Annotated in this window: 88 protein-coding genes, 1 other RNA gene and 1 pseudogene (1 of these 90 running past the window's edge); 58 read left to right on the top strand and 32 right to left on the bottom strand. The window is 46.6% G+C overall.

Going from position 1 to position 115,343, the window contains the following annotated elements; genetic code table 11:
• Both Q1A41_RS07230 and Q1A41_RS07225 read left to right on the top strand, forming a co-directional pair.
• Positions 1 to 1,055, top strand: the 3' portion of a protein-coding gene (locus Q1A41_RS07230; RefSeq protein ID WP_299976433.1) for an acetolactate synthase large subunit. It extends 493 nt beyond the left edge of the window; only the last 1,055 of its 1,548 coding nucleotides appear in the window; its start codon lies beyond the left edge, outside the window; the stop codon is at positions 1,053 to 1,055.
• Between the two features lie 54 nt (positions 1,056 to 1,109).
• Positions 1,110 to 2,480 carry an FAD-binding oxidoreductase gene (locus Q1A41_RS07225; protein WP_299976431.1) on the top strand — a complete coding sequence of 457 codons (1,371 nt, stop codon included), beginning with the start codon at positions 1,110 to 1,112 and terminating at the stop codon, positions 2,478 to 2,480.
• 65 nt (positions 2,481 to 2,545) lie between these two features.
• On the opposite strand, the gene Q1A41_RS07220 is transcribed toward Q1A41_RS07225, so the two are convergent.
• On the bottom strand, positions 2,546 to 3,361 hold the full coding sequence (locus Q1A41_RS07220; protein ID WP_299976427.1) for an HDOD domain-containing protein: 816 nt from the start codon (positions 3,359 to 3,361) through the stop codon (positions 2,546 to 2,548).
• A gap of 326 nt (positions 3,362 to 3,687) precedes the next feature.
• On the opposite strand from Q1A41_RS07220, the gene Q1A41_RS07215 reads away from it, so the two are divergent.
• The 4 genes from Q1A41_RS07215 to Q1A41_RS07200 all read left to right on the top strand — a co-directional run bounded on the left by Q1A41_RS07215 (position 3,688) and on the right by Q1A41_RS07200 (position 6,806).
• Complete coding sequence (locus Q1A41_RS07215; protein WP_299976425.1) at positions 3,688 to 4,491, top strand: TSUP family transporter; 804 nt, start codon at positions 3,688 to 3,690, stop codon at positions 4,489 to 4,491.
• A gap of 124 nt (positions 4,492 to 4,615) precedes the next feature.
• Positions 4,616 to 4,963, top strand: a complete 348-nt coding sequence (locus tag Q1A41_RS07210; protein WP_299976423.1) for a hypothetical protein — start codon at positions 4,616 to 4,618, stop codon at positions 4,961 to 4,963.
• A gap of 11 nt (positions 4,964 to 4,974) precedes the next feature.
• Positions 4,975 to 6,078, top strand: coding sequence for an AI-2E family transporter (locus Q1A41_RS07205; protein WP_299976421.1), 1,104 nt, complete (start codon positions 4,975 to 4,977; stop codon positions 6,076 to 6,078).
• A 47-nt stretch (positions 6,079 to 6,125) separates the two neighbouring features.
• Positions 6,126 to 6,806, top strand: coding sequence for a 50S ribosomal protein L11 methyltransferase (locus Q1A41_RS07200; RefSeq protein WP_299976418.1), 681 nt, complete (start codon positions 6,126 to 6,128; stop codon positions 6,804 to 6,806).
• Positions 6,807 to 6,855: 49 nt separating this feature from the next.
• Here the strand turns inward: Q1A41_RS07200 and Q1A41_RS07195 are convergent, their stop codons facing one another.
• The 6 genes from Q1A41_RS07195 to Q1A41_RS07170 form a co-directional block, all read right to left on the bottom strand.
• Positions 6,856 to 7,950, bottom strand: a complete 1,095-nt coding sequence (locus Q1A41_RS07195; RefSeq protein WP_299976416.1) for an aminotransferase class V-fold PLP-dependent enzyme — start codon at positions 7,948 to 7,950, stop codon at positions 6,856 to 6,858.
• Positions 7,951 to 7,952: 2 nt separating this feature from the next.
• Complete coding sequence (locus Q1A41_RS07190) at positions 7,953 to 9,125, bottom strand: monodechloroaminopyrrolnitrin synthase PrnB family protein (protein WP_299976413.1); 1,173 nt, start codon at positions 9,123 to 9,125, stop codon at positions 7,953 to 7,955.
• 138 nt (positions 9,126 to 9,263) lie between these two features.
• A complete protein-coding gene (locus tag Q1A41_RS07185; RefSeq protein ID WP_299976410.1) occupies positions 9,264 to 9,848 on the bottom strand; it encodes a BON domain-containing protein in 585 nt (194 codons plus the stop codon).
• Entirely contained in the window at positions 9,841 to 10,437 is a 597-nt protein-coding gene (locus Q1A41_RS07180) for an SIS domain-containing protein (RefSeq protein ID WP_299771722.1), read from the bottom strand. The genes Q1A41_RS07185 and Q1A41_RS07180 overlap by 8 nt, the downstream gene beginning before the upstream one ends.
• 42 nt (positions 10,438 to 10,479) lie before the next feature.
• Entirely contained in the window at positions 10,480 to 10,848 is a 369-nt protein-coding gene (locus Q1A41_RS07175; protein WP_299976407.1) for a YraN family protein, read from the bottom strand.
• Between the two features lie 83 nt (positions 10,849 to 10,931).
• Positions 10,932 to 12,830, bottom strand: a complete 1,899-nt coding sequence (locus tag Q1A41_RS07170; protein WP_299976404.1) for a penicillin-binding protein activator — start codon at positions 12,828 to 12,830, stop codon at positions 10,932 to 10,934.
• A gap of 129 nt (positions 12,831 to 12,959) precedes the next feature.
• On the opposite strand from Q1A41_RS07170, the gene rsmI reads away from it, so the two are divergent.
• Positions 12,960 to 13,817: a 16S rRNA (cytidine(1402)-2'-O)-methyltransferase gene (gene rsmI, locus Q1A41_RS07165; RefSeq protein ID WP_299976401.1), complete on the top strand. Its 858-nt coding sequence runs from the start codon at positions 12,960 to 12,962 to the stop codon at positions 13,815 to 13,817.
• A 77-nt stretch (positions 13,818 to 13,894) separates the two neighbouring features.
• Here the strand turns inward: rsmI and Q1A41_RS07160 are convergent, their stop codons facing one another.
• On the bottom strand, positions 13,895 to 16,246 hold the full coding sequence (locus Q1A41_RS07160) for a TonB-dependent receptor (RefSeq protein ID WP_299976398.1): 2,352 nt from the start codon (positions 16,244 to 16,246) through the stop codon (positions 13,895 to 13,897).
• A gap of 346 nt (positions 16,247 to 16,592) precedes the next feature.
• Between Q1A41_RS07160 and rnpB the strand changes: the two genes are divergently transcribed.
• From rnpB to mutT, 21 genes and pseudogenes are all read left to right on the top strand, one after another.
• Positions 16,593 to 16,943, top strand: an RNA gene (rnpB, locus tag Q1A41_RS07155) — RNase P RNA component class A.
• Between the two features lie 325 nt (positions 16,944 to 17,268).
• On the top strand, positions 17,269 to 17,712 hold the full coding sequence (mraZ, locus tag Q1A41_RS07150) for a division/cell wall cluster transcriptional repressor MraZ (protein ID WP_299976396.1): 444 nt from the start codon (positions 17,269 to 17,271) through the stop codon (positions 17,710 to 17,712).
• An 11-nt stretch (positions 17,713 to 17,723) separates the two neighbouring features.
• The gene (rsmH, locus tag Q1A41_RS07145) at positions 17,724 to 18,653 is read left to right on the top strand and encodes a 16S rRNA (cytosine(1402)-N(4))-methyltransferase RsmH (RefSeq protein WP_299976393.1); all 930 of its coding nucleotides are present in this window, start codon (positions 17,724 to 17,726) and stop codon (positions 18,651 to 18,653) included.
• A gap of 16 nt (positions 18,654 to 18,669) precedes the next feature.
• Positions 18,670 to 18,957 carry a cell division protein FtsL gene (gene ftsL / locus Q1A41_RS07140; protein ID WP_299976392.1) on the top strand — a complete coding sequence of 96 codons (288 nt, stop codon included), beginning with the start codon at positions 18,670 to 18,672 and terminating at the stop codon, positions 18,955 to 18,957.
• A gap of 24 nt (positions 18,958 to 18,981) precedes the next feature.
• Positions 18,982 to 20,751, top strand: coding sequence for a penicillin-binding protein 2 (locus Q1A41_RS07135; protein ID WP_299976390.1), 1,770 nt, complete (start codon positions 18,982 to 18,984; stop codon positions 20,749 to 20,751).
• Positions 20,748 to 22,280, top strand: a complete 1,533-nt coding sequence (locus Q1A41_RS07130) for a UDP-N-acetylmuramoyl-L-alanyl-D-glutamate--2,6-diaminopimelate ligase (RefSeq protein ID WP_299976388.1) — start codon at positions 20,748 to 20,750, stop codon at positions 22,278 to 22,280. Before Q1A41_RS07135 ends, Q1A41_RS07130 begins: the two co-directional genes overlap by 4 nt.
• On the top strand, positions 22,280 to 23,659 hold the full coding sequence (gene murF, locus Q1A41_RS07125) for a UDP-N-acetylmuramoyl-tripeptide--D-alanyl-D-alanine ligase (RefSeq protein WP_299976385.1): 1,380 nt from the start codon (positions 22,280 to 22,282) through the stop codon (positions 23,657 to 23,659). Before Q1A41_RS07130 ends, murF begins: the two co-directional genes overlap by 1 nt.
• Positions 23,653 to 24,735 (top strand): phospho-N-acetylmuramoyl-pentapeptide-transferase, encoded by a 1,083-nt coding sequence (gene mraY / locus Q1A41_RS07120; RefSeq protein ID WP_299976382.1) that lies wholly within the window; start codon positions 23,653 to 23,655, stop codon positions 24,733 to 24,735. The genes murF and mraY overlap by 7 nt, the downstream gene beginning before the upstream one ends.
• Positions 24,736 to 24,775: 40 nt before the next feature.
• Entirely contained in the window at positions 24,776 to 26,137 is a 1,362-nt protein-coding gene (gene murD, locus Q1A41_RS07115; RefSeq protein WP_299976379.1) for a UDP-N-acetylmuramoyl-L-alanine--D-glutamate ligase, read from the top strand.
• Entirely contained in the window at positions 26,130 to 27,386 is a 1,257-nt protein-coding gene (gene ftsW, locus Q1A41_RS07110) for a putative lipid II flippase FtsW (RefSeq protein ID WP_299976377.1), read from the top strand. The genes murD and ftsW overlap by 8 nt, the downstream gene beginning before the upstream one ends.
• Positions 27,383 to 28,489: an undecaprenyldiphospho-muramoylpentapeptide beta-N-acetylglucosaminyltransferase gene (murG, locus tag Q1A41_RS07105; protein WP_299976374.1), complete on the top strand. Its 1,107-nt coding sequence runs from the start codon at positions 27,383 to 27,385 to the stop codon at positions 28,487 to 28,489. Before ftsW ends, murG begins: the two co-directional genes overlap by 4 nt.
• Entirely contained in the window at positions 28,482 to 29,906 is a 1,425-nt protein-coding gene (murC, locus tag Q1A41_RS07100) for a UDP-N-acetylmuramate--L-alanine ligase (protein WP_299976371.1), read from the top strand. The genes murG and murC overlap by 8 nt, the downstream gene beginning before the upstream one ends.
• Before the next feature lie 18 nt (positions 29,907 to 29,924).
• Positions 29,925 to 30,893, top strand: coding sequence for a D-alanine--D-alanine ligase (locus Q1A41_RS07095; protein WP_299976368.1), 969 nt, complete (start codon positions 29,925 to 29,927; stop codon positions 30,891 to 30,893).
• A 15-nt stretch (positions 30,894 to 30,908) separates the two neighbouring features.
• Complete coding sequence (locus tag Q1A41_RS07090; RefSeq protein WP_299976363.1) at positions 30,909 to 31,703, top strand: cell division protein FtsQ/DivIB; 795 nt, start codon at positions 30,909 to 30,911, stop codon at positions 31,701 to 31,703.
• A 35-nt stretch (positions 31,704 to 31,738) separates the two neighbouring features.
• A pseudogene (ftsA, locus tag Q1A41_RS07085) lies at positions 31,739 to 32,929 on the top strand (cell division protein FtsA); the annotation flags it as partial.
• 98 nt (positions 32,930 to 33,027) lie between these two features.
• Entirely contained in the window at positions 33,028 to 34,200 is a 1,173-nt protein-coding gene (gene ftsZ, locus Q1A41_RS07080; protein ID WP_299771758.1) for a cell division protein FtsZ, read from the top strand.
• A 189-nt stretch (positions 34,201 to 34,389) separates the two neighbouring features.
• Entirely contained in the window at positions 34,390 to 35,301 is a 912-nt protein-coding gene (gene lpxC, locus Q1A41_RS07075) for a UDP-3-O-acyl-N-acetylglucosamine deacetylase (protein ID WP_299976357.1), read from the top strand.
• Between the two features lie 465 nt (positions 35,302 to 35,766).
• A complete protein-coding gene (locus tag Q1A41_RS07070; protein ID WP_299976354.1) occupies positions 35,767 to 36,702 on the top strand; it encodes a M23 family metallopeptidase in 936 nt (311 codons plus the stop codon).
• 151 nt (positions 36,703 to 36,853) lie between these two features.
• Positions 36,854 to 39,541: a preprotein translocase subunit SecA gene (gene secA / locus Q1A41_RS07065; protein ID WP_299976351.1), complete on the top strand. Its 2,688-nt coding sequence runs from the start codon at positions 36,854 to 36,856 to the stop codon at positions 39,539 to 39,541.
• A gap of 253 nt (positions 39,542 to 39,794) precedes the next feature.
• Complete coding sequence (argJ, locus tag Q1A41_RS07060) at positions 39,795 to 41,012, top strand: bifunctional glutamate N-acetyltransferase/amino-acid acetyltransferase ArgJ (RefSeq protein WP_299977805.1); 1,218 nt, start codon at positions 39,795 to 39,797, stop codon at positions 41,010 to 41,012.
• 33 nt (positions 41,013 to 41,045) lie between these two features.
• Positions 41,046 to 41,450 carry an 8-oxo-dGTP diphosphatase MutT gene (gene mutT / locus Q1A41_RS07055; protein WP_299976348.1) on the top strand — a complete coding sequence of 135 codons (405 nt, stop codon included), beginning with the start codon at positions 41,046 to 41,048 and terminating at the stop codon, positions 41,448 to 41,450.
• Positions 41,451 to 41,456: 6 nt separating this feature from the next.
• Here mutT and yacG read toward each other — a convergent pair whose 3' ends face one another.
• From yacG to pilB, 5 genes are all read right to left on the bottom strand, one after another.
• Positions 41,457 to 41,684 carry a DNA gyrase inhibitor YacG gene (gene yacG / locus Q1A41_RS07050; protein WP_299976345.1) on the bottom strand — a complete coding sequence of 76 codons (228 nt, stop codon included), beginning with the start codon at positions 41,682 to 41,684 and terminating at the stop codon, positions 41,457 to 41,459.
• A gap of 79 nt (positions 41,685 to 41,763) precedes the next feature.
• The gene (gene coaE / locus Q1A41_RS07045) at positions 41,764 to 42,375 is read right to left on the bottom strand and encodes a dephospho-CoA kinase (protein WP_299976343.1); all 612 of its coding nucleotides are present in this window, start codon (positions 42,373 to 42,375) and stop codon (positions 41,764 to 41,766) included.
• 5 nt (positions 42,376 to 42,380) lie between these two features.
• Complete coding sequence (locus Q1A41_RS07040) at positions 42,381 to 43,253, bottom strand: A24 family peptidase (protein WP_299976340.1); 873 nt, start codon at positions 43,251 to 43,253, stop codon at positions 42,381 to 42,383.
• 9 nt (positions 43,254 to 43,262) lie between these two features.
• Positions 43,263 to 44,465 carry a type II secretion system F family protein gene (locus Q1A41_RS07035; protein WP_299976336.1) on the bottom strand — a complete coding sequence of 401 codons (1,203 nt, stop codon included), beginning with the start codon at positions 44,463 to 44,465 and terminating at the stop codon, positions 43,263 to 43,265.
• 18 nt (positions 44,466 to 44,483) lie between these two features.
• Complete coding sequence (gene pilB / locus Q1A41_RS07030) at positions 44,484 to 46,208, bottom strand: type IV-A pilus assembly ATPase PilB (protein WP_299976333.1); 1,725 nt, start codon at positions 46,206 to 46,208, stop codon at positions 44,484 to 44,486.
• 366 nt (positions 46,209 to 46,574) lie between these two features.
• Between pilB and Q1A41_RS07025 the strand changes: the two genes are divergently transcribed.
• The 4 genes from Q1A41_RS07025 to Q1A41_RS07010 all read left to right on the top strand — a co-directional run bounded on the left by Q1A41_RS07025 (position 46,575) and on the right by Q1A41_RS07010 (position 50,793).
• Positions 46,575 to 47,024, top strand: a complete 450-nt coding sequence (locus Q1A41_RS07025) for a pilin (RefSeq protein WP_299976331.1) — start codon at positions 46,575 to 46,577, stop codon at positions 47,022 to 47,024.
• Between the two features lie 832 nt (positions 47,025 to 47,856).
• Entirely contained in the window at positions 47,857 to 49,020 is a 1,164-nt protein-coding gene (locus Q1A41_RS07020) for a hypothetical protein (protein WP_299976328.1), read from the top strand.
• 8 nt (positions 49,021 to 49,028) lie between these two features.
• Entirely contained in the window at positions 49,029 to 49,904 is an 876-nt protein-coding gene (locus Q1A41_RS07015) for a glycosyltransferase family 2 protein (RefSeq protein WP_299976325.1), read from the top strand.
• On the top strand, positions 49,897 to 50,793 hold the full coding sequence (locus Q1A41_RS07010; protein ID WP_299976322.1) for a YbhN family protein: 897 nt from the start codon (positions 49,897 to 49,899) through the stop codon (positions 50,791 to 50,793). The genes Q1A41_RS07015 and Q1A41_RS07010 overlap by 8 nt, the downstream gene beginning before the upstream one ends.
• 16 nt (positions 50,794 to 50,809) lie before the next feature.
• On the opposite strand, the gene Q1A41_RS07005 is transcribed toward Q1A41_RS07010, so the two are convergent.
• Together Q1A41_RS07005 and Q1A41_RS07000 are read right to left on the bottom strand one after the other, a co-directional pair.
• A complete protein-coding gene (locus Q1A41_RS07005; RefSeq protein WP_299976319.1) occupies positions 50,810 to 51,823 on the bottom strand; it encodes a glycosyltransferase family 4 protein in 1,014 nt (337 codons plus the stop codon).
• 45 nt (positions 51,824 to 51,868) lie between these two features.
• The gene (locus Q1A41_RS07000; RefSeq protein WP_299976316.1) at positions 51,869 to 53,089 is read right to left on the bottom strand and encodes a glycosyltransferase family 4 protein; all 1,221 of its coding nucleotides are present in this window, start codon (positions 53,087 to 53,089) and stop codon (positions 51,869 to 51,871) included.
• 165 nt (positions 53,090 to 53,254) lie between these two features.
• On the opposite strand from Q1A41_RS07000, the gene Q1A41_RS06995 reads away from it, so the two are divergent.
• The 3 genes from Q1A41_RS06995 to Q1A41_RS06985 all read left to right on the top strand — a co-directional run bounded on the left by Q1A41_RS06995 (position 53,255) and on the right by Q1A41_RS06985 (position 58,815).
• A complete protein-coding gene (locus Q1A41_RS06995; protein ID WP_299976313.1) occupies positions 53,255 to 53,698 on the top strand; it encodes a pilin in 444 nt (147 codons plus the stop codon).
• Positions 53,699 to 53,799: 101 nt separating this feature from the next.
• The gene (locus Q1A41_RS06990; protein WP_299976311.1) at positions 53,800 to 56,796 is read left to right on the top strand and encodes a spermidine synthase; all 2,997 of its coding nucleotides are present in this window, start codon (positions 53,800 to 53,802) and stop codon (positions 56,794 to 56,796) included.
• A gap of 102 nt (positions 56,797 to 56,898) precedes the next feature.
• Positions 56,899 to 58,815, top strand: coding sequence for a sulfatase-like hydrolase/transferase (locus Q1A41_RS06985; RefSeq protein ID WP_299976308.1), 1,917 nt, complete (start codon positions 56,899 to 56,901; stop codon positions 58,813 to 58,815).
• 35 nt (positions 58,816 to 58,850) lie between these two features.
• Here the strand turns inward: Q1A41_RS06985 and Q1A41_RS06980 are convergent, their stop codons facing one another.
• The 3 genes from Q1A41_RS06980 to Q1A41_RS06970 form a co-directional block, all read right to left on the bottom strand.
• The gene (locus tag Q1A41_RS06980; RefSeq protein ID WP_299976306.1) at positions 58,851 to 60,251 is read right to left on the bottom strand and encodes an L-serine ammonia-lyase; all 1,401 of its coding nucleotides are present in this window, start codon (positions 60,249 to 60,251) and stop codon (positions 58,851 to 58,853) included.
• Positions 60,252 to 60,334: 83 nt separating this feature from the next.
• Positions 60,335 to 61,357 carry an L-threonine 3-dehydrogenase gene (gene tdh, locus Q1A41_RS06975; protein ID WP_299976303.1) on the bottom strand — a complete coding sequence of 341 codons (1,023 nt, stop codon included), beginning with the start codon at positions 61,355 to 61,357 and terminating at the stop codon, positions 60,335 to 60,337.
• Between the two features lie 21 nt (positions 61,358 to 61,378).
• On the bottom strand, positions 61,379 to 62,581 hold the full coding sequence (locus tag Q1A41_RS06970) for a glycine C-acetyltransferase (protein WP_299976300.1): 1,203 nt from the start codon (positions 62,579 to 62,581) through the stop codon (positions 61,379 to 61,381).
• Between the two features lie 380 nt (positions 62,582 to 62,961).
• Here Q1A41_RS06970 and Q1A41_RS06965 point away from each other — a divergent pair, with 380 nt between their 5' ends.
• Positions 62,962 to 63,963 carry a DUF523 and DUF1722 domain-containing protein gene (locus Q1A41_RS06965; protein ID WP_299976298.1) on the top strand — a complete coding sequence of 334 codons (1,002 nt, stop codon included), beginning with the start codon at positions 62,962 to 62,964 and terminating at the stop codon, positions 63,961 to 63,963.
• Positions 63,964 to 63,987: 24 nt separating this feature from the next.
• Here Q1A41_RS06965 and Q1A41_RS06960 read toward each other — a convergent pair whose 3' ends face one another.
• Positions 63,988 to 64,485, bottom strand: coding sequence for a winged helix-turn-helix transcriptional regulator (locus tag Q1A41_RS06960; protein WP_299771805.1), 498 nt, complete (start codon positions 64,483 to 64,485; stop codon positions 63,988 to 63,990).
• Positions 64,486 to 64,694: 209 nt separating this feature from the next.
• Between Q1A41_RS06960 and putA the strand changes: the two genes are divergently transcribed.
• Positions 64,695 to 68,489 carry a bifunctional proline dehydrogenase/L-glutamate gamma-semialdehyde dehydrogenase PutA gene (gene putA, locus Q1A41_RS06955; RefSeq protein ID WP_299976295.1) on the top strand — a complete coding sequence of 1,265 codons (3,795 nt, stop codon included), beginning with the start codon at positions 64,695 to 64,697 and terminating at the stop codon, positions 68,487 to 68,489.
• 241 nt (positions 68,490 to 68,730) lie between these two features.
• Positions 68,731 to 69,870 carry a M14-type cytosolic carboxypeptidase gene (locus Q1A41_RS06950; RefSeq protein ID WP_299976292.1) on the top strand — a complete coding sequence of 380 codons (1,140 nt, stop codon included), beginning with the start codon at positions 68,731 to 68,733 and terminating at the stop codon, positions 69,868 to 69,870.
• A 76-nt stretch (positions 69,871 to 69,946) separates the two neighbouring features.
• On the opposite strand, the gene Q1A41_RS06945 is transcribed toward Q1A41_RS06950, so the two are convergent.
• The 3 genes from Q1A41_RS06945 to Q1A41_RS06935 all read right to left on the bottom strand — a co-directional run bounded on the left by Q1A41_RS06945 (position 69,947) and on the right by Q1A41_RS06935 (position 75,022).
• On the bottom strand, positions 69,947 to 71,935 hold the full coding sequence (locus tag Q1A41_RS06945; protein WP_299976289.1) for a nitrate- and nitrite sensing domain-containing protein: 1,989 nt from the start codon (positions 71,933 to 71,935) through the stop codon (positions 69,947 to 69,949).
• A gap of 277 nt (positions 71,936 to 72,212) precedes the next feature.
• Positions 72,213 to 73,400 (bottom strand): pyridoxal phosphate-dependent aminotransferase, encoded by a 1,188-nt coding sequence (locus Q1A41_RS06940; RefSeq protein WP_299976286.1) that lies wholly within the window; start codon positions 73,398 to 73,400, stop codon positions 72,213 to 72,215.
• Positions 73,401 to 73,420: 20 nt separating this feature from the next.
• Entirely contained in the window at positions 73,421 to 75,022 is a 1,602-nt protein-coding gene (locus tag Q1A41_RS06935) for a 5-guanidino-2-oxopentanoate decarboxylase (RefSeq protein ID WP_299976283.1), read from the bottom strand.
• A gap of 100 nt (positions 75,023 to 75,122) precedes the next feature.
• On the opposite strand from Q1A41_RS06935, the gene Q1A41_RS06930 reads away from it, so the two are divergent.
• Together Q1A41_RS06930 and Q1A41_RS06925 are read left to right on the top strand one after the other, a co-directional pair.
• The gene (locus Q1A41_RS06930; protein ID WP_299976280.1) at positions 75,123 to 76,004 is read left to right on the top strand and encodes a LysR substrate-binding domain-containing protein; all 882 of its coding nucleotides are present in this window, start codon (positions 75,123 to 75,125) and stop codon (positions 76,002 to 76,004) included.
• A 141-nt stretch (positions 76,005 to 76,145) separates the two neighbouring features.
• A complete protein-coding gene (locus Q1A41_RS06925; RefSeq protein WP_299976277.1) occupies positions 76,146 to 76,862 on the top strand; it encodes a DUF3334 family protein in 717 nt (238 codons plus the stop codon).
• 8 nt (positions 76,863 to 76,870) lie between these two features.
• Here Q1A41_RS06925 and Q1A41_RS06920 read toward each other — a convergent pair whose 3' ends face one another.
• The gene (locus Q1A41_RS06920; RefSeq protein ID WP_299976274.1) at positions 76,871 to 77,575 is read right to left on the bottom strand and encodes a rhomboid family intramembrane serine protease; all 705 of its coding nucleotides are present in this window, start codon (positions 77,573 to 77,575) and stop codon (positions 76,871 to 76,873) included.
• Positions 77,576 to 77,650: 75 nt separating this feature from the next.
• Here Q1A41_RS06920 and Q1A41_RS06915 point away from each other — a divergent pair, with 75 nt between their 5' ends.
• A complete protein-coding gene (locus tag Q1A41_RS06915) occupies positions 77,651 to 78,334 on the top strand; it encodes an SDR family oxidoreductase (RefSeq protein ID WP_299976271.1) in 684 nt (227 codons plus the stop codon).
• Between the two features lie 138 nt (positions 78,335 to 78,472).
• Here the strand turns inward: Q1A41_RS06915 and Q1A41_RS06910 are convergent, their stop codons facing one another.
• From Q1A41_RS06910 to Q1A41_RS06895, 4 genes are all read right to left on the bottom strand, one after another.
• Entirely contained in the window at positions 78,473 to 79,612 is a 1,140-nt protein-coding gene (locus Q1A41_RS06910; protein WP_299976268.1) for an acyl-CoA dehydrogenase family protein, read from the bottom strand.
• A 38-nt stretch (positions 79,613 to 79,650) separates the two neighbouring features.
• Complete coding sequence (locus Q1A41_RS06905; protein ID WP_299976265.1) at positions 79,651 to 80,853, bottom strand: acyl-CoA dehydrogenase family protein; 1,203 nt, start codon at positions 80,851 to 80,853, stop codon at positions 79,651 to 79,653.
• A 19-nt stretch (positions 80,854 to 80,872) separates the two neighbouring features.
• Positions 80,873 to 82,048 (bottom strand): acyl-CoA dehydrogenase family protein, encoded by a 1,176-nt coding sequence (locus Q1A41_RS06900; protein ID WP_299976262.1) that lies wholly within the window; start codon positions 82,046 to 82,048, stop codon positions 80,873 to 80,875.
• Between the two features lie 165 nt (positions 82,049 to 82,213).
• The gene (locus Q1A41_RS06895; protein WP_299976259.1) at positions 82,214 to 83,254 is read right to left on the bottom strand and encodes an AraC family transcriptional regulator; all 1,041 of its coding nucleotides are present in this window, start codon (positions 83,252 to 83,254) and stop codon (positions 82,214 to 82,216) included.
• A 345-nt stretch (positions 83,255 to 83,599) separates the two neighbouring features.
• On the opposite strand from Q1A41_RS06895, the gene Q1A41_RS06890 reads away from it, so the two are divergent.
• From Q1A41_RS06890 to Q1A41_RS06855, 8 genes are all read left to right on the top strand, one after another.
• Positions 83,600 to 85,759, top strand: coding sequence for an EAL domain-containing protein (locus tag Q1A41_RS06890; protein ID WP_299976256.1), 2,160 nt, complete (start codon positions 83,600 to 83,602; stop codon positions 85,757 to 85,759).
• A gap of 14 nt (positions 85,760 to 85,773) precedes the next feature.
• A complete protein-coding gene (locus tag Q1A41_RS06885) occupies positions 85,774 to 87,570 on the top strand; it encodes an EAL domain-containing protein (protein ID WP_299976253.1) in 1,797 nt (598 codons plus the stop codon).
• Positions 87,571 to 87,605: 35 nt separating this feature from the next.
• Entirely contained in the window at positions 87,606 to 91,544 is a 3,939-nt protein-coding gene (locus tag Q1A41_RS06880) for a response regulator (RefSeq protein WP_299976250.1), read from the top strand.
• Between the two features lie 49 nt (positions 91,545 to 91,593).
• Positions 91,594 to 92,427 (top strand): CheR family methyltransferase, encoded by an 834-nt coding sequence (locus tag Q1A41_RS06875; protein WP_299976247.1) that lies wholly within the window; start codon positions 91,594 to 91,596, stop codon positions 92,425 to 92,427.
• 207 nt (positions 92,428 to 92,634) lie between these two features.
• Positions 92,635 to 95,112, top strand: coding sequence for a M1 family metallopeptidase (locus tag Q1A41_RS06870; protein WP_299976244.1), 2,478 nt, complete (start codon positions 92,635 to 92,637; stop codon positions 95,110 to 95,112).
• A gap of 91 nt (positions 95,113 to 95,203) precedes the next feature.
• Positions 95,204 to 95,746, top strand: a complete 543-nt coding sequence (locus tag Q1A41_RS06865; RefSeq protein ID WP_299976241.1) for a DUF6702 family protein — start codon at positions 95,204 to 95,206, stop codon at positions 95,744 to 95,746.
• Positions 95,747 to 96,008: 262 nt separating this feature from the next.
• Positions 96,009 to 97,328, top strand: a complete 1,320-nt coding sequence (locus Q1A41_RS06860; protein WP_299976238.1) for a hypothetical protein — start codon at positions 96,009 to 96,011, stop codon at positions 97,326 to 97,328.
• 277 nt (positions 97,329 to 97,605) lie between these two features.
• Positions 97,606 to 97,989, top strand: a complete 384-nt coding sequence (locus Q1A41_RS06855) for a thioesterase family protein (protein ID WP_299976235.1) — start codon at positions 97,606 to 97,608, stop codon at positions 97,987 to 97,989.
• Positions 97,990 to 98,208: 219 nt separating this feature from the next.
• On the opposite strand, the gene Q1A41_RS06850 is transcribed toward Q1A41_RS06855, so the two are convergent.
• A complete protein-coding gene (locus tag Q1A41_RS06850) occupies positions 98,209 to 99,516 on the bottom strand; it encodes an amino acid permease (protein ID WP_299976232.1) in 1,308 nt (435 codons plus the stop codon).
• Between the two features lie 749 nt (positions 99,517 to 100,265).
• Here Q1A41_RS06850 and Q1A41_RS06845 point away from each other — a divergent pair.
• Both Q1A41_RS06845 and Q1A41_RS06840 read left to right on the top strand, forming a co-directional pair.
• The gene (locus tag Q1A41_RS06845) at positions 100,266 to 101,669 is read left to right on the top strand and encodes an amidohydrolase (RefSeq protein WP_299976229.1); all 1,404 of its coding nucleotides are present in this window, start codon (positions 100,266 to 100,268) and stop codon (positions 101,667 to 101,669) included.
• Positions 101,666 to 102,892: a hypothetical protein gene (locus Q1A41_RS06840; RefSeq protein ID WP_299976227.1), complete on the top strand. Its 1,227-nt coding sequence runs from the start codon at positions 101,666 to 101,668 to the stop codon at positions 102,890 to 102,892. Before Q1A41_RS06845 ends, Q1A41_RS06840 begins: the two co-directional genes overlap by 4 nt.
• Positions 102,893 to 103,056: 164 nt before the next feature.
• On the opposite strand, the gene Q1A41_RS06835 is transcribed toward Q1A41_RS06840, so the two are convergent.
• Complete coding sequence (locus Q1A41_RS06835; protein WP_299976224.1) at positions 103,057 to 104,448, bottom strand: aminotransferase class I/II-fold pyridoxal phosphate-dependent enzyme; 1,392 nt, start codon at positions 104,446 to 104,448, stop codon at positions 103,057 to 103,059.
• Between the two features lie 97 nt (positions 104,449 to 104,545).
• Between Q1A41_RS06835 and Q1A41_RS06830 the strand changes: the two genes are divergently transcribed.
• The 4 genes from Q1A41_RS06830 (at position 104,546) to Q1A41_RS06815 (ending at position 108,070) form a co-directional block, all read left to right on the top strand.
• On the top strand, positions 104,546 to 105,949 hold the full coding sequence (locus tag Q1A41_RS06830) for a PLP-dependent aminotransferase family protein (RefSeq protein ID WP_299976221.1): 1,404 nt from the start codon (positions 104,546 to 104,548) through the stop codon (positions 105,947 to 105,949).
• A 134-nt stretch (positions 105,950 to 106,083) separates the two neighbouring features.
• Complete coding sequence (locus Q1A41_RS06825; protein WP_299976218.1) at positions 106,084 to 106,488, top strand: hypothetical protein; 405 nt, start codon at positions 106,084 to 106,086, stop codon at positions 106,486 to 106,488.
• 164 nt (positions 106,489 to 106,652) lie between these two features.
• Complete coding sequence (locus tag Q1A41_RS06820) at positions 106,653 to 106,871, top strand: DUF6500 family protein (protein ID WP_299976215.1); 219 nt, start codon at positions 106,653 to 106,655, stop codon at positions 106,869 to 106,871.
• Between the two features lie 275 nt (positions 106,872 to 107,146).
• Complete coding sequence (locus Q1A41_RS06815; protein ID WP_299976212.1) at positions 107,147 to 108,070, top strand: class I SAM-dependent methyltransferase; 924 nt, start codon at positions 107,147 to 107,149, stop codon at positions 108,068 to 108,070.
• A 56-nt stretch (positions 108,071 to 108,126) separates the two neighbouring features.
• On the opposite strand, the gene Q1A41_RS06810 is transcribed toward Q1A41_RS06815, so the two are convergent.
• From Q1A41_RS06810 to Q1A41_RS06800, 3 genes are read right to left on the bottom strand one after another with little or no spacing between them, the layout of a single operon-like run.
• Positions 108,127 to 109,464 carry a DUF1302 family protein gene (locus Q1A41_RS06810; RefSeq protein WP_299976209.1) on the bottom strand — a complete coding sequence of 446 codons (1,338 nt, stop codon included), beginning with the start codon at positions 109,462 to 109,464 and terminating at the stop codon, positions 108,127 to 108,129.
• A gap of 59 nt (positions 109,465 to 109,523) precedes the next feature.
• Complete coding sequence (locus tag Q1A41_RS06805) at positions 109,524 to 110,399, bottom strand: outer membrane lipoprotein-sorting protein (RefSeq protein WP_299976206.1); 876 nt, start codon at positions 110,397 to 110,399, stop codon at positions 109,524 to 109,526.
• A complete protein-coding gene (locus tag Q1A41_RS06800; RefSeq protein ID WP_299976203.1) occupies positions 110,380 to 112,791 on the bottom strand; it encodes an MMPL family transporter in 2,412 nt (803 codons plus the stop codon). Before Q1A41_RS06800 ends, Q1A41_RS06805 begins: the two co-directional genes overlap by 20 nt.
• Positions 112,792 to 113,145: 354 nt before the next feature.
• On the opposite strand from Q1A41_RS06800, the gene Q1A41_RS06795 reads away from it, so the two are divergent.
• The 3 genes from Q1A41_RS06795 (at position 113,146) to Q1A41_RS06785 (ending at position 115,264) form a co-directional block, all read left to right on the top strand.
• On the top strand, positions 113,146 to 113,583 hold the full coding sequence (locus Q1A41_RS06795; RefSeq protein ID WP_299976200.1) for a MarR family transcriptional regulator: 438 nt from the start codon (positions 113,146 to 113,148) through the stop codon (positions 113,581 to 113,583).
• Positions 113,584 to 113,672: 89 nt separating this feature from the next.
• A complete protein-coding gene (locus Q1A41_RS06790; RefSeq protein ID WP_299976197.1) occupies positions 113,673 to 114,062 on the top strand; it encodes a GFA family protein in 390 nt (129 codons plus the stop codon).
• Between the two features lie 788 nt (positions 114,063 to 114,850).
• Positions 114,851 to 115,264: a hypothetical protein gene (locus Q1A41_RS06785; RefSeq protein ID WP_299976194.1), complete on the top strand. Its 414-nt coding sequence runs from the start codon at positions 114,851 to 114,853 to the stop codon at positions 115,262 to 115,264.
• The last annotated feature ends 79 nt before the right edge of the window (positions 115,265 to 115,343 follow it).

The following is a 115,343-nucleotide window of genomic DNA, read 5'->3' as shown; positions in this document are numbered from 1 at the left end:
CAGAGTCTGAGGGAGCCGTGGAGCCGATTGAGCCAGCGGCCTGGCCAAAGGTAAGTGATGAGGATCTAACCGCGGCTGCAAAGGCCCTAAAAGAAGGTGAGCAGTGTTGTTTATTCTTAGGAGGCCGAGCTTTGCGTGAAGAAGGTATTGTGCTGGCAAAGCGCATTGAGCAGGCAACCGGCGCAAAAGTGATCTGCGAGGTCTTCCCAGCGCGTATCCAGCGTGGTCGTGGTCGTCCTACGGTAGATCGTTTGCCATATCTAGGTGAATTTGCCGCCGATGTGCTGAAGGATTTCAAACATATGGTGGTATTGGGCACTAAGGCACCGGTATCTTTCTTTGCCTACCCTGAAAAGCCCAGTGTGCTCACCCCAGCCGGTTGCCAAATTCAAGATTTGGGCAGTGCCCAAGATGATCAAATTGATGCTCTGCAGCGTTTAGTAGCGTTATTGGAAGCGCCGGAGCTAGAACTTGCTGAAGATCCAGCTTTACCGGCGATTCCAAGCAAAGAGGAGCTGTTTACCGCGGAAGCCGTTGGTGCGGTGATCGCTAATTATCTTCCTGAAAACGCCATAGTTTCTGATGAGGCCAATACTTCGGGTATTTTCTCCTATGGTATGTATGAGGGCGCTGCAAAGCATGATTGGTTAACCCTTACCGGCGGTGCTATCGGTCAGGGTCTACCTGTCGCTGTTGGTGCGGCCGTCGCTTGCCCAGATCGTAAGGTGATCAATTTACAAGCCGATGGTGCGGCCATGTATACCAATCAAGCGCTATGGACCATGGCTCGAGAGCGACTCGATGTGGTAACGGTTATTTACAATAACTCCAGTTATGCCATTTTGAACTTGGAATTAATGCGAGTAGGGGTAGAGAATCCCGGGGAGCGTGCCAAGTCTATGTTAGATCTATCCAATCCAAATCTTGATTGGGTAAAAATAGCTGAAGGGCAAGGGGTTAAGGCAAGTCGAGCTACCAATGTAGAAGAATTTGAAGCGCAATTTAAAGAAGCGGTGGCGGAATCTGGCCCCCGTTTAATCGAGGTCATTCTTTAAGAGCTTGCTAAGCTTTAAACTGCTCACATTCTCTAAAATGTAAGTGGGGTGCTAATGGATATCATTGAACGCTTGAAGCAATGCCTTGAGCCACAGTCGCTAATCTATGGCGACAGCTTAAGGGAGCACCCCGCTTGTGTCTTTTTGATTCCCAAGGCGATTATTCGCCCACAAAGCACCACTGAGCTCTCTAAGGCTTTGGCGCTTTGCCATGAGCTTGGCCAAGTAGTCGTAAGCCGCGGTGGTGGCAGTGGTCTAGTGGGTGGCTGTGTGAGTACCAGTGAGGATATTTTATTGTCCTTAGAGCGGATGAATCAGATTGAAGAGATTGATGCGCTTTCTAGAACTGCAACGGTACAGGCCGGCGTGGTGTTGCAAAGCTTGCAAGAGGCGGCCGCCGAACAAGATTTGTTTTTTCCTCTAGATTTAGGTGCCCGCGGCAGTGCTACCATTGGCGGTAACCTTGCTACTAATGCCGGTGGCAATCGAGTAATACGCTACGGTATGAGTCGTGACATGGTTTTGGGGCTTGAGGTGGTGCTGGCTGATGGCCGTGTTATCAGTTCCATGAACTCGGTGATAAAAAATAACACTGGCTACGATCTGAAACATTTATTTGTTGGCTCTGAAGGTACTTTGGGGGTGATCACTCGCGCCGTGTTGCGCTTGCAGCCCGCCCCGATTAGCGAAAATACAGCCATGGTGGCGGTTAGTGATTTTGCGAGTTTAACCGCCTTGTTAGGGCAGGCTGACAAGCTTTTAGGTGGTGGCATGAGCGCCTTTGAAGTGATGTGGCAAAACTACTATGAAGCGGTTTGCCAAGCAGGCCAGCGCCATCGCTATCCCTTCTCAGAACAATATCCATTTTTTGTATTGATAGAATCTCTGGGGGCCGATCAAGAAGCTGACAATCAGCGATTTGCCAGTGCCCTAGAGGCTCTCTTCGAACAGGGATTGATTGCCGGTGCTGTCTTAGCCAAATCACAGAATGAAGCTGAGGCGCTATGGGCCATCCGTGATGATGTTGAAGCGTTAATGGAGCTATTTCCTTATTTTGTTTTTGATGTCAGTGTGCCCTTAAAGCATATGGAGTCCTATGTGGCAGAGGTACACAAAGGTGTGCAGGAAGCTTGGCCAGCTGATAGTTGTTGTATTACCTTCGGGCATTTAGGGGACGGTAATTTACATTTCGTAATTCGCGCCGCAGGGCTTTACGAAGAAGTTCGCTCCCAAGTAAATGATATTGTGTATTTGCCTTTGCGTTCTAGATCGGGAGTGGTATCCGCAGAGCATGGAATTGGTTTGGAAAAGCGGGCTTATTTAGATATCAGTCGCAGCCCCATTGAAATAGAGTTAATGAAGAGTATTAAAAGTAGTTTTGACCCCAAAAATATTCTTAATCCAGGAAAGATTTTTGAGTTGTAGTGGGTATTAAAAGAAGCCCCCTAAAAAGGGGGCAATGACTGCATGTCATGGAAACTCAATTAAGCTTAGGCGAATAGATCGTCAAAACTCTCGTCGAAAGCGAGGTCAATTTCATCAAGCATTGACACTAAGTCGACATCGATACTTTCTGCAATGGCACTGGGGAAGTTGGCCATCATGCTTTCTTTATCATCTGATGCATTCATGGCCACAATGTAATGGGCCAGGTATAAAATGGCAGCGTATTCGGCATCCGAGGCTGCAGGGTTTTGTTGGTAACGTAATGCTTCACCCATGGCTGGGGGGAAGCGCCATCGCTCGGCTAGTTCCGCTCCGGCTTCAACATTAGTAAAACCTAGGCGGTTTTGTTCAAGATCTTCACGATTAGCACCTTGCTCCACTAATTGATGAATCTCCAAAGCATCTTCTGGGCAAAGAATACTGATCAAAATAGTTCCAACGTTGTGCATCATTCCGCAGGTAAAGGCCAATTCCTTATCCAGCTCTCGCTTGCTGTAATTGCACACCCAGCGACAGGCGCCGGCCATGGCAAAGCTGTTGCGCCAAAACTGTTTGATATCGATATGCTCTGGCGCTTTGAACGATGAGGTAATACCGGAAGCTAAAACCAAAGTTCGCAAACTGTTCAAACCTAAGAAAACTACAGCATCGTTTACACTGCCGATTTTACGGGCACCGCCAAAGTGGGAAGAGTTTGCCATGCGCAGCACTTTGGCTGTCAAAGTTTGATCCTGGCTGAGCTGTTTGGCGATAGAATCCGCATCTGATTCTGCGCTGTTAAAACTGTCGAGTAACTTCTGCACAACTTCCGGGATCTTTGGAAGATCTGTTGCATTATTGATCAGTTGGCTTAATTCCATAGTGAATCCTCATAACACAGTGAAGAGCTGCTCCTAGCAGGCTTTTGAAAATTGACTTTCGTAGCCGTCGCTTCGTTAAAACACGCTCAAAGTACTTAATAATTTGTATGAACTCTGCTTTTCGCCGGTTCTGATCGCCTCGCTAGCGTTTGTAAAGGCCTGCTATGTCGCTCTTAAGCGGAGAGCTCTCGGTTTTTCAGGCTCACTTTAGCTATGCATTTCACTTGCAGGGGCTGAAATTTAGGGGCGATACACCTATTATCGGCAGGGATGAACAAAGGATTAGTCAAGTAACTTACTTGGCGGCTAAAAATTGCGCTAAATGAATGCGTAATAACAACACTAAGAGGTTTGTTGTAATTGTGGATTGGCTATTGGATTTACCACTTTGGACGACGGTATTGCTAGCGGCTTTGGCTTTTCTAGCAGGCTTTGTAAGTGCTATCGCCGGTGGTGGTGGCATGATTGTGCTGCCTGCTTTGCTGTGGCTGGGCGTTCCTCCTCTAAACGCCTTAGCCACCAATAAATTTCAAAGCGTATTTGGTACCTTATCTTCGACGATCAACTTCTTTCGTAAAGGGCATATTGAGGGCGAAGGTCTCAAAACTAGTTTGCTATGTGCCTTTATAGCAGCCATTGTAGGCTCGGTACTGGTGCAATTTATTCCGACTCAGCTGTTATCCCAGTTTATTCCTTATCTATTGATTGCGCTGGTGCTATATATGCTGATGAGCCCCAGTTTGAATGATGAAGACCGCCCAGCTAAGTTGAAGAAACCTGTATTTGACGCTTTGTGCATCAATGGCATTGGCTTCTATGGTGGATTGTTTGGCCCGGGTATTGGCTCCTTTTTTGCGGTGGCACTGGCCAGCTTACGTGGTTTTAATATGCGCAAGGCGACGGCGCACACCAAGCCCTTGGTGCTCACAGTCAACTTTACCTCTATGATAGTCTTTGTTTTTGCTGGTCAGATGTTATGGGGGCTGGCCATTATCATGGCTGTAGCCCAGTTCGCCGGGGCGCGATTGGGATCTAATTTGGTTATCAGTAAGGGCAGCAAGTTGATTAAGCCAATGATGATCTCAATTACGCTAATATTGGCACTGCGGATGATATTTGATGGTGCATAGCTACAATGAGTTTTTAAGGGCAGCCTGAGCTTCGGGCCCATTATTTGCTTTCATATAGCGGTTGATGAAGGGATTTCTTCGCAACGATACATTGGAAATCTAGCGGCTATTGATTGGGGGGCTTATGGACCTTTTGCTCTTAATTGTACTAACAGCAATACTGTTAGCTATGGTGATTACCGTACTGAGCTTAGTGAAAACTCCCCACTATCGCTTAGATCCGCTGGCGGTGGAAAGTTTTTTACAACTGGTGGTAAATGCTCAAGCGACTGAGAATGACTGGTCGGTATTTACCTCTGTGCCCATTCGCCATAACCCCGATTTAGAGCATATTCGGCTGCGATGTGTTGAAATAGAAGAGCAGCATTATCTTGGGCAAACCCGCAGCGGGCACTTATTGACTGAGGCAGGTATCCAAGCCGTGGCTGAGCTTTTAGAAGGGCTGCGTACAGAGCGCTCAAAAATTAAATAAGGAAGGCATTAATGCAAACTCACAATCCAGCTCCGGGTGAATTTTCCGGGGTGTCCCGCTTTATCCTAGTCTCAGCGGCTTTTGTCATTGTAGTGGCAGGCATGCGAGCAGCAGAAGCGATATTAGTTCCTTTCCTGTTGTCATTATTTATTGCGGTAGTTTGCTCGCCGCTCTTGTTGTGGTTGAAAAAACGAGGCTTGCCCAATGGTTTGGCCATTGTTTCTATTATCTTTTTGATCATTGCTATTGGTGGGGCTATCAGTGCTGTGGTGGGGAGTTCAGTAGCTGAATTCCGTCAAGACATTCCAGTTTACCAAGAGCGCTTGACCAGCATGTTCCAAGGCTTGATTGCTAAGTTGCAGGGCTATGGCCTCGATTTAGAAACCAGCGTATTAGCGGAGAATATAGATCCAGGTGCGGCATTGCGCATAGCGGGGAATACCTTAGCTTCATTCGGAAGCTTGATGACCGAAGCCTTTTTAATTCTATTAACTGTGATTTTTATCATGGCTGAAGAGGTCGGCTTTTCAGAAAAGCTTAAATCCGCCAAGAAGAATTTTGGTGTGGGCGCAATTGCGAGATTCACCGAATCAGTCAACCACTATATGGCCATTAAAATGTGGATCAGCCTGCTTACGGCGGTGTTGGTTTTTGTTTGGTTGCTGATCTTGGGTGTTGATTACCCTGTGATGTGGTCCTTGTTGGCGTTTTTGCTTAATTTCGTACCAAGCTTGGGCTCCATTTTGGCTGCAATTCCGGCTGTCTTATTGGCTTTGGTGCAGCTAGGGCCTGTTAGCGCATTGCTCACTGGTGCTGGCTATCTGGTGGTTAATACCGTGGTTGGCAATGGTATTGAGCCGCGTGTAATGGGACGAGGCTTGAACTTGTCCGCCTTAGTAGTATTTCTTTCATTGGTATTTTGGGGCTGGGTACTTGGCCCGGTCGGTATGTTGTTATCGGTACCGTTAACCATGACGGTTAAAATCGCATTGGAAAGTAATGAGGACACCCATTGGATTGGCGTGCTCTTGGGTTCGGGCGAAGCGGCTGAGGCTCCTGATAGCATTGATTTGCTGGAGCCACTTGAAGATCAGAAAGAAAAAAGCGAAAGCTAAGTATATTCTTAATCGAAGTTGCAATGTTGAACAATAGAGAACAAAACATGACAAATGCTCTAAGTGCGCCAGAAGCCTTGTTGCGCCACTTTCGGCAAACTTTGCCCCATGCCCAACTAAAGGCAACGCCATTGCCTGATGTGCCAGAGATATCTTTATGGTTGGTTGACCCTCAGATAATGGATGCCCGTTTAAGTGAGGAGACCATTGCGGCGGTGTTTGAAGAACCGGCCTATTGGTCTTTTTGTTGGGCTAGCGGGCAAGCAATGGCGGCGATGATTTTGGCGGATCCTGAATTAGTACGAGATAAAGTGATTGTGGATTTTGGTACCGGTTCAGGCATTGTTGCTATCGCCGCTTTAATGGCGGGCGCCAAAAAGGTTTATGCCAGCGATCTGGATGAGGGCGCACTGTTATCTGTAGCGGCCAATAGTGAGCTCAATGGTTTTGCGGATGATAAGCGGTTGGAAATTAATCGTGATTGCTTTTACCTAGCCGGCTCGGAAGTAGATTTGGTGTTGGCGGCTGACGTGTTGTATGACTGGGAAAATAAACCGCTGCTTGAAAAGTTCAGGCAATGCTTCGCTCGCACTCTTATTGCTGATTCCCGTGTGAAGAATTTCAATGAGCCAGGCTATGAGGCAATAGCTGTACGCCGTTCGATTACCTTTCCTGATTTGGGTGAGTTTGAAGAATTCAAAACCGTCAATTTCTATCAGAGCCTCTAGCGACAAGCGCAGCTGTAAAGCTTGCCGCTAGAGAGTTATTGTTTAAGTTTCACTTGCTGGGCATGCAATCTAAAACAGCATCAATATCGCTTTGATCATTGTAAATATGTGGTGACAGTCGAACTCCTGTTGGTCGTTGATCAAATTGAATATTTTTTGATTCCAAAGCGGCAATAAATTTGTCTTGCTGCTCAAATTTCAAAACGACAGTACCGCCTCGGTACTCAGGTGTTAGGCAGGCAGTCCCGGCGGCATTACGAAGTTGTTGACTCAACGCTTGATTGTGTCGCTGGCTGTTTGCTACGCCATAGTTGCAAAAATACTCGATGCTATGGGCTGCAATAGCATAGGGTTGTACGGTAGGGGTTCCGCCCCAAAATCGCAGAGCACTCGGGTGATAGCGAAAACTATGTACATCAAATTCAAATGGGTCTTGGTGTGAAAACCAGCCCACATCTTTGGGCTCGCAAGCTTCTACGATTTTTGGGTTTACCCACATGAATCCAGCACCTGGGCCGCCGCATAGCCATTTAACACAAGAACCCAACACAAAATCGGCTTGCCACTGCTGCAAATCAATTGGGACGATGCCCGCTGATTGAGCGATGTCCACCACAGTTAGAATGCCTTGTCGTTGGCAATGTTGAATAAGCGAAGTGATATCTAGACGAAGGCTGCTATTGGAATAAGCGTGGGTGAGCAAAACCAAGGCGACATCGTCCGTCAGCTGGGCCTGCCATTGCGAGATATCTTGATGGTCCATGTCTTTGGGTAAAAAGCGAAAGTTCCAGCCAAAGGCTTGGGCCTGTTGGGCGACAAAGCTCATACTGGGGAAGTCTTCTTCGCTTAGCAAAATAGTGTTGCGAGAATGACTTGGCTTAATGGCCTGCAATATTTTGCTGAAACCACTGCTTAAATTACTTTGCGGGCAAAACTCATCGGCGTTAGCGTTCAGTAGCTGGGCTAGCGCTGAACGAAACTGCTCAATCGCCTGCAGCCAATTTGGCCAGGCCTCGGCAGGGCTCTCCTGCCAAGCTTTAAAAAAGCGGTCGTTTAGCGCTTTTTGACTGCTGCGCAGAGCTAAGCCGACTGAATGACTGAGTAAATAGCGCTGCTTGGGCAGTAGAAAATCTTCCGGGCCCATAGTTACCTCAAATTGTCTCGAATCGCCGCGACATCTTGAAAGCGGCTGGGGATATCATCTCGCTCGGCGGCCAAGCGTAAATCTCTAAGCTTAGCGAGCGAACGCAACAATACCGGCAGTGGTGGCCCGCTGGCGGTAAGCTTGTTGGCATAGGCCTCATCCATATCCTCGGCCGGGCGAGTGATAAACTTTTCTACTAAATTATTGTGATGTTGCTCGGCGGTGCGGCCATGAGCTTCGCAAACTTTTAAGAATTTGCTGGCGACTAGCTGATACCACTCACTATCGTATTCTTTTGTGGGTGCCTGAAGCAACTGATCCATAAGGCTGGGTCGGCGCATGCAATCCATTAAACAACGTTGATCATCTGGCATCATATAGAGCATTTTGTCGACCAGCAGCTGGGAATAGTAAGAGTCGTCCGCTCGGCACAGACCCAGCATTAAATCGATGATGTTGATGCCGGCAAAATCACCGGCATTGGCACCGCGGTATATCTCACGCCCTACACGATAGGGCTTGTAATAGGGACGAACCAAATAGAAGAAGGCGTTGACATCAAGCTTTTCAAATAAGATGTCGTTTAAGCGAATGACATCTTCTAAGGCATCGTAAGCAGCATCGAGTAGGTCGGGCACCGATACATTGGAGATACCCAATGGCACAGTGCGAAACAATGCGTCGGCGGCACGTTTATAGGCGAGCACCGCGCGAGTATTGTATTCATTGAAAATAAATTCATCTTCTAATGAGGTGAAGCTTTTAGCGATGCCGTTAATGGCTCGGTTATGAGTTGTTAGGTGAGCGGTGGCGAAGCGAGGGGTAACGCCAAGAGAGGCGCCCAGTTGTAAGGCTAGCGCTGAGGCTTCTTTTAACGGCGAGCTATCTTCTCGAGAAGGCTCGGTAATCTCGTGGCGGCGGCAGGCGGCCATATAAAAGCCAACATTGCCTAATAAATCGAAGCCAGCATCAAAGCCTTCATCAGTATTGCCTTCTGCCAATAACTCGCTAATGAGGGCACGCCCTTCACCTTTGAGTTGGGACTTTAGCGTATCACCGATACCTTCTACATTGGCTTTATCGTCCTGTTGCTGATAACGCTGTTCTAGCTCGGTGTTTATTTCAATAAAGCTGCTGCGAATCCAGCGGTCGAAGTTCTCAACATTGGCGGTCACGGTCGGCTCCTATTATTTTATTTGTAAAGTATGATTATTTTAGCAATCAACTAGGAGCAGTTTCGGGCAAAAAAGCCTGAAGGTAATCGTTGAGCTAGCAGAATCTGCTAGCTCAGGAGGCAAATAAGGCGGGATTGGCTAGTCGATATACTCGAATGTGCGAACGACTTTCTGTACACCGCCAATGCGGCTCACTACATTGGCGGCCTTATTGGCTTGGGCGCGGGTAACCGTACCCATAAGGTAAACCGTGCCATTTTCAGTGACCACCTTAATACGTCCACTGTCGATATCTTCATTGGCCAAAAGCTGAGTTTTCACCTTTGAGCTGATCCATGAATCATTGGTGCGGCCTAAGAATGAGCTGTTACCTTGAATTTGTAGCTCATTGAATACTTGGCGGACTTTATGCAGCTTGCGCAAGGTACTGGTGGCAAGCTCGCGAGCTTCCTGGTTGGGCACTTCACCGGTTACCAGCACAACACCATTAAAGGCGTTGACGTTAATGTGGGAAGAGTCGAGCGCGGGGCTGGCTTTAGTAAGGTTTACCTCAGCAATGGTCTCCAACTGCTCATCATCGATATAGGTACCAAAGGTGCGCTTGCTAGGGTCAGGCTGAATAGGCTTATCTGTGGTGGCGCTAATGACTGAGGTACAAGCATTCAAGCTTAGCACGCAGCTCGCTATGACTATGGCTTTGCAAAGGCCGGCTAGTTTATTCATCAGGGCTATAAACTCCGAATAGTTGTTGATCAATAAGGTCGCATAAGCAGAACACAGTTAATAAATGCACTTCATGAATGCGTGGTCTTGAGTGTAGTTGTGCTTGCAGTTCTATATCGTGGACATCGAGAAGCGCAGAAATATCCCCGCCATCTTGGCCTGTAAGTGCAATAACGGACATTTCCCTGTCGTGAGCGGCTTGAACAGCTCTAATTAAATTCCCTGCTTTGGCGCTGCTGGAAATAATAACCAGAATATCGCCAGGTTGACCGAGGGCGCGTACTTGCTTTGCATAGGCATCATTGTAACTAGCAACGTCCGCGATTGCGGAGAGCGATGTAGCATCTGTACCGAGTGCGATAGCGGGTAAGCTAGGTCGGTCATTTTCAAAGCGGTTGATTAAGTTTGCCGAGAAAATTTGGGTGATAGCACAGCTACTGCCATTGCCGCACAGCAAGATTTTGTTTTCATTGACGAGGGCATGCACCATCATTTCACTCGCTTCGGCAATAAGCGGGGCGAGCTGCTCGCCAACCTGCATTTTGGCTTCGATACTGCGATGAAACAAATTAATGACGTGTTGATCCATGCTGGGCTCTTTCTGTCTTGAATAGCAATTACGGCGCGGGGCTTAATAGCCCAAGGCATTTTGCAGCCATTCTATATCAGAGCGGCCTTCAGGTAGAAGTGAAATAGCGATTACATCGAAGCGACACGGGCTATTACTTTGCCCTTGTGAAATTAGAAAGTGCTCAGCGCTGCGCAAAAGGCGCTGTTGTTTTTGTGGGCCGATGCTTTCAATGGCGCTAGTGAATTGGCTGGGGCTGCGACTGCGAACCTCCACAAACACCCATTCCGATTCGCTCTGCATGATGAGGTCTATTTCGCCGTAGGGGCAAAGGTAATTCTTCGAATGGAGCTTGAGTCCTTTTTCGGTGAGAAACTGAGCGGCGAGCGCCTCTTGCTTTTCGCCCAGCTGTCGTCTGTTTTCCTTTTCCAAGGCTAGCTCCTAGCAAAGCCGCCCGAAGGGCTGATGCTTTAAGCATAGACAGCCCTGATGATCCCGCAATAGACCTAGCGGGATTACTGCTGGCTAAGATTAGCGAGCGCCCGTGCCTTACCGTTGCGCATAATAGCCCAATCTTGCTGCCTGGCTAGTTGGCCATTGCTGAGCATCTGCAAGCGACCGGTTCGGCCTTGCAGCTGCAGCTGCTGAACCTGCGCAAGCTGGCTAAGGCGAGGATAAAGGGCAAAGCTGTCAGCCCCCAGCGCATAGAGTTGCTGGTAGGCTGGGATGGGTTTGGCATATTCATCTACCGCCAAGCGCAATGATTCGTCTTCATCGATTAGCCATGGCAAGGCGGTAAAACGAATGCCATTTAGATCGCGATTGGCTTTATTGGCTTCTCTCCCACCATAGATATGACTAGTGGCGTATACCGGTATTTTACTGGCGTAGTGGAAAGCCAAGGTGGGCTTAATTTGCCTTGCTTGATTGTTATTGGCCAATACAAAGATCATATCGATATCTTGTCGGCGGCGGGGTTCAAACTCTAGGTTACTGCCCAAAATCCGTTGTAGGTTACGATAGCGGGTCTCACTCAAGTCTAGCTGCAGGCTGTTTTTAATAACTCGAGAGTAATCACCTTTGCCGGTGAATCGCTGCTCGCCGACAATTTCACCACCTAGTGCCTGCCACTCTTCAATAAAAGCTTGGGTGCCGCGATTGCCCCAAGAGCTTTGGGGTGCAATCACTAACGCGCGGCGATGGCCTTCTAGATAAGCACGTTGTGCGCTTTGACGGGCCTCGTCTTCTAAGGCTAAGCCAAATTGAAAGAGCAGTGGTTGATACTCACTAGCTAAATTGTTTGATGGTGCTTGAATATAGTTCATTGCAAGAACTGGAATGCTGAGCTGCGCGCTATCGTTTAAGCGCCTAACTTGGCCTTTATCTAATGGGCCAATGACAAGCTCGCTGCCGCTTTGAACAGCGTTTTGATACAGCTGAACGATATCACCCTGGCTGCTGTCGATAAGCTCTAACTGAGGTGTGCTTTGGCCATTTTCTTTAGCCTGATAATAGGCAGCCATAAAGCCATCTCTGATGGCTTTACCTGCCCGCGAATATTTTCCACGGCTAGGCAACATGATGCTGACTTTACGAGGTTGCTCATCGATTAGTCGCCCTAATAGACGTAAGTCTTCGGGCAAGTTTTGAGCGGCAGGGTGAGTTGGGTTGTGTAGTTGCCATTGCTGCACTTTTGCTTGCTGTTGCTCAATGCTATCTCTCTGGCTTTTTGCAATGGTCGCCAATTCATACCAGCCTTTAAAGAGTGGCTGCTGTTGTTGCTTTGCCAGCGCTGCAAGCTTGTCTGGGCTTTCCATCATTAGGGTCTGCCAAAGGGCGCTTTGATTGTCGGCTAGCTGGTCAATATTGAGCCACTGGCGTAGTGCAAGGCGCTCTTGCACGCCTGCTTCGGTGTCCCCAAGAAGAGTAAATAAGGTAGCTTTGAGTTCGCCTAAGCGCTGTTTTTGATCGGCTTGCATCTGCCCTTGTAGTTGCGCCAAGCGTTGGCTTGAGAAACTGTCTTTTGCGATAAAGTAAGAGCCGTCTTCCATGGCAAGTTTGCCGTGCAGAATACTGTACTCAATAAAGTCGCTATTATTGAGTAGCATTGGATCAATATTTTTCAGCAAGTTCTGAGCCCAGCTTAATTCCTCTTGCTCGCTGAGTTGCTGGGCAGCCTGTAAAAGGTATTGGCTGGCTTCACGAGCTTGGCTGCTGCGCGCTAATTTCAATAGCTGTGCAACCGTTTGTTGGGGCTGCTCACTTGGGATGGCCGCTTGTTGAAAGCTTCCTTGATCTTTACTGGGGTTCGAGCCGCAGCCGCTAAGTAATAGACCACAGACTAATGCGGTCAAAGCGAGTCGACTTATTTGGGGCTTGGCTTGGGGTAAGCTTGCTTTCAACACGGTGCTCATTGTGCTCTCTAAATTTGTCATGGCCCTATCATAGCAATTATTCTTTGCAGCAGGCATGTCAGTTACTCTTAATGAGGGTACTATAGTGCTCTTTGGCCATGAATGAGAGGTGAATGTTCCGTGCCGGCGATGAAAAATTCAACAACTTCTGGGGCGGGCAGCCTATACGTGGTGGCCACACCGATCGGGAATCTGGGTGATATAACGCAGCGTGCAATCGAGGTCTTATCAAATGCTGATTTGATTGCTGCTGAGGATACTCGCCACAGTTCTAGATTGTGTCAGCATTTCTCTATTGATACACCGTTGCGAGCCTATCACGATTACACGGATCAGAAGCAAACTGAGGCTATGTTGGATCTGCTTAATAGTGGTAAGGATATCGCATTAATTAGTGATGCTGGAACACCGCTAATTTCAGACCCGGGTTATCGATTAGTAAAAATAGCTCGAGACGCGGGTATAAGAGTTGTGCCGGTTCCAGGCGCCTGTGCAATGGCGGCAGCGTTGAGTGTGGCGGGCTTACCGTCGGATAAGTTTTGCTTTGAAGGTTTTTTGCCAGCCAAAGCTGGGCAGCGCTTAAATGCTTTGGAGGCTTTGCTGGACGAAGAGCGAACCATGATTTTCTATGAGGCGCCACATCGCATTATCGATAGCTTGGCGGCGATGTCAGAAGTATTTGGTGCGGACCGCGAGTTAGTGCTTGCGAGGGAGTTAACCAAAACTTTTGAAACACTGATTTCTGGCGCTGCAGCTGAGGTATTGGCCGCCGTTGAAGCGGACCATAATCAGCGCAAGGGTGAAATGGTTATCTTGGTGAAAGGTTGTGAGGCATCGGCAAAGCAGCTAGATGCGAATGTCGAGCATATGATGCGCTGTCTGCTGGCGCAGTTGCCGGTAAAACAAGCGGCGCAAATAGGTGCTGAGATAACTGGCCTGCGTAAAAAAGAGCTTTATCAGTGGGCTTTGGATAACAAAGACGATTAAGTTTAACTCTTGTTGTAATAGCTATAAAAAAGCCCCGCAGTGCGGGGCTTTTTCTTTGTAGCGTTTAAGTGCCCAGCTTAGAAGCGCAAGGTACCTTGTACGGCTACAGAGCGAGGACGGTCGAAGAAGGCGTAGTAAGCTGCACCAGCACCACCGGTTAGGGTAGTGGATAGTGGAGCTACGTTACCAAAGGTCACAACGTCTTCGTCAGTTAGGTTTTTACCCACTAAGGCAACTTCCCACTGGCCGTCTGCGGCGCCAAAGCCTACACGTAGGTTAACTTTGGTATAAGCTTCTTGAACTAAGTTTTGGTCTAGAGTCGGAGACGCGAAGTACTCGTCACTGTAGATCAAATCTAGCGTTGAATGCAGCTCGAAATCTTCCCCGATTGGCATTACGTGATCCAAGCTCAAGGTGCCTTGTAGTTCAGGAGTGAACTCACGACGCTCGCCTGAGAAGTCACACAGGCCTGGGTGGGTAGCACTGTTAGATTCAATACCAAAAGCACACTGGCCGTTAGGGAAGGAGTCGTACTCGAAGTCTAGATAGGCAGCAGAACCGGTTAAGGTTAGACCTTCAGATAGTAACCAGCGGCCATCCATTTCGATACCTTGGCTAGTGGCTTCACCAGCATTGGTTACGTTAAAGCCCAAAGTGCCATCAAACTGAGAAGTTTGCAGATCTTCGTACTCAGTGCGGAATAGAGCCACATTCAATTCTGCAGCGCCCTCAGCTAGAGTAAACTTACCGCCAAGTTCGATACTAGTTGCTTTCTCTTCTTCATATTCGAAAACACCGACTACCTGTTGTCCAGTTCTTGGGTGGACTGCACCAACATAGCTAGGGTCTGGGTGTCCATTCGATCGAACATCAAAACCACCGCCTTTAAAGCCGGTCGTCCAAGTGGCGTACAGCATGGTGTCGGCATTTACATCCCACTGAGCAGTAATCAGCGGTGTGAAGGCTCCTTCATCACGGTCGCCGCTAATGGTGTCGTAAGGCTCGATCAAGAACGCGCCGTATAATGCATTTAGCAATGGGTTGTTTGCTCCGACATCAGTACCACTTGCATCTACATGATACTGGCGGCGTGATGCTTCCTTATCTTCAGATGTGTAGCGAGCACCCAGGTTTAAGCGAAACTCATCATTGATATTCCACGTGGCTTGAGCGAAGACAGACCACAGGTCAGATTCCTGATTGAAGGTTCGCTGTGTTGCGGTACCACGTAGCGGGGCAAAGGTGGCAAGCGGTCCAATTCCGAAAAGGCTATTAGTTGGAATGGTAATAGAATCATTGAATGCCAAGTCGGTAGATTGCCAAAATGCACCTGCAATCCAATCAACGGTTTCTCCTCCTGGAGAGGTGAAACGAATCTCTTGGCTTATCTGGTCAAAATCTTCAGCAGATTGAGCTGTAAAGATAGTTGCGCCTACAAAATCGCAATCACAATCTTCTTGGTATTCATAGGCATTGTAGCCAGTGATGGCGTTCATGGTGATGTCGCCAATGGCATACTCAATATTTAATGTCAGATTTTCGGTTTCATTGTTGCTGAAGTCACCGTTCGACTGACGGCGGAAATCTTGCTTGTCGTCAAGCTGATAAGCGCCACCGGTTAGTGCACCCAAAACGGCACCATATGGAGTAGCCCCAACTTGGTTGACAATTTCTAAAAAGCGACCTTTGGTGTCAAAGCTGCTTTTTTCAGCTTTTAAATTAACTGTTAGATCGTCAGAGGCATCCCAGCGAAGTGATCCACGGAAGACGCTTACATCTTCTTTGGACTCATCGCGATTAAAAGTTGTGTTCTCATAATAACCATCAATCAGGCGGTTTAGAACTGCTACGCGACCGCTTAAGTTTTCGGTTAATGGGCCAGAAAGAACGAGCTTCATATCACGCTCACCATGATCAGGTTCGTACAAAGCTGTTACAGAACCCTCAAAATCATCGGTTGGCTTGGCCGTTGTCATTGAAACCGCACCGGCGATAGAGTTTTTGCCGAATAAGATCGACTGGGGGCCGCGGAGAATTTCTACACGCTCCATATCAAACATAGGCGCACGAGTTAGCTGTGCGCGGCCGTAGTAGATGCCATCTACATACTGACCAACAGACTGTTCGAAGCCTTGGTTAATGCCAGAGCTGATACCGCGAATACCTACAATAGTACCGATACCAGTTTGGTTGAATGTTAGGTTTGGAACATAGGCGGTCATGTCTTCGAGGGTACTGATTCCGGCCTCGTTCATTTTTTCACCCGCTACCGCGTTAACGGAAATGGGTACATCCATCAGGCTCTGCTCACGCTTTTGGGCGGTAACTACCACTTCTTCAAGGGCAAGTTGTGCGAGAGAGGGCATGGCTGAAGCGGCTGCTATTGCGCCGATGGCAACACTTAGAGTGCGTTGTCTAATAGATTTCATCAGTCGATCTCCTGTGATGAGCGGGTGTTTGCTGCTCAGACTTATATAGGTTGTCTGTTACAGCTACTATTTATAGTAGTTTTTACAGTGTTGTGCCTAAGTTTTTGTTTTTGTTGTTATATGTCGATCGTTCACGACTTTTAGGCATCGCGAACCATATACTATTTAGGCTGAATAGCCAACAGGGTTGGCCAATTTGTCCAGCAATGACACTGATTTAGAATCTTTTTGTCAATTGCATAAACGAACTCTATTATTGTGTGGGCTTTCTAGCTTGTAAACGATAAAAATGTAAAGATCATAAAGCTTGCAAGTGGCGTATTGAATCGCTATTGTTGCCCCTGTCAAAGGTGGCTGGGCAGTCGCTCTTCTTACATAAGGAGGGAGGAAAGTCCGGGCTCCAAAGGGTAGAGTGCCAGGTAACGCCTGGGGGGCGAAAGCCTACGGAAAGTGCAGCAGAAAGGAAACCGCCTAAGCCGTTCGCGGCCGGTAAGGTTGAAAAGGTGCGGTAAGAGCGCACCGCGCAGCTGGTAACAGTCTGTGGCGATGGTAAACCCCACTCGGAGCAAGACCAAATAGGAATCCTATAGGCGTGACCCGCGCTGGATTCGGGTAGGTCGCTTGAGGTGTTTGGTGACAAGCATCCCAGATGAATGACTGTTCACGACAGAACCCGGCTTATAGGCCGCCTTTGACTTATTTTCCCTTCGCCGTTCTTGGCATTATTTTGGAATTCATCGAACTCTTTCCTAAAACTTAAAGTATTACTTTAAGTTTGCGCCTTAGTGTGTTGTTTTTTCTTGTTTTTTGATGTTTCTAGTCTCGGAGAAATGGCCAGTTCTTAACAAGTTTCTCGAAGATCGCTGCAATATCCCTGATTTTAAACGCTTTTTACCTTGACTTTGCCTAGTTCAGATTTATAGTGTAGCTATGTGGAAAAAAGTGGAGATTTGTGTTTTTTCTAGATTCCAGGTGGAGTTTGGTGGAGCAAATGTCCCAAAACGAGCAAATGGTAGCACTCAGTGTATCAAGGTGGTCACGCAATCAATATGGACGCGAAAGGGCGTCTGGCGATTCCAACAAGTCTTCGCGACTCGTTGGTAGAGGCCTGTGCGGGACGATTAGTGATCACCGCAAATACTGAAGAGCGTTGTTTGTTGGTTTATCCAGAGCCTCAGTGGCTGCAAATTCTTCCTCAGATCGAAAATCTTCCCAGCTTTAACAAGGTATCTGCTCGCGCTAAGCGTTTGCTGATCGGTTATGCCACAGCTGTGGAAATGGATCCTGCTAATGGCCGCATCTCTATTCCGGGGCCATTACGTAAATATGCAAATTTAGAGAAAGAGTTAATGTTGGTGGGGCAGGGGAAAAAATTTGAATTGTGGAGTGAGGCCAGTTGGTCGGCTCTATTGGATGAGGCGGTTGATGATGAGATTCCGCCTGAAATGCAAACGCTTTCGCTGTAGGTGTTGAGCTAATGAGTAATTCGCCACATTACAGTGTTCTGCTAGATGAAGCGGTCAACCATCTATTGATTGATAAAGATGGCTTTTATATCGACGGTACTTTTGGTCGCGGTGGCCATAGCGCCTTGGTGCTCAATTCCTTAGGGCAGGATGGTCATTTGATGGCTATTGATAAAGATCCTGATGCGATTGCGGTGGCACATGAAAAGTTTGCAGCAGAAAAACGATTTGAAATTGCGCATGGTTCGTTTGCGCAAATGCAAGAATTTGTCGCGGAGCGCGGCAAGACAGGGTTGGTTGACGGCATATTGTTAGATTTGGGGGTGTCGTCACCACAGCTGGATGAAGCCGAACGGGGGTTTAGCTTCATGCAGGATGGTCCACTGGATATGCGCATGAACAGTAGTGCGGGTATGACAGCGGCCGATTGGGTGAATTCTGCTGAGGAGACAGAAATTGCCCGAGTGTTAAAGGAGTACGGAGAAGAGCGCTTCGCTAAGCGAATCGCCCGCGCCATTGTAGAGTCCAGACAAGCCAAGACCATTACTCGGACTCTGCAATTGGCGCGTATTGTTGCTGATGCAAATCCAGCCTGGGAAAAGGGTAAGAACCCGGCTACTCGAGCGTTTCAAGGTATACGTATTCATATCAATAATGAATTGGCGGACCTTGAAGCGGTGCTGGACCAGAGTTTGAGCATTCTCAAGCCAGGTGGGCGCTTGGTGGTTATTAGCTTCCACTCCTTAGAAGACCGCTTAGTTAAACGTTTTATTCGGCGTCAGGAAAAAGGGCAGGAGTTGCCACCTGGTTTGCCGGTTACTGAAGATCAATTAGATAAAACAATGCGCAGTGTTGGCAAAGCTATGAAAGCCGATGCTAGTGAGCTGGCAGAAAATATTCGCTCACGCAGTGCTGTAATGCGCGTGGCAGAAAAGCTTTAAAGGCAGGGAATTTGAGGTGGCAGAATCGGGGGAGTTTCAGTGGCGTTGGCCGTTGATCATGGCATTGCTGTGGTTGCTGGTGATGCTATCTGCTATCGCGGTCGTCGATAGTACCCATAAAAGCCGCATTAAATTGAATCAGCTTGAGCTTGCTAAGCGTATGACTAATGGTTATCAGGTCGCTTGGGGGCAATATCTTCTCGAGCAAAGCACTTTAGCCAGTTATAGCCGAGTTGAAACAACAGCTAAAAAACAATTGAAAATGAAAGCGCCGGCCGCCAATGAGCTGGTCATTATTAAATAACAAAACAGCACGATTGAGATAGCGGTGAATAAAAAAGTCACAACATCAAAGCGCAAGCAGGCGCCCGCCAAGGGTAAGGGCCTGGCTATAGCGATGTTGGCAAAGTGGCGTTTTCATTTTACCGTTGCTGTTATTGCGCTATTGCTGCTTGCCTTGATGTGGCATTTAGCGTTCCTGCAGGTGGTTCCGGGGAATGAGCGCGGCTATGAGTTTTTGCAAGGCCAGGGTAATGCGCGGACTATTCGTCATGAAACCATTAATGCTTATCGTGGCTTAATTACCGATCGCAATGGTGAACCTTTGGCGGTGAGCTCGCCGGTAACTTCGGTGTGGGCAAACCCCAAGCTTTTCAAAAACGATGATGGTCAATTGCGCGCGGTGGCCAAAGCTTTAGGCTTGAAGCAGTCAGAGTTGGCTGCAAAATTTGATCGTTTTGCCAATAAAGAATTTATGTATCTAAAGCGTCACTTGCCGCCACATAAAGCTGAGGCTGTTATGGCCTTGGATGTTGATGGGGTTTACGCAACGACTGAGTATCAACGTTTTTATCCTGCGGCAGAAGTGGCTTCTCATTTGGTTGGCTTTGTCGATGTGGAAGGTAAAGGCCAGGAAGGTTTGGAGTTGGCCTATGATCATTGGCTCAAGGGTGAGGCGGGCGCCAAGCGTGTTATTAAGGATTTAAAAGGTCGCGTCATTAAAGATGCGGGTTTGATTCGAGCTGCCCAGTCTGGGAAAGACGTACGTTTAAGTATTGATTTGCGTTTGCAATATATGGCGCATCGCGAATTGAAAACAGCCCTAAAAGCTTACAAGGCTAAATCGGGCTCTGTGGTTATTTTGGATGTCGCGAGCTCTGAAGTTTTGGCTATGGTCAATCAGCCATCGTACAACCCCAATAATCGTAGCAAGATTAAGGCTAAGCAGTTACGTAATAGAGCGCTGACCGATCAATATGAGCCAGGCTCGACCATGAAGCCTTTAACCATTCTGGCGGCATTAGAAACAGGTAAGTTTTCAAAAGATACGGTGATCGATACCAATCCAGGTTATGTTCGTGTGCCAGGAAAAACCTTTGTCGATCCAGTAAATTACGGCGAAATAAACCTAGAGCGAATCCTCACAAAATCCAGTCAGGTTGGAATTGTTAAGCTGGCCTTGCAAATGGAGCCTGAAACCATACGGGATATATATCAGCGCTTCGGCTTGGGGGCGGTCACGGGAACAGGTTTTCCTGGTGAGCGCACGGGAACTTTACCAAATCGACCTAAATGGCATGTTACCGAGCATGCCAATTTTTCTTTTGGTTATGGCATGAGCTTAACCGCCGCGCAGCTAGCCCAAGCTTACAATGTTATCGCCAATGACGGGACTTTCCGTCCTGTGTCGATTTTACATCATCAAGAAGGTGTCGAAAGTCATCAGGTTGCCGATCCCGCTTTGGTAAAGCAGGTACGTAAAATGTTGAGCACAGTGCCAGAAAAAGAAGGTACTGGTAAGCTCGCTCAAATTACGGATTATCCCGTCGCCGGAAAAACTGGAACCGTTCACAAGCTAGGTTCAAAGGGTTATGCCGAAAATCGCTATATGTCTTTGTTTGCTGGTATGGCTCCTGCGGATGCGCCGGAAGTTGTAGCTGTGGTCATGATTAATGAGCCGGGTACTCAGGCTTACTCGGGCGGTAAAGTGGCAGCCCCTGTTTTCTCTCGGGTTGCGGAATCTGCGCTGCGTTTATTGCGTGTGCCTCCAAGAATAAGCGATAGCTCGCAAGTCGCTATGGTTGGGGGTGTGCAATGAGTACTTCCAATTACTGCAGTTTGCAGCATTTGTTGTCGGGCTTAGATATTGATGCAGCTGAATACAAAGATCTGCATTTATCTGGCTTGCAGCAGGACAGTCGAAAAGTAAAGCAAGGTGATTGTTTTATCGCTGTGACGGGTTTGGAAACCGATGGTCGTCGCTTTATCGATAAGGCCATTAAAGCTGGAGCAGCCGCTGTATTGCAAGAAGCGGACGGCGAGGATCATGGCGCAATTTCTAGTCGCCAGGGTGTGCCTGTTGTTTCGATAAAAGCTTTGCTCCACAAAATGAGTCGGATTGCGGCGAACTTTTATGCCGAACCCAGCACAGCTTTATCGGTTGTTGGTTTTACGGGAACTAATGGTAAGACCAGTTGTACTCAGCTTTTTGCACAGTTGCAGGCATTGTTGGGTCAGCGTGCCGCGATGCTAGGGACTATGGGTTATGGCGAAGTTGACCGCAAGGCAAAAATGACTTTGCAAGACACGGGTATGACCACCCCTGATGCTATTCGAGCCCAAGCGATTTTGGCAGAGCTGCGTGAAGCAGGGATGCAGTCAGTCGCTATGGAGGTCTCATCACACAGTTTGATGCAGGGGCGTGTTGCCGCTGTAGATTTTGATATTGCGGTGTTTACCAATCTCAGTCGTGATCACCTAGATTATCACGGCAGTATGGCAGCATACGCTAAGGCCAAAGCAAAGCTGTTTACTTTCAAAGGCTTGTCAGCCGCGGTATTAAACCTTGATGATGAGTACGGTGAAATTTTTGCGCATGTTTTAAAGGCTTCTGGTCTAAAAACCCTAACTTATAGCTGTACCAATCAATTTGCCGACATTTATTGTGAGTCAGCTGAATATCACTCCGAAGGCATGACATTAAGGCTCGTTAGCCCTTGGGGTAGAGCTGAATTACAAACTCAGTTGCTGGGCGGCTTTAATGTGAGCAATCTATTGGCGGTGATGGCTGCTGCAATTGCTAAGGGTTATAGCTGGGAAAGTTTGTGTGAGTTATTGCCTGAGTTATGTGCTGTTAAAGGTCGTTTAGAAACTTTTAGTCATGCCGGCATTACTGTGGTTGTAGATTATGCCCACACCCCAGATGCTCTTGAAAAAGCCTTGTTAGGGGTTCGCCAGCATTGCAGTGGGCGACTGCAGTGTGTATTTGGTTGCGGTGGTGATCGAGATAGAGGCAAGCGCCCACAAATGGGAGCTATCGCTGCTCGTTTGGCTGACAGAATTTGGGTGACCAGTGATAACCCGCGCAATGAAGATCCTCAGCGAATTCTTGATGATATTCAGGCGGGCATCGATGCCTCAGCAATCGAGTCGCAAATGGTTGTTGACCGAAAGTCTGCCATCGAACAGGCCATCGCTGGTGCCGTTGATGGTGATTGTATCCTTATTGCAGGTAAGGGGCATGAAGATTATCAAATCGTTAAGGGCGAAAAGCTATGGTTTGATGACCGGGTCATTGCCGAAAAATTTCTGCAAGAAAAACAGATTCAGCAGGGAGGAGTGCAGTAATGTTTCCTCTTAGCTTACAAAAGATAGCGGCTGCTTTGGCCTTGGATATTGATAGTGAAATTTCAATTGAAGGCTTGAGCACGGATAGCCGTAAGGTGTCCGCCGGAGATATCTTCGTTGCCCTTAAGGGTGAGAATTTCGATGGTCATCAATTTTTGGTAAAAGCTCAGGCGCAAGGCGCCACTGCAGCCATAGTTGAGGAGCAGCAGGCTACGATTGAGATTCCACAGCTAGTGGTTCCAGATTGCTATGCTGCCCTGGCGTCAATTGCGCAAATGTTTCGTCAGTCTTTTCGTGGTCCGGTAGTTGGTATTACTGGCAGCAGCGGAAAGACCACTGTCAAACAAATGTTGGCTAGCATCTTTTCATTGCTAGGGCCGACTTTGGCAACCAAGGGTAATCTGAATAACCATATCGGTGTGCCTTTAACGCTATTTGATTTGCAGGCTGACACTGAGTATGCAGTGATTGAAATGGGTGCCAGTGGCCCTGGTGAAATTGCTTATCTCAGCTCAATTGCTAAGCCCACTGTTGTGATGGTGAACAATGTTATGGCAGCGCATCTTGAGGGCTTTGGTAGCCTGGATGGTGTGGCGATGGCCAAGGGTGAAATCTACCAAGGCTTGTCTGAATCTGCAAAAGCAATTATTAATGAGGATTGTGAGTACGCCGATCGCTGGGCCGGTGGCTTAGCGGAATCACAGATCGTTCGTTACAGTACTGATTCTGTGCAGGCCGATATCTACGCGAGCAATATCGAATTGTTAGCCGATGCTTGTTACGCCTTTGATTTAACAACGCCCATTGCAACACAAAGAGTTCAGCTGGCAATGCCGGGTCGTCACAATGTAGCCAATGCTTTGGCGGCGGCAAGCTGTGCTTATGCTTGTTCTGTGTCGTTGGAAACTATCGTGCAAGGTTTGTCCTCGGCGAAAAATGCTGCAGGCAGGATGCAGCGTTTTGAACATGTCTCAGGCGCCCAAATTATTGATGATAGCTATAACGCTAATCCAGGATCAGTTCAGGCAGCAATCGATATGCTAGCCGATCAGGAAGGTAAAACGATTTTGGTTTTGGGTGATATGGGCGAGTTGGGGCCTGAAGAGAAAAAACTTCATAAAAAAATTGGTCAATATGCACAGGATAAGGCCATCAGCGCTTTGTTCTGTGTAGGTGATTTATCAAAGCATGCTGCCAGCAAGTGCAGTGCCGGAAAGCACTTTCAAGATAAGCGCAGTTTGATCGAAGAATTGAAATCAGAATTGTCGGGCTCCTGCACAGTGCTTGTTAAAGGTTCGCGTAGTGCGGCAATGGAAGAGGTAGTTCAGGCTTTAATGTCTGATGCCGAAAGCAAAAAATCCCCGGGGGTGTCATGTTAGTTTGGTTGGCTGAGTACCTGCAGCAATATGTGAGCGGTTTCGCTGTTATTCAGTATCTAACGATGCGGGCAATTTTGGGGGTAATGACAGCCCTGGGGTTATCTCTGTGGTTAGGCCCCTGGATGATTCGACGTTTAAACAGTCTGCAAATTGGGCAGGCTGTACGGGATGATGGTCCGGAATCTCACTTAAGCAAAAGTGGCACTCCCACAATGGGTGGCACTTTAATTTTGGCCAGCATCTTTATTTCAGCGCTGCTTTGGTCGGATTTGAGTAATCGCTATGTATGGGTTGTTTTGGCTGTAACGGCTATTTTTGGCGCCGTTGGTTGGGTCGATGACTATCGTAAGGTCGTGGAGAATAATTCTCGTGGCTTGCCTGCTCGCTGGAAATATTTCTGGCAGTCGATTGGTGGCTTGGGGGCTGCGTACTTTTTGTATAGCACTGCGATCAGCCCTGTTGAAACACAATTAATTTTTCCGTTTTTCAAAAACGCTGTGTTAGATCTAGGCATTTTCTACATAGTGCTGACCTACTTTGTGGTAGTCGGCTCTAGTAACGCGGTTAACTTAACAGATGGCCTTGATGGCTTGGCCATTATGCCAACGGTTATGGTGGGTGGCGCGCTGGGGGTTATCGCCTATTTGGCCGGTAATGCGAATTTCGCCGAGTATCTGAATATACCTTATGTCGAGGGTGCTGGTGAGCTGGTAATTTTTTGTGCCGCATTAGGGGGTGCCGGCTTGGGCTTCTTATGGTTTAACACTTATCCAGCGCAAGTATTTATGGGTGATGTTGGCGCTCTAGCACTTGGTGCGGCGCTGGGCATAATCGCGGTTATCGTAAGGCATGAGATCGTCTTCTTCATTATGGGAGGCGTATTTGTGATGGAAACTGTCTCCGTAATTTTGCAAGTGGGTTCCTACAAATTGACAGGGCGACGGATCTTCAGAATGGCGCCACTGCATCACCACTTTGAATTAAAGGGCTGGCCAGAGCCAAGAGTAATCGTACGTTTTTGGATTATTACGGTAATGCTGGTGATGTTTGGTCTGGCGACATTAAAGCTGCGCTAGATTTAGAACAGCAGAAAACAAAACTTGAACAGAGAATAGTATGTTAATAGGTAGCGACAAAATGATAGCGATTGTGGGTCTAGGACTCACTGGGCTGTCCTATGCGCGTTATCTAGAGGCCAAAGGCATTGCTTTTGTGGTTATGGATACCCGTAAGCAGCCGCCTATGTTGAATCAGCTTGAAGAAGAATTTGCAGATAGCGCTTATTTACGCGCTGTGCATCTTGGCGGCCTGCACCAGGAAAGCTTGATGGCTGCCAATGAGATTTTGCTTAGTCCTGGTTTTCCAATGGCTGATTCAGCTCTGCAAGCTGCTATTAATGCGGGCATAAAAGTTCATGGCGATATGTCTCTGTTTGCAGAGCAGTGTGAAGGCGACATTGTTGCCATTACTGGCTCGAACGCAAAGAGTACGGTGACGGCTTGGCTAGCCCATATGGCTGAAAAAGCGGCCATTGATTATGCCGTTGGTGGCAATATCGGTACGGCAGTGCTATCTCTGCTGGAGCAGCCTAAAAAGTCTTTATACATTTTAGAGCTTTCCAGTTTTCAGTTAGAGGCGACGCCTCAGCTCAATGCAAAAGTTGCCACTATTCTCAATGTTAGCGCTGATCATCAAGATCGCTATGAGGGAATGGCGGCTTATCATCAGGCCAAGCAAAAAGTGTATCGCGGTGCCCAGAATATTGTTTTTAATCGCCATGATCCGCTGACACAAGCACTCATGGCTCAAGGCGTTTCGGCTATTAGCTTTGGTCTTAATGAGCCTGATTTGGGCCAGTATGGTGTCCGCCTACGTGATGGCGTGGAGTATTTGGCTAAGGGTTTGGATCTGCTCTTGCCGGCGGCAAGTTTATCGTTACCCGGGCAGCATAATGTACAAAATGCATTGGCCGCTTTGGCTTTGGGTGAAGCCGCAGGCTTGCCATTAGGTGCTATGTTGGCCGCACTGCAAGATTTTTCGGGTTTGCCCCATCGTTGTGAGTTTGTTGCAACTGTAGCTGGCGTCGACTTTATTAATGATTCGAAAGGCACTAACACTGGCGCCAGTATTGCGGCATTGGAAGGCTTGGGGCCCAAGCAAAAATTAGTATTGATCGCAGGTGGCGTTGGTAAAGGGGCTAATTTTGATGAGTTACGCCCAGCTGTAGAAAAATACTGCCGTGCCCTGGTATGCATTGGCGAAGATGCCGCAAAGATTGCCGCTTCTTTGGATAGCTCTGTTGCAGACATCAGTTTTGCCGATGATATGTCCTCTGCGGTAAAAGAAGCCTTTCGTTTAGCTCAGGTGGGGGATGCGATACTGCTATCGCCAGCCTGTGCCAGCTTCGATATGTTTGCCAGCTTTGAGGCGCGAGGCCAGGCATTTAAAGATGCCGTGCAGGAGGTGAGCCATGACTGAGTTGGCCGCCGTTAAACTTCCTGCCAAGTGCAAGCCAAAGGCGAGCAAGCAAGCAGCAAGTGCTTATGCTAGCCCGGTAATGGCCAGCGTCGATTGGCCATTGCTAACTTTATTGTGGGCGATTATTTCTTGCGGAATTATTTTGGTGGCTTCCTCATCGGTGAGTATTGCCGATAGTTTGTTTGGGGATAGTCTGCATTTTGCTAAACGCCATACGGTTTATATTGTGCTGGGTATGATCGGGGCCTGTTTTATCGCGGCTTTACCGAGTCAATTATGGCGTCGATATGGCCCGCTATTTTTGTTGCTAGCGTTAATTTTGCTGACCTTGGTTTTGGTGCCTGGTTTGGGTAAACGAGTCAATGGTTCACAGCGTTGGTTTAATCTAGGTTTTATCACTGTGCAAGCTTCAGAGGTGGTGAAGTTTTGCGTGATTGTGTTTTTTGCGAGTTATTTAAGCCGACGCCAGGAAGATTTGCTAAATGGTTGGAAAGGTTTTGGTATTTCCATCGCTAGTGTTGTATTGATTGCGGCTTTATTAATTCTTGAGCCTGATTTCGGTAGTACGGTAGTTATTACCGTAACCGCTATGTCGATGTTATTTCTGGCTGGAGTTCGCTTACACCAGTTCTTATTGTTGGTGCTGTTGGGAGCTGGCGGCCTTGCTGTATTGGCGACCGCTACACCTTATCGATTACAGCGCCTGGTGAGTTATTTAGATCCTTGGGCTGATCAGTACGGCGGTGGCTATCAGCTAACTCAATCGCTGATCGCTTTTGGTCGTGGCGAATGGTTTGGCTCTGGCTTAGGAAACAGCATCCAAAAGCTGTTTTATTTACCTGAGGCTCACACCGATTTTATTTTTGCGATATTGGCTGAAGAATTCGGCCTCTTAGGTGTGTTGCTAATGCTGGGCTTATTTGTTGCCTTTATTGCGCGTATTTTAGGAATTTCTCGCCGAGCTATGGCTGCGGACGATAAATTTGCTGCCTTAGCGTGCTTTGGTGTGGCAGCGATGTTTTCTACTCAAGTGCTTATTAATGTTGGTGTGGCATCTGGTTTCTTGCCAACCAAAGGTTTGACATTGCCATTTGTTAGCTGGGGTGGCAGTAGCTTAATTGCAAACTTTGCGCTTATTGGTTTTATCCTGCGTTTGGATTGGGAATTACGCCGAAACGCATTACTGAAACCTAAAGTTAAACGTATGCCCCGCAAAAAGACAAAAGCTGTAGAGGAGTTGGCCGCATGACAGCGCAAGCCGCCAGCTTAGCTGGGCACAGTTATTTATTAATGGCCGGAGGCACCGGCGGCCATGTCATTCCCGCGCTTACTGTAGCCAAGGAATTACAACAGCGCGGTGCAGAGATTCAATGGTTGGGTACACGCAAAGGTATCGAAGCAAAACTGGTACCTGCAGCAGGTATCGAGCTGCACTATTTAGATGTCGAAGGTGTACGTGGCAAAGGTATTGCGAGCTTATTAAAAGCACCTTTCCTTATTAATAAGGCCATAGCCCAGGCGGCAAAAGTTATTAGGCGCGTGCAGCCCAATGCTGTTTTGGGAATGGGAGGCTTTGCTTCCGGTCCAGGTGGTATTGCGGCCCGTTTGGCTGGCGTGCCCTTGGTTATTCATGAGCAAAACGCTGTTGCGGGTACAACCAATTGCTTGCTGGCAAAGCTAGCAGCAACGAGAAAATTACAGGCTTTTCCTGGCGCATTAAAAGGGGCTGAGCAAACCGGCAACCCTATTCGCGAAGAGGTAAGCGAGTTGTGGAATGATGACAAGCGCATAGAAGCCCGACTTGCCAGCGGCGCGAGCCCTCGTTTATTGGTTCTTGGTGGCAGTTTAGGTGCAATGGCGATCAACGAAATGATGCCAGCGGCTCTTAAGCTGCTGAGCGCAGAGCAGCGACCACAAGTGTGGCATCAATGTGGTGAGCGTCATTTAACCTCGTGCCGAGAATCGTATCAGTTGGCGAATGTAGATGCGCGGGTAGATGCCTTTATAGAAGATATGGCGGCGGCTTATAGCTGGGCAGATTTTATTGTTTGTCGTGCGGGGGCTTTGACAGTTTCGGAAATTGCGGCGGTTGGTGTAGCAGCGGTATTTGTTCCATTCCCCCATGCAATTGATGATCATCAGACAAAAAATGCTCAGTGGTTGCTAGACGCTGGTGCGGCCAAAGTGATCCAGCAAAGTGAGTTGGACGCTGATAAATTGGCGAGTTTATTAGAAGAATTATTATCAGACCCAGAAGTATTAGTAGAAATGGCAGCAAAAGGTCGTGCTCTTGCAAGCCCGAATGCTACCGAGAGGGTGGCTGATGTATGTGTGGAGGCCGGTCATGGCTGACTATGTAATTGATATACCGGAAATGCGCCGTATTCGTCGTATACATTTTATCGGTATAGGCGGTGCGGGCATGAGCGGCATTGCTGAGGTGTTGTTAAATCAGAATTATGAAATTTCTGGCTCCGATATTCGTGAGTCTGGTAATACTGTGCGCTTGCAGGCTATGGGTGCTCAGATTTTCATCGGACATAAAGCAGAGAATATTGATGGCGTAGATGTGGTGGTGAACTCCACCGCGATTGATGAGCAAAACCCTGAAATCATTTCGGCTCGTGCGAATCGTATTCCGATTGTTCGACGTGCTGAAATGTTGGCCGAGCTGATGCGCTATCGTCATGGCATTGCCGTTGCGGGTACCCACGGTAAGACAACCACTACCAGTTTGATCTCCTCTGTTTTGGCAGCGGGCGATAAAGATCCAACTTTTGTTATTGGTGGTTTGTTAAATAGCGCGGGCAGTAACGCCAAGTTGGGTGCAAGTCGATACCTTGTTGCTGAAGCTGATGAAAGTGATGCTTCGTTTTTACATTTGCAGCCTATGGTTTCGGTTATTACCAATATCGAAGCGGACCATATGGATACCTATGAAGGTGATTTTGCCAAGCTCAAACACACTTTTGTAGAGTTTTTACACAATCTGCCTTTTTATGGTTTGGCTGTAGTGTGCGGCGACGATCCCGTAATTAATGAAATTTTGCCTGAAATTTCACGCCCAGTGTTGTCCTATGGTTTATCAGAGCACAATGATTTCTATGCTTACAATGTAGAGCAAGAAGGGATGCGCAGTACTTTTAAAGTGCGTCGCCCGGGAATCGAAGAAGATTTGTCCGTTAGTGTGTCCATGCCAGGCCTGCACAATGTATTGAATGCAACAGCGGCGATTGCTGTTGCTACTGATGAAGGCGTTGATGATAAGGCCATTCAAAATGGGCTTGCTCAATTTGAAGGTGTCGGCCGACGTTTTCAGGTTTATGGCGATATCGAAGTGGGCAGCGGAACAGCGATGTTGGTTGATGACTATGGTCATCACCCAACCGAAGTGGCAGCCACTATTAAGGCAGTGCGTGAAGGCTGGCCGGAACGTAGATTGCTGATGGTTTATCAGCCGCATCGCTATTCGCGTACTCGTGATTTGTACGAAGATTTTGTTGAAGTATTGTCGGCGGTTGATGCTTTGGTGTTGTTAGAAGTCTATAGCGCAGGCGAAGCCGTTGTGCCGGGCGCTGATGGTCGTAGTCTGTGTCGCAGTATTCGAACTCGCGGTGCAGTAGACCCTGTATTTGCGGCAGAGCCTGAGCAAGTGCCAGAGCTACTGGCCAATTTGGTTCGCCCTGGCGATATTGTGATTACCCAAGGCGCCGGTAATGTCGGGGCCTTGGCGACGACTTTGGCGAATAGCAAATTTGGTCGTCAGTAAAGTGTATTGAGTTAAATTATGAAGCAAGTAGAACAAAACATACTGAACGATAAAAACGCCCTAGCGAAAAAGCTATCTGCAATGGGGCGCGTGGCTGTTTTGTTGGGTGGTGATTCCGCGGAGCGCGAAGTGTCTTTGCAAAGTGGCGCCGCTATTTTAAGTGCATTGCAAAATTTATCAGTGGATGCCTTTGCAATGGACATCGGTAGCAATGCTATTGAAGCTTTAGAGCAAGATAGGCCAGATCACGCTTTTATCGCTTTGCATGGTGGTGCGGGTGAAGATGGTCGTATACAAGCTTTGTTGGGATATATGGGCATCCCGTATACCGGCAGTGCTGTAAATGCCTCGGCGCATGCAATGGATAAACTGCGTTGTAAATATTTGTGGCGTGGCATGGGGCTGAGTACGGCCGATTTTTGTGAGCTTGATGCTGACAGTGATTGGGCAGAGATTATGACTCGCCTTGGTGGCTCGGTCATGGTTAAGCCTGCCAGTGAAGGCTCCAGTATTGGCATGGCTCCGGCACACAGCGCCGATGAATTGCAAAAGGCTTTTGTTGAAGCCTCGAAATACGATAAATGTGTTATCGCTGAACGTTTGATTCGAGGTGCAGAATTCACCGTGGCGGTGTTGTCTGATGAGGTGCTACCGGCGATCAAACTGGAAACCGATAATCAGTTTTACGATTACGACGCTAAATATATTTCTGATGAAACTCGCTATTTGTGCCCTTGCGGTTTGCCAGAAGACAAAGAACAAGAATTAAAAGCTCTGGCCAAGCGTGCTTTTGATAGTTTGGGTTGTAAAGACTGGGGGCGGGTTGATGTTATGGCCGATGAGCAGGGCAAGTTTTATGTGCTCGAAGTGAATACCGTTCCCGGTATGACCAGCCATAGTTTGGTGCCTATGGCGGCAAAGGCTGCAGGTAAAGACTTTGAGCATTTGGTTGCGCAAGTTTTATATAGCAGTGCGATTAATCATTAAGGGCTGATTTTAGTTATGAGTCAGTCGCGACAAAGAGGGGCGATAAGAAAGCCCAATGCCGAGCCAAAGCCGAAGCGTGAAATTCGCTGGGGCTATTATGGCAGCATGACTTTGTTGTTGGCGCTAGTTGCGGTATTGGTGGTTTTTGGCCGGCAGCCATTACTGGAGACTGTTGATAGACCGGTGGCCAAAGTGGCCATTGAAGGTGAGTTTAGATTTATTAAGAAAGAGGTCTTAAGCGAGCGAGTAAAGCCTTTAATTGATCGCAGCTTTTTGCAGCTTAAGCTGGCGGTGATCAAAAGTGAGCTGGAAGAAGAAGCTTGGGTGGCGCGTGTCGTATTGAGTCGGAATTGGCCGGATCAGCTTACGGTAAAAGTATTTGAAGAAGTGCCCATTGCTCGCTGGGATGATTACGGCTTTTTGAGCGCGCAGGGCAAGGTGGTCAAGGCCTCGGATGCCGGTGAGCTGCTAAAAGATTTGCCAAAGCTCAATGGCCCAGAGGAATCGGCTGCCTTGGTGATGAGTAGTTTTAAAAGATTTAATCAGTTGCTGTCGAGCTACGATCTAACGGTAACTGAGTTGTCAGCTAATGACCGTATGTCCTGGCAGTTAAAGCTGGACAATGGTTGGTTGTTAAAGCTGGGGCGGGATCAATTGGTTGAAAAGGTACAGCGCTTATTGGCGGTGTATCCAAGAAGCTTAAAAGATAAAACGGCGCAGATTGCAGCGATTGATTTGCGTTATGAAAATGGATTTTCAGTTAGTTGGCGCGAGCCTATAAATGAATTGGCGGCAGCGCCTTCACATTGAATTTGAGTGGCCACTAGGCCAACAGGGGAATATAAATGGCAAATTCAAGCGAAAACAAAATGATTGTTGGCTTGGATATCGGCACTTCGAAAGTCGTCGCGATAGTGGGCGAGATTGGTGTTGATGGTCAGTTGGAAGTAGTAGGTATTGGTTCTCACCGCTCTAATGGTTTGAAAAAGGGCGTAGTGGTAAATATTGAATCGACTGTGCAGTCTATCCAGCGAGCGGTTGAAGAGGCTGAGCTGATGGCGGGTTGCCAGATTCATTCTGTATACGCGGGTATCGCAGGCAGTCATATTCGCAGTATGAATTCCCACGGTATTGTGGCCATTAAAGATCGTGAAGTGTTTAGTCAGGATGTTGACCGCGTTATCGATGCGGCGCAGGCAGTGGCGATTCCGGCTGATCAAAAAATACTGCATATCTTGCCGCAGGAATATTTGATCGATGAGCAAGAAGGCGTAAAAGAGCCTTTGGGTATGTCGGGCGTACGCCTTGAGGCGAAAGTACATTTGGTGACTTGCGCACAAAACGCTGCGCAAAATATTGAGAAGTGTATTCGTCGCTGTGGATTAGAAGTAGAAGATATTATTTTAGAGCAGCTAGCCTCTGCCTATTCGGTGCTAACTGACGATGAAAAAGAACTGGGTGTTTGTTTGGTGGATATAGGTGGTGGCACTACAGATATTGCCATCTTTACCGAGGGTTCGATCCGCCACACAGGTGTGATTCCGATTGCCGGTGACCAGGTTACTAATGATATAGCGATGGCCTTACGCACGCCTACGCCGCACGCGGAAGAAATAAAGATTAAGTACGCTTGCGCTTTGGCCAAGCTAACGGGTGCTGATGAGACAATTAAAGTGCCAAGTGTGGGTGATCGTGATCCGCGTGATTTATCTCGCCAGGCTTTGGCTGAGGTTGTAGAGCCTCGTTACGATGAATTATTTACGTTGGTGCAAGCTGAATTGCGCCGCAGTGGTTATGAAGATTTGGTGGCAGCTGGCATTGTATTGACTGGTGGAACATCAAAAATGGAAGGGGTTGTCGAGCTTGCCGAAGAAATCTTCCATATGCCTGTTCGTTTGGGTGCCCCCCAAAACGTAACGGGTTTAAGCGATATTGTGAATAATCCTATTTATTCAACTGGCGTAGGCTTGTTGAATTATGGAATTAATCAACAGCAGGAAGGAAAAGCTGCGAATTATAGTAGTAAGGATGCACCCACAGGTATGTGGGAAAAGTTTAAAAATTTATTTTAATGCTGAATTTTCAGCAAGACCATTTTTCAAAGTGTTACTGAGGAAAAACAAAGGGGAAAGATATGTTTGAACTCGTGGATAGTGTACCTCAAAGTGCAGTAATTAAAGTTGTAGGTGTAGGTGGCGGTGGCGGTAATGCCGTTAAACATATGATTGCCAACCATGTTGATGGTGTGGAATTTGTATGTGCAAACACTGATGCTCAAGCCCTTAAAGATGTTGAAACCGGCACGGTTTTACAGCTAGGTAACGGTTTAACCAAAGGCTTAGGTGCTGGTGCTAACCCGGAAGTTGGCCGTCAAGCGGCTGTTGAAGATCGTGAGCGTATTGCTGATGTTATCAGTGGTGCGGATATGGTTTTCATTACCGCTGGTATGGGTGGTGGTACTGGTACCGGTGCAGCGCCAGTTGTAGCTGAAGTTGCTCGCGAGCTGGGTATTCTGACTGTAGCGGTTGTTACCAAACCATTCCCATTCGAAGGTCGCAAGCGTATTACCGTTGCTGATCAGGGTATTAAAGAACTACAAGAGTGTGTTGATTCGCTAATTACCATCCCTAACGAAAAACTGTTAGCTGTGTTGGGTAGCACAACTTCTCTTTTGGATGCCTTTAAAGCTGCTAACGATGTGCTACTTGGTGCTGTACAAGGTATTGCGGACCTAATTATCCGCCCAGGTATGATCAACGTGGATTTCGCGGATGTGCGTACCGTAATGTCTGAAATGGGCATGGCGATGATGGGTACTGGCCACGCCAGTGGCGAAAATCGTGCTCGTGAAGCAGCCGAAGCGGCTATCCGCTCTCCGTTGTTGGAAGATGTAAATCTACAGGGTGCTCGCGGTATTTTGGTGAACATCACTGCGGGTATGGATTTGTCCTTGGGTGAGTTTACTGAGGTAGGCGATACGGTTGAAGAGTTTGCTTCAGCTGATGCAACTGTGGTTGTGGGAACTGTTATCGACCCAGAGATGTCAGAAGAGCTGCGTGTTACTGTAGTGGCTACCGGTTTGGGTGCAGCAGCTCAGGCAGCTAAGCCTGTTGAGACGAAAGTTGTGGTGGATAACACCCGTCGTCCTAATGGTCAGCCGAATTATGCGGAGCTAGATAAGCCAACCGCAATGCGTCAAAAGGCTGCAGCTCAGCCTGCGACAGCTGCATCGGCTAGCCCTTTGACTGAAGAGAAGGATATGGAGTATCTCGATATTCCAGCATTCTTGCGTCGACAGGCCGACTAATACAGTAAAGCGTGTGCACTCAAAGCGCTGTTCAAAAATTGAACGGCTTGCTTTGGGGGAATGAACTTTGTAGCCATATTTGATAGCTGCGTTGTGGCTTCGCCTGTAAGAAAGGCGAGGAATGGCGCCGAGTATGGTTTTCTGTTAGTATGCGCCCCTTTTAGGGCCAGTGTGAGACGGTAGACCTATATGATCAAACAGCGGACGCTAAAAAATGCCATTCGTGCAACAGGTGTTGGATTGCATACTGGGGAGAAAATCTTCCTAACTTTGTTACCAGCAGCTATCGATACCGGCATTGTATTTCGACGGGTAGATCTAGACCCAGTAGTAGATATAGAAGCGAAAGCTGAAAATGTAGGTGATACCACTTTATCGACGACCTTGGTTAAAGATAATGTGCGCGTTTCCACGGTAGAGCATTTATTGTCAGCGATGGCAGGCCTTGGCATTGATAATGCCATTGTCGAAGTCAGTGCTGCTGAGGTGCCGATTATGGACGGCAGTGCCGGTCCATTTGTCTTCCTTTTGCAATCAGCGGGTGTCGCTGAACAGGAAGCTGCTAAAAAGTTTATTCGCATTAAAAGACCAGTAACAGTTACTGAGGGAGACAAAACAGCCAGTTTCCTCCCCTTTGACGGCTTTAAGGTCTCCTTTAGTATCGATTTCGATCATCCGGTCTTTAAAGGCCACACGCTTGATGCCTCCGTTGACTTCTCTAGCACCTCTTTTGTTAAAGAAGTCAGCCGTGCCCGTACTTTCGGTTTTATGCACGAAATTGAATACCTTCGCTCTAAAGGCTTGGCCAAGGGCGGTAGCGTAGATAACGCTATTGTGGTTGATGAATATCGCATCCTTAATGAGGATGGTCTGCGCTATGAAGATGAATTTGTTAAACACAAAGTTCTAGACGCCATTGGCGATCTATACCTATTGGGCAACAGCCTAATTGGTGAGTTTAAAGCTCATAAATCAGGTCATGCACTGAACAATAAATCCTTGCGACAGCTAATGGAGCAGGAAGATGCTTGGGAAGTGGTCACCTTTGAAGATGAAACGGCGGCTCCTATTTCCTATATGAAGCCGGTAATGTCGTTTTAATCATTTTGTGCATAAAATCACAGCAATAGGCTCTTTAATTCGTAAAGATGTCCCCGCTGTTTTGACATAAAACACTATTTCTTTATTATCAAATAGGATTTAGTGGGGTTTATGGCCTAAACTTACTTTAGCTATTGGGCCATTTAGACCATAATAGCGACGGTTTATCGGCTGAGCATGGCGCGCTTAAATAAGTTTGTGCCTAGCAGGGTTAATGAGCCGTTAGTAGCAGGCAAGCAATAATAGAAGAATATCGCTTTGCGGCTACAAAGTGGTGGCAGGAATGCTTCCACGATGAAGGTGGTTTCACCGGTTTTAATTGTCTCTGGGTCGCTAGCTTGCTCGATAAGAGCGAGTAGGGGCCTTGTTTGACGTTCAGAATATCAATCTGAACACTAATAAAAAGCGGCTTTTGGCCGTAAAACAAATAGATAGATATTGTTTTTGACGTAGCGGCTTAGAAGTATGAAAGTTATTCTGGTCAGCAAGAATCACGGTAGCACGCGCAGCTTTACAGTTGGTGCGTGGTCTGTTGCGCTATTGTCTTTGTGCCTACTTGGCGTGCCTGCAACCGTTGGTGGATTTTGGTTGTGGCAAGCCAGCCAAATGGACGCCGAAAACGAATTTCTAAGCTCTGATTCCCGCCGTGCCTGGCAAAAAGAACTCGTAAAGCAAAAGCAAGATATTCAAGAAGCCGGTCGCGATGCCCGTGAAAAGGTTGCTGCCTTAACTTTGCGTATGGCAGAGCTGCAAGCACGTTTGCTGCGCTTAGATGCGCTGGGCGAGCGCCTTACCAGTATCGCCAAGCTTGATAAGGGCGAATTCGATTTTAGTCGAGCCCCAGCGGTAGGTGGTCCAGAGTCAAATGCCTTAGGTGATGCCTACCAAGCCCCCGAATTTATCGATGCGATTGATCAGCTTGGCCAACAGATCGAAGATCGAGAGCAGCAGCTTGAAATTCTGGATGCCATGATGGCTAAGCGTAAGATAGAAAAAGATATTTTCTTGGCTGGTCGTCCGGTCCAAAAAGGTTGGATGTCTTCGCGCTTTGGGCGTCGTACCGACCCGTTCAATGGCAAAGTCGCTTGGCATAATGGTGTTGATTTTGCCGGTAAGATGGGTTCTCCAGTTATTTCGGTTGCTGCGGGTGTGATCACTTGGGCTAGCGACCGCTCAGGATATGGCCAGTTGGTTGAGATCAACCATGGTGAAGGGTTCTCGACTCGTTATGCTCATAATAGCGAGATCAAAGTAAAAGTTGGTGATGTGGTGAAAAAAGGCCATATCATCGCGGCCATGGGCACATCTGGCCGATCCACAGGCCCCCATGTACATTTCGAAGTTTATAAAAACGGTCGCGCTGTAGACCCTGCCTCTTATATCCACCGTACACATCGATAGCACTTCTTCTTATTAGGTGAACCTAAGCTTGCACCTGCAGGCTGCTTGGGGTTTACTTGGCACCTTTTTGAATTTGACCGCTTTTTGCGGCTTTAAACTGACAATATTCGCCCCAATATGTAGGGGACATCCGTAGGAATTGGTAAATAACATGATAGGCAAGCTGGTTAGAGCAGTTTTTGGTACTAAAAACGGCCGCGAATTGAAGCGTATGGGCAAGTTGGTTAAGAAGATCAATGCCCATGAAGAAAGCATGCAAGCCCTTAGCGATGCTGAAATTAAGGAAAAAACCGCTAGCTTTAAAGAGCGCGTAGCCGAAGGTGAAACCCTAAACGCTATTCTGCCGGAAGCTTTTGCTTTGGTTCGAGAGGCGGGCCATCGAGTTATGGGGATGCGTCACTTTGATGTACAGATGATCGGTGGCATTACCCTACACGAAGGCCGTATCGCCGAAATGCGTACCGGTGAAGGTAAAACCTTAGTGGCCACCTTACCTGCCTACTTGAACGCCTTATCTGGTTTGGGTGTGCATATTGTAACGGTGAACGATTATCTTGCCGGCCGTGACGCCAATTGGATGCGTCCGCTGTATGAAGCGTTGGGTTTAACAGTTGGTGTTATTCACTCTCAGCAAGACCCGCAAGAAAAATACGATGCTTATCGTGCGGATATTACCTACGGTACTAACAATGAGTTTGGCTTTGATTATTTGCGCGACAATATGGCCCTGCGTAGAGAAGATAAAGCTCAGCGTCCATTAAACTTTGCGGTAGTTGATGAGGTGGATTCGATTTTGATCGATGAAGCTCGTACGCCATTGATTATCTCCGGTGCGGCAGAAGATAGTTCTGAACTTTATCGCCGCATGAATCAGTTGATTCCTCAGTTGGAAGAAGAGACCCATTACACCATGGACGAGAAGTCTCGCCAGGTTGAATTGACCGAAGTGGGTCATCAGCTGGTTGAAGATTTATTGATCCGAGAGCGTATGCTGGCCGACGATGAAAGCCTATACGCCGCGAATAACCTAGCTTTGCTGCACCATGTGCACTCGGCTATGAAGGCCCACACCCTGTTCCAAAAAGATGTGGATTATATTGTTCAGCAAAACGAAGTAGTGCTGATCGATGAGCACACTGGCCGTACCATGCATGGTCGTCGCTTGTCTGAAGGTTTGCATCAGGCGCTAGAGGCCAAAGAAGGTGTAACCATCCAGCAAGAAAGCCAAACTTTGGCATCTACCACCTTCCAGAACTACTTCCGTATTTATCAGAAGCTATCGGGTATGACGGGTACTGCCGATACTGAAGCCTTTGAGTTTCGCCAGATTTATAACTTGGATGTTGTGGTCATTCCAACCAACAAAGAAATCCAGCGTAAAGACTTTAACGATTTGGTCTATATGACCACCGAAGAGAAGTTTGACGCGATTGTTGAAGATATTAAAGATTGTCAGGAGCGTAACGCGCCAGTATTGGTGGGTACTGCGTCGATTGAATCTTCTGAAGAGATGTCTAAGCGCCTGAAAAAGTCAGGCATTGAGCACAAGGTTCTTAATGCTAAGTTCCACCAGCAAGAAGCATCGATTGTTGCTGAGGCGGGCCGCCCTGCTAAAGTAACCATTGCCACCAATATGGCCGGTCGTGGTACCGATATTGTATTGGGCGGTAACTGGGAAGCCGAGGTTGCCCAGCTAGAAAACCCAAGCCAGGCCGAGATCGATAAGATTAAAGAAGATTGGGAAGAGCGCCATAAAACGGTACTTGAAGCAGGTGGCCTGCATATCCTGTGTACAGAACGTCATGAATCACGTCGTATCGATAATCAGCTGCGTGGTCGTGCGGGTCGTCAGGGTGATCCTGGCTTCTCTCGTTTTTACCTTTCCCTAGAAGATAACTTGATGCGTATCTTTGTGTCTGATCGTCTGCGCGGCTTTATGCAGGCTATGGATATGGAGAAGGGCGAGGCCATCGAACATAAGATGATGACCAACGCCATCGAAAAAGCCCAGCGTAAAGTAGAAGGTCGTAACTTCGACATTCGTAAGCAGCTTTTAGAATTTGATGATGTTGCCAATGATCAGCGTCAGGTGGTTTATAACCAGCGCAATGAGTTACTGGAAACTGAAGATATCGCTGAAACCGTAACCGCGATTCGAGCCGATGTAATCCATGATGTTACCGCTGATTTTATTCCACCAATGAGCGTGGAAGAGCAGTGGGATGTACCTGGTTTAGAGCAGCATATCCATAATGAGTTTGGTGCGGAGCTGCCGCTGCAAAAATGGTTGGATGAAGACAACCATATGGATGAAGAGCAGTTGCGTGATCGCATTGCCGAAGAGCTGCAAAAAGTTTATGACGAGAAGTGCGAGCGCGTTGGTGAAGCCATGCGCGATATTGAACGTCAGGTAATGCTGCAGATCCTTGATGTGTTGTGGAAAGAACACCTTTCTAACATGGATCATTTGCGCCAGGGTATCGGCCTGCGTGCTTATGCACAGAAGAACCCTAAACAGGAATACAAGCGCGAATCTTTCGAGATGTTCGAAACCATGCTAAACAATTTGAAGCATGAAGTTGTGCGTGTACTGTTCCGTGTAGAGCCAATGAGTGAAGAGCAGGTTGCAGAGATGGAGCGCCAGCGCTTAGAGGCTCTAAAGCAACAGGCTATGGAGCTTGAGCACGCTTCAGCTTCGGCATTGGAGCAAGAAGCTGAAATGGATCCTGATGAAGCTGACAAGCCATTTGTGCGACAAGGTGCCAAGGTAGGCCGAAATGACGCCTGTCCTTGTGGCTCTGGCAAAAAGTATAAGCAGTGCCACGGCAAGCTAAGTTAATTGCTTAAGCGTTAACTATTTTAAAAGGCTCGCTTAGCGGGCCTTTTTTATTTCTTGTGTTGGCTATTTGCCATCTTCTTTGCTTGCAAACTGATCAATTAAGCCTTTTTTACCACTATTGCTTGAAGCACAGCGCTTCGCTTCACGGTACAATAACTTAGCTTTATCAATTTATATTAATTGATTTGAAATGTCGCATCGAACGCTGGATGCAGCGCAGTACCCGATAAAACTATTAAAAGTAGGATTCACCATGGCAGTGGGCAACTTTCCTTTTCCTAAAATGCACCCAATTAAAGGCCTTCGTTTGGCATCGGTTTCGGCCAATATCCGCTACACCGACCGCGATGATTTGCTCATTATGGAGCTAGGCCCAAACTCGAGTGTTGCCGGTGTATTTACTAAAAATGCCTTTTGTGCGGCCCCGGTTGCAGTGTGTAAAAACCACCTTCCTGGCGATATTCGATATCTGATTGTGAATTCCGGTAATGCCAATGCTTGCACTGGCGAGCAGGGCTTAGCAGATGCAATGGCGAGCTGTGCAAAAATTGCTGAGATCTCTGGCACCAAAACCGAGCAGGTATTGCCATTTTCAACAGGTGTTATCGGTGAGCTATTGCCAATGGATAATTTATTGGCAGGTATTCCTGAGGCTATGGCCGCCTTAGAAGAAGATGCTTGGAAGCAGGCCGCACGCGCGATAATGACGACGGACACTCGCCCTAAGGGTGCCAGTGAGCAGATCGAGATCGATGGCCACACTATTACCGTTACGGGAATTGCCAAGGGCTCGGGCATGATCAGGCCGGATATGGCTACCATGTTGGCCTATATTGCGACGGATGCGGATGTTTGCAGCAATGTATTGCAAGATATGGTTTCTCGCGCCGCAGAAGCTTCGTTTAATCGTATTACTGTTGATGGTGATACCTCCACCAATGATTCTTGTATTTTAATGGCAACAGGAACCGCAGCTTTAGCCCATATCGATGATGCCAAAAGCTCAGCGGCACTAGCCTTATATGCTTCCATCGAGAAAATCTTAATTGAGTTGGCCAAATCTATTGTTTCCGACGGTGAGGGCGCCACTAAGTTTGTCACTGTAGAAGTTGCTGGTGGTGCTAATCAAGAGGAGTGTTTGAAAGTCGCCTACGCAGTGGCGCAATCGCCCTTGGTGAAAACGGCACTATTTGCCAGCGACCCTAACTGGGGGCGAATCGTAGCTGCTATTGGCTATGCTGGTGTGGAAGGCTTAGATGATAAGTTGGTAACCGTACATTTAGATGATGTGCTTATTGTTGAAAACGGCGGCCGCGCAGAAAGCTATACCGAAGCCGCAGGGCAAAAGGTTATGGATCAAGAAGAAATTACTATTCGTATTCATTTAAATCGCGGCAGTGTTTCCGAAACTGTTTGGACCAGTGATCTCTCCCACGATTACGTAACCATCAATGCCGACTACCGTTCATAGTGATAGTAAGCCGTTAACAGAATCGTTTAAGCAATGAAAAAAACAGTGCATGTCATGGTGGGTGTTATTTGGGGCAAGGCTGACAAAGCTAAGAGTATTTTGCTCGCTAAAAGGCCTGAGCATCTTCATCAGGGCGGCTTATGGGAATTTCCCGGTGGCAAACTTGAGCAAGGCGAAGAGCCTCGTGACGCCCTGTCCCGTGAACTTAAAGAAGAGCTTGATATTGAGCTTCTTGCTGCCAGCCCTTTAATGGATGTAAGCCATGACTATGGTGATAAAGCTGTATTCTTGGATATCTGGCAGGTAGACGACTTTAGCGGCCAGGAGAAGGGTTTGGAAGGGCAGGAGTTACGCTGGGTGCCATTAGCTGAACTGAACCAGTACGCTTTTCCCGCTGCGAACGAGGCCATTGTAAAGTGCTTGCAGAAACAGTTTTAAAGCTTGCTAGTGCTGAATTTTAGCATCAGGGTTTATCATCGTGGCGGCTTCAAGATCGCCACTTAGCATATCTTCATAGATCGAAGAGCCAGCAATTTTATGGCTTTCGTTCGCCCATTCACCTAAATCAATCAACTGGCAGCGTGCACTGCAAAAAGGGCGCTGCGGAAAATCATCATTCCACTTTACTTCGCTCTTGCAAGTTGGGCATTGTAAGCTGATTTCTTTGCTCATGGAGAGTTCTCTTGGCTGTGCTGCTGTTTGGCTTTGGGCGTATATTTAGCCTCAAGCTTAAGCGGGCATTGCTTTGGGATCAAGCCTTTGTGCTAAGCGTAATATAATGAGCATGAAGACGTTCGACCTCGTGATCTAGCCAAGTGAGGTCGCGATCGTTAACAATAATGTCGTCGGCACTAGCTTGGCGCTTATCTCGACTGGTTTGCGCAGCCATTATCGCTTTGATTTGCTCAACGCTTACACCATCTCGGGCACTAGCTCGCTCTAGCTGTAAGGCTTCTGGCACATCCACCAATAAAATGCGATCACACATGCTGTGTTGATCAGTTTCCATCAGTAATGGTGAGGCTAAAATGACATAAGGACTGCTAGCCGTAGTGATGCCATAAATAATTTCATCGCGAATACGGGGGTGCGTAATGGCCTCTAGCTTACTGCGTTGCGTTGGATCGGCGAATACAATTTCGCGTAATTTTGCCCGGTCCAGTTGGCCTTCCTTGTTGATTATATCGGCGCCAAAATGCTCGGCGATTTCCAGCAGCGCGGGTTTGCCGGGCTCTACAATAGTGCGCGAAGCAATGTCCGCATCGACAACCACAATACCTTTTAAGGCAAAGCGATCCGAGACGGCCGTTTTACCGCTGCCAATGCCGCCGGTAAGGCCGACTACCCATTTTTGTTCTTGCATAGCGTTTATTTATACAGATTTAGGTAGGCGTTTACTATCGCTTCGCCCCACATAAAGTAAATCCAGCCAGCGATGGCGAGATAGGGGCCAAAGGGAATGGGAATATTTTTATCGCGGCCCATAATCAAAATGCCGGCGATGCCGATCACTGCCCCTACGACAGACGATAATAGTATCGTAACGGGCAGGGCTTGCCATCCCATCCAAGCACCAAGTGCGGCCAGCAATTTGAAATCGCCATAGCCCATGCCTTCTTTTTGGGTGAGTAGCTTAAATATCCAATACACTGACCAGAGGCTTAAGTAGCCAAATACGGCGCCCCATAAGGCGTCCGTTAGGCTAGTAAACAAGCCTTGGCTATTGAGAATAAGGCCCAGCCACAGCAAAGGTATGGTGATATTGTCTGGTAGTAGCTGGGTGTCGATATCAATCATGGTGAGTGATATCAATGCCCAAGTTAATAGCAGTGCAGCGGCAAGCTGCCAGCTAAAACCGAATTTTATTGCAAGCACAGCTGAGAGTGCTGCGGTCACCGCTTCAATGATGGGGTAGCGAATTGAGATGCTGGTTTTGCAGTTGCTGCAGCGCCCGCGTAAAAATAAATAGCTTATAACAGGGATATTTTCCCATGCGCGAATTTTATGATCGCAGCTAGGGCAGGTGGATGCGGGTACAACTAGGTTAAATTCTTCTTTTGGAGCTTCATGCTCACTTTTTTCTAGCTCTAAGATTTCGCCACAATAATGCTTCCACTCACGTTCGAGCATTTTGGGGAGGCGATAGATAACCACATTTAAAAAACTGCCAACCAGCAGACCTAAAATACAAACAACCCCGGCGAGCGCGCCAGGGTATTGGCTGAATACATCTTGCAGCATGATTTGGCCTTAAACCACCTGTCCCAATTGGAAGATAGGTAGGTACATGGCGATCATTAGGCCGCCTACTAATACGCCTAAAATAGCCATAATCATTGGCTCTAATAGAGTGGTTAGATTGTCTACCATGTTGTCGACTTCTTCCTCATAAAAAATGGCCACTTTATCTAACATTTCATCAAGCGAGCCAGACTCTTCACCAATTGCTGTCATTTGTATCAACATGGACGGATAAATTCCGGCGCTTCGAAGGCAGCTATTCATGGTCATGCCAGTAGCAACTTCGTCCCTAATGTTTAGAATTGAGTCTCGATACAGGGCATTGCCGGCGGCACCAGAAACAGAGGTAAGGGCGTCAATCAGGGGTACACCAGCGGCAAAGGTGGTCGCTAAGGTCCGCGCAAAACGGGCGATGATAGAGTTGTACACAATATTGCCAATAATTGGCAGCTTAAGTGTAACTTTGTCGACACCATCGGAAAACTTCTGTGATTTCTTGCGAGCTTGAGAAAAGAGCCAGACTAATAGAATTACCGCTCCAAGAATGAGGTACCATATCTCTTGTACGGTATTGGATAAACCTAAAACAAATAGGGTAAAAGCTGGCAGGTCAGCGCCAAAGCTCGAAAAGGTCTCAGCAAATTGAGGTACCACTTTTACCAGCAAAATACCGGTTACAATGAAGGCTACAATAAGCACTGCTATTGGGTAGGTCATAGCCTTTTTAATTTTCGCTTTTAGAGCTTCAGTCTTTTCTTTATAGGTCGCAATCCTGTCTAGCATTGTTTCCAGCGCACCAGATTGCTCACCAGATTCCACTAGACTGCAAAACAAATCATCAAAATACTTTGGGTGTTGTCGTAGTGAACTTGCAAAGCCACTACCTGATGCAACTCCGTCTTTAATTTCGAGAATTAAATCGGACAAGCGAGGGTTGTCGACGCCTTCCGCAACAATTTCAAAACTCTGTACCAATGGTACGCCAGCTTTCATCATCGTAGCCATTTGGCGGGTAAAAATAGCAATATCTTGAGGCTTAATAGCTCTGCCGGCCCCAAATAGGGGTTTAGGCTTTTTGCGAACGGTTTTTACCTTTACGCCTTGTCTTAGTAATTGGGCTTTTACAAGCGCGGTACTTGCGCCCTTAAGCTCCCCTTGAACTGCTTTTCCTTTCTTATCGGTACCCTTGTATAAAAATATGGTATCCGCCATTGTATATGCTTCCTAAGCTTAATCTTTAGTTACGCGGTTAGCTTCTTCAAGGCTGGTTAAACCCTGTGCGACTTTACGAAGCGCAGAAATGCGCAAATTATTAAAGCCTTCTTCGGCGGCAGCGTCGGCAATTTGCAATGAGTTACCACCCTCCATGATCAAAGAAGAAATTTTGGGGGTAATACGCACGGTCTCGTATACGCCCACACGGCCTTTGTAGCCGTTTGAGCATTTAGAGCAGCCCACAGCTTTAAAAATATCAAACTCGGCTTTATCTATGCCAATATTATCAAAACCTTCTGCACTCATAATATCATCGGGGATTTCCGTTTCTTCCTTACACTCTGGGCATAATCTACGCGCAAGACGTTGGGCAATAATCAAGCTAACCGTGGTGGCGACGTTAAAAGCGGGTACGCCCATATTTAATAATCGCGTTAAGGTTTCCGGTGCAGAGTTTGTGTGCAAAGTTGAGAGCACCAAGTGACCGGTTTGTGCCGCTTTAATGCCAATTTCGGCGGTCTCAAGATCTCGAATCTCACCGACCATCACGATATCTGGATCTTGTCGTAGGAAGGAGCGCAAGGCTTCGGCGAAAGTAAGGCCAACTTTATTATTAACCTGAACCTGGTTAATACCCTCAAGGTTAATTTCCACTGGGTCTTCAGCGGTAGAGATGTTTAGCTCTGGGGTGTTGAGGATATTCAATCCCGTATATAGAGATACTGTTTTACCTGAGCCCGTTGGCCCGGTTACTAGAATCATGCCCTGTGGCTGATTTAAAGCATCTAAATACAGTTGCTTTTGAAAATCTTCATAGCCAAGTGCGTCAATACCCAGCTGCGCGCTGCTGGGGTCCAAAATACGCAATACGATTTTCTCACCGAATAAAGTAGGCAGGGTGTTTACACGAAAATCAATTGCTTTGGTTTTGGATACACGTAATTTAATACGCCCATCTTGCGGTACGCGGCGCTCAGAAATATCCATCTGAGACATTACCTTCAAACGCGCAGCTAAGCGAGTGGCCAAAGCTGTGGGAGGTTTGGTAACCTCATGCAGCACACCATCGGTGCGAAAGCGAATTCGATAAGCCTTTTCATAGGGCTCAAAGTGGATATCAGAGGCGCCGCCCTTAATCGCATCCAGCAAAACTTTATTGATAAAGCGCACAATAGGGGCTTCATCGACTTCTTCTTGGTCAGCATCATCAAGATCGGCGCTACCGCTACCATCTTCCAATACAAGGCCGTCAAAATCATCATCGATATCACCGAGGGCATCCCCAAGGCTTTCTTCGGCGCTGGCAACAAAGCGTTCTAAAGCTAAGTAGAGTTTATCGGCCTCTACAAGTATCGCCTCTGTCCCCATCCCGGTATTGAATTTAATCTCATCAAGGGCGCGAATATTGGTTGGGTCTGCCATTGCCAAGAATAAGCGGTTGCCTCTTTGGTAAAGAGGCAGTGCGCTATGTTTGGCAATAAGTTGCTTATCAACGACATCTTTAGGGGCGGCATCTACGGCAAAGGCATCTAGATCGATTAAAGGTGTGCCAAACTCATCAGCCGCTGCAGTTGCAACAGCTGAAGCAGCAAGAATATTTCGCTTGACCAAATATTGAACAAAAGGCTCTTTTTCTAGCTTGCTTTCAGCGACAGCCTCTTGCGCATCTTCCAATGAAAGTAGCTTATCCCTGACAAGGCGCTGGGCCAGGCCGCTGAGTTGTGGGGCTTCCGCCGACATTAGTCCATTCCGATATAGTTTAAAGGTTGATAGCTTAACTAAGGCTATTCGATCCAATACTTACAATATAATTCAACTTTATATGATAAGCCTATGTGAAAGCTAGAAATTCATCATATTTATGAAACGAAATTAGCTGTAGTATAGCCTCGCTTTCAGTAAAAAGGCTGTGTAGGCAACAATAAAGTACCAAGTTTGCCACAAGGTGACGTATCTTGTCACTCTGTGTGAACTGGGTCACACTTTGTTATTGCCTTCGCAGGTTCTGATTCCGTGAAATGTCTACTCTGCAGGCTATTTCTCAATGGTTGGCACGGTCTATGCTTTATGGATGGGACCGGATTTATTTTTTTGGAGATTTAAAAGATGAAAAACGCTCAAAAAGGTTTTACCTTGATTGAATTGATGATTGTTGTTGCGATCATCGGTATTTTGGCTGCTGTTGCTTTGCCGGCTTACCAGGATTACAACTCTCGCGCGAAAGTTTCTGAGCCTGTAGCTTTGTTAAGTGGTATGAAGATTGATGTTGCGGCTTTCTACACTGATACTGGCTTGCTGCCAGACTCGATGGATACTTTTGAAAGCTATGCTGGTCCAAAGGTTAAGTCTGGTAAGTATGTAGAGAAGATTGAAGTATCTGGTGGTGGTGATGCCGAATTAGTTATGACTGCAACTTTACGCGATGGTATTGGCGCAAACATCAATGGTAAGACCGTTTCAATGAAGTGGATTACAGTTGATGGCCTATTGACTAGCAGCTGTGGTGCTGGTGATATCGGCTCTAAGTTTTTACCAGCTGATTGTCGCGACTTCTAATAGAGTTAACTCTATAGAATTTACGATTGAAAAATCCGGCGTTTGCCGGATTTTTTGTTTCTGAGTATGCTTAAATTCCGGTTGCTAAGTTTTGATAATACGTGCCCCATGTCTGCTGAAACTCTCCTTGTGTTTTATGTTGCCAGCTTTTGTGCTGCTGTTGTTTATGCCAGGGATAAGTGGTGGTTTTTGGCTGGATGATTTTGGCAATTTGCCGGCAATATTCGATGACTTAAAGTCAGGTGGTATTTACTATGCTATCAGCAATGGTCAAGCAGGCCCTTTAGGGAGGGTGCTAAGTTTATTGAGTTTTGCGTTACAGCTTGAGAGTTGGCCAAATCCCAGAAATTTTATCTTTGTTAATATTGTTATACATGCTCTCAATACAGTAGCAATTTGTTGTCTGGCGTTTTTGCTAATTAAATATGGGCCGCTGAAAGAGAAGGCGCACGCTTTCTACATTGCTATTGCAATAGCAATGATTTGGGCCTGCGCCCCGATTCAGGTGTCTTCTGTGCTGTATATAGTGCAGAGAATGACCCTACTCTCTTCTCTCTTTGTGTTGTTGGGTTGTCTCTCGTTTCTTTGGGGGCGCCTGTTGCTTCGGCGGGCTAATCTTAAAGCCGCCTTTTTCTTGATATGCTTTGTGACTCCTCTATTTGGTGTGGCAGGGCTTTACGCGAAGGAGACAGCTTTTTTACTGATAGTTTATCTATTGTGTATAGACTATTTTTTGGATGCAGGTAGGCAGGAAAAAAACCGCTTCTATATTTGTATTGTGCGATGGCCTTTGTGGCTGATTTTTGGCGGTTTCATATTCTATTTGCTTAGTATGTTCTACACGCCGGAAGCTTTTGAGTCTCGTGACTTTGATGTGCAAGAAAGGGTGTTGTCTCAATCGGTAATAGTGTGGGATTACCTTAGACAGATCGCTCTTCCTAGAATGGCGCAGCTTGGTTTGTATCACGAAAATTATCCGATTAGTAGAAGCATATTTGAGCCCCTTGCCACGGCGTTTGCTCTAACAGCTTGGTTGTTGCTAGCTGTACTTTTTATGATTGCTGTTAGGCAGCGTTACTACTTAATTGTCTTTGCGGTAGCCTGGTTTGTTGGTGGCCATTTACTTGAAAGTTCCACATTGGCTTTGGAGTTATACTTCGAGCATAGAAGTTATTTGCCTAGTTTCGCGGTTTGGTTTGCGTCAGCTATAGGTGCATACTATTTGTGCTTAAAGCTATTTGTTCTGGCAAAGCGTCGCCTGGTTATTGGCTTGTTGTTAGCTTATGTGGGGGTTCTATTATCGCAGAGTTTTTATTTGGTTAAGCTATGGGGCAACCCTGTGCGTCTAGCTTATCTATACACAGTGGAAAGGCCAGATTCTCTTCGGGCTCGAGAGATGATGATTTATCTTTATCAGGTTCATGGCGAGATGAGCTCTGTAAAAACTGAGATAGCTCGGATGGGAGGCGACTTTCCCCAAAATCTGACGGTAAGGCTTTTGCAATTAGAGTATGCATGCTTATACCCAGATTTGCTTGATTACCGATTCAATGATGAATTGCTTGGGTTGGCCACTAGGGAGTCGATTTCAATTGGAGTTGTTGGTTCGATATCTGACCTATTTGATCGCTTGAAGGGTGGCAAAACCTGTGATGGATACTCAATTGAACAACTAATAGAGCTTGCAGATTTGGTTATTCAACATCCTAAGTACGTAAGTAATCGCGATAATATTCTTGCTCTTCGGTCGGAAATCAAGTTGCATCAAGGGGATATTTTCGCTGCTCTTAGCGATATGCAGAGTGTGGCAAAACCCAACTACCGAATGTCTATTAGAGTGGTACAGCTGTTGGCAACCTTGGGTAGAAAGCAGGAGGCTATTCAGCGGTTAGATGGAATTACAGGTAATTCTAGTTTTGCCTTGCAGGTAAAGGCTCATGAGAAGTTTTTGAGTAAGTTGGCAGTTGAGCTGAGCAATTTAGAAAGTGAGAGGTAGGAGTGCTTATGACAAAACTTGTAAGTAACATGAAGGGTGTTTCTGTAGTTATACCAGCGAAAAATGAAGAGAAGGGGCTGCGGAAGGTATTGCCTAGGCTTAAGGAATTAGATTGTGTTAAAGAGGTTATAGTAGTTGATGATGGCTCAAGCGATGACACAAGATCAGTGTGTGAGAGTTATGAGGTAAGATGTATTAGTCATCCGCATAGTATAGGTAATGGTGCAGCAATCAAAACCGGTGCGAGAGCAGCTAGCTGTGAAACTATAGTGTTTATGGATGGGGACGGCCAGCATCGCCCGCAGGATATTCCCAAATTGTTATCTGTATTTTCTTCTGGGTATGACTTGGTGGTTGGCGCGCGAAGTAAATCAGGGCAAGCTTCTTATGCTCGCTTTTTAGCAAATAGTTTATATAATAAATTTGCTAGCTGGATGAGTGAAACAAATGTCGAGGATTTGACATCTGGTTTTCGTGTGGTAAATGCCAAGAAGTTCAAGCAATTTCTATATATGTTGCCAAATGGCTTTTCTTACCCAACAACATCCACAATGGCTTTTCTTAGGAGTGGTTATGCGGTTGGGTTTGTAGATATTGAAGTAATGTCAAGGGATGGAAAAAGTCATATACGTATATGGAAGGATGGCATTAAGTTTCTGCTGATAATTTTTAAGATAACGACCCTTTACTCGCCATTGAAGTTGTTCTCATTAGCGTCGGCGGGTTTGTTTTGCTCTGGTGTGGGGTACTATCTCTATACCTTTCTTTCGTTGGGGCGTTTTACCAATATGGGATTGGCTTTGATTTTGTCGTCTGTGTTGGTGTTTCTCATAGGCTTAGTTTCAGAGCAGATTTCAACTTTGTTTTATAAAGATAATGCTTAAATTTGGTTTTGGTATCCTGTTAGCTGTAGCCTGCATGGGCATATTGCTGAACTATGCCGCTTTAGATTATAAGCTCTATTCTAATATTGAGATTACCTATATCCCCGTCCTGCTTCTAATGCCTATGGTCGTGCATCTTTTACAGGCGGAGCTATTCCGTGTTGCGTTACGGTTTTTTGGAGTTTCCATTGTTTGGCTGCCAAGCTTTCTTCTGACGGTTAGTAACACTTTTCTCAATTTGGTTGCACCAATGCAAACTGCCTCCGTGCTTAGAGCTTTGTATATGAAGCGTTACCTGAAGGTGGATATTTCTAAGTTTATTGGCGCAATGGCTTCGGCTCAGTTTGGTGCTTGGATTGTTGGGGGTGGAGGAGTTGCTCTGTTGTTATTGATTGACGATGGGCTTATTCGTCCGTTTTTGTCGGTATTGTCCTTTCCTTGGTACTACTTTGCGCCGGTGGTCTTGTTGGCTTTATTGGCGGCTTGGTGGGTTTTTGATGGCGCTTCGGTGTTGAAGCACCTGCTGGCACGCTTAGGATTGACCGAGTTTCCAAGTGTGGCTGAGGTCCTTGCGCTTGGCGCCATAAGAACTTGGCTATGTGGTTGCTCTGTTATCAGCATGTGGTTGATTTCTTTACTAATGTCAAATGAATTGGATTTTTTGCCGTTGCTGTTCATTACTCTAATTGCCTCAATGTTAGTGTTTGTCGTGATTACTCCAGGGAATATTGGCGTATTTGAAGCGGTAATGTACTTTTTAGCTAAAACTTTTGGGTTGGATGAGGAAGTGGTGCTCTTGTGCGTAATACTAGATCGTTTTATTTTTTACAGTATTGCTGCGGGGCTATCTGTTTTTTCGGCTTTTTATCTTAAGCGTTTTGCAGCTTAATTCTTCGAGTTTGTAGCTAGAACTTTAAAGATTGAAATACCAATTGGTACTCTGTCAGCATTTTTTCTAGTCCAAAGCACTGTTCTGCTTTGTGTCGGTTGTAGTTTCCAAATTCCTGTCTTAGATGACTGCTATCGATTAGGGTTTCTACAGCTTTAACCCAGTCTTTGTATTCGTGTGAGTTTACTAATAGGCCGCCAAGATCGCTATCAATTAGCTCTGGAAGTGCTGAATTATTTGAGCATACGACTGCTTGGCCGCAGGCCATTGCTTCGGCGACTACAAGTCCAAAACCTTCGCGGTGAGATGGGAAGAGTAGAATATCGCTTTCTTGAAAGATTGTTGGCATTTCACTATATGGAACTTTGGGTATGAAGCGAATGTGATCGCTGTGCGCTTGTTTGTGATTTTGTAATCCGCCTGTAGCCCAAAAATCCGCTTTGTGAGAAAGCGCTGTTGCTACGGCTTTGAATATATCAAAGCCTTTTCTTGCTATTGGGTTTCCTGCAAAGAGAATCCTAGGCTTTTCGTGGTTTTTTTTCTTTTTTGTAAACCTTTGGGTGTCTATACCATTATGGATTACTGAGATCTCTGTTTTGGGGTTGATTTCCTGCTTAATAATATCGGCGAGGAAGTTACTTACAGTGACGATGTGGTCCGCCTTCTTGCAGGCAGCTACGTTTGCCCCTCGGGCGATATGCTTGTAGTAAAGACGTCGTTTTATATCCCTGACGCTGCTGAGGTATCGCTCATCGTAGTAATAGTTATGTATGCTCAATAAATTTTTCCCGCTTGCCGTGAAGCCTCGTGTTCCTAGTTCTGCTGTTGTATGGATTATATCGGAGTTGCCCTTGTAGCTTGGTATCAGGCATGGTAGAGCGCCAAGTTTCGGGCTGAGTGTATTTAGGGTGTAATTACTTAGGTTTTCGGCAAGATAATTATGGACGACTTCAACCCCGGAGCCGGAAACCACTTGGCTATAAATAGTTGGTGAGCCTTGAGTTGGTTCAAGTTCATATTGCCCTTTCATTTTGCGCCTTATATGGTTTCTTGTAGTGAGTGATTTGTAGCTGGGTTAGTTAGAAGGGCTATTTTCAAGTTCTTCGATTTGTCTTTTGTACAACTCAGCATGTGATTTAGCTATCTGGGGCCAATTAAATCTATTTTTTACATCTATCCTGCCGTTTTCGGCTAGTTTTTCGCATAATTCTGGAGAGTTATATAGCCGCTTTATAGCTCTTGCTAGTTTCTCTGGGGAGCGTTGGGGAACTAGTAGGCCAGTTACTTCGTTTTGTACTGCATCTCTAATGGCTTGTAAATCTGATGCGACTACCGAGCAGCCACAACCAAGAGCTTCAATATTGGTTAATCCCAACCCTTCTTGATCTCCGTTTTCAGCTTTGACAGACGGTATAACTGCTATTTTATGCTGATTGAGATGTTTTGGGATGCTGTCATTCTTTAGGGCGCCTAAGAAAGTTACTTGATTCTCTAAGTCTAAAGATCTCACATTACTTATTAATTGGTTTTTAAGTGGGCCATCACCTATAACTGTTAGCTGTGGGCTTAAACCTTCTTTTTTTAGGATGGCTAGTGCTTCAAGTAGATACTCTACTCCTTTCTTCTCAACTAGACGGCCTACAAAGATTAGCTCTTTTGGTCTTTCTGATGTTGGTTTGCCGGCTACAAAGGTATTGCTTAAATCAACTCCCATTGGGTTGATGCTGATTCTATTTTGTTTGATGCCAAGTTCGCATAAATCATCTTTCATGGCGCTGCTCACAACGGCGATATGGTTTGCGCTGTTGCAGATATTGAGCTTTAATCGCTGAAATATAGATTTACTAAAACTATAGAGGTCACCCCCGTGGCTACTTAGCACCCATGGTAGTTTTGATGATCCTGTGAGCTTTTTATAAATCAACATGCTAAAACCCTGAGGAATAATCCAGTGGGCATGAATCAAGTCTGGATTAAGTGATTTAATTAGTCGATGAACTGCATAAGCTTGGAAAAAAATGAAAAAGGGAATGGCCAAATAGTTAAGTTTGTTTTTGCTTAATTTCGCATTAATACCACCATCGTAGCAAAGTTGTTGCCATTTAGCAGGAAGGTATTGAAAGCGGTGTATATGCACGCCTTCGAGCACTTCACTTTTAGGTAGACCCTGCTCGCAAGGCGCCAGTACATGCACTTCACCGTACGGAATTAAAAATTTTGCGAGGTTGTGTATGAAAAGGGGTTCTGTATCACCCAGCCAACGAGGATAGGTGGAAGTTAAAAGGAGTATCTTCATGCTGTAGTCTAGGGCTTTAGAAGTTGCAACTCTAGCACAGACAGGACCACCGTTCACCTTGGGTTTAAGTGGAAATTACACATAACTTATTTGATAGAGGGTTATTGTGGCATAGAATTCGCTTGCAATGAGCCAATATCAAATCTAATAAGAAATGGGTGCAAAGTGACTAGTAAAGGGTTTACTTTAATTGAGTTAATGATTGTTGTCGCAATCATAGGGATTTTGGCGGCACTTGCTCTTCCCGCCTATCAAGACTACTCTTCGCGCGCGAAAGTTGCGGAACCCGTATCTATACTGCGGGCTATGAAGTCAGATATACACTCTTATGTTGGGGAGAAAGGGGCGTTTCCAACCGTTGCAGAGTTGCAGGAGTATGCTGGTGCTAAGATAACCTCAGGGCAATATACCGCAAGGGTATCCGATGGCGCCACTGGTGAATATATTGCCTTTATGAGGGGTACCGTGGGGGCGAGAATAAATGGAAAGTCGGTAAAATTGGTTTTTACAACCGACTCTAACGGTATTGTTCGGCACGATTGTGTACCAGGGGACTCGGACCCTATACCCAATGAGTATTTACCTTGGGAATGTCGAAATACGCCCTAGATGGAGCTGCATTGACAAAATTTGTCAGTGAAGGCTGCCGGAATTAGATTGCTGGTTCTGGCAAGATAATGTCATGTTTATAATTTGCTAAGTAGGAAAGTATGGCTGCTGCAAACTCCAGGTTATTGGTGTTCTTACTAATTTTCACTTTGTCCGGCTTCTCCGGTCTGATTTATCAATCAATTTGGTCGCATTATCTGAAGCTTTTGCTTGGTCACGCCTCTTATGCCCAAGTTTTGGTTCTCGGAATCTTTATGGGAGGGATGGCGATAGGCTCGATGGCTGCAGCAAAATGGGGCAAGAGCTTTAAAAATCTTATTTTGGCCTATGGCGTAGCGGAGTTATTGATCGGTCTATTTGGGTTGGGTTTCCACTCAGTTTTCATCAACGTGCAGCACTTTACTTTTAGTACATTAATTCCCGCTTTTGACTCTCCGCTTATGGTAAATAGCAGTAAGTGGGCCACAGGTGCGCTGCTCATATTACCGCAGTCGATATTGCTTGGTGCTACATTTCCATTGCTAGCGGCAGGTATAATTCGCAAGTTTCCTAACAATCCTGGTAACACTTTAGCGGCCTTGTACTTTACCAATAGTTTGGGTGCGGCAGTTGGAATCTTGTTAAATTCATTCTATATACTTCCTGCAGTTGGCCTGCCAGGTTCTATTTTGACCGCAGGTATTATCAATATTGTACTTGCTCTGATTGTGTATCTTATAAGCAAAAAAGATAGCTATGAGCAAGGTCCTACCTTGGCTGATAGTAGTGTACCTATCAATTCCATACTGCTATTAGTGGCCTGCCTTACGGGTTTTGCCTCATTTCTTTATGAAATAGCTTGGATTCGAATGCTAACAATGGTGCTAGGTGGGTCGACACATTCTTTTGAATTAATGTTGTCGGCCTTTATTTTTGGCTTAGCTATAGGTGGTTTTTGGATTCGAAAACATTTAGATTCGATGAAAGACCCAATCAAAACTCTAGCGATAGTGCAAATTTGTATGGGTTTTTTTGCAGCTGTCACGGTTCCACTTTACGGCAGTATTTTTGATCTGATGAGCTTTGGAGTTAATGCACTTGAGGCCAATGATCAGGGATATATCCTTTACCTTTCATTAAGTTTAGTTCTTTGTTTTATTGTTATGCTTCCGGCAACAATATGCGCGGGCATGACTCTTCCTATGATTAGTTATATTTTGCTAAATAAGGGGGTTAGTGATTCATCGATTGGCAAAGTATATGCGTGGAATACTATAGGCGCTATTGCGGGTGTTCTTATTGCAGCTCAATTGATTATGCCTGTGTTGGGTTTGAAAGCTGTTCTGTTGATTGGGGCTGCCGTGGATCTAATTCTGGGGCTATATCTATTGGCCAGGTTTGGTGGAAAGCTGGAAAAGCAGTGGCACTATGGATTAGTGGCTGGGCCGATAGTGCTTTTATTATTTGTTTCTACTTTGTCATTTGATATTAAGCGAATGTCCTCAGGTGTTTTTCGCTATGGTGACGTGGGCCTGTCTAGTGAAAAAAGCATTATTTTTCATGAAGATGGAAAAACGTCTACTGTAGCAGTGAGCAAAAATGGTGATTTTTACGCCTTGATAAACAATGGCAAGCCAGATGCAAGCTTGTATATAGGTGATGAGGGTGATACGTATACGGGCGATGAGCCCACAATGGTCTTGCTGGGCGCTCTTCCTTATATCTATCGGCCTCAAGCCAAGCAGATTGCAAATATTGGTATGGGATCAGGGTTGACTGCCCATACTATGTTGCTTCACCCGGAGGTTGAGCAGGTTGATACCATTGAAATCGAAGAAGAGGTCTACCATGGCGCTAAATTGTTGTCTGAAAAAGTTGGTTTAGTTTTTTCCGATCCAAGAAGTAATGTGATCTTCGATGATGCAAAAACCGCGTTTTCTTCTTCGCAAAAGAGATATGATGCTATTGTTTCAGAGCCTCCTAACCCTTGGGTAAGTGGTGTTTCAGGCCTATTCACTACGGAGTTTTATCGTAGTATGAAACAGTACTTGGTTCCAGGAGGAGTGCTGGTTCAGTGGATGCATTTCTATGAGCTGAACGATCAGCTCTTGGCCTCGGTGTCTAAAGCATTATTTGAAAATTTTGAATATGTTCATGTATATAGAGTCTCCACTGGTGATTATGCATTTGTGGCAGCAAGTGCGCCCTTGCAAGCAGATTATGCTGCACTGTTTAAATACAAAGACTTTAAAAAGCAGCTGGGTGATATAGGTGTGATTAGTGAGCAAGATTTATCTTTTAAAAGAATTGCTAATCGAAGAGCTATTGGAGCTATTATGCAGTCGTATACCATACCTGCTAACTCAGATTTTTTCCCGATTTTAGATTATGGGGCTAGTAAGTCGCGTTACAAACGAGAAAGAGCGGATAGCATGCTAATGGTTAGGCGATCCAGATTGCTTCAAGGTGTGGTCGCAAAGGAAAAACGTGAGAATTTTGAATTGTCTCCGTCAAATACGGATAGTGATGTGACGGTATATAGAAATACTCAGTTGTTCTATGCCGAGTTAAAACAGAAGTTAGAATCCCCGCGACAGAGCATGTATTTGAGTTTGGGTAATGCGGGGAAGTCTAGTTGGATGGCAGCCTTGTTGAATAGCTGTGATGAGGAATTGCTTGCTTCACATACGGAGCTGGGGAATGAGATTGTTGAAATTACTGCATGGTTGTTTAGGTTTTCGTCAGCTCAACAAATGATCCCTTTTCTAAAGGGGTTAGAATCTTGTGATTTATCTAGATTTCCTGGGCATATTAAAGCTTGGGTCAAGCTTCACCGATACTGGCTTGAGGGAGATTTCAGGGCTGTGTATAAGCTATCAAACGAAGTTATAAATGGTTTGGAGTTTACAACGCTAATGTCCAAAAAAATCTTCGGATTTAACTTGGCGGCTCAGCTGAAACTAGAGGAAAAGCTCCCTATCAGTAAGCCCATGACGCCTGAGTTGCTCGAGTTTTTGCTTACTGATGTTGAACTGCGAGCGCTAATTCAAATTTATCAATCGCAATCTGTCGCGATAAAGCAAAAAGAAAGTATCCCTGTGGCGCCGTTAGATAAGTAGTATGGCTTCTGCTTCAATCGTTTAAATAAACGGCGCCTTTGTCATTGTTAAAATGGAATGCCAAACTCGTTTTCTTCTAAGTTGGTGTATTAAGGTTGGTTTATGCCTGCTAGTTACTTGTTGTTGATTGCCCTACTGGCATTTTTATTGTCCGTTTATAGTCTTCGCTATTCAGTAGTATCAAAATTCTTTAAACGGCTTGTGGTTTTTTTTTATTCTTTGTGGTTCGTACTCTTTGTAACTCATGTGTCGTCCGATTACTTTACCGGTGAAGGTATAAATGACGCTGTAGTTTATCACCTTCGTTATGGCCTTGGTGGCGCTGGGTATTGGGAATATGTTGCTCCGGTATCGATTTTGATCTTTGCCTTTTTTCTGTTTTTTGCATTTATATATAAGATGCTCTCAGGATGCGCTAGTAGTTTTCGTGTTGCGCCTTTGCTGTCCTTTATGTCATTGCTGGCTGCTTTTTTATTTAATCCAGGCGCTTGGGATTTGGCGCGACTTAAAAGTGGCGAGCAGAATGTGGCGGCCGCCGGAGATTACCCCATATTTGTGGCTGATGGTTGGAAGATGATTGCTGGCCTATTTGGTTTGGTTGAAGTAGCTCGAGCTGATAGTGATTTTTACGATAGTTACCAAATTGCTGAACTAATTCCAAGCTCGAGCAAAGGGACCAAAAATCTAGTTTTTATTTACCTTGAGAGCCTGGAAAGAACCTACTTTAACGAGTCTCTATTTCCAGGGCTTGTTGATAATTTAAAGGAAATAGAGGGTAACTCTGTTCACTTTACTAATATTGTTCAACTTGACGGTACAGGTTGGACTATTGGGGGGATGACAGCCAGCCTCTGTGGTATTCCTCTTGTAGCTCCTTCGCACCATAATTCAATGTCTGGTATGAGTACCTTTCTTAAAGGCGCAACTTGTCTTGGTGATGTTCTGAGTAAGCAAGGGTATGAGTTGAACTACATGGCTGGAGCAAAGTTAAGTTTCGCGGGAAAGGGGAAGTTTTTTTCTGGCCATGGTTTTAATAAAGTAGAGGGTTTAGAAGAATTGGGTCCCAAGTTACTTGATGCATCTTATATTTCTACATGGGGGTTGTATGATGATACTCTGTTGGATCTTTTGTTTCAGCGCTATTTATCACTCTCTCAAACTGGAAGAAAGTTTGCCTTATTTTCATTAACGCTAGATACACATGCGCCTAGAGGGCATGCAGCAAGGAGTTGTGAGGATAAACTCTATGGCGATGGGAAAAATCAGATTTTAAATGCCGTCAAATGCACCGATCTTCTGGTTTCTCAATTTGTAGAAAAAATCGAAGCCTCTCCATATTCTGAAAACACTGTCATTGTATTAATGTCAGACCATCTGGCAATGTATAACACAGCTTACGATATCTTGGAGAGTGCGGAAAGAAGGAATTTTTTCGCGATATATGATCCTAGCAAAAAAGAAGCAAAAAAAATTGATAAGTTGGGTTCGACCTTAGATGTAGCACCTACATTGCTTCCTTTTATAGGATTTCATGGACGTTTGGGTCTAGGTAGAAACTTACTTGATAATGTTGAAGCCGAGATTAAAGTCGTGCATAGAAATCTACGTTTTTGGGATGATGATATTATGAGTTTCTGGGAATTCCCGGCTTTAGGGGGGGAGGTTTCGGTTGACTGGGAAGAGGAAAAAGCTGTTATAAATGGTCAAGTAATTCGAATTCCAGCAATGCTTGAAATAAGGCCAGACTTTAGCACAACCCTCCGGTTTTTATTCGATCAAACTGGAGGTTATCCTCGTTTTGTTGGTCATATTAACAACCTGGATCCGCAGTCAAGGTTTGTATTGTTTGATCGCTGTCGTACAATACACGATATCGACTCAAGAGCACCAACCAAAGGATTTTGCGTTCTGGCCGGAGGGAAAAGTCTACCTAATAAAATCAAGGTTATAGATAAAATTTTTGATTTTAGCGAGAGCGAGTTCCGGCAATTGATTGGCGTAGATAGTAAGCAACTATAGCTGTCAGCGGAAGTTTTCTGTGAGCTGAGCGCCAATCAACACTCAATAATATTCACCGGCACTTCCAACACATTCACAGCCAGGCCTCCTCGAGAGGTCTCCTTGTACTTCTCTTGCATGTCGCGGCCTGTGTCGCGCATGGTTTTTATCACTTTATCCAGTGATACGAAGTGTGAGCCGTCGCCTCTTAGTGCCATGCGGGCGGCGTGGATGGCTTTGATGGCGGCCATGGCATTGCGTTCGATGCAGGGGACTTGTACTAGGCCGCCGATTGGGTCGCAGGTTAGGCCTAGGTTGTGCTCCATGGCGATTTCAGCCGCATTTTCTACTTGGGCTGGGTTGCCGCCCAATACTTCTGCGAGGCCGCCGGCCGCCATTGAGCAGGCGGAGCCAACCTCGCCCTGGCAGCCTACGTCGGCGCCAGAGATGGAGGCGTTGCGTTTATAGAGGGTGCCTATAGCGGCCGAGGTCAGTAGAAAATTTTGTACGCCTTTGTCATTGGCGCCTGGGACGAAGCGGATGTAGTAATGCAATACTGCGGGAATAATGCCTGCAGCACCATTGGTGGGGGCAGTTACCATGCGGCCACCAGCGGCGTTTTCTTCGTTCACAGCGAGTGCGTAGAGTGTTACCCAGTCCAATGTGGTGAGTGGGTCGGCCAGAGAGGCTTCTGGGCGGCTCAGTAGCTGCTGCTGCATTTCGCGGGCGCGTCTTTTTACTTTCAGCCCGCCAGGTAATAATCCTTCGTGGCGTAAGCCATTGTTTACGCATTCTTGCATTACCGCCCAGATATCCATTAGGCCTTTGGCGGTTTCTGCTTCGGCGCGCCAGGTGGCTTCGTTATTCCACATAACATCTGAAATGCTGATGTTTTTGTCTTCGCATATCTTCAGCAATTGTGCGGCGGAATCAAATTTATAAGCCTCTGGGCGAGGGTCTTCGGTTACGGCGTCCGCTTGGGCGGTTTGCTCGCCGACGATAAATCCACCGCCTACTGAGTAGTAGGTTTTTTCCAGTAACAGCTCGCCGGCTTTATTGAAAGCCTGAAAGCCCATGCCGTTGGGGTGATAAGGTAGGGTTTTACGGCGATGAAGAATTAAATCATTTTTTTCGTCGAAGTCGATAATGTGCTCGCCGAGCAAGTTTAGGTACTTTTCTTCGCGGGCTTCGGCCACCATGCGGGCGATGTTATCGACATCTACATGTTCTGGGGTTTCGCCTAATAAGCCTAGAATTACCGCTTTGGCTGTGCCGTGGCCAACGCCAGTGGCGCCTAGTGAGCCATACATGTCTGAGTGGATGCGAGCCGTGGAGCTAAGTAGATCGGCTTTTTTTAAAGCATGGCAAAATTGTTTGGCGGCCCGCATTGGGCCAACAGTGTGTGAGCTAGATGGTCCAATGCCCACTTTGAATAAATCAAAAACACTGATGGCCATGATCAGTTTCCTCGGCTAAAAATTTATTTTTAAAATTTTTTATTGTTGTTGCTGTATTGTGACTGGGCCACTTTAAAAGGGCGTTACCACTTTAAAATAACTTTACCGCTCTGCCCCGACAACATAGTGTCAAAGCCTTGCTGAAAATCATCGATATCAAACTGATGGGTAATCACTGGGCTTAAATCCAATCCAGATTGCAGCAGGCAAGCCATTTTGTGCCAGGTATCGAACATTTCGCGGCCGTAAATACCTTTGATGGTAAGGCTCTTAAAAATAACTTCGTTCCAATTAATGGCCATATCATCGGGAGGAATTCCCAGCATGGCGATCTTGCCGCCGTGAATCATATTGCTCAACATGCTTTGAAAAGCGCTAGGTACGCCAGACATTTCTAAGCCAACATCAAAGCCTTCGGTCATGCCTAGATCGGCCATGGTATCTTGCAGTGATTCTTTAGCAACATTCACTACACGGCTAGCACCCATAGTCTTGGCCATGGCTAGGCGGTGATCGTTGATATCGGTTACCACCACATGGCGGGCTCCAACATGGCGAGCAATGCCAGCGGCCATAATGCCGATAGGGCCGGCGCCGGTAATTAATACATCTTCACCGGTTAGATCGAAGCTTAAAGTGGTGTGTACGGCGTTACCAAACGGGTCGAAGATAGAGGCCATTTCATCGCTGATATCTTCAGGAATCTTAAAGGCATTTTCTTCTGGCAGTGTTAGGTATTCGCCAAAAGCGCCCGGAATATTTACCCCGATACCTTGGGTGTTGGCACAGTAGTGGCGACGGCCAGCGCGACAGTTGCGGCAATGTCCGCAAGTGATATGGCCTTCACCGGAAACACGATCACCCACTTGGAAAGACTTTACGCCTTCGCCAACAGCAACCACTTCGCCAACAAACTCATGGCCAACCACCATCGGTGTTGGAATAGTTTGCTGTGACCAGCTATCCCAGTTGTAAATATGTATATCGGTACCACAGATAGCCGTTAAGCGTGTTTTGATCAAAAGATCATTGACGCCAGGTTTCGGTGCTTCTACATCGCTTAACCAAATGCCGGGTTCTGGGTGTAACTTTGAAAGTGCTTTCATTTTATATCTCTTAAACTCGGCTTAGATGATGTCTAGCTCTTTGCCCACTTCGATAAAGGCGTTAATGGCATGATCCAATTGTTCTTGGCTATGCAGGGCCGACATTTGGGTGCGGATACGTGCTTCGCCGCGCGGTACGACTGGGAATGAGAAGCCGATAACATAAACGCCCTTGCTCAAAAGCTTGTCCGCCATTTGGCCGGCAAGTTTGGCATCGCCAATCATCACCGGGATGATGGCATGATCCGCGCCAGCGAGAGTAAAGCCGGCAGCGCTCATTTTCTCACGGAAGTACTCGGCGTTTTTCCACAGCTGCTCGCGTAATTGTGGCTCTTCGCGCAAAAGCTCCAGTACTTTCAAAGATGTTGCGACAACACCAGGGGCTACTGAGTTAGAAAACAAATAGGGGCGTGAGCGTTGACGTAAAATTTCTACCACTTCTTTTTTGGCTGCTGTAAAACCACCAGATGCACCGCCCAAGGCTTTACCCAGTGTGCCAGTAATAATATCTACACGGTCCATTACATCGCAGTATTCATGGCTGCCACGGCCATTGGCGCCAACAAAGCCTACCGCGTGAGAGTCATCGACCATAACCAAGGCATTGTATTTATCGGCTAGATCGCAAAGCGATTTTAGGTCCGCAATAATGCCATCCATGGAAAACACACCATCGGTGGCAATCAATTTAAAACGAGCACCGTCTTCATCAGCTTTTTGTAATTGTGCTTCCAGTTCGCTCATATTGTTATTGGCATAACGGTAGCGCTTGGCCTTACATAGGCGTACGCCATCGATGATGCTGGCATGATTAAGCGCATCACTGATAATGGCATCTTCTGGGCCAAGAATAGATTCAAATAGACCACCATTGGCATCAAAGCAGGAAGGGTAAAGAATGGTATCTTCCATTTTAAGGAAGTTGCTCAGCTCATTTTCTAGTTGCTTGTGAATGGTTTGGGTGCCGCAAATAAAGCGCACAGAAGCTACGCCAAAACCATAATCGTCTGCGGCCTGTTGGGCGGCTTTTATTAAGCTTGGGTGGTTGGCTAAGCCTAGGTAGTTATTGGCGCAAAGGTTAATAACTTGTTGCCCAGCAACTTCGATAGAGGTGCTTTGCTGTGAGCTAATGTAACGCTCTTGTTTATACAAGCCGTCAGCCTTAATTTGCTCAATCTGGCTTTGCAGGCTGTGATAAAATTCGTTCTTGCTAGAGCTCGGCATAACACTTTCCTATCGATATCAACATTCGGCTATGTAAGTAAGACTAGTACGGTAAGACCCGTGCAGTAAAACCAGTACAGTAAGAATAGCGGCTAAAGCCCTAGTGGGGGCCATTAGGCGCAATGTTATAAGGCTGTTTGTTGGTGGGCAATCAATCTATAGTTAGAAGGCTCAATTTAGTATAAATGTCGGCTGTCGGCTGTTTTTTAGAGATTTATGCTGCATAAGATCATTGCTAAAGAAGCCAATTAAGGTAATTGCAGCGATTGGACTAGGTAACTTTGGCTTGAAATTCGAGCCAGGAATCGAAGTGGGCTTTGTGTTGGATATAAGGGTTGCGGCGTAAAGGTCGCATAAGTGCTTGTAGTTAAGGATTTAATATGGACAGTTTGGACTCTAGTATCGCAGATAGTAAGCCTGCGCTCGGAGTGAGTGCCTGTCTATTGGGTGAGTCGGTTCGCTATGATGGTGCCCATAAGCGTTCAGCATTATTGCAAGCCAGTTTATCTGGTTTGCTGTCAATGCATGGCTTTTGCCCGGAGCTCAGTGCTGGGTTTGGAGTGCCTAGGCCAACGATTGCACTCTATGAAGATGCTGGTGCTGTCGAGCTTAGGCGTAACCCTGGCCAGCAAGGGAAGTTAGATCTTAAAGAGAATCTAGCCCCTGCAATGATTCAAAGCTGTGAGGAGATCTTTCGAGCCTGCCAAAATTTAAATGGCTATATATTTATGCAGCGCTCGCCTAGCTGTGCATTGGCAAGTGCACAGCTCATTAGTGATCAACGAAGCAGTGATCAAGCTAATTCAGAGGCTCGCTATATTGATGGGGTATTTGCCGCCGAGCTAAAACGTCGCTTGCCAGCTTTGCCTGTCGTGCAAGAATGCGATTTGCACCATGGGCCAAGCTTGGATCGCTTTCTTGTTGCAGTTTATGCTCATCATCGGCTAAGCAAGATTCAACAATCTCAGTCTTTCTCCGAGCTATTGGATTTTCACAGTCGCTATAAATACACAGTGATGGCCTATAGTGTGCCGGCTTATAAGCGTTTAGGTAAGTTGTTGGCTTGTCGCAATGCAGATAATTTCTCGGCTCAGTTTGAAGAGTACCGCTTGGGGTTTATGCAAATATTTAAGCAAGAGCCTAGTCGTGGTGCGATTGTTAACGCCCTTATGCATATTATGGGTTATGTAAAACAGCAACTTAGTGCAGAACAAAGTCAGCAATTGCTAGGACAGATGCACGCTTATCGCTTGGGTGAGCAGGCATTGCAGCCTATCATTGTGGAGCTGCACAATGCTATTGAGCTTTGGGGAAGTGAGTATATTCGGCGGCAGTATTTTTGGTGCCCGCATCCGCTGAGTGAGCAGCTGCGAGCACTGTAATGCGCTCGAATTCTATTTTTCGTTTTAGTTTTTGCCGCCAATAGGCAGGCCGGCATCTTCTTTAACGCTTTCGATAACAATATAGGTATGGGTTTGAGCAACCCCAGGTAGATCAACCAGCTTGCCTAGGACATCACGATACGATTCCATATCTTTCATGCGCAGCTTTACAAGGTAATCAAAGCCGCCGGCAACCATATCGCATTCGGCCACTTGTGGCAGTGTCACCACTGCTTGCTTGAAGTTATCAAACACATCGCCTGTGGTGCGATCGAGCGTAACCTGCACATAGGCCACCATGGCTAAATCCAGCATGGTGGCATCCAGCTTGGCGCCATAGCTGCGGATATAGCCTTCAGATTCTAAGCGGCGAACACGCTCAAGGCATGGGCTGGGGCTTAAATGTACCCGGTTAGCCAGCTCTACATTGGAGATGCGGCCTTCTTTTTGAAGGGTATTAAGGATCACCAGATCGGTGCGATCAGGTTTAAAGGGCTTGTCACTCTTAATTTTACGGCTCATAGATCAATGCTCGCTTGGGGCTAAGTACATAAATCCTAAAGGATTATTTGGGCTCAGGCGTTAATCTCTTATTGTTATTAAAGTCTATAATTCCGCATACCTAATGCAGATCAAAATATTGTGCTATTTAATTGCCATTTTTGCAATCTAATTCTGATGTGTAATCTCTATAATGCCAAACATTCGAATTTCGGTAGTTTGGAGCTTTCATGCTGTACCCAGAAAATCACAATGCCCAGAGCGAATTGCGTCAAAGTATACGCAATGCTTATCGTATGGACGAAGGTCAAGTCGTAGAGGAGTTATTGGCCCAGGACCAAATTGATGCCATCTCTAGAGCTAAAATTTGGCAAAAAGCTCGCGATTTGATTTTACATATCCGTAAAGAGCAAGAAGGCAAGGGTGGCGTGGACGCACTATTGCAGGAGTTCTCGCTATCTACCGACGAAGGCATTGTCCTGATGTGTTTGGCTGAAGCGCTGTTGCGTGTGCCAGATAAAGACACCATGGATCGATTGATTCGCGATAAATTATCAGGTGGTGATTGGGATTCGCATCTTGGCAATTCAGATTCCTTGTTTGTAAATGCCTCTGCTTGGGGGCTATTGCTTACCGGCAAGATGGTTAATTACAGCGATGAAAATAATCGCCGTAATTTCGGCATTTTAAAGCAAACCATGGGTCGCGTTGGCGAGCCAGTTATTCGCCGCGCAGTTCGCTATGCCATGCAAATTATGGGCACTCAGTTTGTATTGGGTACTACCATTATTCAGGCGCTAAAACGTGCCAGCGAAGAAGAAGCCAAAGGCTATCGCTATTCTTACGATATGCTAGGTGAAGGCGCGCGTACCGATGCCGATGCTCAGCGTTATTTCCAAAGCTATATGGATGCCATTGAGTCTATTGGTAAGGCAGCCGCAAATGCTGGACCTGAAGAAAGCCCCGGCATTTCGGTAAAACTGTCGGCTATTCATCCGCGTTATGAGTTTTCTCATCGCCAGCGAGTAATGGACGAACTGGTTCCACGCTTAAAAGAATTGGCGCTTGCCGCAAAGCACTATGATATTGGTTTTACCGTTGATGCCGAAGAGGCCGACCGTTTAGATCTTTCTTTCGATATTATCGAAGCAGTTTATCTCGATGAAGACCTCGCTGGTTGGGAAGGTTTTGGCTTGGCGATTCAGGCCTATCAAAAGCGCGCTCATTTGGTGATCGATTGGATTATACAGCTGGCTCGCAAAGGTGGTCGTCGGATTATGGTTCGCCTAGTGAAAGGTGCTTACTGGGATTCGGAAATTAAGTGGAGCCAAGAAGAAGGCCTGGAAGGCTATCCGGTATTTACCCGTAAAGCATCTACAGATGTTAGCTACCAAGTTTGTGCCCAAAAATTATTAGCCGCTAGAGATTGTATTTTCCCGCAGTTCGCTACCCATAATGCCTATAGTGTTGCTAGCATTCTGGCCATGGATAGCGAGCGTAAGGGTTTTGAATTCCAACGTTTGCACGGCATGGGTGAGGCGCTTTATGAAAATATGGTGGCCGATGAAGGTATCAGTTGTCGTATTTATGCCCCCGTAGGTGAGCACGCCGATTTGCTGGCTTACTTGGTTCGCCGCCTGCTAGAAAATGGCGCTAACAGCTCTTTTGTGAACAATATTGTTGATGAATCGATTCCGGTTGAATCTTTATTGGAAGATCCTTTTGCCACAGTTGAGTCGTGGAAAAAGAAAAGCAATTCGGTAATTCCTCTGCCAGAAGATATTTTTGAAAACGAGTTTTCCTCAATAAGTGAAGATATCGTAGCCCGTAAAAACTCCGTTGGCTTTGATCTTACGGATTGTAATCACACCGAGCCTGCAAAAGCCGCTTTAACTGCTTTGCTGGACAATTGGCTGACGGTGGCTGCGAAGGCCACAGGCGATAGCGAAGTACGTAACCCGGCGAATCAAGAAGAGCTGATTGGTCATCTACAGTTTGATAGCGAGTCGGCCATTGAAGGGAAGCTTCAGCAAGTTCAGGCGTCCCAGTCGGTATGGGCGGCTCGCACGGCAGCTGAGCGTGCAGAGCTGTTGAATGCAATGGCCGATGCGCTTGAAGCCAATCGTGATGAATTTTTGGCCTTGTGTGTAAAAGAGGCGGGTAAATCGATTCCTGATGCAATTGCAGAAATTCGTGAGGCTGTAGATTTTTGCCGATACTACGCTCGCCAAGCGGAAACTTTATTTAATGAAAATAAAGTACAAGCACGCGGTGTTGTGCTTTGTATTAGCCCTTGGAATTTTCCATTGGCCATTTTCCTAGGTCAGATTGCCGCGGCTTTGGTTACCGGTAATACGGTTTTAGCTAAGCCTGCTGAGCAAACCAGTTTGGTGGCACTGCGCTGTGTCGAACTGTGGCGTGAGCAGGGCTTGCCTGCCGATGTGTTGCAGCTAATTATTGGCCCAGGTAAGCCTGTAGGTGAAAAGCTAGTGCCTGATCAGCGCATTGCGGCGGTCATGTTTACGGGTTCAACCGCTACCGGCCAGTGGATCAATCGAACTTTGGCCGCGCGTGAAGAAAACTCGGCGCCCTTGGTGGCCGAAACAGGCGGTCAAAATGCCATGATTGTAGATTCAACTGCACTGCCAGAGCAGGTGGTTGATGATGTTATGTCTTCAGGTTTTCAATCGGCGGGTCAGCGTTGTTCGGCTTTACGCGTGCTATTTTTGCAAGAAGACATTGCCGATAAAGTCATCACCATGATTAAAGGTGCCATGGCAGAGTTGCATGTTGGTGATCCGCAGTGGTTAAGTACCGATGTGGGCCCCGTTATCGATCAAGCTGCGCTATCGCGTTTGCAAGCGCATCAGCAACGCCTAGCGGAGTTATCCGATAAAAAAGCGCGCTTACATTATGCCTGTGCTATCGATAGTAATTTGCCACAGGGCAATTATTTTGCGCCGCATTTGTACGAGCTGCAAAGTTTAGATTTATTACACGAAGAGGTTTTCGGCCCAGTAGTGCATGTGGTGCGCTTTAAAGGCAGTGAGCTGGATGATGTTATCGCGCAAATTAACCGTGCTGGCTTTGGCTTAACCTTAGGTGTGCATAGTCGTATTCAGGCCGTTTGCGATAAGGTTGCGATGCAAGCCAAAGTGGGCAATGTTTACATTAATCGCAATATTATTGGTGCGGTTGTCGGTGTGCAGCCCTTTGGTGGTCGTGGCTTGTCAGGTACTGGCCCTAAAGCTGGAGGCCCTGCTTATTTGCAGGCGCTGGTGAAGAGTATGGAGAATGCCAGTGACTCTGTAGCAAACACTATCCAGTTGCAATTGCCAGAACCAAAACGCGACGCGGTGGTAGATCGCTTAATAGCTAAGGTTTCATTCGCACAAGCTCGTTGGAACGCGATTGGTTTTGATGGGCGCTTGAATCAGTTACGCAGGCTACTTGCCAATATGGCGGGTTTGGACAGCTTCCCGAATCTTGAGGCAATGCTACACAGCAGCCAGGATAGCTTGCAGGCTATGGATGATCGCTTCTCAAGAATTAAAGAATTGCCTGGTCCAACCGGTGAAAGCAATTTGTTAGGGCACGATGCTCGAGGCGTTTTGTTGGCGCTAAAAGAGAAGGGGCAGAGCTACTGTGATTTCTTTGCGCCACTTATTTCGGCGTTATTGGCCGGTAACGCCTTATTGGTTCACCTGCAAGACGGTGATCAAGCGCTGTTCCAGCACCTGCAAGCGTTTGCCAAAGAAGCGGATATGCCTAGTGATCTTATCTTCGCAATTAATGACAGTGAACTGGCAGCAGCTTTGGCTAGCCCAGAGTTGGCGGCTGTTTTAGTACCGGCGTTTAGCTCTGAGTTGCAAGCTGTATTAGCACAGCGTGAAGGCGCTATTTTGACTCAGTTGCAAGCCAGTGCGGCATTTTTTGAACAGCGTTTGTTTATCGAAAAAACCATTACTACCGATACAACCGCTGCTGGTGGTAATGCCTCTTTAATGTCGATCTCTGAAGACTAAGAGCGAACAAATCTCCCGCAACGGCTGTAAAGCCGAAGCATCTTTCGCCCAACTCGTGGAATAAGCGCTGAGTTGGGCTTTTTTTATGTTTAAAAATTTGCTTAACTGTGCGGCTATTTTATGGCGCTTCTTTATGGTTTCTAAAGAGCTGCTAGATACATTAGGCGTCATTAATAAGAACGCCATCTTTTGCATGCCAAGGATGTAATCCTTGCGTGTTGATAAATAAAGTGAGATTCCTATGAGTACAACTGTTTCAATCGCCAGCGACTTTGATGGTGGCAATATTGTCGTAAAAGATGCCACTAATCCTGAGCAGATTAGCTTAGAGATTCGCCGTGATATAGCGGCTGATTACTTCCAGTGGTTTTATTTTTCGGTATCAAATTGTGCCAATCAAACGATGGGCTTTAGTCTTGATAATGCTAGCAAGGCTTCCTATGCTGATGCGTGGGAGAATTATAACGTTGTTGCTTCATATGATCGTGAAAACTGGTTCCGTGTCCCGGCTCAATACCAGGATGGCCAGTTGAAATGGCAACATCAGTCAGAGCAGGGTAAAGTTTATTACTCTTATTTTGCACCGTATGACAAGGCTCGCCACCAGCAACTGTTAACAACCATTAATAGCCATAAGCGCTGTGAGCAAATCGATCAATGTCAGACGGTCGATGGCCACAGTGTTGAGTTGTTTAAGTTTGCGAGCTCTGCAGAAAATACTACAAAACGTAATTTGTGGTTAATCGCCCGTCAACACCCAGGTGAAACCATGGCGGAATGGTTTATGGAGGGCTTGCTAGAAAAGCTATTCGCCATGCCTGATAGCGAAGCTTTGTTAATGGGCGCTGATATCTATTTTGTGGTAAATATGAACCCCGATGGTTCATGGGCGGGTAATCTTCGTACCAATGGCGCTGGCACCGATCTTAACCGTGCTTGGCAAGACCCTAGTGCTGAAGCTAGCCCGGAAGTGCTTATGGTGCGCAATGCCATGGACAGAATTGGCGTGGATATGTTCCTAGATATTCATGGTGATGAAGAGTTGCCCTATGTGTTCACCGCAGGTTGTGAAGGCAATCCTGCTTATTCCCTGCGCCTGCAAGAGTTAGAAGAGCGATTCCGTCGTCGCTATCAAGAAATTAATCCAGATTTTCAATCTGTCTATGGTTATGACAAAGATGAGCCTGGTAAGGCAGATTTACGTATCGCCTGTAATCAGGTGGGGCAGCGTTTTGATTGTTTGTCTTTCACCATAGAAATGCCGTTTAAAGATAATGCCAACATTCCTGATGAAAAAGAGGGTTGGTCACCAGAACGATCAAGAGTATTAGGGGTTTCTACTTTGGAATTGATGGCCGAATTACTTCCAGATTTAAGGTAGCTCGACCCATCTTTTTACTTGCCCTAGGGTTAAGATTCGCGGCGAATAGCGTTTAACGCTATTCGCCGTTTTTGTTCTATACCTGAAACTGTTTAACGTTTTCAGATAGATTCCTTGATAGATCGCTGACTTCATCGGTGGCGGTGTTCAATGACTTTAAGCTAGTGCTGGTTTTATTGTACTGTTCTTGAATGAATTGAACGTTTTTGTTGATGTCTTCGACAGCAATAGATTGCTCTTCAGTCGCCGTTGCGATTTGAATGTTCATTTTGTTCAAGTTTGAAATTTGCTGGATAACAATACCGATGTTTTCGCTGCTATCGTTTAGGCTTTTTGCCGTATTTTCGGCAAGCTCCAAACTGCTGCTGATGGCACTTACGGCTTTGGAACTGCCTTGTTGAAGTTTTTCGATATTGTCTTGAATCTGTCCGGTAGATTCCTGGGTTTTAGAGGCGAGCGAGCGCACTTCATCCGCCACTACTGCAAAGCCCCGACCTTGTTCTCCAGCTCTCGCGGCTTCAATTGCTGCGTTTAGAGCCAGTAGGTTGGTCTGTTCAGCAACACCTCGAATGACGTCCAGGATTGAGCCTATCTCGCTGCTATCTTCTGCTAACGATTGAATGACTTGATTGGTACTGCTCAGTTCATTGCTTAATTGCTTCATTTCACTGAGCACAGCTTGCAGCATTTGATTGCCAGATTCAGCGGAGGAATTGGCTTCCTCAGACTGAGAAGCTGCTTGGGAACAGTTTTGAGCGACTTCTTGTACGGTAGAACCCATCTGGTTCATTGCTACGGCGGCCATCTGAGTTTGACCCAGTCCAGAATTAACTTGTTCGTTTACCGCCTCTGAAATATTTTCTAATGTGCTTACTGTTTTGTTTAGTGAGCTATCGGCTTCTTTGGTGTTGTGAATGAGTGTGCGCATCTGTGCCACCATGGCATTGAATGAATCCGCCAGTTGGCCAAGGTCATCATCGCTATTGCTTTGGGCGTGGGCCTTTAGGTTAGATTTTTCGCCAAGCTGATACATAGCTGAAGAGATGGTTTTTAGTTGTTCGGTAATTCCTTTTACGGTATAGCTACAAAGCAAAACCGCTATGGTAATACCCGCAATAGCGACAACTAAAATAGTGTAGAAAGCTGATTGGCTGGAATCTTTCTTGTCACTCATCATCTTCTGGAAGTCGGCCTCTATCGCCAATTCCGCCTTTTTAAGAAGGTTTATTCTTTGGGAGGCCATATCAAACCAATCTGAAGCTTCTACCGAATTGTCTGCACGCCCTTCCGAAACGGCATCTCTGACATTCTGTATATTTTGCCAGAGTTGTGCATCGCGGTGCTTTTCTGAATTCCTAAGTAAGGCTTCACTGGCAAGACTCCTAAAAAGTTCCATAAACTTCTCTTGTTCAATGCCTAGTGTGGTGGCTTTCTTTCGCAACGAACTTTGCTCGCCACCTGAAGAGAGGATTGATGCGATTACGGCACGTTCAATTCCGGCTCTTTCCTTGGCTTGCAAAAAGTACACGTAAGCGGTAGCGGATCTCGATAGGTCTGGGTCATTGAGTTCTAGACTAAGTTGAGTATTTAGATCTAATAGGTTTTTGTTTTTCTCTGTGAATTTTCCCAGGGCCTCATTGATGGGGATGTTTATAGCATCGATTTTTTTGCGGATCTCTGACAGATCGCTCAGCTGCTGATTAATGGACTGCCCAAGTTTTTTCTGTTCAGGGCTGCTTAGCGTATAACTTAACTCGCTGTAACTCTTTCGATAAGCACTCAGAAGTTTGTCGGTATCTTTACGCTGTTCTTTGATTTTGTCGGCAAAGCGAGCACCTTGACTACTTAGAAAGATAGCTGTCATACCACGTTCTTTCTGGATTTCGTGCACCAGTTGATTGGCATTCATAGCTAATATACTTAGGTCTCGGCTCTTACTCATTTGATCGGAGCTTTCTTTTAGGAGTAGTAATTTGCTACCAATAAAAAAGAGGGCGAGTAATAAAGGTGCTAAGACAATCAGTAGTAGTTTGTATCGAATGGCTAAGTTTTTGAACTGAAACACAAGTCTCTCCTGCATAGTGATTTCTTAGGCAACTACGCTTTAAAGCCGCATGACAGCGAACAAAAAAGATACCTGTATATTAGAATCTAGTACTTTATGGAGATGAGTGGTAATAATTGATGATTAATCGATGAATGGCGATCGTTACTGAAATGTTCTATGGGGTGAGAATAAGCGCTTGTATTCCAAATGTTGGATATCTAGATAGATGGTAGGAGTTTTCTTTAGAGCGAGATTAGGGCCTTATACGGCCCAGTTCATTTTGCTAAGGAAGTCTTTAGCTTGTTAAGGCTTTAGCATAACGTTCGATTCGATCAAACGCTGGTTTAAGCACATTAATTGGCTGAGCAAGGGAAACTCGAACATAGTTTGTGGTGCTTTGACCAAAACCGATGCCGGGCAACACCGATACTTTTTCTTTCTTTAATAGGTCCTCGGCAAAGCGCAAGCCGTTTTCAGCTAGGTCGTCGACCTTGATCATAACAAACATGCCTGCTTTAGGAGTTTGGCAAGAAATTCCAGGGATGCTATTTACGCGCTCGCAAACGTAGTTGCGTCGTTGGCGATATTCTTCTCGCACACCTTGGATATACTCCTCATCATTGCTTAGTGCAAAGGCGGCTGCGTCTTGCACAAACTGGCAACATCCAAAGATTGTGGACGAAGTGAAATCCAATAAGCGTTTCGAAAACTCTGTGCTGGCCACGGTCCAGCCTAGGCGCCAGCCGGTCATGGCGTGGGATTTGGATAAGCCATCGATAATAACAACGTTGTCCAAACTTGCCGCAGCTTTACGCAGTGAGGTGTGAGTTTCATCGAAGGTGATCATCGAGTAAACCTCATCGCAAACCAGCCATAAATTATTCTCTAAACAAAATTCGGCAAGTTCACGAAGTTGGCTCTCGCTGATCATATTGCCCGCTGGGTTACCGGGTGTATTAATAAAGACCACTCGAGTCTTATCGGTAACCGCTGCTTTAACACGCTCTACATCAAGCTCAAAGTGGTTCTCTACATCCAGCTCTACGGGTACCACATTGACATTCAGTGCTTTGAAAATCCCTTCGTAGCCAACATACATAGGCTCGGCCACAATAATATCTTCGCCGTCATTTAATAGGCAGGCCATAACGGAATAAATAGCGTTTGTCGCACCTGGGAAAATGACTACATTACTAGGATCACAATGTTTGCCAGAGGCTTTAATTTCGATATCAGAAATAATTTGACGCAAATGTTTCTCGCCCATTCCCGGCGCATAATGGGTGCGGCCTTTTTCTAAGCTATCAATGGTCGCTCGAATCGTGGACGGGAGAGTGGCAAGATCAGGGTCACCGACCGATAGCAAATAAACATCTTCGCCATTAGCGAATTGTTCGCAAGCTTGATCGTGTACGGCCCAAACACCGGAGGATTCTTCGATCAAGCGCTGTGATAGTTGGCTGATACGGGCATTGAAAGTCATAATGATGGGCTCTTAATTCGTTATGATTGAGGTAAAAAATCGGCTTCGCGAACTTCAATAACTGTGGGCATATTGTGCTCACCGTGTTCACGCAGTAGTTCAATAAGTTGAGTTGGGTTTTCAGCTCGCGCTGCACGACAGCCATAAGCGGAAGCAATCGCTAAAAAGTCTGGCGTGTGAATGTCACAGGCGATGGGCTGCATGCCGGCCGTTTCAAAATTTTGCGCGATCATTTCATAGCGCTGGTTATTCCACACTACCACTGCGATAGGCAGCTGTGCTTCAACGGCTGTTGATAATTCATTGATGGTAAATTGCAAACCGCCATCACCGATTAAGCTAATCACTGGCAACTCTGGCTTTGCGAGTTTTGCACCGAAGGCGGCGGGTAATGCGTAGCCAAGCGTACCGTAACCTGTTGCAGCTGAAGCAAAGCGGCGAGTACTGCGTGCTTGCAATTGTGCTGCTGCGAAGTAGGCGGGCTGCGTTGAATCGCCCAAAATGGCAGCTTCGGGTAGCGCTTCGTATAGAGCATCCAAAAAGATTTGGTAATTTTCATCGACGCTTGGGGCGAGCTTTGCGCGCACAGCCTTGCTGCGCTGCGCACCAGCGCGTGCGGTAAAATCTAATTCGGGCAGAAGTGCTTTAATGGCTGCAGTGCTATCGGCTTGGATTGCAATATCGGGGCGAGCGTTACGACACAGCTGTGTGGCATCAATATCGATGCGGATCAGCTTGCCACCAAGTGCAAAGCCCCCGTCAAAGAAAAAGTCGTAATCCGTTTCGCTAAATTCGGTGCCAATACCCAGGATTACATCGGCCTGTTGATAGAGGTCGCGTACAGCCTGGTAGCTTGGGCTGCTATTTATCAATAGCGGATGCTCGGGTGGCAGAATACCTTTGGCGTTATGGGTCAGGGTGGTGGGGGCATCCAGTTTTTCAGCCAGCGCCAAGGCGAGCTCAGCGGCATCGGCGGCACCGCCACCCAGCGCCAACACAGGCTTTTCTGCACTATTTAGCAATTCAGCGGCCGCTTTAATACTTGCTTCATTGGCTGCTGGTCGGCTTGGTAGTGGCCAGGTTTGAACCTCAACATGGCTGGCATCAGCGGTGATGACATCTAGCGGCATTGAAAGGTGTACAGGGCCTGGGCGTTGGCTATGAAAAATGCTGAAAGCGCGAGCTAAGATCATCGGCAGCTCGTCCACTCTTGATACAGTGTGAGCCCAAACACTGCTTTGTTCCATGGCGCGCTGCAAATCCGTGGTCTCGTGCAGGCGACCTTCGCCCAAGCCTTTTTCGTGGCGATTGTTATCGGCTGAGATCACCAGCATTGGGACAGAATCTTGTAAGGCTTGGCCCATAGCAGTGGCGATATTCAGTGCGCCTGGGCCGGATACCGTTACGCAAGCTGCCGGGCAGCCGCTGACTCTCGCATAACCGTCAGCCATAAAGCCGGCGCCTTGTTCGTGGCGCGGGGTGACATGACGAATATTAGTTTGGGGGAGGCCGCGATAGAGTTCGATGGTGTGGGTACCTGGTATGCCAAAAGCCGTATCGATACCATAGGCTTCCATCAATTTGGCCAATAGCACGCCACCGGTTTGTATTGCCTGATTCATCGCTTGCCTCCTTTATTTCAATGATTCAAGCATAGATCCCTTGGCAGATTTTGAATAACGATTTATTCTCCATAGTTCATTCCTAAAACTCATTAAGTCTATGGCCAAGTATTTACCTAGCACACAGGCATTACAGTGTTTTGATGCCGTCGCAGAATTGCTCAGCGTGACCCGTGCCAGCCAGCGATTAAATATGACCCAAAGTGCAGTAAGTCGCCAGATAGCAGGGCTTGAGGCTGGGCTGTCGGTACAGTTATTTCGCCGCGAGAAGCAGCGACTCTACCTTACGGAGCGAGGTCGAGCCTACTGGGAAGAGGTGAGGGAGCTGTTGCGTCGATTGCATAATGCCTCGCAACGTTTACAGGGTAAGGTCTCTGGTAGGGTACGCTTGGGGGTTGAGCCTGCAATCGCGAGTCGCTGGCTTGTGCCTAGGTTGGCGGCCTTTAAACAACGCCATCCAGAGCTTGATATTGAGTTGCAGACCGATATGGAAGCTTTGTATTACGGTTCGGCGAGCTATGATATTGCCATCCTCTATGGTTTGGGCGACTGGCCCGACCTTGATGCTGAGTTTCTGATGGCAGATAGCCTGGTAGCCGTGTGTGCACCTTCTCTGTTGCAACAGTTTGGTAAGATTCAGCAGCGTGAAGAGAGTTTGCGCTACCCCTTATTGCATCACACCTCAAAACCTTCTTCGAGTGGCGCTTGGTTACGGGCGGCGGGTTTATCAGATCATGAAATCGATGCGCTAGCTGGGTCGCGTTTGCAGAGCTTCAGTTTAATCTCACAGGTAGCCACTGAGGGCTTGGGGCTGGCGATATTACCTGATTATTTTGTCGCAGCCGATATACAGGAGGGTAAGTTGGTGCAAGCTTGTGATGAATCTTTGCCCTGCGAGGAGCGTTATTTTGTGGTTCGGCCAAAAGACCGAGGGGAGGATTTAGCTGTCGATGCTGTTCAACAATGGCTGCTGGGTTTGTAAGCACTGGCAAAACTGACCTTCCCAACTATGCTTATGGTTAAAATTAACACTATGTATGCATAAATTCTTGGGCTTTGCCGCCGATACTGCTATGAACGAGACGCGTATTCAGTAAGAAGTGCATAGGGAAAAGGAAACAGCATGAGCAGTTTAAGCCAGGTTAATAGCCAAGAGTCCAGCAATGTCGTTGTGGGCCCAGAAGATATACTTTTAGAGCTCTGCGGCTCTGTTTCCACCGTGTTAACAACCGCCTGCCACAAGCCTGTGCGCCACGCGCAAATGATTCAATCGATAAAGACTACCAGCTTGAAACCCGATATTTCCGGCTTTGTGGTATTCGAAGGTGGCTTTACTGGCTTGGTGGTGCTGAATTTTAGTGCGGCGGCGGCGATGGAAATTTACCAAGATTATATGCTCAGCATGGGTATGGATGAATCCAGTTTGGCTTTGCAGCACACTTCTGATGAGGTTTCCGATATTGTAGGCGAATTGATGAATCAGATTGTTGGTGATTTTATCAATAAAGTGAATATGCGCCTGCAGAGCTGTGTTGACCAAAGCCAGCCTAAGGTGTTGACCTCTGGTCGTCAGCTGACAATTTCAATCGATGCTGGTTTACAAGAGCCGGTCACCAAGCGCGTAGCTTTTTACACCAATGGCAATAATAACTTCTACTTGGAATACTCCATGGATAATACCGAATTTGTTGCCACTAAAGATTATATTGCTGAAGATGCGCATGATCCGGATGCCGTCATTGCAGGGCACCAGAGCGCTATAGAAAACGCCAAAATTACTTCGGTAAGCAGCGGTGGCAGTGATGACAGTGATGCGCTATTGAGTGAGTTAGGTTTATAGTGCCTGGCTTAATGTTTGTCGCTTTGTCTTTCTACTGTTTGATTGTCCACTGAATCCTCTAGCCAATACGGGTTTTCATCCAATTGGCTATCATCTTCCTCTTCCCATGAATAGATTTTGCGCTCGGGAAGAGGGTCCCGGTGGCGCATAAGAAAGGCCATTAGCACTCCCATCATTGCTCCAAATAAATGGAGCTCATAGGATATTCCAGGCTCACCTGGAAAAATGCTCATCAACATTCCGCCATATAAAAAGAAGGCGATCATTAACAGTGCGGTAGAGCGCTTGTCTCGTCTTAATAAGCCAATGACCAGTAAGTAAAAAAATAAACCATGGCTTAAACCGCTGGCACCAAAATGGAAACTGTCGCGGGCGAAAAACCAAGTGAGTATCCCAGACCCCAGCCAAATAACGATAAGTGCATAGTAACGACTGCGCGGATAACCTAAATACAAACCGGCAATTAGTATCAGCAAGGCCGATATATTATTGATGACATGTGACCACGAGCCGTGTAATAGAGGCGCTAACAAAATGCCCAATAAACTGTCAGTTTCTCTAGGATAAATGCCAAGCTCCGGCATGCTAATATGTAAAACTTGGCAGATTCCGAAAATTGCAACTAATGCCGCGCAAAACATAATGCTGACTAATATAGCCGATACTATGCTGCTTGATGCTGTCTTACGATTTGCGCTGGGGTAGTCGGTCATATTTGGCGATTTCACTCTCATTGTGAAAATAATTTGATAATCACAATAACAACAGTAACAAAAGACGAGATAAGTATGAAGCAAGGCGAGTTTGAAAATAAAAGGGTGGTCGTTACCGATAGCGATAACTATATGGGACCGGTAGCGGTTGAGCACTTTCGATCATTGGGGGCCAATGTCCTAGCTTGGCCGGCAGCGCTGGATAGTAATGAGGCGGTAGAGGAGCTAATGGCTGAAGCGGGTCAAACTGATATTCTGATTGCTAACTTTGGCACTGAGCCTCGTCCTAACAAAGTGGAAAATATCACGGATGAAGACTGGTTTTCCTTATGTGATGGTTTGTTGCATCCATTTATGCGTGTGGTGCGTGCCTTTGCTGGTCAAATGAAGCTGCGTGGGCAGGGTAAAATTGTTGGGATGACCAGCGCCTCCCCTTTACGAGCAATATACGGTGCCAGTGCATATTCAGCCATGCGCGGAGCGCAAAACGCCTTTGTACGAGCAGCCGGCAGTGAGCTGGCGAGAGCTGGCGTACAGTTCAATGCAATTGCGCAAAACTATGTTGAAAATGATGCTTATTATCCGCTGGAGCGTCGCGAGAGTGAAAAGTTTAAAGAAGAGCTAAAACAAGTTCCTGCTGGGAGATGCGCGCCCGCCCAAGAAACCGCAAATCTAATGGCGTTTTTGGCCTCTGAGGGGAATACACATATTGTTGGACAGGCGGTACCGTTTGCGGGTGGCTGGGCGACGAATACTTAATGAGAGTATTGCTTGCTAAAGATTACCAACAAAAAACGGGCATAAATAATGCCCGTTTTTGTTTTCGCCCGGCAATTGCTCAGTCGTTTTGGCCAATTGCCGGCGGCCTAAAGTGACCAATGCTTTATGTGTAGCACCTTAAGCAAGAATTAATGGCGCCAAGCGTTTGCGGTGATAAGCTGAATCGCCATAGTGTTGCTGGCTCCATTGAGCGCGGCGAATATATAGCTGGGCATCACACTCATAGGTAAAACCCATGCCACCATGAAATTGCACGGCGCGATCGCCGGCAAACAGCAGCGCATCATTAGCGCTGGCTTTCGACATGCGACAAGCAATCTCGGCATCGCGGGTAATATCACCTTGGCTATCGGCTAACAATGTAGCGGCGTGGTAAACCTGTGAGCGAGCGCCCTCCATCATATTCAGCATATCCACGGTAGGGTGTTTTAAAGCCTGATAAGAACCTATCAGCTTATTAAACTGTTTGCGAGTATTTAAGTACTCCACGGTTAGGTTTAAGCAAGCCGCTGTCGAACCGACGGATTCTGCTGCGATTAGCAAAGCACCAATCAGCTTAACATCAGCTAAGGCATCTGCAGCTGAGGTAGGCATAAGCTGCGCTTCGCTGATGCTGAAATCGTTTAAGCTTACAATGCCAGCACGTTTGGTTTCGTCGATCAGTGTGTGAGTTTCAATCGCAGAGTTGTCTAGTTCGGAGCGCTCTATAATTACCAGGCGCTGTTGTTCGCCTTGTTGGCACAAGACGATAAATATCTCAGCTTGTGCGGCCGCTTCAACCAAAACTTTGCGGCCATTTATTTTACCGTCTGCACTCAAGTTACATTTACTTAGCGCTGCGCCCCAATCCTCATTATCCAATAGCGCTAGCGTCGCAATTGTGCCACTGGCTATCATGGGTAGATAGCGAGTTTTTTGTGCCTCACTACCGGCGCGTTGAATGAGTTGTGCCGCTAGGGTGCTGGCGAAAAAAGGTGTTGCCAATAACTGACGCCCCATGCTTTCGGCGATGGGAATCAGGCAGTCTAAGCTTAGTGCAGAGCCACCATGGGCTTCGTCGATGCACATACCAAGCCAGCCAAGCTCAACCATTTCTTGCCATATCTCAGGCTGAAACCCTGTCTCGCTATCAAGCAATTTTCTTACTGCTTCAATGTCCGATTTGTCTTGGCAAAAGCCACGGGCGGCTTCTTGAATCATTTGCTGATCTTCGCTGAAGCGCATATCGGTGTTGGCTTCAATATTAATAAACGTCATTTTCGTATCCTGTATTAAATGCTCAATATATTGCTTGCTTATTTAGGCAAACCAAGAGCATGCTCAGCGATAATGTTTGCTTGTACCTGGCTGGTGCCACCGCCAATGGTGGCTGAGAAGTTATTGAAATAACCTCGTTGCCATTGGCCGCCTTCGATTGCCATATTGTCGCCAACATAGAGGCCACCTTTGGCACCTTGTAGGCTCACGGCGTATTGTCTGGCGCGACGGAATAGTTCGGTGGCGATCAACTTACCGCTGAGGGCCAGTGAAAAGGGGTAATCGGTACAAAGCTCAGGAATATCTCCGCGCTCTTTCATTAGGGCTAGAGACTTTTCTTCGATTAAAAACTGTACCAGCTGATCTTGAACGACAGGATCTTCTAATAGCGGCTTGCCATCACGCTCAATGGTTTTGCAGCTGTGAAGCAAATCTTCCATGGCAATTGGCAAGAACTTATAGGTACTTGCCTGGCCGCCATGAACGCTGCGCTCGTATTCCAAGGTGCGCATAGCCACTTTCCAGCCTTGGTTTTCTTCGCCCATTAGGCAACTGGCAGGAATTCGCGCATCATCGAAGAAGGTCTGGCAAAAGCCATACTCGCCAGTAATCTTTTGAATCGGAGTTGTGCTGATGCCGTCGGCATGCATGGGCGATAGGAAAAACGATAAGCCGGCGTATTTGCTGGGTGCATCTGGGTTGGTACGTGCCAACAAAATCATGTACTTGGCGTAGTTGCCAAAGGTCGTCCAGATCTTGCTGCCATTGACAATGTAGTCATCGCCATCGCGCACCGCTCGGGTTTGCGCATTACCCAGATCTGAACCATGATCGGGTTCAGAGAAGCCCTGACACCAAATATCATCAGCCGTTAAAATGCCTTTGATGTACTTTTGCTTTTCTTCTTCTGTACCCATATCCAGAATTAATGGGCCGGCCCAGCCGAGGCCAATCACATTAAAAATGATCGGGGCTTTGTGGTTCATCAATTCTTCGTCGACAATATTTTGATAAACCTGCGGCATACCGCCACCGCCATATTCTTTAGGCCAAGCCATGCCAAGGTAGCCAGCTTCATAGACCTTTTTCTGCCAGGCAATTAAAAACTCAAGCTGCTCTTCACTGCCAACCTCCATAAAAGATTGTGGCAATAAAAAGCCAGGGTCCTCGGGTATATTATTTATCAACCATTGGGAAACTTCAGCGCGAAAGGCATCCAAGGTCGTTGCATCGGTTTGCATAATCTTCTCCAAAACTCGCTTATAGCTGATACTGACGCGACGCTAAATCACGCATAATTTCTTCTGAGCCACCGCCGATAGCATTGACTCGGACTTCACGATAAATTCGCTCGGTTTTACAACCGCGCAGATAAGATGCGCCGCCTAAGATTTGGCTGGCTTCTTTGGCGCAAAACTCCATGGTTTCACTGGCCTGAACTTTCAACAAAGCTATATCACCAAAATCGCCTCGACCTTCGGAAAGCTCGCGGGTGACGAATTGAATATACGCTTGGGTAGCGTTGATGCGTTGCTTCATCTCAGAAATTTTGTGACGAATGACCTGGTGCTTAGACAAAGGCTTGCCAAAAGTTTTACGATCCTTCGCCCAGTTAACCGCTTCATCTAAACAGCAGCGGGCGCAGGCTTCCATATTGACGATCATCGCCATGCGCTCACTGTTAAAGTTATTCATGATCACTAAGAAGCCATGTCCTTCTTCGCCAATTAAGTGATCGGCAGGAACTTTAACGTTGTCGTAGTAAATGGTCGCGGTGTCAGAGCACCACCAGCCTTGTTTCTTGTCTAGCGGTGTGCGACTAACACCTTCTAAGTGGGTAGGGATTAACAACATAGAAACCCCCATTGGGCCATCTTCACCGGTGCGTACAGCCGTGCTGATCCAATCTGCCCCCATACCGCCTGATATGAAGGTCTTGCTGCCGTTGACGATGTAGTAATCGCCTTCGCGGCGAGCGGTGGTTTTGATATTAGCTACATCTGAGCCGCCGCTTGGTTCGGTAATACCAAGTGAAATGCGTTTCTCACCGCTTAATACCTTCGGAACCACCTCTTCTTTAATGTGGTCTTGGGAGAAGTTTACCACTGGAGGTAAGCCAATGCCGTGCACTAGCAGGGTGCTGGCAATACCGCCTGCAGAGCCGATACGGCCAAGTTCTTCGTTGACAATCTGGGCGTGATACAGATCGATACCTTCGCTGATGCCGCCGTATTGCTCAGGGTAGCCTAGCTGCAGCAGGCCCACATCGGCGGCTTTTTTCCACATTTCGTCAGGTATCTTGCCGGCCTCATCCCAATCGTCAAAGTAAGGGGCTACTTCGCTATCAAGGAATTTGCGCAATTGACTGCGCCAAGCCTCATGATCTTCAGTGAGATACGGGTTGTGCAAACGGGCGCTATCAAAATCTAGGGACATGGGCTTCTCCAACAATTCTTATCATGACCAAGGGATTAATGCCGTTAGTTTGGCAATCCTAGGCGGTAGAACCATCAATCTTAGAGCGGCTGTAGAGCCCTTGCATTGGAATTGGTGCCAGCCGATTTGGCATAGGTGCCAAAGCGAAAAGATGCTCGTAGAGGCTTAAGGTGTAGGGCTTACCGCCTCGCCACCATGCTGCTGGGCATAGTCCTTAGGGGAGATGCCATGCCAGCTTTTAAAGGCGGTGGAAAAGGAAGATGAGTCGGCATAGCCTAGTAAAAAGGCAATTTCAGTTATGCCCATTTGTTGGTTTTTAAGAAGCCTGGCAGCGATGGCCGAGCGAATATCTTGTACCTCATTTAAAAAATGCGTATTACGCTCGGAGAGACGCCGCTGTAAGGTGCGTCTAGAGATGCTTAGCTCTTCAGCAATACTGTCGATGCTCATGGCGCCACTGGGCAGCGCTTTCACAATGGAGCGACGCATTTGGCGTAAAAAGCCGTCTCCACTATCGCGGTCAACGGCGCCTAGGATATTCTCATGCAGGCGAAGGGCAGCGGCATCTAAAGGCTTAACAAGCGGGTAATCCAAAGCGGCAATATCAAAAAAGAGGCCGCTGAAGGCTTGTTCAAAAAAGAGCTGCTCGCCAAATATTTGATGATGCAAGCTGAGGTCTTCTGGTTCGGGGTAGGCGAAGTACGCTTTTTCTATTTTAACTGGCTGAATACAGACCGATTGCAGTAAGGAAACCGAAGAAGCCAATATCATGTCAGCAAAGTACCGCCCGCTATGTTCGTTATTGATCAGCGGGTTCCATTGTGTGCGTATGCAATCCCCTTCGCGAATAACCACTGACTCGCCGATATCACCTTGCATTTCCATCACGCTTGGCATCATGTTGAGCCATTGTCTTAAGTTGTCACAAATACGCGGTAGATAGAGTATTAAAGAGACCAGGTTTAAGTAACTAACGCGCCCGACCAATAAACCGATATCTTCGTTACCACTTAACTTAGCTAGGCGTTTGGCCAATTTGTAAATAGCCGCAACCGGCATACGAAAATCGGGATTCTCGAGCCACAGAGGATCCAGATCGCAGTCGCTGATCAAGCGCTGGCGTGAAACGTTCAGGCTGTCGGCCAGTTGCATAAAAAGCAAGGCTTGGCGGCTGGATACCGTCCAGCTAGGGTCGATGATGGCCATTAGCTAGCGGACAGCGGGCTGTGGTTTGGCGTATTTACTTGGTAACTCATTGAATTCGTTTCAGTCATTGATCAGTAGAGGAAGCCAATTGCTTAGGAGCTTGCATTTTCAATGAAAGCTGTTGGCCGGGTCAACTAAAAATCGAGCTGTGAGCTGAAAATATAATAACTTTGCCAGTAAATTGCATTCAGCGTTTGCTGGTCTAGTCTTCAATTTAAGGCGTCATAAAAATTAGTTTCTTAATTGCTATGACAGCTTTATATCTATCCATAAAAATTATCGAAAAACGGGCACAAGTGGTGTGGCTGCATAGGCCTCGTGCAAAGGATTTGGGAAGGGTGTCAAGTGAATGCAGCATTACCACGTCCAGTGATCCTGGTGACTGATGACGTACTGGCCAATCGTGTTGCCATGCGTCAAGTATTAAAGTCTGTTGATGCGGATATTATCGAAGCTTCCTCGGGTAATGAAACTTTGATGATGATGCTTAAGCACGACAATATCGCATTGATACTTCTCGATATCAATATGCCAGAAATGAACGGCTACGAAGTCGCAGAGCTTTTGCGCTACGAAGAGCGAAGCCGTTGCGTACCTATTATTTTTGTTACTGCCGCCTATAAAGATGAGCGTCATGAAATGCTGGGTTATATATCCGGCGCGGTGGATTATATTGAAAAACCGGTTGAGCGTGACATTCTAACTTCCAAAGTTAATGTCTTTTTGCAATTGCACGAACAAAAACAAAAGCTTGAGAGCCTAAATAAGCAGCTTAAAGAAAACTATCAACAATTGAAAATTGAAGTTGGCGAAAGGGTTAAGGCAGAGCAAAATCTACGCAAGCTATCTGAAGCTGTAAAACAAAGTCCTGCTTCGGTGATCATAACCGATGCCAATGCAAAAATTGAATTTGTTAATCCGACTTTTACTCGCCTTGCTGGTTACTCAACCGATCAAGTGCTTGGTGAGAGTTTGCGTTTTCACCAATCAGGTTACAACCCGGAGAGCGCCGAGCAGTCGATTCTAAACTCGATCGAAACTGGGCAGTCCTGGTGCGGTGAGCTGCATAATAGAAAACAAGATGGCAATCTTTATTGGTCCTACACCACGATATCGCCTTTGTATGATGCTGGTGGAGAAATTAGCAACTATCTGTGTATTGAAGAAGATATTACGGTTCGTAAGGATTATGAGCGACGCTTGCTGAAGCAGGCGAATTTCGATGAGGTGACTGATCTACCAAATCGAATATTGGCGCTTGATAGAATTAGTCAGGCTTTTTCAATCGCCGAAGGTGAAGAGCATATTTGCCCGCTTTTCTTTATCGATATTGATGGCTTAAGAAGAATAAACGAAACCTTGGGGCACGATGCTGGGGACCGAGTGCTGGTGGAAATCAGTCGTCGCCTCAAAGAGATGGTGCGCGCGGGTGATACGGTAGCGCGCATCGGCAGCGATGAGTTCCTGATTATTCCCCAGGGGATTAGTGATGCTTCAGCCGCGGCTGCAATGGCTACCAAAATATTGTCAGTGATTGAAGAGCCGCTAACTATCGATGCGCAACCTGTAAGAATGTCCTCCTGTATCGGTATCAGTCTCGGTAACAATTTTAACGATGATCCGCAAACGGCTATTCAAAATGCTGAGTCGGCAATGTACCGCGCCAAAGAGATGGGGCCTGGCAACTACCATTTCTTCAATGATGATATTAATCGCAGCACACAAGAAAAATTGCATTTGGAGCTACTGCTTCATAAGGCCGTAGAAGAAGAGCAAATGCAGCTATGGTTTCAGCCAATTGTCGAGGTGGCAAGCGGCAAACCTGTAGCGGCAGAGGCTCTGTTGCGTTGGCATAATAAGGAGCTCGGTTGGGTCAATCCAGAGGAGTTTATTGAAATAGCTGAGGGCAGCGGGCAAATAAACGCACTTGGCCTGTGGGTGCTAAGAAAGGCAGAGTTTTACTCTAAATACTGGCAGTCAAAGTTTCATCGTGATTTAACCGTGGCTGTAAATGTATCTGTCAATCAGTTTCATGATCCTAGATTGTTTGCAGAAGTTAAGAGAATTCATGCAGACAACGAGAAAAGGATGGGGGGCAACGAGGCAAAGCTAGAGTTAGAAATAACTGAACGCTTATTGCTAAGTGATAGTGACAAAATTGGTAAGCAATTGATCGATATTCGTGATCTGGGCTTCAATATGTCTATCGATGATTTTGGAACCGGCTATTCATCATTAAGCTACTTGAAGCGTTGTCCTGTAAATACCGTAAAAATAGATAAATCTTTCATTTTCGGTTTGCCGGAAGATCAAGAAAATGCAACCTTAGTTACCGCTATCGTTGCTATGGCTCATGGTCTTAATTTGACAGTAATCGCCGAAGGAGTAGAAACCAAAGAGCAGTGGGATTTTTTAAAGCAAGTCAATTGCGATTTAATGCAAGGGTTCCATATAGGCAAGCCTATGCCAGCAGAAGACTTTGAATCATTCTTGTCTGAAAACTGAATGGAGAGGCATTAATGGAACCGATTCCAAAAATACTTGTTACGGATGATGTTGCCGCTAATCGAATTGCTATGCGTAAATTGCTTCGGCGTCATGATGTCGAAGTTTTAGAGGCCAGTGATGGGAATCAAGCTCTGCAGCTTGCCTTAACTGAGCCTGATATAGCCCTGGCACTGTTGGATGTACAGATGCCGCAAATGACGGGCTATGAAGTGGCTACCTTACTTCGTCAAGAGAATCGTACACATCATATCCCCATTATCTTTCTTACTGCGGTGGCAAGAGATGAAAGAAATGAGCTTAATGGTTATAAGTCTGGCGGAGTCGATTACATCCATAAGCCCATTGATGCTGAAATTCTGTTGGCCAAGGTCGCTATATTCGTAGAAATGTGGCGTATGAATTCTCGCCTTCATCAGGAAGTCGCTTTTCGCAGAGAAGCTGAAGAGAAGATAAGGCATCTAGCTAAGCACGATATGTTGACGCGTTTACCAAATCGTAGTCAGTTGTTGGATAACATTAACCAAGGCGTTGCGCGTGTTGATCGCTATGGCGGCAAGCTTTCCGTTTTGTTCTTAGACCTGGATGGTTTTAAGCCTGTAAACGATATTTATGGCCATGAAGCGGGTGATTTTGTATTGAAAGAAATCGCCAGCCGCCTTCGAAATATGATGCGGCCTACGGATACGGTTGCTCGTTTTGGTGGTGATGAGTTTGTTATTTTGATGACCGATGTGCAAGATCGTGACTGCATCATACCTAAGCTGCAAGCCATTATCTCTACTTGTGCGAAACCTATTCACTGGCTTAATCATAAACTCGAGCTAAGCATTAGCCTTGGGGTATCTATGTACCCTGGTAATGGGGCTGACGCGGCTGAGCTTATTAAGTCGGCTGACAGCGCAATGTACCGAGCCAAAGAAGCTGGAAAAAATTGTTTTCGTTTTGTAGTTGATGGGCAGAGCGAAAGTGAAAAGCAATATAAAGCCATGTCGGCATACCTTGAGCGTGCTCTTGAGATGCAGGAAATGTTCTTGCTTTATCAGCCTATCCACTGCGTTGAAACCTTGGAGGTGGTCGCTGCCGAAGCACTGTTACGTTGGCAGCACCCAGAGCTAGGCATGATCGAGCCCGCTACTTTTGTCCCCGTAGCTGAATCCAGTGGTGTGATTGATCGCATTGGGGATTGGGTTATCACAGAGGCGCTGTCGGATTCGCTTCGTTGGTGGAACGAAACGCAGCAAAAAGTCCGAGTGATGGTAAATGTCGCTACCGCGCAAATCAGTGAGAATGGTTTTAGCGGTAACGTTAACGATTTTCTAAGTCCTGTCCTCGCGACCGTAGGCGAGTCTGTTTCGGTAGAAGAGCTGGACGAATTCCTGGGGGTGGAGGTAAAAGAAAAGATTCTTGCGCGCCCCTTCGACTCAGTTAAGCAGCAGCTTGGCAACCTTAAGCAATGTGGTATTGGTGTTTCTGTGGATAACGTTGGAGCTGATGTCTCAGCGTTGAACTACTTAAAAAATAATTTGGCCTCCCAGTTGAAGATTGATCGCGCTGTTATCAAGGAGGTTCCGGGCAATGAGGCTCAGGAAAAAATAGTGAGGTCTGTAATGGCTATTGCCCATATTTTTGACATGAAGGTAATTGCTACAGGCGTAGAATCTAAGGAGCAATACGATTTCCTTAGGGATATTGGCTGCGATTATGTGCAGGGTTTTTACTTTAGCCCGGCTATCAGTAATGAAGAATTTAAGACTTATATATGCGGCTCAAGCGAACTGGAGTCAGCCTGTGTTTTAGAGCATAAATAAGTTTAATGGGACTTACGTGAAGAGCTATTAGTTTTATGAATAGGTTGAAATTTACCCTAATACTGTCATTTTTCTTGATTGCCATCTTGCCTCTGGGTGCGCTGGTGTACATTAGCAGTGCGGTTTACTCCGATATTATTCATAAGGAAGTTGGTAATTCTCTATCAGCCATTGCCGATCATAAACTGACACGCTGGAAAGACTATGAAAAGCAGCAGCGCCAAAGAATTAAGCTCGTTTCTAGATCTTCTGTTCTACGAGAGAACGTAGCGAATCTAAGGCGCCTTTTTGAAAGTAATAGCGGGGCTGCCTTAGAAAATTCAAAAGAAAGCAAGGTTATTCGCAATATCGTTCGAGATATTAAGTCGGTAGCCGGTTTTAGAAGCTTCTACCTTTTAGATCCTAATGGCACTGTTCTTTATCAGGATGCATATAGCGATTCAGCAGGCTATAGCATTTATGAGGGGCGCTACCACGGTAGCGGTTTGCAAAAGCTTTTCGATCGATCGTTAAATTCTGCAGAGCCTGTGATGTCGCCTTTTGTCGAAGATGTAAATTATCCGGGCACCTTCACTTTCTACATCGCGATGCCCATTATGGATGGCGCTTCGCTTACCGCTATTATTGTCGAGCAGTTTGATAATAGAGAACTCATTAATATTGCGCAGGATTACACCGGTATTGGCGAAACTGGCGAAATTGTTTTTGCCACGCAATATGAAGGTTCTGCGCTATTAATGGCTCCACTGCGTCATGTAAAAGGGGCGACCTATAAAAAACGTATTGAGATGAGTGGCAAATGGGCCAAACCCATTCGTGAAGCTCTGGCCGGTAATAGCGGCGTGGAAGCTTCACTGGACTATCGTCCAGTGCCAGTGCTTGCGGCTTGGCACCCAATCGAGTCGGCCGGTATTGGTATGGTTGTGAAAATGGATGAGGCTGAGGCTTTTAGTCAGTTAGAAGCTCACAGTAGGGATATACTTGTCCTTTTGGCCACTGCGATAGTCGTTGTAGGCATGGCGGGCTATTTTCTCGCTCTTCGCATCGTGCAGCCAGTTACGCAAATGGTGAGAAGCGCTAAGGAAATCACTAAAGGGAATTTGGATCAGAAAGTTCCAGATTCTAAATGGTATGAGTTTAACCAGCTGGGCAATGCTCTAAATGCCATGGTGGGCCACCTGAAAGAAACGATCAGCTCGGTAGAGTCTGATCTGTGGTACAAGGATAGTATGACTAGGTTATCTGAAGTGCTTGGGGCGGATCAATCCACTCAGGTTCTTTCTCGAAATGTTATTCGAGTTTTATCAGAACAGTTAGAAGCGCAAGCAGCGACGATCTACTTTTATGTTGGTGATCACCTAGAGTTGATTGGCCACTATGGAATGGGTGAGGCTCCGGAACTCGAAGCTCTGGTATCTACAGAGCAAGGTCTTGTTGGTCAGGCAATTCAAGACAGAAAAACCATTGTTGTTAACTCAAGTGGTGATTCTGAAATCAAAATGGTGGTGCGCACTGGTACCCAAGAAACAATGGCTAACTCTTTAATGATTGTGCCGCTGTTGTATCACGGTCAGGTGGTAGCATTAATTGAATTGGCTTGGCTCGGTAGTCCTTATGAGCGTACTGCAGAACTAATTGATTATTCTTCTGAAAGCATATGCCTTGCTTTAATTGCTGCTGAGCAACGTGTGCAAGTACAAAATATGCTGGAGGAAAGCCAGGCGCAAACCGAAGAGCTACAGGTGCAGCAAGAGGAACTGCGAGTTGCCAACGAGGAGCTGCGTAAAAAAGGAATAGAGCTTAGAGTACAAAGTGAAAACCTTCGTACCGCAAAAGAAGAGACTGATCGCCAAGCGAGAGAGCTTGAAGCCGCCAGCCGTTATAAATCTGAATTCCTGGCGAATATGTCCCATGAGCTGCGTACGCCCTTAAACAGTTTGCTGATTCTTGCGCGATCTTTAATGGATAACGAAGATGGTAATCTAGTAGAAGACGAGGTTGAATCCGCCTCCGTTATTCACGACAGTGGCAAGCACCTCTTAGGCTTGATTAATGACATTCTTGATATTTCCAAGGTGGAATCAGGCAAGATGCAACTTAATATAGAGCCGGTCAGTGTCTCGGATTTGTTGTTATCGGTAAAAACACGTTTCGATCACATGGCAAAGGAAAAGGGCTCGGAATTTGTAATTGAAGCTGATAGCGATGTGCCGGCTCAGATCCATACAGATGGTGCAAAATTGAACCAAGTTTTAATTAACTTGATTGGCAACGCCATTAAGTTTACCGAGCGAGGTATCATTAAATTACGTATTCACACCTCGGCTGATTCGGCAGGTGATACAAATTTGAATTTTTCAGTAGAGGATACTGGCATCGGTATACCTGAAGATAAGTTGCAAACTATCTTTCAGGCTTTTCAGCAAGTTGATGGGTCGATCAGTCGCGTATATGGCGGCACCGGCTTAGGTTTATCCATTGCACGCAAGTTGTCGGAGGTGCTGGGCGGCGATATCACAGTGAGTAGTGTTGTGGGGCAGGGCAGCTGTTTCAGCTTAGAGATACCGCTATCTGCACTAGCAGCTTCTAACGGACCGCAAAAGTCCGCTGCCAACTCAGTCGCATTATTACAGCAAGAAGTTGCCAAGGCTCCGCTGGATGCTGAAGGTAATTTCAAGGATGATCGACAAAATTTGCAGGCCGGCAAGCCACTGCTGTTGATTGTAGAAGACGACGAAAAATTCTCTGATATCTTATTGCAGGCCTGTCACCAGCAAAATTGCCAGGCCATTGTAGCTGCCGATGGTGAATCTGGTATCGCTATGGCTGAGCAGTATCCCGTCCAAGGGGTGATTTTAGATTATATGCTTCCTGGCTTAGATGGTAGCGATGTGTTAGCTGCGCTTAAATCTACAGCCGCTACCCAAGATTTACCTGTACATGTGTTTACCGCCTTAGATGGTTTATCGGATATGCAGATAATGGGTGCGGTTGGCAAGTCCTTAAAGCCTTCATCACCAAGTGAAATCAAAACGGTTATTAACCAGCTGGTGAATCCAGATGTCACCCAATTAAAAATGCTGGTGGTAGAAGATGATCACGCGACTTTCTTAGCGCTTACTCGTTTACTGCGAATGGAAGGGGTTGCACTCAGTCAAGCCAGATCGGGTCAGGAAGCGGTGGACCTATTGCGAGAAAAAACCTATGACGGTGTAATACTGGATTTAGGACTGCCTGACACTAATGGCTTTGAGTTGTTGCAGCAGCTTGATGACGATGACAAGGCAGACCTGCCGCCTGTGATTATTTACACGGGCAGGGACTTGAGCCTTGAAGAGCAGGATAAGCTCGGTCGTTTTACCCAGCAAATTGTAATTAAGTCAGATGATTCGGCCGAACGTATGCTAGAAGAGATTCACACTTTTGCGAGCTTGGTGTGCCGCAGCAATGAAATCGAAAAAGAGCAGCAAGCAGGCCCGGCTGAATCGGTAGGTGAAGAATCATTGAATACCAAGGAGCTTAGTGAACAACAATTGGTGGCTAATGCTAAGCCCGCCGTTCTTAATAATGACGAAGATATCGACCTGGATGGCCGCACTATTCTTTTGGTTGATGATGATATGCGTAACACCTTCGCCCTAGCCAAAGTATTACGTAAACGAAATATGGTGGTGCACTTAGCCCCGGGCGGCGCTGAAGCCATTAAGCTCTTGCAAGAGGAGCAGGATATAGAGTTGGTGTTAATGGATATTATGATGCCTCAGATGGATGGTTATGAAACCATGCGCCGAATTCGCGAAATTGAAAACTTACAGAGTATTCCAATCTTAGCCTTAACAGCAAACGCCATGAAAGGTGACAAGGAGAAGTGCCTTGAAGCAGGAGCTAATGATTATCTGCCCAAGCCTATCGATGTTGATCGCTTGCTAGTGTTGATGCAAATGTGGTTACCGATTGAAGAGCAGCGAGTTTAATATCTAAGGTAGCCTGCATTCAATGATAGCACTTAGTAACCGAGCAATTATGGATAGCGTTCAACTTGGTCAAGAGGGTTGGCAGGAAGAGCATCGGCTAATTCTAGGCTTGATTCAAAATGAGCTTGGCTGGAGTTACGAGGGTTATTCCATGCCCTCATTGGAGCGCCAAATTAATAGAGTTGCCCGCGATCTTTGCGATGGTGATAGTTTGGCCTTGCTGCGCTGGCTGCAGTTTTCACCTAGAAAAAGAGCACGCTTATTGAGAGATGCTCTTACTGTCAATGTTACCGATCTATTTCGTGATCCAGAGTTTTTTCTTGATCTCAAGCAGCAATGCTTTGGCTATTTGTCGGAATTTCCGCAAATCAAAATATGGCTTGCCGGCTGCTCTACTGGTGAAGAGGCTTTTTCATTAGCCATAATGCTGCACGAGGCCGGTCTGTTAAAACGTACAGAGATTTTGGCAACGGATCTAGATTTTGCATGTCTGAGGCATGCACGCAGCGGCGTGCTGTCAGGGCCTTTAGCTAGGCAGGAAGCTGAGCGCTATCGCAACTCTGGTGGCCAGGCCAGTTTATTAGAGTACTTCAGTTTAAGTTATGGCTTATCTAAGTTGCGCCAAGAGTTACTGGATCACATTCACTTTGCGCAGCATGGTTTGCGTGGCACCGCACCGGGTGAGCAGTTTCATATGGTGCTCTGTCGAAACGTAATGATTTACTTTGGGGCAGATCTCAAGAGCAGGGTGCTGCAAGGCTTTTACCAATCCTTAATTCCACGCGGCTACCTTTGTTTGGGGAATAAAGAAAGCATAGAATTTCCCAAGGGGGTGGAGCTGCACCAGTTGAGTCGTCACCGTATTTATCGGATACAGCGCTAGTTGTACAAAAAACACCCAGCTCGTGATTTGTCCTATCACTTGTTCAACTTACCTCAATATCGCGAACTGCCCCTGCCAAGCCCTTCCATCTCGCAGGTATTAATCCTAGAATGTCCGGTTTTGGTGGTTTGGGGCCATAAGTTCAAAGCTACCACTGAGAAGGGCTTACCCAGCCTGATCCTATTAACCTAATTGAGTCTATCATCCATGAAAAAAGCAACTTTGCTTTCCTGCCTATTGTTGGCTGGTTTTGGTAGTCAGCTATCGACAGCGGCTATCTCCCAGACCAAGGGCGATTTTGAAGACAAGTTCCGTCAGTTAGACGAAGTGCTACCTACGCCAAATATCTACCGCAACGCGGCTGGCGAGCCGGGCCAGCAGTACTGGCAGCAAGAGGTGGACTATAAGATCAAGGTTAAGCTTCTAGAAGACAAGCGTCGTATTGAAGCTAGCCAGAAGGTTTATTACAAGAACAACTCGCCTTACACCCTGAAGTACCTATGGGTGCAATTGGATCAGAACAAGTTTAAAAACGACTCAATGGCAGAAATGACCACTGCCTTTGCCGGTATCGGCCGTCGTGGCCCTTCAACTAAAGCTGCCAGCGGTAGTGCGCCGGCTAAGTTAAGCTTGGCAGAGCTGCGTCGTCACCAGTTTATGGAAGATAATGAGCTGGGTTATACCATCAGCAATGTAAAGTCTTCCGGTCGCAATTTGGACTACACCATTGTAGGCACCAATATGCGTATTGATCTGCCAAAGCCATTAAAGCCGGGCCAGAGCACTCAGTTTGATTTAGATTTCGCCTTCAATATCGTTGAAGAGAACGCCGTTTGGGCACGTGCTGGTTATGAGCACTTCCCAGATGATGCTCGCGAAGGCGGTAACGACATTTACCTATTGGCTCAGTGGTTCCCTCGTATGGTGGCTTACACCGATTACGAAGCTTGGACCAATAAAGAGTTCTTGGGTCGCGGCGAATTCACCTTGGAATTCGGCGACTATGAAGTAGAGATGACTGTTCCTGCGGATCACATCGTATCGTCTACCGGTACCCTACAAAACGCTAGCCAGGTGTTGACCGCTAAGCAGCGATCTCGCTTGAAAAAAGCAGAAACCGCTAAGCGCCCTGTATTTATCGTGACCGAAGAAGAAGCTTTGGAAAACGAAAAAGAAGGCACCAGCAAAACCAAAACCTGGAAGTTTAAAGCCGATAATGTACGTGACTTCGCCTGGGCCTCTTCCCGTAAGTTTATGTGGGATGCCAAAGGCTATAAGCAGGGCGGTAAGGTACAAGATCATGTAATGGCCATGTCTTTCTACCCGAAAGAAGGTGGTGATCTTTGGAAGAAGTACTCTACTGAATCTGTGGTTCACACCATGGAAGTCTACTCACGCTTCTCGTTTGATTACCCGTATCCGGTAGCTCAATCGGTTAACGGTCCTGTAGGTGGTATGGAATACCCAATGATCACCTTTAATGGCCCGCGTACCGAACTACAAGATGACGGTAGCCGTACTTATTCGCAGGCGGAAAAGCGCTTCTTGATTGGCGTGGTGATCCACGAGATTGGTCACATCTATTTCCCAATGATTGTGAACAGTGATGAGCGTCAGTGGACTTGGATGGACGAAGGTCTAAACAGCTTCCTTGATGGTGTTGCGGGTCGTGAGTGGGATCCAACCATTCCTTGGGGCGTAGAGCCACGCGATATCGTAGATTACATGAAGTCTTCTACCCAGGTGCCCATCATGACGCAATCCGATTCGGTATTGCGCCTTGGCCCGAATGCTTATACCAAGCCTGCTGCCGCGTTAAACATTTTGCGTGAGGTGATTCTTGGTCGTGAGTTATTCGACTTCGCCTTTAAAGAGTATTCACAGCGTTGGATGTTTAAGCGTCCTACGCCTGCCGATTTCTTCCGCACTATGGAAGAAGCTTCTGGTGTTGACTTGGATTGGTTCTGGCGTGGCTGGTTCTACTCTACTGATCACGTAGATATTTCTTTGGATCGCGTTTACAAGCTACGTTTGGATACCCGTGACCCAGATATCGACTTTGCCCGTCAGCGTAAAGAAGAGCAGGATAAGCCTGAATCTTTCTTCAATATGCGCAACAAGGCTGAAGGTCGCAAATTGTGGGTAGATATCAACAGCGATGTCAGCGATTTCTACGACGATAACGACCGCTTCACTGTGACCAATAAAGAGCGCAATAAATACAATAAATTTATTGATGGCTTAAAAGATTGGGAGCGTGAAACTCTAGAGCGCGCTGTTAAAGAAGATAAGAACTACTATGTTCTAGACTTCTCAAACAAGGGCGGTTTGGTAATGCCTATCTTGCTGCAATTGCACTTTACCGATGGCACGACTGAAGATCAGTACATTCCAGCAGAAATCTGGCGTCGTACCCCCAAAGCCGTTAAGAAGCTAATTGTTACTGATAAAGAAAAAGAGCTAGAGCGTGTTGTGGTTGATCCACACTGGGAAACTGCGGATGTTGATAATGAAAACAACCATTATCCGCGTCGTATTATCCCTTCACGTGTTGAAGCGTTCAAAACCAAGAAACGCTCTGGCAAGGTTCATCGCGATATCATGCAAGATATTAAGACTGAGCTAAAGACTGATGAAGACGATAAAAGTGAGAAGAAAAACGGCGAGAAGAAAGACGCTGAATAATTCTTGAACTTTTCTTAAAATCCAAGGCCCCTGTATAGATACCTTTAAATGGTGTTTATACCGGGGCTTTGTTTTTGGTGGAGGAATTTGAATGAATACTTTACTTCGATCCTGGCTTGCCTTGCTAATGCTTGGACTGGCAGCTACGGCCAGCGCACACCAGCAAAAGGCAGGCATTACCGATGTGCTGTTTAATCAGCGCAGTGGCAAGCTAGAGGTGGCCCATCGTTTTTATTTGCACGATGCTGAGCATGCTATTAAGCATTTATTCGGCAAGGGCGCTGATATTCATAATGACAAGGCCACCCAACAACGTTTTGCTGATTACCTGAGCAATAGCTTTGAGATACGCGGCGCTGATGGTGAGGCGATCAGCTTAGAGACTTTAGGTTTTGAAGTGGATGGCCGTTTTATCTGGGTCTATCAGGAGATGGATTTACCGGCGGTAATGCCTGAAGAGTTGTGGTTTAAGCAAGATGCTCTGCGCGCGCTTTGGAGCAAGCAGATTAACACGGTCAATCTAGAAGCTCGTAACCTGAAAGGCGCCAGAATTGGTGCTGGCAAGGCCCAGAGCTTAAGCTTTAGTGCCAACGACGATTGGAAATCTATCGCGCTTCCTAAAAGCTGGAAGTAAGCTTCTTTAACGGCGGCGAATCCTTGCCGCCTGCTCTTAGTGGTGGCCAATGTGCCAAACAATCGCTGCCGCTATTGCCCCTCTGTCATTTCCTTTTTCTGCCCAGGTGTAGCTAGCCCCTTGTTTTATAAGCCAATTCTTGGCTGGCATAGGCTTTGCAATAATCTTTGAACAAGAGTTATCAAACGAGTAACGATGTAAGTGATCTGTGCCGCTAGGTGCACAGGTTTGTCCGTTTTTATAGATGCAGGCTTCCACGATCATGAGTAATGCCCAGTTGCAGAGCGCTAAAACCAATGCTGGTGAATCCGATTACGATTCCAATGCCCTTATGGGTCTGGCCCAGTTAATGAGCCGTGTTTTTGCCGGCGAAGACTTAGCCCTAGAGGCTCAGCAGTTGCTGCAGCGAGCGGGTGAGGGTGATGCCATCGCGCTAATGGATCTTTCTGTTTTGCTACAGCTGCGGGGTGACGAGGCAACAGGGGTGGCATTACAGCAAGAGGCGCTAAGCATTCAACAGCATTTTCAGTTAATTCCTAAGGTGCCCCAAAGCCCATTAAAGGTATTGGCCTTGATGGCGCCCGGTAATCTAATGACCAATACGCCGCTGGAATTTTTGGCTGAAGGTGCTGGCTTTCAGTTGGATTTATTATATATCAGCCCAGATCTACCGCGACCACTGCATTTACCTGAGCATGATGTGGCTTTTGTGGCGTTAAGTGAATTAGAGCGCAATCGTGAAAGCTTGGATCTTATCAATTCTATGATTGCCGATTGGCCGCGCCCGATTCTAAATAAGCCAGAGGCTCTGTTATGCATGGGGCGTGATCAAATTTCTTATCGTCTACAGGATATGCCCGGCCTTGATGTGCCTATTAACGCCATTGTGAATCGGGATCAGTTGGCTTATCTATGTATCCATCCGGGTGAGCTTAAGCAAGTTTTATCGGATGCTGAGTTTCCGCTGATTATTCGCCCTTTGGATTCCCATGCGGGTAACGATTTGGCTTGTGTTGAAGATGCTACCGCATTGTTAGAGTACTTACAGTCTACAGCGGGTGAGTTATTTTATTTGGCCCGTTTTGTGGATTATCGCAGTGCAGATGGGCAGTTCCGCAAGTACCGTATTATGCTTATTAATGGCGAGCCTCATTTGGCCCATATGGCGATTTCTGATCATTGGATGGTGCATTATCTAAATGCTGGGATGATGGAAAGTGAAGTTAAGCGTAAGGAAGAAGCCGATACTATGGCGAGCTTTAGTCAGGGTTTTGCACAAAAGCATCGTGCAGCCTTGCGTAAAATTTATGAGGTTTCAGGTTTAGATTATTTGGGAATCGATTGTGGTGAATCTCCGAATGGTGATTTGTTGGTATTTGAGGTCGGGGCGTCGATGAATGTGCATGCGATGGATCCGGTGGATATTTTCCCTTATAAGCAGCCACAAATGCAGCGTTTGTTTACGGCCTTTGAGTCGATGATGTTGGGCGAGCATTTGAATTTCCGTATTGCGCGCCGTCGGGCCGCTGCGCCGTTTTCTGAGCCGCCGCGTGGCGAGCCTGGGCAGGCTGTGGGTGGTTAATCGCTGATAAATCAGTGCGGACGAATCGGTAAAAATTGCCATTTACCCTATGGAACGAGCGGCGGCCTTCCAGGCTTCCCTCTCTCCTAAAAAAGCCTCACAAAAAGACGTGAGTCTTTTTTACTCATTCGGCACTCGCTCTTTATTGTTCCAAAGGGTAAATGGCAATGTTTACCTTGCGGCGCGGGTTATTTGCCTGGGAGGCTAAATCTAGTTTGAATGGTGCGGGCTTAGCGATTACCCTAATCCGCTAGTACCCAAAGAGATAATATTAACAATGCACCAAATCCCCATCCTACCTCGCTCTTCCGAAACCAACTCTGGTGGCCATATTGGCGCTACAGCTCTTTCTGTGTGGTTTGAAGAGGGCTGCCAAGCCTTCATTATGCACATATTGCCTGGTTTCGATTTCAACTACTTTATGGCCCGTACCGAGCAAAACTTTCTGCGTGAGATTTTTCATGGCACTGAGGTTTCCGTAAGAAACTATGTGCATAAGATTGGCAATAGCTCAGTCTCTATTGGTCATCAGGTATGGCAGAAAAATCAACTGTGCTCCGAGGCGATCTCAGTGATTGTTTACGTTAGCCGAGAAAGCAATAAGCCTGCGCCGTTGCCGGACTTTGTTCGTGACACATTAGAAAAGCATCTGAAGTCGTAACAACTTTAGGCCTATTGTTAATGGGGGCAAGCCAATTTTTAAAATTAAGTAAGTAGTTAGGTAAAAGGGCGGCTAGGTTTCTGGAACAATAAAGAGCGAGCGCCGAAGGAACAAAAAAGACTCGCGTGTTTTTGCGAGGCTTTTTTGTGATGGAGGGAAGCCTGGAGGGCCGCCGCTCGTTCCAGAAGCCTAGCTGCCCTTTTACCGGTCGTCCGCCACTTAACTTTCTCTTTGGCCACTTTGAATCCTCTTGGTCAACCAATAAAATCCAAAGCCAATAACGATCAAAACGGCACTCATATAAACCTGCTGGGTTTTATAAATCGCAATGTAACTTAAGCTCCACAACATCAAGCTTAAATATACAACAGCAGGTATCGGAAAAAACGGCATTTTAAATGGTCGTGCTAACTCAGGTTCGCGACGGCGAATAACAAGCAAGCCGATGACGGTAAGCACACTGTTTAGGCTTAGGGTAAAGCCTGCAAAAATTAAAATGCTCTCAAAACTGGCACTTACAATAAAGAGCGCCGTTACAATCGCTTGAACGATAATGGCGATGCTGGGAATGCCCTGCTTGTTGGTTTGTCCTAGCTTTTTAAATAATGGGTAATCTTGCCCAATAACCTGTAAAACTCTAGGCCCCGCCATGAGCATGGCGCTTACTGTAGAGATTAATAAAATGGCCAGTATGCATGCCATAATCATAGCGCCACCTTCACCATAAGCGGCCTTGGCGGCGATATAGCCTATTTCGACTTTGCCTTGTAAATCTTCCATCGGGGCGAGCAGTAAGAAGCTGCCGTTTAATAACAAATATAAAATGACCACTACAATAGTGCCCAGCAGTAGTGAGATGGGAATATTTCGTTGCGGGTTTTCTATTTCGCTACTCAGGTAGGTAACGGCGTTCCAGCCGGTGTAGGCATAGTTCACATAGATAAGTGATACCGCAAAAGCTGCGGTGCCCATCAGTTGGCTGTCGCTGATTTGGGGGGCAAAGCTGATGCTTTGCAAGCTTGGTGCTAGGGCCAAGGCGCTGGCGCAAAATCCTAAGATGAGTACGACTTTGATTAAGGTAAATAGGGTTTGAAATTGCCCCGAGCTGCTGCGTTTTATGCTGTGTACGATGGTGATAATTGCGAGCAGGGCCAGTGCGCAAGTTTGCGGGTTTAGGGTTGGCCATATGGCGGCTAGATAATTGCCGAAGGTGAGGGCAACCAGTGCCGAGGGGGCTGCAAAGCCTACGGTGGCCGATATCCAGCCGGATACAAAGCCGGCAGAGGGGTGGAAAATTCGGCTAATAAAGTGATATTCACCGCCAGATCTTGGCAGGCTAGCGGCCAGTTCCGAGTAGCACAGGGCGCCACAGAAGGCGATGATACCGCCGATTAGCCATAGCAGTAAGATGGCGAAGGGCGATTGAATATCGACAAGTTGGAATCCTAAGCTGGTGAATACGCCGGTGCCAACCATGTTGGCGATAATGACGGCGGTGGCGGTTGGGGTCTTGAATAGTTGAGTCATAGTGGTGTTTTTATTATTGGTTTTTCTGCACTGTAGCATGTTGTGTGTTGATGCGCAGTGCTTGCTTCTTGATATATAGATCATGAATCGTGGATCGGCAGAAGGTGGGGGCTAGCTCCTGGAACGATCGGCGGCCCTCCGGGCTTCCCTCAACCACCAAAATACTTCGCAAAAAGACGCGAATCATTTTTCTTCGTTCGGCGCTCGTTCTTTACTGTTCCAGGAGCCAGCCCCCACCTTCTGCTAACAGCCGTTGAGATTATAAATATGTGGATCGCTGGCCGAGAAAAGGCGGGGTAAAAGCTCTGGAACGAGCGGCGGCCCTCGGGACTTCCCTCAGTCACTAAAATGCCTCGCGAAAAGACGCGAGGCATTTTGCTTCGCTCGGCGCTCGTTCTTTACTGTTCCAGGAGCCAGCCCCCACCTTCTACCAACAACCCTTGAGATAATCAATATATGGATCGCTGGCCGAGAAAAGGCGGGGTAGCAGCTCCGGAACGAGCGGCGGCCCTCTGGGCTTCCCTCGGTCACCAAAATGCTTCGCAAAAAGACGCGAATCATTTTGCTTCGTTCGGCGCTCGCTCTTTATTGTTCCGGTGCTGCTACCCCGCCTTTTTCTCTACCTTAGTGATAGATTAAATAAGCTGAAATGAGCTTATATTTCGCTAAAGTCGCGAAAACTGGCTGAGTGTATGGCTGTGTCTTTCGTTGTAAAACTAAAGCAACTCAATCTCTAGCAGGATAAATCTATGCCTAAGTATTTCCGGCGTGCCTGTTTGGCGGTTTCTATTGTGAGCCTGATGGCTTGTAATGGGGATAGGCCAAGTAAGGCGGTCAGCATCAATAAAAACCCATTCCCTTCTACCTATGAAGCCATGCCAAGCCGTGATGTGATGATTCGCAATGCGACGGTATTGCTGGGCAATGGCGAAAAGCTAGAGCAGGCTGATGTATTGATGATCGGCGGTAAGGTTGATGCTGTTGGTAAGGGTTTAGTGTTGCCAGCCGGTGCCCAAGAGTTAGATGCCAGTGGTAAATGGGTAACGCCGGGTATTATTGATGTGCACTCGCATTTGGGGGTGTATCCAAGCCCATCGGTGGAATCTCACCAAGATGGTAACGAGGTAACCTCGCCAGTTACCGCCGAGGTGTGGGCCGAGCATGGTGTGTGGCCCCAAGACCCTGGTTTTAATCGCGCGCGTGTGGGTGGTATCACCACCTTGCAGCTATTGCCGGGTTCCGCCAATTTGATCGGCGGCCGTGGGGTCACATTGCGCAATGTACCAGCTACTACCATGCAGGGCATGAAGTTTCCGGATGCGCCCTATGGTTTGAAGATGGCCTGCGGTGAAAACCCTAAGCGTGTTTACGGTAAGAAAGGCGTAAGCCCTTATACCCGCATGGGTAATGTTGCAGGCTATCGTGCCGCTTGGGCGAGCGCTTGGGAATATAAGCTAGCTTGGGATGATTACAATGCTGGCCGTATTAAGAATGCCCCAGAGCGTGACTTACAAAAAGACACCTTAATGGGTGTGCTCAATGGTGAGATTTTAATTCACAACCACTGCTATAAGGCCGAAGAGATGGCTATGATGATCGATGTGGCTAAAGAATTTAAATATCACGCGGGCACTTTCCACCACGCAGTAGAGGCTTACAAGATTGCTGATCTATTGGCCGAGAATCAAAACTGCGCCGCCATGTGGCCAGATTGGTGGGGCTTTAAAATGGAAGCCTTTGATATGGTGCAAGAAAACGTCGCCATGGTAGATGCCGGTAAAGGCAAAGATGCCAGTAAGCTAGGCTGTGCCATTGTGCATTCCGATTCAGCCAGCACCATTCAGCGTCTAAACCAAGAGGCCGGTAAAATTTTATATCGCAGCCAGGAAGCTGGTTACGATTTAGATGAGGCCGATGCTATTCGTTGGATTACCTTAAATGCTGCGCGTTCCTTAGGTATTGCCGATAAAACCGGAAGCTTAGAGATGGGCAAAAATGGCGATGTGGTTATTTGGAATCAAAACCCATTTAGCGTTTACGCTAAGGCTGAACAGGTCTTTATCGATGGCGCAAAGGTTTACGATAGAGAAGATCCTGCTTTCCAAGCGCAAAGCGATTTTCTATTAGGCCAGCCAGCAGGAGATAAGCAATGAGAGCATTAAACAAAACACGCTTAGCCTGCGCGGCATTCGGCCTGCTGGCAAGTGCCAGTGTGTTGGCAGAAACCGTGGCGATTAATGGTGTGAAGTTTTACGGTGAAGGCTTGGCGCCTAAAACCGATATGAATGTATTGATTGAAGATGGTGTTATTCGTGAGCTATCCGATCAAGCACTCAGCGCCGATACCGTTGTTGACGGTAAAGGCAAGGTACTAAGTGCCGGTTTTATTGCGGTAAACAATAAGTTGGGTTTAACCGAAGTTAGCGCCGTTCAAAAGACCTCGGATTTTTACGAGGAAAAAGGCGGTTTCTTTTTTGATCCAAGCTTGGCGTTTAATTATCAATCATCGCTAATCCCTTACACTCGTAAAGGCGGTATTAGTCATGCCGTAGTGGCGGGTAGCTCTAAAGGTGCATTTGAAAGCCGAGCCTTTAGTGTGGATCTAAGTGCAAGCCCCGAAAGCCGCCTTAAAGCGGATACTGCCTTGTATTTTACCTTAGGTGGTAAGGGCAAAGGCTCGCGCGCGAAAGACTTGCAAGATCTGCGCAAGAAATTAGAAACTGCCAAAAAGCCTGTTTCTAAAAGTGCCAAAGCAAAGCCAGTAAAAGACGATATCAAAGTGGTTAAGCGTTTATTGGCTGGCGACTTCCCGCTAATGGTTAAAACTGATCGTCCGGCGGATATCCTTCAGTTGCTTAAACTAAAAGAAGAGTTTGGTTTTTCTTTGGTGATTGCCGGCGCTGCTGGCGCCATCGATGTGGCCGAGCAATTAAAGCAGCATAAAGTAACCGTCTTGGTATCACCGCTGCGTAATCTGCCAGAAGGTTTTGATTCACTGCATCAGCGCCTAGACAATGCAGCAAAGCTGCATAAGGCTGGGGTAGAAATTATCCTAACTGAATCAGATAGTCATAACCTACAGCAACTACGCTACCATGCCGGCAACGCCGTAGCTCACGGCTTACCTCATGATGTAGCGGTCCGTGCATTAAGCAGCGTGCCCGCCAAAACCTTTAAACTTGGTGATGGTTACTTAAAAGTAGGCAGTCGCGATATCGTGCTATGGTCCGGTGATCCGCTAGAGCTAAGCAGCCGCGTATTGAATATGTGGATCGATGGCAAGCCAGTAAGCACCCGCGCCCGCCAAGATCTACTGCACGAACGCTATCAGCAAAAAGGCGATAAGCCAGCGGCTTATACTAAGCCGAGTTTGTGAGTTAAAAATTGCTGAGTTTTTCAAGTATCACTTTTAAACTGCACCGCAGTGCTAAGCTGTGGTGCAGTTTTCAATGTGGGTGTTACTTCTTAAGTGCACCGCCTGTTACATGGTGCATTAAATGAAAGCTCTCAAAAGTATCAAAAAACTGCGCGGAAATTATATTAGACTAAGTCCTTGCCTGTTAAAGATTCCAGGGCATTGCACACGATTTTCACGTCCTTCATTGATGTTTGCCAATTACTAAACGCCGCTCTGATAGCCGCCTCTCCCTGCCAAATTCCCGGGGTCATGTATACTTTTCCCGTGGAATTAATTTTTTTGAGCGCGATTTTAACTTCTTTATCTCTTGATCCTACTGGGCGGAAAACAACAACATTAAGTTTGCACTCTACTAAAAGCTCATAGTCATTCGAATCAGAGATCCATTTTGCTAAGGCCAGGGCTTGGGCACAGTTTTTTTCTACAAGTTGTTGGTATCCATTTTTTCCGTAAGCCAATAGCGACATCCATACAGGCAGTGCTCTAAAGCGCCTAGAGTTCTCAATGCCTCGATCCATAAATGCGGGCAAAATATTGTCAATGTCTAGGTATGGTGCTGCAACAGAACAGGTTTGCTGCAGTATTTTAGGATGTTTACAAAAAAATATACCGCAGTCATAGGGTACATTCAGCCACTTATGTGCGTCAGCCGTGATCGAATCAGCTAGTTCGATTCCTTCGGTCCAATGCTTACAGCTAGGCATCAATCTTGCAAATAACCCAAATGCTCCGTCAACGTGCAGCCAAGCCTTGTGAATTTTACATAGTTTCGAGATCTCCCTTAAATCGTCGAAATCTGTTCCAGTCACTGTTCCTGCGCTTGCTACGACAATCTTACCTTTACTTTTACTTTGTTTGAGCATGCTTTTTAGTGCATTGGTATCCATTTTTTCGCTGTTGGGTAGGCACGGAACAAAAGTAATCGCATCACGCCCTAGACCTGAAAAACTAAATGCTTTTTGCATGCTGGCATGAGGTGTGGCCGCGAAAACTTCTATTTCAGATCCCGATAATCCAGCTTTGGCAATATCCAAATTTTGTTGCGATCCGGCATGTTGTCTAGCGCAGAGGGCGCCTAATACATTAGAGGCCGTCGCCCCGCTAGTTAGAATCCCCTCGAAGGAGCTGGGTAGCTCGAACAGTTCGAGTAGCCATGATGCAGCTTGTAGCTCGACTTCAGTTGCTATGGAGTCACCCGGTGCAGCGACATTTTGATCTGTCGCGGCTACAAGCCAATCTGCCATTATCGATGCTGGGGTTGCTCCCCCCGTAACAAACCCAAGATAGCGAGGCCCCGCTGATGCGCTTAGTTGTGGCGCGATATGAGCGGTGAAATCATCGAAAGCTGATCTGGCGCCGTTTCCGTTTAACGCCAGCATCCTTTTAGGCAAACCGCGGCCAGTTGAAGCCGCGACCGGTCGATTTTTAAGTTCAGCCTGGAATTGACTGCTCCATTGAGCAACATCTCTGGCAAGGCCTTCGAAATTCACCGCATCTTCTTCTAATTGAGCCACGATAGATATCTCCTAATTTGTATCATGTTGTCAACTTATTGTATTCTCGGCATGAAAAGATAACAGATACAAAAATGAGATAATAAAAGGATACAGATTGGCTTATCGTTATCGAGAGCTTGCGGCTCAACTGATTAGTGACATACAGAGCAATAGGTTACACGACGGTCAGCGATTGCTTTCTGTTCGGCAGCAGAGTCAGCAGCGCGGCGTTAGTATTACAACGGTCAAAAAGTGTTACGAATTACTTGAAGCCCAGGGCTTCCTTATCGCAAAACCTAAATCTGGGTTCTATGTAAGACGACCTAGCGATCGATCCGGTAGTCTAGATTTTCCTGCGATCGAACCAGTGGGAAGGCCAATCAACAAAGCTGAGTTGCTTGCTGAAGTTCAGCATTCGGCTGGTAATCGAGAGAGAATTCCTTTTGGTACAGTGCAATTGGCAGCGGAATTGATACCTAAAGAAAACCTTCAGCGCAGCTTGATTCGTATTATAAGACGATCAACCCAAGAGGAATTGATGTACGGCCCAGCTAGTGGCCAGCCTTGCCTTAAAAATGCGCTCTGTGAACACTTCAGTAGTGATGGCTTAAATCTATTGCCCGAAGATATTATGATCACTAATGGTTGCATGGAGGCAATTGCTCTTGCAGTCGAAGCGGTAAGTAGCGCCGGAGATAATATAGCGATAGCCTCGCCTTGTTTTAGTGGGCAGCTGCAGCTATTAGCGAGTTTAGATAGGCAAGTATTAGAATTGCCCTCTACTGAAGCAGGTATCGATCTCGATAGATTAGAAGCCGTTATGGTTAGTGGCCAGGTAAAGGCGTGCTTACTTACAGGGTGTAACCAAAACCCACTGGGCTACAATCTTTCAGTGGATGACAAACAACGGATTGCAGCCATGGCGAGTAAATATGACTGCCCTATCATAGAGGATGATGTATTCGGTGAGTGTGGTTTTACAACTAAGCGCCAATTGCCAATCAAGGCCTGGGATAAAACCGGACATATCATTTGGTGCAGTTCATTTTCCAAATCGCTTATTGCCAGCTATAGGCTTGGTTGGTGTGCGCCGGGTCGCTTTTTAAAGCAAGTGCACGACACACTTTTATCACGCAGCCTTTCTGTAAATACCCCTCTTCAACTGGCTATGGCTGATTTTATTCGCTGTGGAGAATATCGGAGACATTTGGCAAATCTACGCTTAGCTCTAACGGTACAGGTTAACAGGATAAGGCAGAGTGTAATCAAACATTTTGGCCAAGAAGTCCGAGTCTCAAATCCTACAGGAGGCTATTCCCTATGGGTGCAGCTTCCAAAGGGTTGCGATGGTATTTCTATCTTCGAGGAAGCTGCACGACAGGGCATAAATATCGTTCCAGGGGTGATGTTTACTGCGAGTGATATCTATAAAAACTGTATTCGCCTGAATGCTGGAAATCCGTGGAGCGAAAAACTCGATCTTGCGATCTCGAAACTTGCAGAGATCGTTAAGGCGTAGCCGGTATGTCAATGGCCCAGTTGTTATTGGATTAGCTATTTGAAGATAGATCTGCGCTCAAAAAACACATGCCCAAAACTCCATATAATGTTACATTATAACGTTATCGTTAAATCTTATATTGGAGCATTACTATGGATCAGGCCTTGTTGCATTGGCTTTGGAATAATCGTCGAATTGTGGGCTTATTGGCGATTATTGTATGTGTTGTGGCCTGGACCACTGAGTTAACTGGCCTGGTGTATGTTTGCCCATATTGCCGTGCTCAGCGTACCATTATCGGCATACTAGGTTTGGCACTGATGCTGCCTAACCCAAGACACTGGATTAACCTCTATCTATCCAGCACCATCGCAGCCTTTGGCTTCTTTGTGGCAGCCCATCAGCATTTTAATGGCTGGAAGAAAATAATGGGTGGCACCTTTGAGTGGGGTGAAGTTTGGTACATCAACTCTTGGTTGTTGTCTGGCTGCGCTATTTTTATGATTTCAGGCTTGCTATTGTTGATTTGGAGTGTGCCAAAGAAGTCCGCTGAATAAGCAAGGAGCATAGCCGCCGCGTTTTAATGCTGCCTCCGAGTCAAATAATGCCGGCTTAAGGCGTATGCAAATGCCAGTTTGCTATGCTGCCGGCTTTTAAGCCTAAACAAGAAGTGAATGGCAATAAATCAATCTAGGCTTTTTTAATAATCTTAAGGAATCAAATGCGGGACAACCTTCGCCAAAAAATAATCGCAGTTTGTGATAAAAAAATAGAAGCTAAAGGTGAAACGGTGGGCTTGTCATTTTATGCGTTTTTTGAAAACAAAAATAATGACCCAGACTTACTTATGGAAGCTGCCACCTGGTGGATACAAACCCATCAATTGGATCATTTCGAGAAGGCTGCCAAGATCAAGAGTATGGTCGAAGCAGGGCTCTGAGTGGCCTGTTTGTCAACAGTACTTAATCAACGGAGTCGAGATAAGGCCGAGTGAACTGTATGTGCTTTGTCTTAGCTATGTCTCGTAATAGTTAGTCGCTGTCTCAATACCCTCAGATAAACACGGCTCGAGAAATAAGCCGCTAAGCTGCATAAATATTAAGATATGTACCTTATAATATCGCAGAAGCCTTATTTGCCACTAGTTCTATGCCAAATATAAACTAGTAGCTCAGGGCGTCTTTGCCGTTTTCTTCAAAAGTATGATATTGAGCTATGCCACATCCACTGCAACAAGAAATCACCCAAAACCTAAGCAAGCACCCAGCGCAGGTCTCCCGTGTATTCCATGGTAGAGGTAAATTCTTTCCGTCTTTGGATGAGTTGAATGTGGAGTGGTATCCGCCGGTGCTGTTTGTGCAGTGTTATGAAGATGAATTAGCCGATGAGGCTAGGGCAGCTTTGCAGGCGGTGTTTGAGGAGCATGACTTTATCGAATCTGTCATCTTGCAGGCCCGTCCTTGGCCGGATGTGGAAAACGAAGTGCTTTTCTCGCGCAGTTCAGCTGAGCAGCAGCTGCCTTTGGAATTCGATACGGTGCTGGCCGAGGGTATACAGTGCCAGGTAAATATCGGGAAGAACCGCAATACTGGTGTATTCCCCGATATGCGCAGTGGCTGGGCCTGGTTGCAGGAGCATGCAGCCGATAAGCGAGTACTCAATTTATTCTCCTACACCTCCATTTTCTCTCTATTTGCTTTGCATGGTGGCGCCAAGAAAGTCGTGAACGTTGATATGTGTGGCAGTGCTACCAAAACCGCTCAGTATAACCACGAGCTAAACGCGATGTTGGATGAGCGAGTGTCTATCTGGAAGAAGAATATTCTTAAATCCAATAGCCAAATCGCCAAGCAATCAAAGTTCGATATCATTGTATTAGATCCACCACCTTTCCAGAAGGGCTCCTTCCGAGGATGGCCCGATTATCAAAAGCTGCTTCGCCGCTGTTCTAATTACTTGCGCGAAGGCGGGGTAATCCTCGCGGCACTCAATAATCAGCAGGTTACTTTTAGTGAGTTCGATCGCGATATTCGCGAGACCATTGAAAATGTAAAAAGTATTAGCCAGTTAGAGTTGGCTGATGAAATTAAGGAGCTTGAGCCTGAAAAGGGACTAAAGCTAGTTTTGATTGAGTTATGATGTGAAGGATCTACGCTTCTATATTGCTGAGGATCTGGGGCTCATTATTTAGTAAGTTAAAAATTATACTCAAGCCCCACCGTCATCCTACTGGCTTCCCTAAACTGACCATACAAACCTTCTCTATCCCCATAAAAAATATCCATGCCCGCTTTTAATGTAATGGCATTGTCTAGGTAGTATTTGGCTGATAGCTGTAGCGAGCCATCGGATTTGTCTAGGTCGTGAATAATTAGGCCTTCCAAAATGATAGTATCGTTTAGCAGCTCTTGGCGGGCCAGTAGGGTGGCGCTGTTGTATGTTTGGTCGATATCTCCTGAATCTAGTAGGGCGCTTACAAACAGTTGGCCGCTAATTAGGGTATTAGCACTCAGTTGATAATCTAGGCCCAATACGCTGCTGATTTGATCGAACTTTTCTGTTTTGTTAAGTGTGATTAAGCCTGGCTTGTTGTTTACCAGCTGGTGCTTATTAGTTTGATAGGCCAGTTCGCTCCTAAAAGTGAGTTTGTCAAAAGCGTTAGAGGCGCTGCCGCCAAGGAGTAATGAGCGTTTATAGCTGGGGCTTAATATCACCTTGCTACCTAGCTCGCCTTCTACATCAATCGCGGCACTATCATCGTAAAAATAAAACGCATTGAGCGACCAGTCCCAGCCTTGGCTAAAGCCGCTAAGACGCAAAGCATAATCGTCATCACGGATAAATCGATTAGGGCGATCGCTGGGTTGTCGTATTACCGTACCGCGAAAACTCTCGGATAACCGTGGTACCAAGCGTGGTGATGTGGGTTTAAAGGGGCCGCTATTTGGGCTGTCGTTATAGCTGTGATCAGGCAGCCAGATGAATTCTGCGGTGATATCCGCAAAGCTGTGTTCTAGCTTGGCCATCCATAAGGCAATGCGTCTGTCTTCGATATCTCCCAAAATAAACTCGCGATAATTTAAGGGATTAATCTGATCCAGTACGCGCAAACCGTCGGCTTGGCCCCATACCACGGTTTGCTTGCCGATGCGCAGGTAGCCATTATAGGTAAAGATATCGGCATAGGCTTCCTTGAGTTCGAGTTCTATATTATCGCCAATAAAACTGCGTCGATTGATATGAGAGCGGCTATCGCCTTGATTACTCATTGTGCCCTGCTCAAGCATCTGGCTTGAGAAAGCTCGTACTCTAGCTGAAACAAAATAATCGATACCATCATTTAAGCGGCCAGATAATTCCGGCCTATAGCTGACTTCGGCTATTTGAGTTTCACCTTTATCAAAGCCCAGTGCGTAGCGTATATCTAGGCTATGCCTAATATCGATCTGGCTACTTGCTCCTAGACTTTGAGAAAGCGCTTTGTTGGGCAACATTAATTGCGCAGACAGAAAACCAACAATTAATGTTGCCACAACAAAGCGTACCCCCAAAAGAAGGGGGCTAAGCGCCCGTATAGCAGGGTATAGAGGAATCATAGGCCGCGTCTCAATCGCGCTTGGGTAAAGAGTTTTTCGGGTACTGGGCTTGCGTAATCTATATTGGAAAAACGGATGCGCGAGCTGTGTCCGGTTTTGTGGTTGCTAATAAAAATTTGCTTACTGCTAAGATAGCCGTCAATCTCCTCTACGGCTTCTAGCTGCATGGTGCGGCTATGGTTACCGTTTTGGTCGTAAAATTCGCTCAGGCGGCTCATCCAAATACTTGGGTCTATATGCCAAATGGCTTTTGATATACCAAGCTCTTCAGCGATTTGTGGCTTGGCGGGTAGGCCTTCTACCACGAGTAGTTGTCGTCCATCGATTTCTTTTTCGCCCAGCAGCTTAAAGTGATAATCGCTGGCTTCTATTTTTTGCTCTTTTTTGATTTCTTCATAGGTGAAATCAGTACCCAGAAAATAATCGCCTCTATCGGATGCGGATATGCGGCGCACTTTACGCAACGCGGGTAGATACAACCACTGATCATCATCGCGATTTGGGTTGGCGTAATCGTAAGTTAAAAAGCCTGTTCCTCTTACGCGGCTGGGCTCGGTATAAAAAATAATGGTACGTTTTTCTTGCTCGCCTTTATCGCTGGTAAAATAACGACGGTGGGCGATGGTTTCTTCGCGGCGTGTACGGCCATTTTTATCCCGTAGCTCGATAGAGAAGTTGCGGATAACATGCTCACCTTCCGGGCGAGCGTTTACCTTGGCGATAATATTATCGGCGCTTAATGTGCTTGGCTCTATGCTGTCACCTTCCGCTTGCAGTGTGCTGGCTGCGGCAAAGCTTAAGGCGATACTTAAAACACTATTTTTCAAACTTAGCGCTTTGCGGAATTTTGCTCTATTTATATTGGGCTTCATAAGATTCTCCTTCGGCCTGATGTTCTTCAGTTGATGAGTTATCGCTTAATAGCGCTTTGGGTTGTAGCCACAGTGCCAAGCTAGGTAATAGGCTAAGCGAAGACAGAAAAGCGACCGAAACCGCAACGGCCACAAGGCCACCAAATTTAACCAGTGGTGGTACCTCCGAGCTCATTAGCACCCCAAAGCCACCCGCTACCGCAATAAAATTTAAGAGCAGTGCACGACCCGTATCGGGGTAAAAAGCCATCAGTGATTCGGCGCTTAAGCCATGCTCGCGGCCAATCTCACGCAGCTTGTCTAAGGTGTGGATGGCAAAATCGATAGACAGCCCAATCGCGATCGCCGCAAACATCGAGGTGCTAACACCTAGCGGTATGCCGCTAAAGCCCATTACGGCATACACCAATAATATGGCGAGGCCTACAGGCGTGGCGGCCAGCAAGCCAGCGCTTATTGATTTAAAAACCAACATGGCGGTAGCTGTAACACAGATAAAAGAAATAATGATGGAAAACAGCGTGGACTGATCGATACCCTTAATCCAGTGATAGTTCACGGCGACACGGCCAGTGACCGTGGCTTGAGTTTCTGGGCCATTAAAGTGCTCTTCTATGTATTTTTCGATACTGGGAATCAGAATTTTATTATTGCTGTATTTGCCTTCTTTGACTTGTACCCGAATAAGCGCCTGGCGATGATCGTAATCAATCTCCTCTTCAAAATCCGTTGGGTCGGCACTGGCGCCATATAGGAAGAACAGTTGTGCAATAAGATTTGGGTCGTCAGGAATGCTATAAAAATCTTTATTGCCTTCATTTACCGAGCGGTGCAGCTGCTTAATATAATCCACAATTGATGTGCTGCCGCCAACGCTGTATAAGCTTTCTACATACTGCTGCAGATCGGCGATTTTATGTAGTGTCGCTGGGCTGTATAGGCCACCGTTGCTATCGGTTTCGACTAGGATATCTAAGTTGTAGATGCCATCGGTGGCCGCATTGATGGCTTTATCGGCGATATACACCGGCTCGGTTTGTTGAAAGTTTTCAATCCTATCTTCATCCACCTTAACTTGTGCCGCGCCAATTATGCCGATAGCAAAAGCAAAGGCGCCAATAGCAATGGTGATCTTAGGGCGATGCAAAACGGCTTTACCAAAACCATTTAGTAAACGCTCCACCGCTTTGGGTTTATCGCTATGGTTCTTGTTGTTACGAAACGGCAGGGGAATACGACTGGACGGCCACAAAATCATTAGAGCTGGCAACAAAGTTAATGAATACAACCATGCTAAGCCAACACCAAGCGCACCATATAAACCAAAGGCTTGCACGGGTGGCATGGTAGCGCTGGCCGAAAGGGCGAGAAAGCCGGTAATGGTCGTAATACTGGTTAAGCTAACAGGGCGCCACATGCTGGCAACGGCTAATTTAACGGCCTGCTTTTTATCGATACTGGGCTGCGTTCGCTGAATACCATAATAGGCCGATAAAATATGAATGGAATCAGCCACGGAGATCCCAATTAAATTCACCACCAAACCATTGGTAATCACATAAAAAGACGTACCAGAAGCCGCCATTAAACCAAAGCTGCCCAAGACCGTGCCCGCTACAATAATGTTAGGCAGCAAGGTGGCCCGCAGCGAAACAAAACCAATCAATAAAACAATGGTGATAATCAAACCGGCCATGGGGTTTAAACGGCTGGCATCACGATCGATGTAAGTAGAAAGAAAGCCCGCTACCGCACCTTCACCGGCAATATGTACCGCCGTGCCCTCTGGCTTAGGGGTATTGTTTACCAGCTCTACCACCGCATCGTAGGCTAGCTGCGCTTCATCTTCATTTAAGATCTCGGCTACAATTAAAGTAGCGGTGCCCGCTTTGCCAACTAGGCTACCTTGATAAAGTGGGAAGTCTTCAATGGCGGTGCGAATCTCGGCTGCGCGTTGTTCGCTATTAGCGGGCGCTTTAAAGTGCTCGGTGTCATTATCTAAAAAGCCCTCGACGATCAAACCCTCGGCGGTACCGCTGATATTGTTTTCCGTAGCAAGGCTAGTTACCCGATCCGGATCTACATATTTCAGCTGCTTAACACCATCGCTTAGTTGCTTTAACAGTGCGAGGTTTTCGGCATTAAAGATGCCATCTTGATCAATGACCGCAATAACAATCGGATCGGTAAGGCTAAACAGTTGCTCTACCTTATCTTTATAAATAAGCGCGCTAGAGTTCGGATCGATAAAAGCATCGGCCGAGGTATCCTTGCTAAGCTTGGGTAAAAAACTCGCGCTGGCAGCAATAAGCCCCATCGCCAAAACAATCAGCAGCCAGGGGTAGGCAAGGCTGCGGTCTATCCATTTAGGTATTTGCGTACTACTCGCCATAATCTCAGGCCTCTTATTGTTCACATGTTCGAATGCTTGTTTTTCCAATGCCGGCCATTTGCCTATGGCTGAGACCGGCACGTAAATAACTAATCAATGTCTTCTAGCTGCTAGGCACTTGTTCTTAATGCTGCTGCCCTTCCTAGCGCTACCTTTCCTCGTGCAGCCTTTTTAAGTGCGATTGGGTGTGCGTACGGCAGCGAATCCATGTCTTTGCAGCCCCGAATACCCAGGCCTTAAGCCCCGTATATCACTCTGTAAGTAGGCAGTGCTTACGGTTATAATCGTGCATATACACACTAATAGTGCATATGCACGATTGGAAAGTCAACGATAATCGTGTATATCTACGGTATGAGCGATAAAAAGATGATTGAAAACATAACTGGGCGCTGCATGGCGGTGCGTACCCTAAGTGCCGCCAGGGCCATAACCCGGCGCTACGACAGTGCGCTGCGCCCCCTTGGTATTACCATTACGCAGTTCACCCTGCTGGCGGCGGTCGCCCGTATAGAGCCCGATTCCATCACCGAGCTTGCGGATAAATTATGGATGGAGCGCACCTCGCTAACACGCGGGGCCAAGCTACTGGAAGCCGATGGCTTAATAGAGCGAAGGGTAGAAGAGGGCGTACGAAAACGAGGCTTACGCATTAGCGATAAAGGCATAAAGCTGCTGCGCGAAGCCTACCCACTGTGGCAAAGCGCCCAGCAAGACGTGGAAGAGCAGCTAGGTAAACAAGTCAGCGAAGCCAATCACTTCTTAGATTTGCTGCGCAGCGCGCCGTTTTAATATGCTCTTTCTATAACAAGAAAATCGCTATTAAAAAGAACGCCGCAATTGAAAAGCAAACCAAAAACTAAAAACAATAATGATCACAAATGACAAATAAAGACAGCGTGCACTACCAGGGCAGCTGCCTATGCGGCGCTATCCAGTATGAAATACTGGCCGAGCCCGTTACCGCATCGCACTGCCATTGCAAAATGTGTCAAAAACAACACGGCGCCGCCTTCGCCTCCTATGCCCGTATCCGCCGCAGCGAGCTACGCTACACCAAAGGCCAAGACACAATTAAAAGCTACCAATCCAGTGAAAAAGTAGAGCGCAGCTTCTGCAGCGAATGCGGTTCTAATCTAGAGTGGGGCTACACAGAAGGCGAATGGGCACAGTGGGTGGCAGTAGCCCTAGGCAGCTTCGATACATCCTACAGCGAAGGCATCCACAGAGAGCTGCACACAGAAGATAAAGCCCCATGGTGGCAGCCCTAAAAGTAATTGATGGGTTTTTATACAGTTTTAATTTTTAAGCCCTAATCTCGGCCTATTCCTATTAACTCGGGAATTAACAATTAATAAAACACTAGATTGAACTAAATCAGTAACATAGCGCCATTTTGCGCGTACCCTAAAAATGCTGCGCAAGAGAAAAAGCAAAATAGAAACCAAGTAATAACGTTTTAGGCGCCAGGTCTCGTTAATTCGGTATGATTTTTCTAGTACTTGTAAAACCCCAGATAAAACAATAAATTAGAGCTTTAGACAAAGGAATGCAGCTAGCTTGTTAAACGGACACCATCCTATTATTTCTTAAATTCCCAAATTAATAAGACGCGTCCGCTTTTTGGTTGTAATTCTGCCTGTCTGTTTATTTAGCTGTTGCGGTGTACCGTAACGAATAATTTTCTACTGCAGTGTAACATAGAAATTTACAACTACTGTATATTTAAACAGTATATGTAAATTCGTTTTAATCGCAAGAAAAACTAATAAGGAAATTGACGTTGCGACTCACAATCCTTACCGTAAAGCCCCTAAGGGGGCCCATAAAACCGGCTAAGGTTTTGAAGGGACACCTTAGGGGCTTTACGGCTAGGCCCGCAAAATCAAAACTTTTTTTAATTATTCGTTACTTGATAAAGTCGCTAAATCAAATGAATCATTTTGTTTTAAAAGCCAAACAAAACGAGCTTTATCGCGACCACGCAACAAGACCCAGCTCAAGACGTCGCAAAAAACCGCGACGCATGAGTGGTAGGCGTTATGCCCTTTAAAGAATCATGAAGATAATTACGATTGATGAAAAAACTAAGAGTCCTTTAGAGCTTATGCAAGCACAAGGTTATCTTTGGAAAGCTCCAGAAGAAATTGAGGCTGCAGCAAAAGGCGTAAAGCTTTGGCACCTAATTGGCTGGCATGATTCAAGTCGCTTTGGCTTTTATAAAAAGAAAAAGGCAGTCACTATTGAATTATGCAAAGTAGAAAAATTATCCATCAACTACATGACTCGCGCTAAAGGTATGGGCTGGGTCGCACTGGAAGTCGAGTACAAAGGTAAGGGTGGGGTTCTTCCTATCCTTGAGTCAAAGATATATAAAAACGAAGCGCTTGATTGGTTTAAAGAGAAAATTGACCTTTTACAAGAAGCAACTGGGCTTGAAATTGAGGTAAACAACTATGGTCCAGATTGCTAGGCTAACACATATGAGCCATTAACCAGTCAATAGGCAATAAGGTACCCGCCAGTGCTCTGGGTGGAAGTTTTTATATTTT

The organism is uncultured Pseudoteredinibacter sp. (assembly GCF_947502065.1).
Classification (GTDB): Bacteria; Pseudomonadota; Gammaproteobacteria; order Pseudomonadales; family Cellvibrionaceae; genus Pseudoteredinibacter.
This window is presented reverse-complemented; position numbering and strand designations above follow the sequence as displayed.

Bases quoted from the DNA above. Each gene is read 5' to 3' on its own strand.
- Q1A41_RS06875 (WP_299976247.1), top strand. From the start codon at position 91,594: ATGGATAGCGTTCAACTTGGTCAAGAGGGTTGGCAGGAAGAGCATCGG.
- Q1A41_RS07000 (WP_299976316.1), bottom strand. From the start codon at position 53,089: ATGAAGATACTCCTTTTAACTTCCACCTATCCTCGTTGGCTGGGTGAT.
- murC (WP_299976371.1), top strand. From the start codon at position 28,482: ATGGCTGACTATGTAATTGATATACCGGAAATGCGCCGTATTCGTCGT.
- Q1A41_RS06870 (WP_299976244.1), top strand. From the start codon at position 92,635: ATGAAAAAAGCAACTTTGCTTTCCTGCCTATTGTTGGCTGGTTTTGGT.
- Q1A41_RS06825 (WP_299976218.1), top strand. From the start codon at position 106,084: ATGGATCAGGCCTTGTTGCATTGGCTTTGGAATAATCGTCGAATTGTG.
- Q1A41_RS06800 (WP_299976203.1), bottom strand. From the start codon at position 112,791: ATGGCGAGTAGTACGCAAATACCTAAATGGATAGACCGCAGCCTTGCC.
- Q1A41_RS07200 (WP_299976418.1), top strand. From the start codon at position 6,126: ATGACAAATGCTCTAAGTGCGCCAGAAGCCTTGTTGCGCCACTTTCGG.
- Q1A41_RS06965 (WP_299976298.1), top strand. From the start codon at position 62,962: ATGGACAGTTTGGACTCTAGTATCGCAGATAGTAAGCCTGCGCTCGGA.
- Q1A41_RS06900 (WP_299976262.1), bottom strand. From the start codon at position 82,048: ATGTCCCTAGATTTTGATAGCGCCCGTTTGCACAACCCGTATCTCACT.
- Q1A41_RS06880 (WP_299976250.1), top strand. From the start codon at position 87,606: ATGAATAGGTTGAAATTTACCCTAATACTGTCATTTTTCTTGATTGCC.
- rsmI (WP_299976401.1), top strand. From the start codon at position 12,960: ATGAAAAATTCAACAACTTCTGGGGCGGGCAGCCTATACGTGGTGGCC.
- Q1A41_RS06905 (WP_299976265.1), bottom strand. From the start codon at position 80,853: ATGCAAACCGATGCAACGACCTTGGATGCCTTTCGCGCTGAAGTTTCC.
- Q1A41_RS07205 (WP_299976421.1), top strand. From the start codon at position 4,975: ATGCAAACTCACAATCCAGCTCCGGGTGAATTTTCCGGGGTGTCCCGC.
- murG (WP_299976374.1), top strand. From the start codon at position 27,383: ATGACAGCGCAAGCCGCCAGCTTAGCTGGGCACAGTTATTTATTAATG.
- murF (WP_299976385.1), top strand. From the start codon at position 22,280: ATGTTTCCTCTTAGCTTACAAAAGATAGCGGCTGCTTTGGCCTTGGAT.
- mraY (WP_299976382.1), top strand. From the start codon at position 23,653: ATGTTAGTTTGGTTGGCTGAGTACCTGCAGCAATATGTGAGCGGTTTC.
- tdh (WP_299976303.1), bottom strand. From the start codon at position 61,357: ATGAAAGCACTTTCAAAGTTACACCCAGAACCCGGCATTTGGTTAAGC.
- coaE (WP_299976343.1), bottom strand. From the start codon at position 42,375: ATGCAAGAACAAAAATGGGTAGTCGGCCTTACCGGCGGCATTGGCAGC.
- Q1A41_RS07015 (WP_299976325.1), top strand. From the start codon at position 49,029: ATGACAAAACTTGTAAGTAACATGAAGGGTGTTTCTGTAGTTATACCA.
- Q1A41_RS06970 (WP_299976300.1), bottom strand. From the start codon at position 62,581: ATGCCGAGCTCTAGCAAGAACGAATTTTATCACAGCCTGCAAAGCCAG.
- argJ (WP_299977805.1), top strand. From the start codon at position 39,795: ATGGCAGTGGGCAACTTTCCTTTTCCTAAAATGCACCCAATTAAAGGC.
- Q1A41_RS06850 (WP_299976232.1), bottom strand. From the start codon at position 99,516: ATGACTCAACTATTCAAGACCCCAACCGCCACCGCCGTCATTATCGCC.
- Q1A41_RS06790 (WP_299976197.1), top strand. From the start codon at position 113,673: ATGACAAATAAAGACAGCGTGCACTACCAGGGCAGCTGCCTATGCGGC.
- Q1A41_RS07040 (WP_299976340.1), bottom strand. From the start codon at position 43,253: ATGCTGCAAGATGTATTCAGCCAATACCCTGGCGCGCTCGCCGGGGTT.
- Q1A41_RS06815 (WP_299976212.1), top strand. From the start codon at position 107,147: ATGCCACATCCACTGCAACAAGAAATCACCCAAAACCTAAGCAAGCAC.
- Q1A41_RS06960 (WP_299771805.1), bottom strand. From the start codon at position 64,485: ATGAGCCGTAAAATTAAGAGTGACAAGCCCTTTAAACCTGATCGCACC.
- pilB (WP_299976333.1), bottom strand. From the start codon at position 46,208: ATGTCGGCGGAAGCCCCACAACTCAGCGGCCTGGCCCAGCGCCTTGTC.
- Q1A41_RS07020 (WP_299976328.1), top strand. From the start codon at position 47,857: ATGTTCTACACGCCGGAAGCTTTTGAGTCTCGTGACTTTGATGTGCAA.
- Q1A41_RS07005 (WP_299976319.1), bottom strand. From the start codon at position 51,823: ATGAAAGGGCAATATGAACTTGAACCAACTCAAGGCTCACCAACTATT.
- Q1A41_RS07130 (WP_299976388.1), top strand. From the start codon at position 20,748: ATGAGTACTTCCAATTACTGCAGTTTGCAGCATTTGTTGTCGGGCTTA.
- Q1A41_RS06920 (WP_299976274.1), bottom strand. From the start codon at position 77,575: ATGACCGACTACCCCAGCGCAAATCGTAAGACAGCATCAAGCAGCATA.
- Q1A41_RS06805 (WP_299976206.1), bottom strand. From the start codon at position 110,399: ATGAAGCCCAATATAAATAGAGCAAAATTCCGCAAAGCGCTAAGTTTG.
- Q1A41_RS07180 (WP_299771722.1), bottom strand. From the start codon at position 10,437: ATGGATCAACACGTCATTAATTTGTTTCATCGCAGTATCGAAGCCAAA.
- Q1A41_RS06910 (WP_299976268.1), bottom strand. From the start codon at position 79,612: ATGACGTTTATTAATATTGAAGCCAACACCGATATGCGCTTCAGCGAA.
- lpxC (WP_299976357.1), top strand. From the start codon at position 34,390: ATGATCAAACAGCGGACGCTAAAAAATGCCATTCGTGCAACAGGTGTT.
- Q1A41_RS06930 (WP_299976280.1), top strand. From the start codon at position 75,123: ATGGCCAAGTATTTACCTAGCACACAGGCATTACAGTGTTTTGATGCC.
- Q1A41_RS07025 (WP_299976331.1), top strand. From the start codon at position 46,575: ATGAAAAACGCTCAAAAAGGTTTTACCTTGATTGAATTGATGATTGTT.
- Q1A41_RS07215 (WP_299976425.1), top strand. From the start codon at position 3,688: ATGCGTAATAACAACACTAAGAGGTTTGTTGTAATTGTGGATTGGCTA.
- murD (WP_299976379.1), top strand. From the start codon at position 24,776: ATGTTAATAGGTAGCGACAAAATGATAGCGATTGTGGGTCTAGGACTC.
- ftsZ (WP_299771758.1), top strand. From the start codon at position 33,028: ATGTTTGAACTCGTGGATAGTGTACCTCAAAGTGCAGTAATTAAAGTT.
- Q1A41_RS06795 (WP_299976200.1), top strand. From the start codon at position 113,146: ATGAGCGATAAAAAGATGATTGAAAACATAACTGGGCGCTGCATGGCG.
- Q1A41_RS07035 (WP_299976336.1), bottom strand. From the start codon at position 44,465: ATGGCGGATACCATATTTTTATACAAGGGTACCGATAAGAAAGGAAAA.
- Q1A41_RS06840 (WP_299976227.1), top strand. From the start codon at position 101,666: ATGAGAGCATTAAACAAAACACGCTTAGCCTGCGCGGCATTCGGCCTG.
- Q1A41_RS06980 (WP_299976306.1), bottom strand. From the start codon at position 60,251: ATGGCCATCAGTGTTTTTGATTTATTCAAAGTGGGCATTGGACCATCT.
- Q1A41_RS06785 (WP_299976194.1), top strand. From the start codon at position 114,851: ATGAAGATAATTACGATTGATGAAAAAACTAAGAGTCCTTTAGAGCTT.
- Q1A41_RS07195 (WP_299976416.1), bottom strand. From the start codon at position 7,950: ATGGGCCCGGAAGATTTTCTACTGCCCAAGCAGCGCTATTTACTCAGT.
- rsmH (WP_299976393.1), top strand. From the start codon at position 17,724: ATGAGTAATTCGCCACATTACAGTGTTCTGCTAGATGAAGCGGTCAAC.
- Q1A41_RS07225 (WP_299976431.1), top strand. From the start codon at position 1,110: ATGGATATCATTGAACGCTTGAAGCAATGCCTTGAGCCACAGTCGCTA.
- Q1A41_RS07010 (WP_299976322.1), top strand. From the start codon at position 49,897: ATGCTTAAATTTGGTTTTGGTATCCTGTTAGCTGTAGCCTGCATGGGC.
- Q1A41_RS07095 (WP_299976368.1), top strand. From the start codon at position 29,925: ATGAAGCAAGTAGAACAAAACATACTGAACGATAAAAACGCCCTAGCG.
- putA (WP_299976295.1), top strand. From the start codon at position 64,695: ATGCTGTACCCAGAAAATCACAATGCCCAGAGCGAATTGCGTCAAAGT.
- mutT (WP_299976348.1), top strand. From the start codon at position 41,046: ATGAAAAAAACAGTGCATGTCATGGTGGGTGTTATTTGGGGCAAGGCT.
- secA (WP_299976351.1), top strand. From the start codon at position 36,854: ATGATAGGCAAGCTGGTTAGAGCAGTTTTTGGTACTAAAAACGGCCGC.
- Q1A41_RS07090 (WP_299976363.1), top strand. From the start codon at position 30,909: ATGAGTCAGTCGCGACAAAGAGGGGCGATAAGAAAGCCCAATGCCGAG.
- Q1A41_RS07160 (WP_299976398.1), bottom strand. From the start codon at position 16,246: ATGAAATCTATTAGACAACGCACTCTAAGTGTTGCCATCGGCGCAATA.
- Q1A41_RS06950 (WP_299976292.1), top strand. From the start codon at position 68,731: ATGAGTACAACTGTTTCAATCGCCAGCGACTTTGATGGTGGCAATATT.
- Q1A41_RS07220 (WP_299976427.1), bottom strand. From the start codon at position 3,361: ATGGAATTAAGCCAACTGATCAATAATGCAACAGATCTTCCAAAGATC.
- Q1A41_RS06895 (WP_299976259.1), bottom strand. From the start codon at position 83,254: ATGGCCATCATCGACCCTAGCTGGACGGTATCCAGCCGCCAAGCCTTG.
- ftsW (WP_299976377.1), top strand. From the start codon at position 26,130: ATGACTGAGTTGGCCGCCGTTAAACTTCCTGCCAAGTGCAAGCCAAAG.
- Q1A41_RS06985 (WP_299976308.1), top strand. From the start codon at position 56,899: ATGCCTGCTAGTTACTTGTTGTTGATTGCCCTACTGGCATTTTTATTG.
- Q1A41_RS07070 (WP_299976354.1), top strand. From the start codon at position 35,767: ATGAAAGTTATTCTGGTCAGCAAGAATCACGGTAGCACGCGCAGCTTT.
- Q1A41_RS06990 (WP_299976311.1), top strand. From the start codon at position 53,800: ATGGCTGCTGCAAACTCCAGGTTATTGGTGTTCTTACTAATTTTCACT.
- Q1A41_RS07170 (WP_299976404.1), bottom strand. From the start codon at position 12,830: ATGAGCACCGTGTTGAAAGCAAGCTTACCCCAAGCCAAGCCCCAAATA.
- Q1A41_RS06915 (WP_299976271.1), top strand. From the start codon at position 77,651: ATGAAGCAAGGCGAGTTTGAAAATAAAAGGGTGGTCGTTACCGATAGC.
- Q1A41_RS06860 (WP_299976238.1), top strand. From the start codon at position 96,009: ATGAGTAATGCCCAGTTGCAGAGCGCTAAAACCAATGCTGGTGAATCC.
- Q1A41_RS06925 (WP_299976277.1), top strand. From the start codon at position 76,146: ATGAGCAGTTTAAGCCAGGTTAATAGCCAAGAGTCCAGCAATGTCGTT.
- yacG (WP_299976345.1), bottom strand. From the start codon at position 41,684: ATGAGCAAAGAAATCAGCTTACAATGCCCAACTTGCAAGAGCGAAGTA.
- Q1A41_RS07210 (WP_299976423.1), top strand. From the start codon at position 4,616: ATGGACCTTTTGCTCTTAATTGTACTAACAGCAATACTGTTAGCTATG.
- Q1A41_RS07185 (WP_299976410.1), bottom strand. From the start codon at position 9,848: ATGAATAAACTAGCCGGCCTTTGCAAAGCCATAGTCATAGCGAGCTGC.
- Q1A41_RS06935 (WP_299976283.1), bottom strand. From the start codon at position 75,022: ATGAATCAGGCAATACAAACCGGTGGCGTGCTATTGGCCAAATTGATG.
- Q1A41_RS06845 (WP_299976229.1), top strand. From the start codon at position 100,266: ATGCCTAAGTATTTCCGGCGTGCCTGTTTGGCGGTTTCTATTGTGAGC.
- Q1A41_RS06865 (WP_299976241.1), top strand. From the start codon at position 95,204: ATGAATACTTTACTTCGATCCTGGCTTGCCTTGCTAATGCTTGGACTG.
- Q1A41_RS06855 (WP_299976235.1), top strand. From the start codon at position 97,606: ATGCACCAAATCCCCATCCTACCTCGCTCTTCCGAAACCAACTCTGGT.
- Q1A41_RS06885 (WP_299976253.1), top strand. From the start codon at position 85,774: ATGGAACCGATTCCAAAAATACTTGTTACGGATGATGTTGCCGCTAAT.
- Q1A41_RS06820 (WP_299976215.1), top strand. From the start codon at position 106,653: ATGCGGGACAACCTTCGCCAAAAAATAATCGCAGTTTGTGATAAAAAA.
- Q1A41_RS06940 (WP_299976286.1), bottom strand. From the start codon at position 73,400: ATGACTTTCAATGCCCGTATCAGCCAACTATCACAGCGCTTGATCGAA.